Consider the following 113,404-nt stretch of genomic DNA (forward strand, 5'->3'; position numbering starts at 1 on the left):
AAGCTCACAGCCTCTATAAGAATATGAGCTTTTTTCAAAAGAAGTATTTCACACTAGAAACAACAAGAAGAACAAAAAAATCATTAAGCCTACATCAAGTAATACTGCCTTTTTATCTCCTTCTTTTATACTCATCATAAAACTAGAAATTATTTTAATTCCAAAAAAGACCATCATAAATAACCCACCGAAATGATCATTCGTAGAATCTCCATCATAAAACATTTGTATTGCACCGATAATTAATAAGATAAGTACGATATTCGTTCCAATCTTTAAAGTCTTGTTTAATTTATTATCTTTTAATGTATCTCCCAAAATGTAGCACGCCCTCTCATGCTCTCCTATGTTTTATCTCTCTTTATATCTTAACATAAATTACCTATTATTCCCTTTTAGTCCAGATAACAATAAAAAACCTGCCAATTACTCGGCAGGTACATTACACGTTAAAGCGATAACCAGCTCCCCACACTGTTTCAATATATTGCGGGTGAGCAGGATCTCTTTCAATTTTTTCACGTAGCTTTCGAATGTGAACAACGACAGTGGCTAAATCGCCAGCTGAGTCTAGTCCCCAAATACGTTCAAATAACTGTTCTTTATTTAATACTTGGTTTGGATGCGTTACAAAGAATGTTAGTAAATCAAATTCCTTCGTTGTAAACGCAATTTCTTCATTGTTTATAAACACTTTTCTCGCTCGCTGATCGATAGAAATCCCATGAATATATAACGTATCGCGTTGCTTACTCACATTTCCTGATAATCTTTCATAACGAGAAATATGCGCCTTTACTCTTGCTACTAATTCACTCGGGCTAAACGGTTTCGTTATATAATCATCCGCCCCTAAACCGAGTCCGCGAATTTTATCTATATCTTCTTTCTTTGCTGAAACAAGTAAAATCGGAATGTCTTTTATAGCACGTATTTGTTTACAAATTTCAAAACCATTCATTTTCGGAAGCATAATATCTAAAATAATTAGATTATAATCTTCCTGAAGAGCCATTTGTAGACCTACTTCTCCTGTATGTTCTACATCGACTTGAAAATCACTAATTTCTAAATAATCTCGCTGTAATTCTGCAATACTTATTTCATCTTCTACTAATAAAATTCTCTTCATTCTACTCACCACATTCCTGTACTTTTTTCAATGAGAAGAAAATACTTGTACCTTCCCCAAGCTTACTTTCCGCCCAAATTTCTCCGCCATGTTCTTCAACAATTTGCTTCGCTATCGCTAAGCCAAGTCCACTTCCACCTGTGCTAGAATTTCGCGATTGCTCTGCACGATAAAACCGCTCAAATATATACGGCAGCGTATCAGCTTCTATACCTGATCCATTGTCCACCACTTTTACAATGACTGTATTGTTATCACTTAATACTGTTACAGTAATTTTCTTCGCTTCTTTATCCATGTATTTCACACTATTATGAATTAAATTTGATATCACTCTATTTATCTTTTCACAATCGGCCGTTACATATAGTGGTGATGAATGCAATTGTAAATAAACTTCTATACCTTCCTCACTTAAATCCATCTGCATCTCTTCTAATAATTCTTGCATAAACACGTTTAACTCTATCGTTTCAAACTGAAAAGGAACTCGATTCAAATCAAGCTTTGAAAACAAAAAGAGCTCATCAATGAGTGTATCCATATGCTTTGCCTTCGTATGAATGGTCGTTAAATACTTATCCATTTTTTCTGGCGTATTTGCGACTCCATCTTTTATGCCTTCTACATATCCAATAATAGATGTAATCGGTGTTTTTAAATCATGAGATATGTTTGAAATGAGCTCTTTTCGATTTTCTTCATACTGCGTTTGCATCTCTATCGACTCTTTTAATCTCTTCCTCATTTCCTCAAATCCTTGATTTAATTGCCCAATCTCATCATGGGATGTAACTGGAATTTGGAAATCTAAATCCCCTTCTTTAATTCTCCCAGTCGCATCTTTCAGTACAAAAATTGGTTTTATTACACTTCTTGAGACGAAATAACTTAATAGCCCTATGAGTAAAATGGCTAACAGTAAAAGCGCTCCGAACAAAATCGGAAATAACTTTTGTGTAAGATCGACAAATGAACTTTGCCTTTTTAGTACAAATATACTCCCTTCTTCATCCCCAGGAAAATAAAAATCAAATTTTACATATCGATAAAATGTATCGCCTAGTTCCGTTGTACCACGACTATTAATATTTGCTGATTCAAATTTCGGAAGGGCTTCTTTTAAAGATACACTTTCAAATACTTTTGTAGCATAAGAAATGGTTTCTCCCTTTCTTACAACTATTTTCACACCTTCTTTTTCAAGTGTTGAAACGAACGATTCATCTAATAGTTGAGATTGATTTTTCTTTGCCGCTAATTTCAATTCAATATACGTATTCTCTTCTTCTGGCGTAAGCGGCTTTTGAATATAGGAACTTTTATAGAAATTTTTCACTGATTCCAAGTCTCCTGTTATGGAAAAAACAATTAAAAATCCCGCGACTAATATGAGCGTAATGGAAACGAGAATAACAGCAATATAAGAGAATAAAAATCTTGTTTTAATAGACATATGTTACATCCTCACTTTACCCCGCATTAACGGGCAGTAAGACCCCCACCTCAAAATCCAGAGAAAGCAAAGAAGTTAGGTAGGAATCAACTGCCCATAAAAGCCCGATTGGTTCAACTAATAATCAGTGGGGCCCCCCCCACTGATTAAAGTTTCACTTTACCAAACCTTATTACTCATAAGCATAAAAATATATGTTCAAATACTCAAGCGATTTTATAGTAATTTTAGCGTCAGTTTATAAAAATTTAATGTTCCTATTTTACAGTTTAAATTAGGATACCGAATTGCTTGCAAAAGGAGGTTGAAATTCCATGTTCAAAAAAACAGTAAGCATGATATGTTGCGTAATTTTTTTACAAGGATGCTCACAAGAACAAGAAGTTAAAAAGGAGATGACAAACATGGAGACAGCACTACTAACAGCTACTGAGAAACAAGAAACGAATACTGTTATATCATTACTCAAAAAAGGGGCTGACATAAATATAACGGACAATAAAGGACGTACTTCTCTTATGATTGCTACATACAAAAATGATGTAAAAACTGCAAAAGTGCTTATTGAAGCAGGGGCTGACGTAAATATCCAAGACGATATGAAAAACAATCCCTTTCTATACGCCGGTGCAGAAGGTTACTTTGATATTTTAAAACTAACGATTGATGCCGGTGCAGATCCATCGCTTACAAATCGTTACGGCGGAACAGCTCTTATCCCCGCCTCAGAACATGGCTATATTGATGTTATTAAAGAACTCCTTACGCGAACAACTATTGATGTTAACCATGTAAATAATCTCGGGTGGACCGCTTTAATGGAAGCCATCGTACTAAGTAATGGAAACGAAACACAGCAACAAGTCATTCAGCTTCTTATTGAGCACGGTGCAGATGTAAATATTCCCGACAACGATGGTGTTACCCCGCTAGAGCATGCCCGTGTTCATAACTTTGAAGAGATAGAGAAGATTTTGTTAGCGACAAATAAATAAAAGCTCATTTCCTATAAAAAACGTATCATTTTCAAATCTATTTTTTGCCATTCTCCCCAGTCTATGCTACAGTTATTTCGTCACATAGCTATACAGCTAGACAACTTATATATTTATAATAGGGTGGGAAAAAAACATGAGCAAACCTCGTATTGGAATGATTGGATTAGGTAGTATTGCACAAAAGGCTTACCTTCCAACACTGACAAAGGAAACTGATTGGACTTTTGTGGGAGCGTTTACACCTAATGTTAATAAAAGAAAACAAATTTGCGAGCAATATCGTATTCAAGATTTCGCTAACCTTCAGGCACTCGCTTCAGAATGTGATGCGGCTTTCGTTCATAGTTCAACTGCTACACATTATGAAATCGTTTCTGAACTTCTGAAAAAAGGAATCGATGTTTATGTTGATAAGCCGCTAGCTGCTACTACTGAGCAAGCAGAGAAGCTAGTTGAAATGAGTGAAAAGTATAACCGAAAGTTAATGGTCGGATTTAATCGCAGATTCGTTCCTATGTATGTTGCTGCAAAAGAGCAAGCTCATAATATTTCATGGGTTCGAATTGAAAAGCACCGCACAAATAAAGTGGGGCCATATACGTATGACTTTACTATGTTAGATGATTACTTACATATTGTAGATACTGCTCGCTGGTTAGCTAACGATGACCTTAACATCGTTCATAATATGATGCAAATCAATGAAAAGAACGAACTTCTTTACGGACATCATACATATACAACTGCAAATGGACTTTTACTTTCTACGGCGATGCACCGCCATGCAGGTACAAATTTAGAACAAATTGAACTTGTAACGGCAGGTAAAATCATTCGCGTAAAAAATATGAACACATTTGAAATTGAGCAAGAAAACTCCGTTTCACAAAGTGGTTCACCATCATGGGAGACAACGTTAAAGCAGCGCGGATTTGAAGATGCTGTTCATCATTTTATCCAATGTGTACAAGGTGATACACAGCCTATTGTAGATGGATTAGAAGGATTAAAATCTCAACAAATGCTCCAATCTCTACTGCAAGCTGTAAGCAAAAATTAAAACGGATACATTTTTCAGAATTTACTTTCATTCCCATTTCCTCTTTATTTCTATCACAAATTTCTATAGAATATGTTGATAGGAATTATAAATTTCATATTGAATCGTGGAAAGGATGGGATTAACACATGTGGAACGAGTTTAAAAAATTCGCATTCAAAGGGAATGTAATCGATTTAGCTGTCGGGGTTGTAATCGGTGCTGCATTCGGTAAAATCGTTAGTTCTTTAGTAAAAGATATCATCACACCATTACTTGGTATGGTACTGGGCGGCGTTAACTTTACAGATTTAAAACTTACATTCGGTAAATCATCTATTATGTATGGTAACTTCATCCAAACTATTTTTGATTTCTTAATTATTGCAGCTTCTATCTTTATGTTCGTTAAAGTGTTCAACAAACTAACATCTAAAAGAGAAGAAGAAGAAAAGACAGAAGAAATTCCAGAGCCAACGAAAGAAGAAGTTCTTCTTAGCGAAATTCGTGACTTATTAAAACAACAAAATTCTTCTAAAGATAGAGCATAATTGAACGGATAAAAAGGCATGCCCCTCGGGACATGCCTTTTCTATATGCTATAACGTTTCCGAATTCATATGAATAAATAAAATAATACCTGCAACCATAAGTACCATAATACTACCTGCAAATAGTGTAATACCCATGAACATTAAACTTGTGCTCATGTCCACTGATACACTTTCAATAAAAATAGAAATTACATACGTGATAAGGGCAATTCCTGCAAGAATACTTCCTGGAACAAATCGCTTTAAGCCATTTTGTTTTAACGTCATATATGCAAAAATAGCAGTCATACAAAGCGTAATTATCCAAAGAACGATCATCTTTTCTCCCCCCTCACAAGCCTTTTCTTTCTATTATACATGACATTGCCCTATAATAGTTAAATTTGCACTTATGTGACATATAACAAGGAATAATACCAATTTTGTAGCGAAGTCACCAATAGGACGCATACTTAGGAGGATTTCAATTGAAAGATGATATTGTAGGATATTTTAAACAAGTAGAGCGATTCGATTATATTACAATCGACTTAGACAAAAATCTTTTTTATATCGAAGTTGTACAATTAGAAACAAATATCACTTAACTTAGACAAGGATGAAACTATTATTGCTGGCAATGTAAAACAATATGAACCTTCTCGGTTAGAACATTTAATACAAAGCTTTAAGCGCACTGCACAAGCATGCCTTGAACATAATTTACAGAGTCCTGAAGAACTTTTTGCATTTTGGAAAGGAAATTGACCACTTTAAAAATGGATATCATTCATATAAATTGATATAATTACCATATACAACTATTCTTTACAAGGGAGTGTTCATAATGATTTGGATTTCACTAATCGTATTAGCCTATTTCATCATTCTCGTCCCAATACAATATAACTATATGAAGATGCTCAAGACAAAACAGAAAAAAATGAACGTGTCACAAAACGAACTATATAACAACATGTCTTATGAAGAATCCCAAATACATTATCATTATCAAAGTAACGTATTTACAATACCTGCTTCGCTTGTCGCAAGTATTATTTATAGAGTGAAACATGCAGCATAATATGTACGCTATAAAATTATTATTTGAATCTGTTCATTCTGGTGAGCCTCATCCTACGAAAATTGATGAGCATTATGAAGAGAATCACGATACACTTTTTGAAGAAAGTATTATTCTTGTTAAAGCAAACAGTTTAGAAGAAGCTCACGAACTAGGAAAAAAAATCGCGATACAATCTGAAGATACATACAATAACATGTATGATGAGCAAGTAACGTGGACGTTTCGAAAAGTATTGCATGTGTTTGAATTAGACGATACACCATTTGAAACAGGAAAAGAATTGTATGCAAGATTTTTACACGTTAAGAAAAATGAAACGGTAGATACAGTAGTTAAAACATACTATCCTGAATACGAATAAAAGCTCACAGCAATTGCTGTGAGCTTTTTTATACTTACTTCGTTGAATCTCTAAATTGGATGCGGTGAGGTAAGATAACAGTGTGATCTTCCACTTTTTCCTTGTTCATATACTTTGTTAATAGACGCATTGCTACTGCACCGATATCATACATTGGTTGTACAACTGTTGAAAGTTGTGGACGAACCATTAATGCAAGGCGTGTATTATCGAAACCAAGTACTTCTACATCAGTTGGTACGTTTAATCCAGCGTCTTGTGCTGCATGGATTACACCTAGTGCCATTTCGTCAGAAGATACGAAGATTGCTGTTGGCTTTTCATCACTGCTCCAAAGCTTTTCGAATGCTTCGATACCTGAATCATATGTGTAATCTCCATCGATTATAAGATTTTCATCATATGAAATACCTGCTTCTTCTAAAGCTTTTTTATAACCGTGTAACTTCTTGGCGCTTCCCGCTTTATCAATGAAAGGACCAGAGACGAAACCGATACGCGTATGTCCTTGCTCAATAAAGTGCTTCATTGCGTCGTAAGCTGCTTGTGTATAATCAATATTTACTGATGGCGTTTCATTTTGCTCATCAAATGACGCTGCTAATACGATTGGTACTGGAGACTTTTTGAATTCTTCAATGTGAATGTCTGTAATATCTTCACCCATGAAAACAATTCCGTCCACTTGTTTTCCAAGCATCGTATTTAATAAATGGAACTCTTTCTCTTTGTTTTGGTCAGAGTTACTTAAAATGATGTTATATTTGTACATTGTTGCGATATCTTCAATTCCACGAGCAAGTTCTGCATAAAACGTATTTGAGATATCAGGAATAATAACACCTACTGTAGTTGTCTTCTTACTTGCTAGTCCACGTGCTACCGCATTTGGGCGGTACCCTAAACGATCAATTGCTTCTAATACTTTCTTTCTTGTTGTAGGCTTTACATTTGGATTACCGTTCACTACACGAGATACGGTAGCCATTGAAACGTTTGCTTCACGCGCTACATCATAAATTGTTACGTTCATCTCATCGCACACTCCTTCTATTTTTGTTATCTATTTTATGTATCGGTTACTTGAATGAAAAAAAGACATCAACTCTATTTGCAGATGCCACCAATCGTCCCGAGTTCTTCCTTTTACTAATGATACGATAAAAACGCAGGCTCATACAATATTTTCCCGCAAAAGTTTCGAAAAAATTCGCTTCTTTTCTCGTATTTTCGTATTTTTCATGAAAAAAAGGGCATTTTTTGTAAAAAAATAGATATCTCATAAGTAAAGACCCTATTTTAAGCAGTACGATAGTAAATGAAATTTATATCGGCGATTTTTCGAATATATCGATCACAACTCGAAATATATGAACGATTTTCCAAATATATCGACCACAACTCCAATTATATCAGCGATTTTTTAAATATATCGGCTTACCGACAGAAAACGACAATGGTAGTCATTTGATGCGCTGGATTTGGAGGTACGCGGCGCCCTGTAGAATGCGTTACATCGGCAACGACAGGTAAACATGTGTTGCTTTCTTTAAAATCGGCACAGCGGATATAGGAAGCGTATTACGCGTCGCTCTTCCCCCTCGTACCTTTTCACTTACAATAAAAAAAGACAGTTTAAACACTGTCTTTTTTTATAAGAAGGAAACAAACGGTTTTTCGCTGTTTTTCTCTTTTATAATAATTGCCTCGATTTTACTCTCGGACTTTATCTGCAATTGTACTTTCGCATCTTTAGGTAATTTTTCTAACATACTTTGAGCAGCCATTTGGGTAAGAGCCATTAATTCTGTTTTACCATTGTATTTAATAACGATATTCATATTTAATGTATCCATCTGGTTTTTCTTATAAGAAACTTTAGCATTGACTGGGATAAAATCTGCCGGAGAAAAACCTTTCATTGCATCAGCAAATTCAGTTATTTTGGTATTATCTTCTCCATGTGCTTTTGTAAATTCATCAGAAGGATATGAAAATGCTTGTTCATCGATCGTGCTCCAATTTCCAAGGTTCGTATCATTCTTTTGAACGGTAGCACTAGCAATATACGTACCATTTTTTAAAGAACTTGTATTTTCTTGCTTAAAGATAGCGAACGTAATTGGAGACTTATTATACTTGTCATTTTTATTAATCGCTTCAATAAGTTGCTTGGCAACTTCAGTACCTTTAGACATAGCTTCTTCATTCGATACACTTGAAGACATAGCTAAACCAATCATAACACCAGATAAACTTAGTTCGTTTGAATTCTGTTTTCCGAAATAGTCTTGTTCTATAATATTCGTCAAAACTGGTGCTTCTACTTTTGCGACTAGTTCATCAACTAACTTCTCCGGAATATACTGATTTAATTGTAGTACATGATTCTCTGTATCAAATTGCTCTTTTGCAATATTCATTAAACCATTTTCATACTCTGCTAAATCTAATTTAGAATTTGTTTTTATATTAGCTGTATTTATAACCTTTTGTTCTTTTAAAGGAATTACAGTTCTATAATAATCTTTAGAAACAGCAGTTCTCGGAATCATGCTTTTTTCTTTCGTATCCTTCTGTATAACTTCATCCTTCTTACTAATCGTATCATTACTACAAGCTCCTAGTAATAAACTTACGACCGCGAAGGATAATGCCATTTTCTTCATTACTTAAAACCTACTTTCAACAATCTAATTATTTAATTTGAACTAATAACAGTGTACCATTAAATATATTTCAACAAAAACAAAAAAAAGAAGCAAGCACCTTTAGCTTGCTTCTTTTTACTTAATATTCTCTTCTAAAGCGTCTTTTTTAATGTTCCAATGAGACGTATTCCATACTACCATCCCATCTTTTATGTATAACACTTGCGGAGATTCATGTTTAATGCTGTACTGTTCTGCAACACGATTCGAAACATCTCTCGCATCTTGTACGTATAAGTAATATGCTGGTACTGCTCGTTCTTCACTACAATACGCTTGAAATTCTGTATATGCACCATGACTAATCGGGCATGTCGTACTATGTTTAAAAAGAACATAAGGCTCGTTTTTTTCTACTAATACTTCAAGCTCTTCAATTGCTTCAATTTTTGTCATATTCATCACGATTCACCTCTCATGCGAAGTCTAGAGCGCTTCTCTTTCTTTTCAGCTTTTTTCTCAAGTCTTTCTAATTTACGCTCTTCTTTTTCAACCTTTTTCTCTTGTCTTGTCGCACGATAATGATTGTATACTTCAATTGCAGCGCTACTCCACTGTACAACTTGCGCTACTTTATCTGCATTGTTTTCAATTTCGTCCGTAACAGAATCTGATGCATTACGAAGTTTCGTATTTAAAGAATGGATTGTTGTTCCAATTCCATCTACACCCGATACTACTTTATTTAATGATTGTGACTTCTGTTGAATGTCATCAGCTAACGCATTTGTTTTATGTAATAATTGCTCCGTCTCTACGCTAATCCCTTGCATTTGCTTTTCTAAACCTTCTAACGTGCTTGCAACGTTTTCTAACGTCTTTTGAACCGATAACAACGTTCTGCATACATACACTACTAATACAGCGAAAGCAACCGCGATAATAGCTGCACTTACATATAAAAGAACTTGCATTTCATCACTTCCTTTATCTTTTTCATACTTTCCCCTATTATACAATCATTTTCCGTTTCGTTCTAATCCCTATCTTTTCATTAGAATTTTCATACTTATTCGTTAACTTTAACATAAATGATTCAACAAATTCCACTAAGTAGGTTACAATAGGAGAGGATACATAATTAGTAGGGAGGCTTTACATATGAAAGATCCACGCATTGAAAAGTTAGCATACAATTTAATTAACTACTCTATCCGCTTACAAAAAGGCGAAAAAGTATTAATTGAAAACTTTGGCTTACAAAAAGAACTTGTAACTGCACTTGTAAAAGAAGCATATGCCGCTGGTGGTTTCCCATTCGTTTCTCTAAAAGATCATCAAGTAGATCGCTCTTTATTAATGGGTGCTACTGAAGAACATTTCGAACAAATCGCTGCATATGAAGCAAGCGTAATGAAAGATATGGACGCTTATATCGGTCTTCGCTCTGGCGATAACATTAACGAACAAGCTGACGTGCCAAGTGAAAGAATGCAAATTCACGGTCAAACAGTTGGTAAGAAAGTTCATAGAGACATCCGCGTTCCGAAAACGCGATGGGTTGTTCTTCGCTACCCAAATACTTCTATGGCGCAGCTTGCTAAAATGAGCACAGAAGCTTTCGAAGACTTCTACTTCGAAGTTTGTAACTTAGACTACGGTAAAATGGATAAGGCGATGGATAGCCTTGTTACATTAATGAATAAAACAGATAAAGTTCGCCTAACTGGTCCTGGAACTGACTTAACATTCTCTATTAAAGACATTCCAGCTATTAAATGCTCTGGTCATTTAAACATTCCAGACGGTGAAGTATACTCTGCACCAGTTCGCGATTCTGTTAACGGTACAGTTTCTTACAACACACCATCTCCTTACAACGGTTATACATTTGAAAATGTACAACTTAAGTTTGAGAACGGTCAAATCGTTGAAGCAACTGCAAACGATACAGAGCGCATTAACAAAATCTTCGATACAGACGAAGGCGCACGCTACGTTGGTGAGTTCGCAATCGGCGTAAATCCATACATCTTACATCCTATGGGAGACATCCTATTCGATGAAAAAATCGATGGCAGCTTCCACTTCACTCCTGGACAAGCTTACGACGATGCATGGAACGGCAACAACTCGAACATTCACTGGGATTTAGTATGCATCCAGCGCCCTGAATACGGCGGCGGCGCAATTTACTTCGACGACGTACTAATCCGTAAAGATGGACGCTTCGTTGTACCTGAATTAGAAGCTTTAAACCCAGAGAACTTAAAATAATAATAAAAACGCTCGGAATGTTCTCCGAGCGTTTTTTTATTAATAATTTAATAAATCTTTCGCCACATCTTCTGGCACTTTAAAACTCATCTTCTTATTTTTCATTTCAACTTCAACATACGGAACATCTTTATATACTGTCATAGTACCAATTTCATGTAACTCTTTTTTATCATTACTCGACTCCGATATTTTTTTTGTATCCTCTTGGTACATTTTAAATGTTTTCCCTTGCGGAGTATCTAAAGGAGCCGACTGCATTTCCCACTTATCCATTTTCATGACTTCAAACAGCTTTTCAATTTCTTTCTTATCAGTAATTACTTTTTTATCACTTGAATCCGTAAGTGATTCAATCTCAACCTTTTGTGCCTTTTCTAAGTTCATATCTGCCTTTTCCTTCTTCGCACTACACCCTATTATAAGAAATGATGCTGTTAGCAGAAATAGAAACAACATACAGATTTTTTTCATCTCTAATCCTCCTGCACTATATAGAACTACTTTTCTCACTTTTTGTTTGCTCAAAATGAAAATAATATAAAAGCGCCACTGCAATAGTACCTATTAATATTGGTACATATAAGGGCAGATCCCATTTCATATATACTCTAGTGCAACCAACAAGCACAAACAAAACAACGGTTTTACATATTTCATTTCTTACCTACCATTTCTATTTTCACATTTGGATTCTCTTTCTCGATAAGCGCCAAAAATTCATTCATATCTTGCGGTATCGCAACCATATGTACTTTGTATGCATTCGTCGTAATTTCAAGGTATTTCCCAACTTGACGAATGATTCTTATCTCTTTCAATACGATATCGTCATTTAAAATGCCGTACTTTAATACACCATTTTCTACTTTATGCTTTTTAATAAATACTTCCCAAACGAGTGGCACATTTACAAGGAAGCATAAACCCATTCCAATTAACGCTGACATCCACTGCTCTTTATTTGAGATAATCATGACAAGTGGATATACGAACATAAAAACTAACGTGAGACAAACGAAAATTACTACTGACTTACTTCTTTGAATCGGAAAGTCCATACCTACACCCCCTAACCTAAATTATACCACTTTTTCCATTTTAGTCATGAAAAAAGGCCATTTCTGAATGACCTTCTTAAACGATATACCTATAGAATTTCTTATCTACCTGTAACACTGGAAAACTTTTTGGCAACTCGTCTATACTCACACTTTGGAAATTATTCTTTTCATAAAAGCGATGGGCCGCTAAAAATTTCACTGTCGTTCCTAAGTAAATGTCTTTCAGCTTTTTATTCTCAGCCCACGAAATTGCTGTTTGGAGCAACTTATGTGATGTGCCCCACCCTTTTCCGCGAAATTCTTTTTTTACGAACATTTTTCTTAGCGCTACTTGCCGATTCTCAATATCTAATAAAGCTACTGTTCCAACTACTTTATCATCATAAGTTGCTATCCAAAAGTTTCCATAATCCCTTTGATAGAACGTTTCTATTTCAAGTAAGTCTGGCTGCTCTTCTTTCGTAATGGGAACATTGTACTCTTTTTGCTGAATATGAACGATAAGATCTACTACTTCATCTTGAAACGTACTTTCATACGGAATAATGCGTATCTTCTCGTTCATCGGATCTCCTTCCACTCTGAAGCTAGTAAACTATATACAGCGATATCGTGAAAATGATCATATAACCATTCTTCATCCCTTAAAATACCATCTAACTTAAAACCTAAACGCTCTGGAATAGCGCGGCTTTTCACATTTTCAACACCGCATCTAATTTCCACTTTATTTAATTTTAAATTCTCAAATGCATAGTGAAGTACAGCCTTTACGCTACGCGTCATAATACCTGTCCCACCAGCGTCTTCTGCCAGATAATATCCGAGACTCGCCGCTTTCTTTCCCCAGCTTACCGGATGAATACCTACCATCCCAACGAGCTTTCCTTTGTAACGTATACCACTTTCAAAACCGTCTCCCTCTGCAAACTTCTTTAACCACATCGGACAAATTTCATCATACGCACCAGCAGATTTCATCCCATCTACCCAAGGAAGCCATCTTCTTAAATGGTTACGGTTTTGATCTAATAATTCATATAATTCCTCTTTATAATGCTTCTCTAATAACTGTAATTCGATTTCGTCATCTACTCGAAGTGTGAACATGCTTTTTAGCCCCTTTTATTTTTCTTATTATTCTAACACTTACAGATGCAAAATGTTAAATATTAACACTTTTTTCGGTTTAATATAAGAATAACAACTATATATGATTGATAGCTAGATATGAATCATATATAGTTAAAGTATGGAAAAAAATGATAATTTTATAATTCAATTACGTAAAGGTGTTTTTGATCTCGCTATTTTGTCTTTAATAAGTAAACAACCTATGTACGGATACGAAATTACAAGTGCCTTACAAAATATCCCTGTGTTTCATATCCCGAACGGTTCGATTTACCCTATATTAAATCGAATCACGAAGAACAATTGGGCTATTTCCTATTGGGAAGAGTCCGGTGATGGTCCAAAAAGAAAATACTATCAAATTACAGATGAAGGGAGAGAAATTTTACATAGTCGCTTACATGATTATGATGCAGTGTATCAAGCTCTAATGTTACTAGCTAAAGGGGAGGATAAAGAATGAACAAGGAACAATTCTTTTCAAATGAACTCATTGCTTCTTTCTTACAGGATTTCGACAAAGGTTTAATGAACTTACCTATCTCCGCAAGAGAACAACATGTGCTAGAAATCAAATCTGATTTATATGAAAATGCATTAAGTAAAGAAAGTGAAGGGATACCATTAGCAAGCATCCCTTCACAAGTGATTGAAGAATTTCTTCCTCCAAAAGAATTAGCACAGGAAATTGCCAGAGAATATACAGACGTTATTCAAGATGCACAGCAATCTACAAATACATTTATTAAATACTTTACAGGACTATCTGTTGCTCCACTCGTTGCTTTATCAGTACCTATCGCACTGGGCTTTATAAATATTTCAGCTAATTTACCATTTTTATTAGCCTTTATCACAAGCAACATTTGGTTCATCTATAGAGAAAACCATTGGAATACAAAGCAATTAAAATTTTTAAAAACAGTGATTTCATTTAGTACTAGCGTTTTAATCGCTCTTCCATTTGCATTTTTCGCGATTCGAATTATGATAACAAAACAATTCGATATGTTTTCATTCTATTATTTAATTGGATATGTACTTTTTAGTTTAATTTATATCGTTTTATTAAAACAACTCTACAAAAAGAATAAACAATATCAACATATCAACGCTTTTTAAAATATATCGAACACAACAAAAAAGACGCACAGCCACAGCTATGCGTCTTTTTTCTTACTTCTCTGCAACTTGAACTTCTTTTACGTAAGCTGCTTCGAATTTTTGGATGTCGCCTGCGCCCATGAAAATTAGAACGCCGTTTTTATGTTTCTTTAATACATCCGTTGTTGTATCTGTAATTAGTTCTGCACCGTCAATACGCTTTTGCAGATCTTCAATTGTTAATTCACCTTTGTTTTCGCGTGCTGATCCGAAAATATCACATAAGTATACTTGGTCAGCTTTGCTTAGACTTTCAGCGAACTCATCTAAGAATTTTTCTGTACGTGAGAATGTATGTGGCTGGAATACAGCGACAACTTCACGCTCTGGGTGTTTTTGACGAGCTGCTTCAATCGTTGCATTAATTTCTGTCGGATGGTGTGCGTAGTCATCGATAATAACTTGCTCTCCCATTGGCTTTTCATTAAAGCGACGTTTTACGCCTTCAAAAGTTGTTAGCTGATGCTTAACTGCTTCTACATCAACGTTTTCATAATGGCAAAGCGCGATTACTGCTAATGCATTTAATACGCTGTGATTGCCGTATCCTGTAATTTTGAACGTGTCATAGTACGTATTACGAACGAATACATCGAAAATAGTACCATCTGTTCTCTTTTGAATGTTACGTGCTTGGAAATCATTATCTTCTCCAAATCCATAGAAAATAACAGGTACTTTCGCTTGAATTTTTTGAAGTTCTTCATCATCTCCACATGCAATAATGCCTTTTTTCACTTGCAATGCCATCTCTTGGAATGCATTGAATACATCATTGATATCTGAGAAATAATCTGGATGATCAAAATCAATGTTTGTCATAATTGCATAGTCTGGATTGTAAGACAAGAAATGACGACGATACTCACAAGCTTCAAATACAAAATACTTACTATTTTCTACCCCATGCCCTGTTCCATCTCCAATAAGGTAAGATGTTGGGTGTGCACCTTGCATTACATGGGCTAACAAACCAGTTGTTGATGTTTTTCCATGTGCACCAGTTACAGCAACACTTGTGTATTGGTTCATAAGATCACCTAAGAAGTGATGGTAACGATGTACTGGGATGTTTAATTCTTTTGCTGCTACGATTTCTTCATGCGTATCAGGAAATGCATTTCCTGCAATAATCACTTGTCCTTCTTTTACATTATTTTTATCAAAAGGAAGGATCGAGATATTACGCTTTTCCAACGCTGTTTGTGTAAAGAAACGCTTTTCATAATCAGACCCTTGAACAGTATGCTTCATGTCATGAAGAATTTGAGCTAATGAACTCATTCCTGTTCCTTTAATTCCTACAAAATGGTAAACTGTCATCTTAAAGAACCTCCAACATTTCGAACTAATACAACGGCCTATCTATAAGACAGTATATGAATCTTTTCTTATTTTGGTAATCATCATACATTTTTGATGTAGTGAAGTTATTCTTCCCTTCACCTATCAGGATAAACTCGTACGTACTTCTTTTTTATGTCCATAACAAATCCATTATAGCAAAAAAGAAGCCGCTATACTATGATAACAGAAAAACTGATAGGGTCAATCACCTATCAGTTTTTCTCTCTTTTACATATCTTCTCTTTTTTCTAATTGAACACTCTCTAAACGTGGGTTTGGACGATATTTACGACCAGCTTTCGCTTCTGGTTTTCCATTTAATTCTACGTTATCACCAGTAAAGCCAATATTCATTTTTAATAAGCTACTTCCTACTCCGTATATATCAACAGGTACGTTTTGGGCTTCAAATTCACGAATACGCTTCTCATCAAATCCACCAGTTACAACGATGTCTACATGCTGGAATCCTTCTTCATCAAGTGCTTTACGAAGTGCGAATACAAGCGATGGGTTTACACCACGTGGATCGAATGTTCCAAGTACTTCTGGGTGGCGAATGAAGTATTGATCAATCATCGTGCGCGACGTATCTACACGTACACCTTTTAATGTTGATCCAAATTCACGCGCTACGCGAAGTGCATCTGTAATGACATCATTGTTGTAATCAATTAATACAACTAATTCATCTTCTGGGAATTTCTTATGATATGCTTTTGCCGCTTCCACAACATCACCATTAAACATTTGAATTAATGCGTGAGGCATTGTCCCCATACCACTTCTGCCCCACCATTCATTCATCGCATGCGTCGCTTGTGCGCTCATACCTCCGATGTATGCTGCATAACCGTCACCAGCTTGTTGCGTATAATGATCGTCACGATCTCCCATGAAAATAACTGGTTTTTCTTTATCTACACTACGTGCAGCTTGGACAACGTTATATACGTTTGTCGCAACTGATGTACGACGGGCTAAAATCCCATCAATGACACCTTCTAAAAATCCGAAATTTTCATAAGGACCATGAATTGTTAACACTGTTTCAAACGGACTAATATTATCGCCATCTTTTAAAGAGTTAATTTCAAGTTCCTCAGGATTTTTTGCGAATGTTTGTAGCAATGCAATCACTTCATCTGTTCCGCAAAGAACTGCATTTTCCTTTTGGAAAAATTGCATCGTCACAACACTTTTCGGGCGAAATTCTTCAATGATTTCTCTAGTCTTTAAAAAGTAAACGGCAGAGAACCAACCTTCTCCAACACGTTCGTCAAATTTAAATGTTCTATTTGTTAGTCTATTTATTTCACCTTTTAATTTTAATTCAATTTCTTTCATGTCGCTTTACTCCCTACTTTACTATCCAACATTTTCTATTAGTATACAGCAAAACCGTTGCCTATACATTTGTTTCCTGCATAGCAGCGAATTCATCCTCAGAAATAAGGACATCTCTCGGTTTCGTTCCTCTTCCTTCAGAAATAATCCCTTGCGATTCCATCTCTTCAATGAGACGTGCCGCGCGATTATAACCGATGCGGAATTTTCGCTGTACAGAAGATGTGGACGCTCCCCCTTGTTCTACAACAAATTGACATGCATCAAAGAACAATTCGTCTTCCGACTCAGCTTGTTCTGTTTTCGCTAATAAATCCTCTTGCTTAAATAAGTAGTTCGGCTTCATTTGCTTTCTCACATGATCAACTGTTTTCTCAATCTCATCATCCGATACATATACACCTTGTACACGAACCGGTTTAGACGTACCGTTTCCTAAGAATAACATATCACCACGACCAAGTAATTTCTCCGCGCCCCCAATATCGATAATCGTACGCGAATCAACTTGGGATGATACTGTAAACGCAATACGCGTTGGAATGTTTGATTTAATTAAACCTGTAATAACGTCTACAGATGGTCTCTGCGTCGCAACTAATAAGTGAATACCACAAGCACGAGCTTTTTGTGCAATACGACAAATCGCTTCCTCAACATCACCAGGAGCAACCATCATTAAGTCGGCTAACTCGTCAATGACAATAACGATATAAGGTAATGTCTCTCCTGGAATTTCTCGCCCACTTACAATCGTATTATAACGAGTTAAATCACGAGCACCCGCGTGCGCAAACAATTCATAACGACGCTCCATTTCTTCAACCGCCCACTTTAATGCAGCTGTCGCTGCTTTTACATCCGTAATAACAGGTGCTACAAGATGTGGAACAGAATTGTATGGTGCAAGCTCAACCATCTTCGGATCGATTAACATTAACTTCACTTCATGCGGTTTCGCTTTATATAAAATACTCGTTAAAATTGCGTTAATGCACACACTTTTACCAGAACCCGTTGCACCCGCAATAAGTCCATGTGGCATTTTTCGAATATCCGTTACAATTGGATCGCCTGAAATATCAAGTCCTAGCGCAACTGTAAGCGGTGATTCACTCTTTGTAAACACAGGACTTCGTAAAATTTCACGAAGGAATACTGGCTTACTTTCTTTATTTGGAACTTCGATTCCAATCGCACTCTTCCCTGGAATCGGTGCTTCAATACGAATATCTTTCGCTGCTAAACTCAGTTTAATATCATCACTTAAATTTGTAATTTTATTTACTTTCACACCTGGGTCTGGCTGCACTTCAAAACGAGTTACCGCTGGACCTTGCGATACGTTAATAACATGTGCACCAACGTGGAAATTATTAAATGTTGTATCTAATAATTCTTTCTGTTCATCCAACCATTCCGTATTATCTAACGCTGCCTGCTGCGGAATTGACAACAATGTTAATGGCGGAATTGCATATGTCGGTGGTGTTTGCAATACATTTCGCATATCGTTCTCTCTTTGATTTACAACATATGCTTTCTCTTGTACTTCCGTACTCGAAGTTGGCTTTTGTACTTGCTCTGCCACTACTTCCTGCATTGGTTTCTCTTCCACTTGTGGGTCCACTGCTACTTGTTGCACTGGTATTTCTTCTACTTGTTGTACAGGCTTATTCTCTACTCGTTCGCTCATAGAAGATTGCATTGCATTCGCTCTAGCCGCATGTCTTTCCATTAATCGCGTTCTGTCTTGTTTCAACATAACAACATTAAATGGTACATGACGCTTTTTCTCACGTTTTGGTTCTTCTTTTTGGACAATTGTTTGCTCTTCCGCAATCGGTGCTTCTTCTACAACCGGCTGCTCTTCTGCAATCGGCGCTTCTTCTATAACCAGCTGCTCCTCTGCAACTGGTGCTTCTTCTACAACTCGTTGCTCTTCTGCAATCGGTGCTTCTTCTACAACTCGTTGCTCTTCCGCAATCGGTGCTTCTTCTACAACTTGTTGTTCTTCTGCAATCGGTGCTTCTTCTACAACTCGTTGTTCTTCTGCAATCGGTGCTTCTTCTACAACTTGTTGTTCTTCTGCAATCGGTGCTTCTTCTACAACTCGTTGTTCTTCTGCAATTAAAACATTTGCAAAGCTTTGAACATCTTTTTTCGTTTGTTCATCAGCCTCAGCAACATGTATGAATTCATTCGTTTGTTCAATCGCTTCATTTAAAACCATTTCTTGCTGTGTTTCCTCAAGCGCTACAGGTTCTGCTTCTTCTGGCGCTTCTGCAATTACTTCCACTTCTTCTAGCTCTTCCGTTTCCGTAATTACTTCTACTTCTTCTAGCTCTTCTGCTTCTACAATTACTTCCACTTCTTCTGGCTCTTCCGTTTCCGTAATTACTTCTACTTCTTCTAGCTCTTCTGCTTCTGCAATTACTTCCACTTCTTCTAGCTCTTCTGCTTCCGCAATTACTTCCACTTCTTCTAGCTCTTCTGCTTCCGCAATTACTTCCACTTCTTCTGATTCTTCTGTTTCCGCAATTACTTCCACTTCTTCTAGCTCTTCTGCTTCCGCAATTACTTCCACTTCTTCTAGCTCTTCTGCTTCCGCAATTACTTCCACTTCTTCTGGTATTTCCACGATGATTGTTTCTTCAAGTTTTTCTTCTGCTTTGACAATCACTGATTCTTCTGGAGCTTGCTTTTCTACTTCAATAGTAGGTTGTTCTATTTCTGTATTACGTTTAGTTTCTTCTGATAATATTGTATCCTCGTGCTCTACTTTAGAATCTACTAATTCCGTTTGTAGAATGTTTTTGGCCTCTACATCACTTTCTTGCTTAGCATCTTCCATACGCCCAGCAATTGTTTGATAAGGTACTTCACCCGCTGGAACTTCCTGCTGTGCACTAATTTCTTGAACCACTTCTTTTTCTTCTACTATAGGCTCTTGGCGTTCAATTTCATAACCGTTTTTCTCTAGCCATTGATCGACAACTGACTTTTCTTCCTTTTTACTTTGTTGATCTCGCTGATCAACGCCTTCATGACTGGAAGAATTTGTTACTTGTCCTTGTGAGAAATCAGATAATGTATATCCTTTTTTCTCTAACCATGCATCAACGACTGATTTGCCCTCTACAGATATTTCAAGATCTTCTCTTTCCTTTTCTTCCTCCTGCTTTTCTACCTTTTTTTCTACAGAAGGACGATTATATCCGTAAATTGGCGAGATCATTTCTGTTGGACGAAATGGTCTACGGTTACTTTCTTGCGAAGGTGCAGATGCTTTCTTTACGACAGGCTCTCTCTCCGGTTCATATTGTACTTCCGGCTCTTCATATGTAGAAACTACCTTTTCCACATACTGTCGTCTACTTCTTTCCACTTTGACCCCTCTTTGAGTAGGCTGATTTTCATATGTTACAACTTGAACAGGTTGTTCTTCAAAATGCCCTGTTGCTATAACATCCTCTTCATCGAACCCATTATCCGGTACTAATGGAAAACGGCATTTACCTGCATTCCGACTTGCCATTTGTGCTTCTCTTGCTTCAGTGTAGTGGTTTACACGAGGGATCTTCGGCTGACTTTCGATTTGCTTTGGTACTTCTTTATTTATCGCTGTTTGTTCTTCCTCTTTGTTAAACAGCTTTTTCATCCAATCTAACATGCTTACCACTCTTTCTACTAAATAGTAACATCCTTTATTGTATCAGCATTCGGCAAAAAGTGCAGGTAAAATTAAGCATGTCATATTTATCCATAATATTCTAATTTACGAGTGTTTTCATATAGAAAAACGCAGCCTTACATGTAAGACTGCGTTTAAGCTTTGCTCTTCCGATATTCCTCTACACTATCCGTTACACTTTGCAATAAAGAATTTACATACTGTGGGTCAGATAATTTTTTATCTTCTTCAGGGTTTGACATAAACCCAAGTTCTAACAATACGCCAGGAACTTTTGCCCAATTAAATCCAGAAAGATCCTCCCTGAATTTAATTCCATTTACTTTCACCTGCTGATTCTCTCTCATTTTATTTACAATCGTTTGAGAGATTTGAAGACTTTCAGCATAAATCTCTTTCGTGTACGGACTTCCTTCTGCCGGCGTTAATACAGAAAATCCACTTTGATTCGGATTTTCAGAACCATCTGCATGAAGACGCAAAAACAAATTCGCCTTATGGTCATTCGCAAATGTCGCGCGTTCTTTATTACTTATATCCACATCTTGTGACGTTCTCGTCATTAATACTTGGATTCCCTTTGCTTCTAACTGTTCTTTTAATACGAAAGCCATTTCTAATACGAGAACAGCCTCTCTTTTTTTCGTCACAACACCAGTTGTACCATCTGTCACTTTATATTTTTGCGTCGTTGCTCCTGGCCCAATCGGCTCCAAATTTAAATTTGCTTTTTGTTGATGCCCTGGATCAATAACAACAAGAAACTTTCCTTGTTTTTCATTACTCTCTACTTTTTGTTCATTATTTTGCAGCGGTTGCTCAGTTGGCTGTACTGGCGTAGATTCCTGTTTCTTTTCCTCGGCCGGCACTTCCTCCTGCTTATGCTCCACTTGCTGATTTTTTTGAACTGCTTGCGGTTCTTTTTTCTTTTCTTGTTCTTCCTGCTGCTTTTCTACCGGTGCGTCTTCCTTGTTATCTTTGTTTGTTTCCTTCATAGAAGATGTTACTTCTTTTTTCGGCTCTTCTTGCGAACAGCCTCCCATATATATTCCAATGAATGCAATCATGCTCATTATTTTTATATACTTCATGTTTTTCTCCCGTCACTTTGCACCGGTCTCAAAGTTTTTCTTATAATTGTTTTATAATCTCATCCATATTTCCAATATGAACGGGTTGCCACGTTTCTGTACCACGCTCTGCAGTATAAACTAGATAAGCATCATCAGCTACATTTACAAAAACAGGATCCCCCATATCTGTTTCATATCCAATAACAATCCATTCTTCTTGCCATTTACCGTTTTCTTCACTTATTAATGAATGTTTATGTTTATCATATCGGTAACCGATTTGTCCTTTTTCTAATTCATTTTCGCTAAACACATATATTTCATAAGAACCTAGTTCGATATCTTGCTGTTTTGAAGTTTCAATTCGTTTCAGAAGTTCTGCAATTTTTAGTTGTTGTTTCATACGTCTATCCCCTTCTATTTTTCTAAATTTTAACTAGTTTGTCTATAAAATACAATATAGTTTTTGAGAAAAAAGGTGACATCCTTATAATATGAACGATTTTTTGAATATATCTGTCACAACTCGCAATATATCCACGATTCAACAGAAACGAGAGGCTGTCCAAAAGGACAACCTCTCTTTTCTTACATCAATTAAAATTTGAACTCTTGTCCAACTTCAAAGCTATCTTCTAATACAAGAATACCTTTTTCTTGTGGAGCATCTGGAAGCTCTAATTCACGTGCTGAGCAAATCATTCCAGAAGAAGGAACACCGCGAAGTTCAGCTGGTTTAATTAGCATACCACTTGGCATTACAGCGCCAATTTTTGCAACGACAACTTTTTGTCCTGCATCAACGTTCGGTGCGCCACATACGATTTGTAATGTTTCTGTACCGATTTCTACTTTACAAATGTTTAACTTATCAGCATTTGGATGCTTCTCTTTTTCAGCTACATAGCCTACAACAAATTTTGGAGAAAGATCTGCTTCTACTGTTTCTTCAAAGCCGTTCTTCGCTAAAATTCCATTGATTTTTTCTACAAATTCTTTCGTTAATGTTAGGTTACCTGTTTCTTTTACTTCTAAGTAAGAAGACGCATTAAAGATGTTGAACCCTGCTGTTACATTGCTTTCACGATCGTATACGCGTGCAACATCTCCTTTGCGATCAAAAGTACGGTTCTCTAAAGTAATATCTTGTAAGGCAACAATTAGAGTGTCACCAATTCCTTCAAGGTTGTAAAAAACGTTCACTTCGTTCATCCTTTCTCTTTTCCATCTGTCTTCTTCCGATTTTTCGCTAAAATAAAGATTGGTTCAAATTCCCCATCTTCATATACGAATGAAAGTGATGTAATCGGAACATGCCCTTCGGCAAAAAATTTCATTGTCATTTGTGCAATAATATCATAACCGATTTCGTTGACGATATCAGCAATAATTAATACATCTTGGTGAGGAACAGCAACAACCATGTCACCAGAAATCTTTTCACGCATCGATTGTAGTAACGATTCGTTTAAAATACGCGTCGCATCATACCCATCATTTGTGTTTAAAAAGTAGAATGTATTCCCTGCTACTGTTTCTTGTTTAAATTCATAACCTAATGAGCGAGCGTTGAATAATGCCATTTCACGCACTTGTTGCTCTGTAAGTTCTAATTTTTGTAATAGACGCTCATCAATGAGTCGATACGTTTTATTCGAATCTAATGCGTAGTAAATACGTGTTTCCGCCGTATGATCCGTCATAATAAACGGATTTCCTTCTTCTGCTTGTTTCGGGAAAGAAGTAGAGCGAATAACAGGTAAAATTTTCGCTGCGCTATTTTCTTCTTTATGCATCGCAATTAACGCTTCTTGTACGTAATAGGCAACCTCTTCAATTGCTTTTTCTTTATTCACTTCCCATTTTGCCACAACTCCTGGAAGCGATACGTTAATACCCTTTTTCGAGTCTTTCTGTTCTATACGTAGAACTTCTTTCTCGCTATCATACTGAAAGTCCCATTCTGGGCGAGAGAATTTCTTCATTAACTCATCTTTCATCTTTTTACTTGTCATCTTCATCTCTTTTTCCTCCCTTCCAAAAAAATAACCTCCCCCGCGAAGGTAGAGGTTGTTTTACAATTCAATTGGCAAATTGCCTTATTTTAAACCTTCAATAAACTCTTCGATTTGTTCTTGTGTTTTACGATCTTTGTTTACATAGCGACCTGTTTCTTCACCCTTATTGTACGCTACAAAGCTCGGAATGCCAAATACGTCTAATTTTACACATAGATCAATAAACTCATCACGATCTACATAGTAAAATGAGAAATCACTATATTTTTCTTCTACTTCTGGCATAAATGGATCTACAAAACGGCAGTCTGGGCACCATTCTGCTGAGAACATAAAGACTACATTCTCTTCATTTTTCAATTGTTGGAATTGCTCCATGCTTTCTAATGATTTCATCTATATTTCCTCCTCTAACGAGTGCTTTTTTTCATGTTATAATCTTTCTTTTATACTACCATACATCGCGTATGGTGCAAGGTTTATGCTTGCTTTTCATCATACTTATATTGCCCAACAAGTAACTTAACAACGTGTACAAATAATTCCGTGCGGTCGACATAATCATCTGTAAAAATACCGATCGCACCTTCGTGACTACGAATATCTTTTCTCTGTACAAACTCTTCCATCACTTCACTTAACTCCTTGCCCTCTTCAAGAGGTGCTAAAAAATCATCTGGTAACGTAATACGTGCACCGCCTGCAACGAATATTTTACCGGCACTTGTTGCTAGCGCGCCCCAGTTACACATAAATAAACCATGCTCCGTTTTCATTATGCCGCCTTCTAATCCAATACCAATTTGAGCTTCTCCTTCTTGTAGCGCTCGCTTCGCTCTATTAACCGCTCCTTGCATCGTCTCTTCATCTGTAAACGGCTGGTTTGCTACCCCTGAAGGAACAGAAAGAGATGTAATTGTAGCATCTTTCCAAACCTTCTCCACAGCACCAACTTTCGTTTTATTCTTCGATCCAACTACTACTTTCATTTCGTTCACCTCTATATACATTCATCATCTTACCTTAATCAAATTACTCTTTATACATGGGAGCACGGCCACCACTCATCGATAGGGTATCTCTCCCACCTAAAAAAAGAAAGGCTCTTCAGCCCTTCTTCTCTACGCGTTATTCTTAATTGTCTCTAACGTCGTTTTATCCGTTGCTCTTACAAGCTTCGTAATAAGTTCTTTTGCTGCCGCATAATCATCAACATGTAAAATAGAAGCATGTGTATGAATGTAACGTGCGCAAACACCAATTACTGCTGATGGGATACCTGAGTTACTTGTATGTACACGGCCCGCATCTGTACCACCTTGTGAAATAAAGTATTGGTACGGAATGTTGTGTGTTTCTGCTGTATCTAAAATGAATTCGCGCATTCCTCTATGCGTTACCATCGTACGATCATAAATACGAAGAAGAGCACCTTTTCCTAATTGACCGAACTGTGTTTTATCACCAGATGCATCGTTTGCTGGACTTGCATCAAGCGCATAGAAAATGTCTGGTTGAATCATATTTGCAGCAGTTTGTGCACCGCGAAGACCAACTTCTTCTTGTACAGTCGCACCAGAGTATAATGTGTTTGGTAATGTTTCGTCTTTTAATTCTTTTAATAATTCGATTGCAAGGCCACATCCGTAACGGTTGTCCCAAGCTTTCGCCATAATTTTCTTTTCATTTGCCATCGGCGTAAACGGACAGATTGGCACGATTTGTTGTCCTGGTTTTACACCAATCTCAATCGCATCTTCGTAGCTATCTGCACCTATATCAATTAACATATTTTTTATATCCATCGGTTTTGCACGTTGCGCGTCACTTAATAAATGAGGAGGAATAGAACCAACAACCCCAATAACAGGACCATTCTTCGTCATAACTTGTACACGTTGCGCTAATAACACTTGACTCCACCAGCCGCCTAACGTTTGAAAACGAAGCATCCCGTTTTTCGTAATTTGCGTAACCATGAAACCTACTTCATCCATATGACCAGCTACAAGAACACGTGGGCCAGTTTCGTCCCCTTTTTTCAGACCAAATACGCTACCTAAACCGTCTTGCACAATTTCATCCGCATATTTGCTTAATTCTTGCTTCATAAAACGGCGTACATCATGTTCGAATCCTGATGCACCTTGTAATTCTGTTAACGTACGAAATAAATGTAATGTCTCTTTATTCACGAAGTCCCCTTCTTTCAAACCTTAGTAGAATACCTCTTTTATTGTAACGAAATTTTCGAAATGTTTCTAGTTTCTTCTTTTTTAGCTGTATTTGATTTATAATTATTATTGGTACACTATTTTTATTTTATAGAATTGAGGTGAATATATGAGCTGGAAAGGTTTAGTTGCAGGTCTTGGCGTTGGTTTCGCAGCTGGTTATCTTGTTGCAAACAAAGTACAAGAACAATCCCATATTTCTTCAGAAAAAGCATTGAAAATGGTGAAACAAGCATTAAGTCATAAAGGTGAAATTACTGGCTCTTGGGTACATATGGTTCCAGAGACATTTGAAAAATATGATGTCGCATACGAAGTTTATCGTGGCGGTCTTACAACGATGTTAGATGATATACAAGAACGATTTGAATTTTTAGTTGATGCTAAAACAGGTACTGTTTTAGAGGTTATAGCAGCATAAAAAGGAGGGTTCCCATTAGGTGAACCTCTTATTTTTTAATTGTGGATAGTAATTGAAATTATATCGGCGATTTTCCGAATATATCGACTTACCGACAAAAAACGAAAAGGAGACTGCTCCAACAGACTGCTGGAACAACCTCCCCTTTTTTATGCTTCTACACTCGTTTTCCGCTCTATTTTTTCTACAATATGCCCTTCCTCATTCCATTTTACTGCACGGTAATATGCGTCATGATAAAACGTAAACCAAGCATCGTTTTCAGCGCCGTACTTCATCCACTTTTGCTTATTTTCAATCGATGTCATCGGATAATCGTCGTAGGCCATCACCCATAGTACATTTTGATGTGCGTGCGTCGGCAATAGGTCTGCTAAATGAAGCATCGTTTCACCTTTGCTTTCTAAAGCAATAACTGCATGTCCATCACTATGACCACCTGTATGCGCCATTTTTATTTCATCCGTAATTTCTATTTCTTGCTGGAATGTAACAACTTGATCTACAATCGGCTCCCAATTTTCCTTCCAATATGTATTGCGCGACCTGATATTTGGGTTCCTCATTTCATTCCATTCTGTTTCGCTTACATACACTTTTGCATTCGGAAACGATGGTACAAGGTGATCACCTTCCCATTTCGTTAAACCAGATGCATGATCAAAATGCAGGTGTGTCATTAAGACGTACTGAATATCTTCAGGTTTTAAATCTAGTTTTTCTAATGATTTATAAACCGATGACTCTTCTGTTACACCTTGATTTCGCTTCATCTTCTCATTCAATTTACCATTCCCTATTCCGGAATCAATGAGCATATTACCGTCTTTCGTTTGCAAAAGTAACGGATCTGTTCGTAAATAAATATGATTTGTATCATTATGTTTATATTTACGTGACCAAAGTACTTTCGGTACAACACCAAACATTGCTCCTCCATCTAAATGTGTGTTCCCGCCTTTTAACCACGTCACTTTTATATCTCCAATTTGTAACTGTTCCATTTTTCATCCCCCTTTCCTTTCAATATTAACATAAAATTCCGATTATTTTAGTTACAAAAAACCTATGCATTACTGCATAGGCTCTGTGCGATATTTTGCTTCAACTCGGTAAATACGATGACCTTTACTTGAGAATTTCTCTTCGTATTCTGTCATAATGTTTCCTTCATAATCACTATTATGAAGATCTAGGCTCAGGTAAGTTAATAACATACCATACTCAGCCATACTCATTAGAGAGTATTCAAATAAACCTTGATTATCTGTTTTGAAATGAATTTCTCCGCATTCTACTAACACTTCTTCATAATTGCGTAAAAACGTTTTATACGTTAAACGACGCTTCGTATGGCGTTTCTTTGGCCATGGATCTGAGAAGTTTAAATAAACGCGATCAATCTCACCTTTTGCAAAGAAAACTGTTAAATCTTCAGCATCTTTATTAATTAACTTTAAGTTCGGTACTTCTTCTTCAATTAATTTATCAAGTGCATCTACAACAACACTTGTGAATTTTTCAATTCCAATATAATTAATATGTGGGTTTGCTTTTGCCATATCATACATAAAGCGGCCACGACCTGTACCTACTTCAATATGAATTGGTTGTTCATTTCCAAATACTTCTTTCCAGTTACCAGCGCGCTCCTCTGGGTTTCCGATTACGATATGTGAATACTCATTAATTCGATCCATTGCATATGGTTTATGTCTTAAACGCATAGATGTCTCCCTCTCTTTACATAGCTATTTTAAAGGAATAATTCCTTCTCTCTGTTTTAATCAATCTCCCAAACAAAAAACCAAGTACGTACGAGCACTCGGTCCGTTTCTTTCAAGTATAAGATGTACCATTTTGATAAAAACTACATACAGCATTAAACATTCCATGACGAAACAGCTTTTTCTCGTACATTTGAAGAGAAAAACAATCGAAAGGATGATCCGTTCATGCCAATTAATCAACAACATCAATTAGAAGTGCTGAAAGATATTTTAGTCAATCACCAAAGTGATTGTTGCGGGACAGTTTCTGAATGCGAGCAATTAGAGCGTCTCATTCAATCGTTACTCGCAAACGATAGTATAAGTAGTGACGCTAAAGCAATGCTAAACGATGTATATTCTTATAGTCAATCGGGTAAATCTTCCTCTAATTTGGACAACCACATTTCCAATAATCAAGAACAACTTACTCAGTGGATTGCTGGAATGGACAATTTTTCTTAAGTATTACTCTGAAGCAAGTAGTTGCTGTAAATATTGATGCCAATATTCAGCTTCTGCTTGCTGTTTTTTTGTTGTGTGCCATTGCATAGACAAAATCGTTTGTGCTATTACATACCATCTCATACGCCTAAGCAGCGATTCATCCATTTCAACATCATAATATTCGAGCCACTCGCTCCATTCGTGGCGCGGAATGTACCAATATAATAACATACCGAGGTCTAGAGCTGGGTCAGCAATTACAGCTCCATCCCAATCAATTAAAAACAACTCATCTTCATCCGACAATAGCCAGTTGTTATGGTTCACATCACAATGGCATACAACGAATTCATTGTATTCAATATCTTTTAATGAATCCATTAAATATTGAAGGCCTTGCTGAATTGTTTCATCATCCCTTATATCTCCTCTTAAAACAAGTTGCAGTTGTTGTAATAACTCTTGTGCGTGAAGCGGCTGCTTCCCAAGTCTTTGAATCATCTGTACAAGTGCTTTAGAGGAGTGTATTTTCTTCAAAAGTTTCGCAACACGTTCTAGTTTCATATCCTCTGGCTCTAGCTTCTGTCCCGGAAGCCATTTTTGAGCAGAAATTACATCACCGTTCGTTACCCTTCTTGTCCAAAGTAATTTTGGAACAATTCCTTCTGCTGACAATACCGCTAAAAAGGGCGATGTATTCCGCTTTAAAAATAACTTCTGTTCTCCGTTTTGCGCAATATACGCATCGCCCGTTACTCCACCAGCCGGTACAAGACTCCACTCTTTTCCTAATAATTGTTCCAACCATTCCATATTCATTACCCGTTAACAAATCCTTATCTTTTATAGTTATGAAAAGAAAAACCGCAACATTTCTACACATGTTGTGGATTCATATATTTTACTGTAAATGAAAAGAAAACTTGGCATAAGCCAAAAACTCTCTATTTTATTTTACAAAACCAGTCATAGAATGACAACTTATCAAAATCGTCACCTTTGTCAATTCTACATTTATTACATTCTCATCGTCAAGTAGCGATTTGTCACATTATCGTCAATATATACGTGCTAATTGGAGCCAGCTGAAGTTCCTTTCCTCTAAATGAAGAAATTGGCTCTATTTTCGCTTGCTTTTCATTTACTAACACATGCCACGTTTCTTCTTTCGGAAGTTGCACTGTTTTAGCTTCTAAACCGCTATTAAATAAAACTACAATCTCTTTCCACGGTCCAAACGATTCTGCATGCCCTAGATGATATGCAAGTACTTCTGGAGAGGTTTGCAAAAAAGCCATGTGCTTTTTTATAAGGTCTGCGTTTTGTAATCGGAATGCTCTGTGCTCTTTGCGAATCGCAATTAAACCTTTTATATAGTTAACGGTCTCTATCTCTTTCTCTTTTTGATCCCAATCTAATTGATTAATTTCATCATTTGCATTATAACTATTTTCATTTCCTTGCTTCGTACGATAAAACTCTTGCCCAGCATGTAAAAAAGGAATGCCTTGCGAAAGAATCACCATTGCGCTCGCTAGAAGGTGACGTTTTTTCAAAATCTCTTCTGGCTCTTCATTACTCCGCATTAGTTTATCCCACATCGTCATATTGTCATGACATTCTACATAGTTAATGCTTTGCACAGGCTCTAGAAACAGACCTGTTTCTTTCATACTCAAAAGACTTCCCGATGCTATATACTGCAAATGATTACAGTCTACATGCCCACCAAATGCAAAACCACGCTTATTTATATGAAAGGTACTCCCTTTTATCCCATCACGAAATTGATCATTAAATTGCGCAATATGCGGCATTTTCTTTGCATTATTTAACGTTGCTTTTTCTTCGGCAGGAAGTGGTGTTTGTAGCTCCCACCCTTCTCCTAATAACAATGCATCTCGCTTTATGCTTCGCACTTCTTTTTCTATTATATTCATTGTATCAACATCTAAAATTCCCATTAAGTCGAATCGGAATCCATCAACATTGTATTCAGTAAGCCAATATAAAATAGACTCTACAATAAATTTCCTCATCATTTTCCGTTCAGATGCTATATCATTTCCGACTCCCGTCCCATTAGAAGGCATACCATCTTCACCATGACGAAAATAATATCCTGGGACAAGCTTTTCAAATGATGATAGCTCTCTTTCATACACATGATTATATACAACATCTATAATTACCCTAATGCCGTGCGCATGAAATGTTTCAATCAACTGTTTACACTCTACTATCCTGTTATACGGATCAGAGAGGTCTGTAGCATAATATCCCGTTGGCGCATTGTAATATAACGGATTGTAACCCCAATTATATGCAGAGGAAGGATTCGCCTCATCTACACCACCGAAACAATATAAAGGCAATAATTCAACATGTGTAACACCCAAATCTTTTATATAGGACAAGCCTGTTAACGTCCCATTTCGCCCTGTTGTTCCTTCTTCCATTAGCCCCTTATACGTTCCTTTTTTACTCACTCCACTGCCCTGATGAATCGTAGCATCACGAATATGCAGTTCATACAGTATGGCATCTGTCATTGCCTGTAATGGTGGTAATTGCTCTCGTTTTGTTACATTTATCTTTTCCAAATCAATAATAACGCCGTACTTCCCATTTACAGTCACTGACTTTGCGTAAGGATCCACCGCTTCATTCCATATTAAATTAATACAAACAAGAAATGTATACTTTGCTCCGGCTAAATCGCCTTGTAATGTATGAGTCCAAACCCCATTTTCTCCTCTATGCATTTCATGATCGGTATATTCTTTATCACTTTTATAAATCCTTACTTTCGCAAGCCTCGCAGTTGGAGCCCATACTTTAAATGTCGTTGCTTCTTTTTGATACACGGCTCCTAAATCTGTACCTTCGTAATAATACTTTTCATCGAAAATCACTGTTCTTATGACAGCACCTATTTGTAAATCTGTTTCTTCATTTCGTTCATCTCGTACTGTATAATACTTCCCCACATCTAGCGGCTCTTCTATAAAGCACTCATACTTCGTTGCATCCGGAAGCGCAATTGTATGAGAAATCGGTAAATCTTTCACGTTACTTCCTTCTTGCAAACGAAATGTCCGGCTTGTTCCATACGCATGTGGGAGCAAAATTGTAATTTTATTCATTTCATCTAAATAGGCATCAAATGGACGTTTTACTTTCAACATAAAAAAATCACCATCATTCTTAAAGTTAAATGAAACGAGCTGCAAATGATAAGGCTTTTCTTATCAGCAAGGCTCTATACAGTAACACATTATTCTCTATAGTATATTCACCTGTATAAAAAACGTTTTCATACATTCTATTTTTGTAATTTTATTTCAGCAATCGCTTTATACTTCGGTGTCTCCTTTACGTGAGATTCGTATAAAGTAATCGTATCCGCTTGAAATGATATTTCAGGCACTTCCTTTATATGTTCTAAATCAAACTTCTCTTCTCCTACCCATTTGCGAGCAACAGTAATATGCGGATGATACGGGCGCGTTTCTAAAGAAAATCCATTCTCTTCACAAATAGCATGTACTTGTTTTTGTAACTGGAACAAATCGGGATTCTCGCTTACCTTCGACAAAAAAATACGTGGCCTATCTTCCATACCGAACGTTGAAAATCCTTGTAATGTGAACGATAGTTCTTTCGTTTCTGTAAGTGTTTGTAATCCATTCTTTATTCCTTCTAATTGTTCCTCTGTCGCACTACCTAAAAATGAAAGGGTAATATGATAGTCTTCTTTATGTACCCATGAACGAAATGGTAATTCCTCCTGCATTTCTTCTTTATAGTTAGACAGCACTTCTTTTATATGATTTGGTAACTTAATCGCGACAAAATAATGCAGCTCCATGTACATCTTCTCCTTCTTTCTATTGTTGCTTTTCTTTCTTATCTCATTCAATTAAAAAGAATCAAACTTCTCTAAAAGTCTAACCAAGTTAAGGTCGCGTTAATAAATGAAATTATATCGACATTTCGACAAGGAATATCGACTTAACAACAAACGATGCGTAACAGAAAACCGTCCCAAAACATGTATTGGGACGGCCTCTTCTTATTTATATATCCATTACTTCGCTAATTCATGAATTGCTTGCGCGTAAATTGCTGTCGCTTTTAATAAGTCTTCAATTTCAATGTACTCGTCTTTTTGATGTGCAAGTTCTTCTTTTCCAGGGAACAACGGACCAAATGCAACGCCAGCTTTCAATGAACGAGCATAAGTACCGCCGCCAATCGCTAATAGCTCTGCTTTTTCACCTGTTTGTTCTTCGTATACGCGCTGCAACGTACGAATTAATACGTGGTCTTTATCAACGTGATGTGGGCGAGAGTTCGAATAGTCTGCTACTGCAAACCCATGAGTACCAACATATCCTTTTAACTTCGTGATCATTTCTTCAAAGTTAGTCGTAACTGGATAACGTACATTTAATCCTAAATTACCACCCTTTTCTTTCGTATAAGAAAGTCGACCAACATTCACTGTTAATGGTCCGCTAATATCGTCTTTATAAGAAATACCAGCGTTCTCTCCTAAAATATCTCCTGTAAATGTTTCTGTTACAAACGATGCAAACGAAGCCCCTTTTCCATCAAGAGCGACTTTCGTTAAGAAGTTTGCCAGTAATAAACCTGCATTCTCGCCCTTCTCCGGAGTAGATCCGTGAGCTGAAACCCCTTTAATTTGCAACGTCACCGTATTACCTTCTACAATTGCTTCACCTATTTTTTTAGCAGTTTGTAAATACTCTTCATATGCTACTGTAAGAGCATTTACATCTTCTCCTGTAATAATCGCTTCTGCAAAATCAGGAACCATATTTAAACGGCGACCTGATTCAAATGAAACAAGTTCATATGTACCTTTCTTCTCTTCACTACCACTTTGCACAACTTGTATATCAGAAATTCCTTTTTCTGCATTAATAATTGGAAAGTCTGCGTCTGGCGCAAAACCGATTGTTGGCATTTCTTCGTTTTTAAAGTAGTGATCTACACATTTCCAATTGCTTTCCTCATCTGTTCCTAAAATCATACGAACGCGTTTTGAAAGAGGTAAACCTAATTCTTTCACAATCTTCATCGCATAATAAGCTGCCATCGTTGGGCCTTTATCGTCAATTGCACCACGTGCAAAAATCTTTCCATCGCGAATATCTGCACTGTATGCAGGAGTCGTCCAGCCATCTCCTTCTGGTACAACGTCAACGTGACAAAGAATACCTAGTAAATCTTCTCCTTGTCCCATTTCAAGATGACCTGCATATCCTTCTAAATTTTTAGAAGTAAAACCTTCAGTTTCCCCTTTATGTAACATGAAAGATAAAGCTTTTTCTACACCTTCACCGAATGGTGCGCCCTCTTTCGCCGATTCTTCTTCCCATACACTTTTAATTTGTAAAAATTGTTGCGTATCACGAATTAAATCATCTTTTCGTTTTGCAACTTCTTCTGTCCAATTAATCGCTGACATCACGCATCCATCCTTCACTATATTGTTTCTTTCATCATAACAAACCGAAATCTCTTATGCCATACACGAAAACTAAATACCGAACAATTGTAATATTTCAGATATTTCTCATTAGTTTTTCTTTTATTTTTTCAAAAAAATTTGCAGGAATTTGGCGTTTTACGTAGAATTTTATGATTTAGTTGACTGACCATATATACAATGTCAACTACCAATATTTTTCTATATGAATATTTGTTAAACTTTTGTAAAATTTAAGTAGATTAAAGCATGAATTTTATCATGTAGAGTACAATGGTAGTAACGACCTTCTTTCCTGAATGGGGTCAAAAAAACTAGTAGAGGAGTGGTTTTCTCTTGAAACCTACAACTACTCGTATGCTAACACGCATTAAATCAATTTATATGTACATCAATGAAAACGGAACGGTAACGACGAAAGACCTTGTAGATGAGTTCGGGATCACACCGCGAACGATACAACGTGATCTAAATGTGTTGCAGTTTAATGAACTCGTGTATAGCCCTTGCCGCGGTAAGTGGACAACAACAGGAAAGAAAGTGAGAATGACCTCATAATGAAAAAATAATTGTATGTAAATAAATACATACCCCTTTCTAACTCATTAGAAAGGGGTCTTTTCTGCGCCAAAAACAGCACTATTTCTCAGTATCTACTTGATATGTTTTTAACATTTCTACTTCTTCATCTGATAGCTCTCGGTATTGTCCAAGTTCTAGCTCTTCATCTAATACTAATGGTCCCATCTCTGTTCTCTTTAGGTAGACTACTTTTTTCCCTACCGCTTCAAACATACGCTTCACTTGATGGAACTTTCCTTCTGTAATCACAAGCTCGATTTCAGAAATCTCATCGCTTTTTAATATTGTAAGTGCACCTGGCTTTGTTTCATAGCCATCATCTAAAATAACACCTTTAGCAAACTCTTTTACATCCTCTTCTGTTACTACTCCTGCAACGTGTGCATAATATTTTTTCGGCACATGCTTTTTCGGAGATAACAATTGATGTGATAACTTCCCGTCATTTGTTATTAATAAGAAACCTTCCGTATCAATATCAAGTCGTCCAACTGGGAACGGATCAAAGATTGCATCTTCTAACTCTAATAAATCTATTACCGTTTCATGATTATCATCTTCCGTCGCTGAAATAACGCCTTGTGGTTTATGCAACATTAAATAAACAAACTCTTTATATTCCACAACTTCTCCGTGAATCATAACTTCTTGCTCTTCTACATTTACATGAACCTTCGCATCTTTCACTGGCGTTCCGTCAATTTTTACAACGCCGTCTTTCAATAATTTCTTTACTTCTTTTCTACTTCCATATCCCATATTTGCTAATAATTTATCTAATCTCACGTTTTTCACCTTCTTTATTTATCATAGAAAAGGGGACGTAATTACGCCCCTTTTGATTTCAACTTTATTTTGAATCTATTGCCAAGTTTACGTTGGATTTTCTCTAACGCTTCTCCGCCAAACACTCGTTCAAGTACTCCTGTGCGAATTGCTAACAATCCGTACACAAGACCACCAATACCTGCACAAACCACAACTGTAATAAGAGCACCCATTCGGCCATCAGACGAGATCATGAAGGACAGAATCCATTGTGATAACTTTACAGCAATGACCATTACAAGTGTTAATACTGCAATTTGGAAAGTTCTCTTATATACAACACCAAACGAATAGTGTACATGTTTTTTGATTTGTCGATTCGTATACCATACGGAAGCTAAGAATCCGACCGCTGTTGCTAAAATCGCTCCAACCGTACCGAAATAACGAATAAAGATTACGTTACATACGAATTTCAAAATAACACCCATAATAAGCGCGACAATCGCATGTTTTTGTTGATTGATTCCTTGCAGAATTGCTGCTGTTACTGTAAATAAAGCGAATAACAACGCAACCGGTGCATACCACATTAATACTTGTCCACCTAGTGGATCTGAGTCATAGAACGCAGTATAGATTGGATATGCAAGTGTTGAAATACCGACAACTGCTGGCAATGTTAAGAACATATTTGCCTGGAATGTTTGTGTAATTTGTAACTTTAAATAACGGTATTGTTTTTCAGTAAATGATTTTGTAATCGCTGGTACAAGCGTTAAACTAAACGCTGTTGCAAGCGATACAGGAATCATAATTAATTTATGCGTCCACATTGTGAAAATACCAAGCGCTCGCTCTGCGATATCACCTTGGCCAATCGCTTGCATAATTGAGTTAAATGTCAATGTATCAATTTGTTGATATAAAGGAATTGTTAACCCAATCACAACGTAAGGAATCGCATATGCAAATAATTCTTTAAATAACTGAACCGTACTCACTGTCGATTCTGGTACAGTTTGTTCAATTAAATATTGATCCAAATGTTTTTTACGTTTTAACCAGTACCAAATGAGTACACCGAGCGCTCCAACTGCTGAAACGAACGCAGCAAATGTCGCTACCCCAACTGCTGTTGCAACTGTACCGCCAAGTACTTTAATAACGATAAAACTACCCGCTAATAAAAAGACAATACGAATAATTTGTTCAATAATTTGCGAAACAGTAGTCGGTCCCATCGATTGGTGACCTTGGAAATAACCACGAATTAAACTCGCTGCTGGTACAACAATAAGTGCAAAACTTACAAGACGAATAATCGTCGTAACTTCTTCTACATTACTGTGTATACTTTGTTTACCAAGCATTGCTTCTGCAAACAGTGGCGCTGTCATGTATAGAACTAGGAACGAAAGAATTCCTGTTACTATCATCATAACCATTCCCGAGCGGAACATTCTCCGGCTCGTTTTATAATCGCCAAGCGCATTATATTTGGAAACAAATTTGGAAACAGCAAGCGGCACCCCTGCCGTTGCAATACTTAAAAAGATCGTATATGGAATGTATCCATATGTATAGAGCGTTCCGCCTTCTGTACCTACTAATGCATGAAACGGAAAGACGTAAATCATGCCTAAGAACTTTACTAAAAATGTCCCTAACGTAACAATAAGCGTTCCGCGCAGAAATTTCGAATCGGACATACAAAAATCCTCCTACATCTACATAAAGTGAAACTATAATTAGTTGAACTATTCGAGTATTTACAGGCTACCAAATACCCTTTTTATTTCTCTTATATCTTAAGGTTTTAGTCTTATTGCCCACAAATAGCAGGATAGTGCTGAACTCTAACTTTTGTATTGTACCACAATTCTCTCCTTAAGCAGTACTTCACTCTATTTTTCTTTTAAGGGAAAACATGCTATTCTTTTAGGCAGGAAATGTAGAAAATGGGGTCGATATATTATGCATTATGATGTTATTGTCATCGGCGGCGGGCCTTCTGGGCTAATGGCTGCAATCGGTGCTGCAGAAGAAGGCGCAAGTGTCTTACTTCTTGATAAAGGAAATAAACTAGGACGTAAACTTGCGATTTCTGGTGGTGGTCGTTGTAACGTAACGAACCGTCTACCACTTGATGAAATCGTTAAACATATACCAGGAAACGGTCGCTTCTTATACAGCGCTTTTTCTATTTTCAATAATGAAGATATTATTACATTCTTCGAAAAGCTTGGCGTGCAACTAAAAGAAGAAGATCATGGTCGCATGTTCCCTGTATCAAATAAAGCACAATCAGTAGTAGACGCACTTTTAACACGATTAAAAGACTTAGGTGTAAAAATCCGTACAAATACACCTGTTGAAACGATTGAATATGAGAACGGTCAAACGAAAGCAGTCGTACTACAAACTGGTGAAGTGTTAGAAACGAATCACGTCGTTATCGCTGTTGGCGGAAAATCTGTTCCTCAAACTGGTTCTACTGGAGATGGATATGCTTGGGCTGAAAAAGCTGGTCACACAATTACAGAACTATTCCCAACAGAAGTACCAATCCTTTCAAACGAACCATTTATTCGTGACCGCTCCTTACAAGGTCTTGCTTTACGCGATGTAAACTTAAGCGTATTAAACCCGAAAGGAAAAGCTATCATTTCTCACAAAATGGACATGCTCTTCACTCATTTCGGCCTATCCGGTCCTGCCGCTCTTCGTTGTAGCCAATTCGTCGTGAAAGCACTGAAAAAGTTTAAAACGAACACGATTCAAATGAGCATCGATGCATTGCCTGAAGAAAATAGTGAACAACTATTCCAGCGCATGCTGAAACAAATGAAAGAAGATCCGAAAAAAGGAATTAAAAATGTTTTAAAAGGTTATGTACCTGAACGTTACTTCCTATTCTTATTAGAAAAAAATGAAATTGACGGTAGTGAACAAGCTGGACAAGTTTCTCACGAGAAGATTCGTGCACTTGTGAAAGACTTTAAAGAGTTTACTGTGAATGTAAATGGTACGCAGTCAATTGAAAAAGCATTCGTTACTGGCGGCGGTGTATCCGTTAAAGAAATTAACCCGAAAGAAATGTCTTCTAAATTCACGAACGGCGTATATTTCTGCGGAGAAGTTCTTGATATTCACGGTTATACTGGCGGCTATAATATTACATCTGCTCTCGTTACTGGTCGAATTGCCGGAACAACAGCTGGAGAAAACGCGAAAATGCAATACTAGAAAAGAAACAGGGATTCCTGTTTCTTTTTTTATAGGTACATGAAATTATATCGGCGATTCCCCGAATTTATCAACGATTCTTCAACTTATATCGGCAATTTCCCGAATTTATCGACTTACCGACAAGAAGCGACAAATATCCGCTCCACGTAACTTCCCATTGCTTTTTTGTTGCTTTATATACCTTAGTACCTTTATATTTTATATTGTTGAATATTTGAAAAAGGGTAAGGGGAAAAAATATGAGAAAAAAAGTCATGATGTCTTTAATGCTAATGACGTTTCTTTCTGCGGTAGAAGGAACGATTGTTAGTACAGCGATCCCTCGTATAACGAGTGATTTGTCAGGCGTCGAACTTGTTAGTTGGGTATATGCAATTTATATGCTTGCAACAGCTGTTTCGACTCCAATATACGGAAAGTTAGCTGATTTATTCGGCCGTAAAAAAGTTTTACTCATCGGAGCTACAATCTTCTTAATCGGTTCTGCACTTTGCGGAATCGTTACGTCAATGGAACAATTAATTTTCTTCCGTGCTCTTCAAGGTATAGGTGCTGGTGCTGTTATGCCGATCACAATGACGATTATTGGAGACTTATATAGCGAAGCGAGAGACCGCGCGAAAGCACAAGGTTGGATGAGTGCCGTTTGGGGTGTATCGGGTGTTATCGGACCGTTAGTAGGTGGATTCTTAGTGGATTCCCTATCTTGGCGTTATATTTTCTTCTTAAACGTTCCATTCGGAATTATCGCTTGTTTAATGATTGTAATTTACTACAAAGAATCTATTAAGCCAGCTAAACACCATATCGACTATCTTGGTGCAACAGTCTTCTCATTAAGTACGATCGCTCTACTATATGCATTATTAACAGGTAGCAGCAAGCAAAACTGGGGAGACATAACAATTATCGGCCTACTAATCTTCGCCGTCGTTTCATTCATTATTTTCTTATTTATCGAGAAAAAATCTCCGGAACCATTAATTCCGCTAGCACTTTTTTCTAACCGTACATTATCTACGATAAACATATTAACGCTCATTGCTGGCGCGATGATCATTAGTATTACAATGTACCTTCCAATTTGGAGCCAAGGTGTATTAGGAAAAAATGCGACAGAAGCCGGACTTATTTTAATGCCAATCCCTGTTATGTGGACATTTGGCGCTATTTTCTCTGGTAACTTAGTAGGAAAATTAAAAACGAAACAAATCATTTTACTTGGAGCTAGCATTTTATCAGTCGCTACGTTCTTATTATTTACATTATCAACAAATTCACCATCGTTCCTTATTTATGTAGCAGTCGGATTATTTGGCTTAGGAATGGGGCTTGTGACACCAATTTATATGGTAACAATTCAAGCAGCCGTACCAGCTCATACACGCGGAACAGCCGTTGGTTTAAACACATTTATTAATACATTTAGTCAAACGTTAGGTGCTGCAATCTTTGGAACAATCTTCAATACGATGATTCACGCACGCGGCATTAAAAATCTTGACCTTGTATCTGGTGGACACGGCGGAACTACAGCAAATGTAGCAACCGAATCGCAAGAGGCATTAGCATCAAGTGTACACGTCATTTATATGAGTACTTTCGTATTAGCAGTATTTACACTAATTATCGCTTGGATTTTATTAAAACCAGCTACACAAACAAGTGAGCAATAATAAAGAGGATGACCATTTCGGTCATCCTCTTTTTACTCTTCATTCTCCACAATATGTTTCAGCATGGACAATTTATTATCCCAAAAACGTTCATAATATGAGAGCCACTGTTGTAATTCCTCTAATGGTTCTGGATGTAAACGATATATCTTCTCTCTTCCGCTTTTTCTTCCGCTTACTAAATTCGCTTCTGAAAGAATATGAAGATGCTTTACAACCGCAGTACGGCTCATCGGAAAATGATCCGTTATTTTGGAAATCGGTAACTCTTTATCACTTAATAACCGTATTACTTCTCGGCGGGTTGGGTCAGCAATTGCTTGAAATACATCATATTTCGCTGCTGATGAGGACACTTAGCCTTCAACAACCTTTTTCAGTTTTTCATTTACAATCGCTACCCAGCCTCCGCTCATTCTATCGCGAATAATAGAGCTCTTCGCATTCGCTTTCGGAAGAATTTCATCAGGATGTTTCCAGCCGCCGTGAATTAACGTAAATTCTGTTTTATTATCTCCTAGGTCTTTCAGATTAAATGAAACGACCCAGCCATCTGTATCCCATGAGAAAGATAGATGGTTTGGTTCATCAATTTCTAACACTTTACATGGTGATGGGCCAAATGGTGATTGCACATGAAATTCATGTCCTACCTCTAATACAAAATCATTCGGCATAAACCATGACGCAATCCCTTCTGCAGTTGATACTACATTCCATACTTTTTGAATAGACGCGTTAAAAACGATCGTTTGTTTAATATCAGTTAATGTATTTTGTTGTTCCATTTTCATTCTCCTTTATTCGCCAATTAAATATAACACCTTTTGGTTACACTTCGATAATATAACACCTTTTAGTTTCATGTCAACGCTAGTTATTTTTTAATGTTGAGAAATTCTCAACATTTTTTCAACAGGACAAACACCCTCTGAGCATTTCCTCATAATATACTCACAAAGGCAACAAAAAATAAAAACTTCTCTCAACATGAAACTCCATCATTCATCTTGAAAGAAGCGCCTTACGTATATCATGCGTATTTCGTCTCTCCTCCTTCCCTCAGAGACACTACGCGAGATATGAAAAATCAGAAGGAATATGCCCACCATTTGAGTAGGTAGTTATTTCTCTTCTCCTCAACATTTCCTTAGGAGCGAAATGACTACCGACTCACTTTTTTCAAACAAACATAAAAAGGGGATGAAAGCTATGTTCTATTGCATTAACTGCTCTGACATTCATCATGAAAAACATCCGAATGATAAAGTATTCAAAAACGGTTTTTATATTGATCCATTTTTAGGTGATCGTTATCACCTTGGTATGTGTACAGATGCCCAAAATCATGAAACTGGGGAGCCTCTTTTAACGACAAAGAAATTAGGCACACCCCAATCTATTATGAACGTATTACCGACACATGTCGTCCCAACATAAAACATAAAAAAGAGCTGGCTCACCCAGCTCTTTTTTATGCTTTATAAACAATCATCGCTGAAAAACAATAAATTTGGTTTTCGTCATCATTAATGGAAACACCGACTTGGTACTTAATATCTACAAAATTACTATCATCAATCTTTTTCAAAAAAACATTTACAGCGTCTTCTAAGTCTTTTTCGTGACTTTCATCAAACACTTTCACACGAATCATGTTAACACCATCCTAGATCGCAGCCCTCCGCCGCTTGATTATTGCCACGGTGCGTATCTATGATGCGATAAAATTTTCCATCTTCATATATATATCCGTCTTCTAACACATATTGTTTACCTTCAGTATAGACATAAAACTTACCTATCATAAATTTACTCGTATATAATTCCAAATAATCCGGTCTAAATTTAGCTACAACTTTATTTGTAATATCAATTCTTATTGTGCGCCCCACCTTCTCTCCCTCCTCTACAAAGAACGGATTTAGGTATATTGTATTAGCGATTTTACATTTTATGCTTAAAAATAAGTGGATATGCCTTCTTTCTTCGCCTGTACTATTTTTCAAAAAAAATCATCAATAAATAAGAGCAAAAAAATATATAAAAAAAAGAGTTTTTACTTATTGACTATAATATAAACATTATGGTATTATATAAAATTTGACATTTTTACTCATATGTGCTATCATTAAAATTGGTTACCACATATGGAGGTGGATGATTTGTTTCAAATTGGCGATAAAATCGTTTATCCAATGAACGGCGCAGGAGTCATCGAAGCCATTGAAGAGAAAGAAATATTAGGAACAACACGTCAATATTGTGTGATACGTATCATTAGTAAAGACATGCAAATAATGCTTCCTATGGATCAATTACAAAAATCAGGTATTCGTTATATCGTAGATAAAGGTACGTTAGATGGTATACTTCTTGAATTTCAAAACGGGGAATCAGACACATCACTTTCCTGGAAACAGAGATATACAATGAATATGGAAAAAATGAAAAACGGCAATCTGCAAGATAGCGCAGAAGTTGTTCGCGATTTACTTCGCCGTAATAAAGAGAGAGCATTAAATGCGAGCGAAAAACAAATGCTAGATAATGCACGCAAAATGATGATTAGCGAAGTTGCACTTGTGCAAAATGTTTCTGAACATCAAGCAACAGAATTTCTTCAAGATACAATTAATCATTAAATTTAAAATAGCCGACCGCTATTTTTTTTTTTGCAGAAAAAAGGACAAAGAGATAGAGTAAAACTTTAATCAGTGGGGGTTTTGTTCATCCCCCACTAATTATCAGCTCCCACCTAACTTCTTTGCTTCCGCTGAATTTTGAGGTGGTGGTCTTACTGCCCAGCAAATAGCGGGATAAACCTCTTTGCCCTTTTATATTACCCGCGCCCTGCTTGAAACGACGGGTATAAAGTCATTCCACCATCTGCAAATAACGTAATTCCAGTTACGTAACTCGCTTCTGAGGAAGCAAGCCAAGTTGCGACTGCTGCAATTTCTTCCGGTTTTCCAATGTAGCCCATCGGTATCATACTTTCTACGTCAGCACGTTTTTTAGGATCAGCAAACTTTTCGGCATTAATTGGCGTATTTATTGCACCTGGCCCAATATTATTTACTCGAATACCTTTTGGTGCATACTCTAACGCTAACGTTTCTGTCATTAGTTTAATACCGCCCTTACTCGCCGCATAGTGCACGAATAGTGGCCACGGAATTTTCTCGTGAACACTCGACATATTAATAACAGAACCTTTAATATCATGTTCTACAAAATATTTAATCGCTTCACGGCTTCCTAAAAAAGCACCTGTTAAATTTGTATTGATTACTTTATTCCAATCCTCTAACGGCATTTCATGCGACGGGACCGCGTTTTCTATCCCTGCATTATTAATCATAACGTCAAGCGTACCAAACTCTTTCACAGCAGATTGAATGAGATTCACAACATCAGATTCAACTGTCACATCCCCTTTTACAGCAATCGCTTCTCCGCCTATTTTTTTAATTTCTTCTAATACATCATGCGCTTCTGACTCTCGTGAGCGATAGTTAATTACTACTTTTGCTTTCTCCTTAGCAAACCTTACTCCCATCGCTCTTCCAAGACCAGTTGCTGACCCTGTAATAACGACAACTTTTCCAGCTAAATCACTATACATTTCAATACCTCCTTTAACTTTTTGCAACACCTAACATAATTCCCGCCGCGATAATAAAAACGATACCGACGACAATCCCCGTTAATTGACGTTTCGTTTTCTTTTCACCTAATATAAGAATCCCGCCAAGCGTTGAAATAATAATTCCCATTTGCGATAGTGAAAAACTTGTTGCCACTCCAACACGCGGCTGCGAAATGAATAAAAACATATTACCAGCTGCCCAAATTAATCCTGGAATAATATTTCGTATTGCATATTTATTAAATGGATGATGTTTAAACGTAAGCAAAATGCCCCCTAACACCATACCAACTGCTTGTGGCAATAAAGCTGACCAACCATCTACGTTAAATAGTCTAATCACTACCACGTAAACTAAATAACCGACTGTTGAAATCAATAAAATGATAATGCCCCTTTTGAAATTCCCCGCCTGTTCTGCACTCTTTTCTTCTTCACTTTGAAGTGATGTTAAAATAACACCGATAATAATACAAATAAGAGCCAAGACGCCAAGGATGACTGATATAGTCGTGGACCACTCATGAAATACGATGACTCCAAATAAAGTCGTCGCAACTAATTGCAGTCCTGTTGAAATGGGCATCGTTCTCGAAACGCCCATTAAATCAATACTTTTTAATTGATTCGCCTGACCAAGTGCCCAAAATAAACCTGACACAATTCCAACTCCAATAACAGTAGGAGTTAATACTGGCTTCACAAAAATATAAACAGCAATTGAGAAAATAAGTGCTCCAAACGTTGTACCAAGCGTTTGACTATACGGCCCCCCGCCCAGTTTCACGTTAAATAGCACAATACTTCCCCAAAATATAGCCGGTAAAATCGCTAAAAGTATGTCCATCGCTCATTACCTTTCTTTACTAAATGTCATAAGTTATCACTCTGAATCATTAGAGTGCGCTTTTATTTTTTCTTTTTCCCGTTCACAAACCTTTTCTGCAATAGCACCAGAAACATTCTTTTCTCGCTCCACCTTCTTTATTTTCACGTGATCTAAATGATCTTCCAAAGTAAGTGTAACTTTATCATTCGGCGGATTATGTGCACCTTGGAACGTAAGAAATTGTAGCGTGACTTCAAATCTAGGAACGAACTCATCTTTCTTACCGAGACGCTTTATATTTATAACTGAAGCACACTCATATTGATCTTCTGTCACTTGCCTAATAACTGAATAGTACCTATTCGATAATGCACTCTCTAACAGCTGTTCCCTAGATTCTTTCGCAAAAGAATCACTTGGAGAAGAAAAAAAGATTGCACATAGCGTTGTAATAACTACACATATTTTTTTCATAACACCCTCCTTGTTCTATAAGTTAGTGTTCGCAAAACTTCCATAAAAAAACGACTTCCCTATGTAGGAAAGTCGTTTTAATGAATCCAATATTAACCACCGCTCACTGGTGGGATTAGTGCAACAACATCACCATCTCGGATCGTGTCATCTTCATTTGCATATTCTTCATTAATCGCAACCATAATTGATGCTGCCATTGGTACATTATATTCTTTAGCAACAACATCTTTTAACTCTGCAACCGTAATATTTTCTTTCTCTATTTGTAACTCACTTGTTCCTGCTTCCTCTTGCAAGTACGCAAATAACAATACTCGAATCATACTTATAGCTCCTTCCCAGGCTCTCCCGCCGGATATGGTGTTTTCTCTAATTGATCACCAATCCATGAGTCTCCATCTTCCCAAAACTCCTTTTTCCAAATCGGAACAATTTGTTTTATGCGTTCCATAATGTATTCATTCGCCTCATAAGCCGCTTTACGATGCGGTGTTGAAACAGCAACAACAACCGCGATATCAGAAATTTGCAGTGTACCGATGCGATGTGTAATCGCAACGTGTGTACCTGGCCACTTCTCTTTCACTTCTGAGCCAATTTTCTCTAGCATCTTTTCTGCCATCGTTTTATAAGCGACATATTCTAAGTATAATGTACGACGCCCTTTCGTAAACTCCCTAACCGTTCCAATAAATGTTGTAACAGCACCACATTCGCGGCGAATAACCTTCTTCGCTACCTCTTCAATCGAGATTTCTGTATCAATTACTTCATAATACGTATTTGTCATTTCGTACTCCTTACCGTTTGTATAAACCAGTCTATATACAACTCTTCTTCTGTTATATGAAATACTTTATATTCTTCTCGTAAGTTTGCGGGAGCATCATGCCACGTAATAATCGCTACTATATTTTCTACTTTATGTAAAAGTTCAACGTCTTCCGCAGAACGAAGTAACACTACTTTCGGATAGCTCTCTTTTTTATAGCCCTCTATTAAAATTGTATCCACTTCAAAAAACTCATATAAGCGAATAATTTCTTGCAAGGACCATTCCTCTCTTAATGACGACAGTGAAAGTAATCCAGCGCCTTCTACACTACTGACAACAGCACCAGCCTTTCGGTGCCTTTCACTATCTTTTTGCGCTACTTCTGGAAAACCTCCGTGCCCGTGATGTTTAATGGCAGCAACTTTCATTTTCTGTTCAGCTAACGCATGCACTATTTTCTCAACAAGCGTTGTTTTCCCGCTATTTTGATACCCTACTATTTGTAAGATTGAAGGGGTTTTTCCCATGGCCAATCACATCCCTCGGCGTGCTCTAACAACAATACAGTTACTTTCATCCCTGCCTCAAATCCTCTCGTTCCTCCAGGCAACACAATAAAAGCATTCGCATCGGCAAGTGAAGAAACCGCACTCGATTTATCTAAACCGACCGGCATCGCTTGTAATACCCCTTCCGCGATTGTTACCTTTGCTCTTACAAAACGAGTAAATGGATTTGGCTTTGGAAAATCTTTTTGCAAAATAGCATCAGCTCTATATACGTGAGGCTCTTTCACATACAAATATGTTTTTATAACCGGATGCACAAATAACTCAAAGCCTACGTAGCAAGCTGATGGATTCCCTGATAAACCGAAAAGTAACTTCCCATCAACTTCAGCTACTGTCGTTACACTTCCTGGTCTCATTGCTATTTTATTAAAGAGTACATTCGCTTGTAATCTTTCATAAATGGCCGGCAAGTAGTCATAATCTCCTACCGACACACCGCCTGTCGTAATTAAAATATCAACCTCATCCATCGCCGATTGAACAGCTGCAAAGCATGCATCTAACTCGTCAGCAAGTTGGCCATAATAACGAACTTTCCCTCCGGCTTTCATAATTTGAGCTGCAATCATATAAGAGTTACTGTTTCTAATTTTCCCCGGCTGTAACGACTCATGTACTTCTAACAATTCACTTCCTGTCGTCACGATACCAACAACAGGCTGTTTTACAACTTTCACAGTACTATATCCAAACGTCGCTAATAAGGCCGCAACACCTGGATTAATTGCAACACCTTTCTTAACGAGAACTTGATTTTGCTTTATATCTTCCCCTTTAAATGACACATTGTCACCACTATGAAAAGGACGCTTTACCTTCATATATGTTTTTCCGTTCTTCTCAAACCCCTCCGTCAGCTCTAGCATTACGACTGCATTACATCCCTCTGGAATAGCTGCTCCCGTCATAATACGAACCGCTTTAAAAGGCGCTACTTCATCTAAAAAAACAGATCCTGCTCCGATTTCTCCTATTACTTCAAACTCAATCGCATTCTCTTGATTTGCTTCTTTCGTATCTTCTGCTCGAATTGCGAAACCATCGTAAGGAGACCGATCAAAATGAGGAACGTCATGATCAGAGACAACATCCTCTCCAAGAATTCTCCCGTAACTTTCCGCAATAGAAACTTCTTCTACTTCACCATTCTTCGTATATTCCATTACTCTCTTTACTGCCTCAGCAACTTGAATCGGAATTCGTTTTTCTACCATCGTTTCTCACCCCATATTTGCAATTTTTTTTATCTCGATTAAACTTTATATATTAAATAGAAATTACTTCAAGGAGGAATTCCATGTCTTCATTCACACACTTTAATGACCAAGGACGCGCGAAGATGGTTGATATAAGTGACAAAAAAGCAACCGTTCGAACAGCAATTGCGTGCTCTAGCATTGTCGTTACAAAAGAAATTTACGATAAAATCTCTCACAATGAAATTGGGAAAGGTGACGTACTAGCAGTTGCACAAATCGCAGGTATTATGGCTGCGAAACGCACTTCTGATATTATCCCAATGTGCCATCCTTTATTATTAAAAGGTGTTGACGTTTCTTTCGATTGGAAACAATCCGAAGAACAATATCGATTACTTATTGAAGTAAAAGTTAAAACAGAAGGTAGCACCGGTGTTGAAATGGAAGCTTTAACAGCTGCTTCCGCTACAGCTCTTACTGTGTACGATATGTGCAAAGCTGTTGATAAAAGTATGATTATTGGCGAAACGTACTTATTTGAAAAAACAGGTGGAAAAAGTGGAGATTATACGAGAAAGTCTTAATCTTCTCTCCGTTGAACCTAAAGGGCTCCCTTTAGGTTCAACCTATATATCTTGCATATAAGCGTTTTGCTACATTTATATCATTCGTCCCATGAATAAACGCCCTGCCATCTGTAAATAAAACAAAACGAAATTCCTCCACCGGAAAGGATAATAAATACGGAGTAGCTTTTACATTCACACTTCTTTGTAAGCGCTTTTTAATTTCTTCTAAATTAAATTCATTCCGCACACCTGGACGGATTTGTACTGTATTTCGGCCACATAACACTTCTGTTTTCGTTTGTGCTTCAAATGTTAAACTCGGATATGTACGTAATCTTCCGCAAGATAAACATGTGTCTTTTTTCTGCCTATTCACTTTAAATGCCATCTGTTGATTATTCCAAAGATCAAACGATAACATCGTTTCGCGAAGCGCCCCATAGTCTTCTACTAATATTTTCAGCGCTTCCGTTATTTGATGTGCAACTACTAATTGCACGGCCGGCTGTATAATACCCGCCGTATCACATGTTGCCCCGCTCGCTGGATGTTCCATTAAACAGCGGAAACACGGTGTTTTTCCTGGTAAAATTGTATATGTTACTCCGTAGCTTCCGACACAACCACCATATATCCACGGAATATTATACTTTTGTGAAATATCATTAATAAGAAGACGTGTTTCAAAATTATCTGTCGCATCTAATATTAAATCTACATCATTCACTAACGCTTCCATTTCTTGCACTGTTACATCCGTCACAACCGGGTTTATTTCCACCTCAGAATTAATCGCTTTTAAATGCTCCGCCGCTGCTACCGCCTTTGGTTTATATTGCTTTGCATCTTCTTCTGTATATAATTGTTGTCTTTGTAAATTACTCCATTCTACATAATCACGATCCGCAATTGTTATTTTGCCAACACCTGCTCTAACAATTGCTTCTGCATTCGCTGCACCGAGAGCACCAGCGCCGATAATAAGCACATGCTTCTCTCTAATTTTTCTCTGTCCTTCTTCTCCAACACCAGAAAATAATATTTGTCTTGAATATCGCTCCTGCATACGATAGCCCCCTTTCTTATCCTCCTATATAAGACATTTCAATTTTCGGACGATTCTTTGCACTTTCTTCTGTCCGTTCATCCGAATACCTGTCTTTTCTATTCATCCATACATTTTGTATAACGCTTACTAACTCATCATCTGAAAGATTTCCTCTAAGAAGCTCCCTTACATCCAATCCTTCTGTCGCAAATAAGCAAGTATAAAACTTTCCATCTGCCGAAATTCTTGCTCTCGTACAAGAGGAACAAAATGACTCTGAAACAGAAGTAATAAAACCGACTTCGACATTTGTTCCAACGTAACGATATCGCTTCGCAACTTCACCGAAATAATGCGCTTCAGCTGGCTCAAGTCGATACACACTATGAATCATTTCAATTAATTCTTGCTTTGTAACGACTTGGTCAAAGTTCCATCCATTTGTACTACCAACATCCATAAACTCAATAAACCTAAGTGTGATTCCTTGCTCTTTAAAATAAGCAGCCATCGGAAGTACTTGATGGTCGTTCATTCCTTTTTTCACAACCATATTTACCTTTACATCAAGCCCAGCTTCTTTTGCAGCCATAATTCCCTTTATAACAGGTTTCGTATTGATATTCCGGCCATTAATATCCTTAAATACATCGTCATCTATTGCATCTAAACTAACATTTACTCTATGTAATCCAGCTTTTTTTAATGCTTTTGCTTGTTTCGTTAAATGAATTGCATTTGTCGTTAACCCTATATCTACTAACCCTTCAATTTTCACGAGACGTGCAATAAGTTTTGTTAAATCTTTACGCAGCAGTGGCTCGCCACCAGTAAGTCTAATTTTTCGTACACCGATGCTAACAAATAGTTTTGCCAAACGTTCAATTTCATCAAACGTCAGTAAAAACTCATCTTTCAAAAAAGCATAATCTGGCCCAAAAACTTCCGCTGGCATACAATATGTACATCTAAAATTGCAACGATCAATGACAGATATGCGCAAATCTTGAAGTGGGCGTCCAAAAAAATCTGTAACCATCTCCTGCATCGCCACCCTCCCTTTCTGCCAAATTTCTCTCTTTTCATTCTATTATAATATATTTTCGAACTGCGATGTTTTTGCTCAAGTGAATAAAGTGAAACTTTCCTAACCAATTAGACTACCTACAAATAACTAGATAAAGTGAAACTTTAATCAGCCCTCACCAATCGGGCTTTTACGGGCAATTAATGCGAGATAAAAAACCTTGAAGCATAAAAGCCCCAAGGTTTTCTCCCTATTAACTTAACCTAATAATAGTTAGCGTAGCTCCTGGTGTTGTCGTAGATAATGTAGCTATTGCAAGTAATCCAAATAACTGCAGACTAATAGCGGCTCCAGCAGGCAAATTAGCAATGATTGTCGCATTAAACGAACCTGTAGCTACTGCTGGTGAATTAACGGTTCCTGCAAGTTGAACCCCGTTTACAGTTATACGTGAACTTACGAGTAAAGCTGCCGTTATATTAATTGTATAAGCTATATAATAATTCCCTGCATTCGCAACTGTGAATACAGTATTCGTACCGTTAACAGTGATCCCTGGTCCAATATTTTGATTGTTCGGTAACGGTACATTCGTACCACCTAACAGAACAGAAATAGCACTTCCTGATGTATTATTTGCAAATGAGTACGTTGCAGTTGTACTAACTCCGGTCACACCCGTTGCTCCCGTGGCCCCGGTTGCTCCCGCTCCAGTTGGGCCTGTTGGACCTTGAATTCCTTGCGAACCGGTTGGACCAGTGGACCCTGTTGGGCCTTGGGAGCCTGTTACTCCCGTTGGACCTTGGATTCCTTGGGGGCCTTGAATCCCTTGAGGACCTGTCGCTCCGGTTTCTCCAGTGGATCCCGTTGGGCCTTGTGGACCTTGAATTCCTTGAATTCCTTGCGGGCCTTGTGCTCCGGTTGCCCCAGTATCCCCTGTTGGGCCTTGTGGACCTTGCAATCCTTGCACGCCTTGCGGACCGGTTGGCCCTATTTCTCCTTGAACACCTTGAATTCCGGTTGGGCCTTGTGGACCAGTCGGACCTTGCACCCCTTGTATCCCCTGAATTCCCTGCGGACCTTGTGCTCCGGTTGCCCCTGTCACACCTTGGATTCCTTGGGGGCCTTGATCTCCTTGAATTCCTTGTGGACCGGTTGGACCTTGAATTCCTTGCGGACCCTGGATTCCCTGTGGACCTTGATCTCCTGTTGCTCCCGTTACTCCTTGTATCCCTTGAGGCCCTTGCACTCCTTGCGCGCCTGTTGGACCTTGGATTCCTTGCACACCTTGAATTCCTTGGGGTCCCTGTAAGCCCGTCACCCCAGTTGCTCCTGTTTCTCCTGTCGCTCCGGTCACTCCAGTTGAGCCTGTCGCCCCGGTATCTCCAGTTGCTCCTGTCTCCCCGGTTGCTCCTGTCGGTCCAGGTGGTCCACCGGATGGACCTGTCACTCCCGTCGGACCTGATGGCCCCGTTGGACCACTCGGTCCTGCTGGTCCTCCAGAAGGACCAGTTACCCCTGTTGGACCGGTTACTCCAGTTGGGCCTGTAGTTCCTTCCCCTGTCGCACCAGTTACGCCCGTATCTCCTTTTGCTCCCGTCGGACCTTGGCCCCCTTGAATTCCCTGTGGCCCCTGCACTCCTTGCGCACCCGTTGGACCTTGAATTCCTTGAATACCTTGCACGCCCTGTGCTCCCATTGGACCTGTTGGGCCTATTTCCCCTTGAGTACCTTGCACTCCTTGCGGGCCCTCTGGACCTGTTGCACCTATATTCCCTTGTACACCTTGAATTCCAGTTGCTCCTTGTGCTCCTGTTGCTCCTGTTACACCTTGAACCCCTTGAATTCCTTGAATTCCTTGTTGACCTTCTGGACCGGTTGCTCCTATTGGCCCTTGAATTCCCTGTATACCTTGCGGACCCTCTGGACCGGTTGCTCCAGCTGGTCCTGGCACCCCTTGTATTCCTTGCGGACCTTGAAGTCCTTCTGGTCCTTCTGGTCCTGTTGGTCCGATCTCACCCATCGGGCCTTGAATCCCTTGAACTCCTTGTGGTCCCGTTTCTCCTGTTGGACCTGGTACCCCTTGAATTCCTTGTGGACCTTGATCACCAGTTGCTCCGGTCACACCTTGTGGTCCAATAGCCCCCTGTATACCTTGCGGACCTTGATCTCCAGTTGCCCCTGTTATCCCTTGAATTCCCTGAACTCCTTGTATTCCTTGTTCACCAGTTATGCCCGTCGGACCCGGAATACCTTGAATACCTTGCGGACCTTCTGGACCTGTTGGTCCAATTTGCCCTTGAACCCCTTGTATTCCTTGCAATCCCTGTACTCCTGTTTCTCCTGTACTTCCAGTCGGTCCTGTATTTCCCGTTACTCCAGTTACACCTGTACTTCCTGTTACCCCTGTATTTCCCGTTGCTCCCGTCGCACCTGTACTTCCACTCGGTCCACCTCCTGGACCTGTCGCACCAGTTGCCCCTGTCGGACCTGGTGGTCCTCCAGATGGACCCGTTATCCCTGTTGGACCTGTTATTCCAGTTGGGCCTGTAACCCCTTGACCAGTTGCTCCTGTTGTCCCCGCACTTCCACTCGGTCCTTGTGGGCCTTGTATCCCTTGCGCTCCTTGTATTCCTTGTGGACCTGTTGCTCCCGGTAACCCTTGCACTCCTTGAATTCCTTGAGGTCCCTCTGGCCCGGTAGCTCCAATCGGCCCCTGTAACCCCTGTATCCCCTGTATACCTTGTGCCCCAGTCGCTCCGGTCGGACCAATCGGACCTTGTAACCCTTGCACTCCTTCTGGTCCTGTCGCTCCCGTTTCTCCTTTTGGTCCCCTCAATCCTTGTGGCCCCTGCTGTCCTTCTGGTCCTGTTGCCCCCATTGGTCCAACTGGCCCTTGAATCCCTTGCACTCCTTGAGGTCCTGTCGGGCCCCTCTCTCCCATCGGACCTTGAAATCCCCTTGGTCCTTGTGGTCCAGTCGGACCTTGCGGGCCGGTTGGACCAGTAATCCCAATACCAGTAAATCCCGTTGGAACGGGAGGAAAGGTAGGCCCAATAAGATTTGGTGAAATTCTGAAATTAGAGTTTAATGAATTTTGTTTATCGCGCTCTCTCACACTTTCACCACCTACACACTATCTTTTTTACATTAAACAAACCTCTTCTTAATGTGTATTTACAAAAACAATCTCCAAGACTATTTTTATTTGAAATAATAAAAACTCCCTTAATTCTTTAAGGGAGTCCAGCAGTTGAATCCAAATTATCTGTATTTGGGACGGCTTGTGCTATACCCGATACATTTGTACCTTGCCCCATATTTGTTCCTGTTACAGTACCAGCCGGAGTACCTCGTGTATATGTTGTCGTCACCGAATCTCCAGGCTGTAAACAAAGCTTTGTCTCCGTTCCTATTACTGTAACAACATCAATCCAAGTACACCCCATTGAACCACTATACGATTTCGTAGCAGTAAAGGACGTATCACTCAAATTATCACCGGTAAATATATTCCCAGTGTTATTCACAATAATAAACTCTTTTATACGAGCAGGCATAATTACACTCTACCTTTCCTCTATGAACCTAATGTACGTGTACTCGTTGCTAATGGCGGAAGAAACACTGATGTTCTAATCACTGCTTCTGACTGTCTTTTCCCATTTAAAAAAATAGCTGCACTCGATCCTCCAGCACCTGCATATATTTTCGCTACAGCTAAAGGTGAGATATCATAACAGTCACCAACATTAACAGCCCCTGTATTATTAATAATTTTTACTTTCCGCAAGTTAATCCCCATTTACCTATCCCCCTTTTGTACACTGTATGCAAAAGAAAAAAACTTGAAACAAACACGTTTCAAGTTTTTTAGCTACTTATTTCGTTTCACCTTCATATTGAAGCATACCGCCAACCATGTTCATTGTTTTAAATCCTTGCTCATTTAAATAATGGCATACATTTTCACTGCGCATTCCCGAGCGACAAATAAAGATATATTCATTCTCTTTATCAAAGAAATCTACTTTATTTGGGATATCACCCATTTTAATATGTACAGCTTCTGGAATTTTCCCTGCTGCTACTTCTTCATCTTCCCTTACGTCTACTAAAAATAACGTTTCTCCACTTTCTAAACGCTCTTGCACTTCTTCTGTAGTAATTATTTTAACTTCTGTCATATGTCGTTCCTCCTTATATACAATAAAACCTTTAATCTCTTCTTTAAACAACCATTTCTCATCAATTTTAGCATGCGAAAGAAAGAACGCAAAGATTGGAAATTTTATTTCTCAATTTTCCTGCAAAACTTATTCTTTACAAACATAACTCGTGCATTGTATCCTCAATATACTTGTTTTATGAAAGGAGCCAATGAAAATGACACTTTTTCTTTTCATTACGGGCATCATTTTCTTAATCGCCGCAATTATTGCACTTAGTATGAAGAATAATAAAAAGATAAAATCACCACAAGAAATGTCATTCTTATTTCTATTGCTTAGTATCGCATTCTTCGGTATAGCAATTGCCACTTATATTTTCCGTCTACAAATCATGTAAAAAAAGGTGCCTACTACATACATCGCACCTTTTTCACACCATTTATTCTCTACACCAAACTAGATACTTTCCGATTTAAAAATTCATAAACTTTCTTTTCAAATAAATGAATATCAAATGCTCCCGCCATATGCCCATTTATACTTTCTATCTCATACACTTCCGCATACTTCCCTTGTTTTTGCAAAATGTCTACCATTTTATAATTATAACGTGACGGCTGAAGCAAATCTTGTTTGCACGGAATCATAAGTACATTTGCTTCTATGTTAGACAGTGCCTCTTCTAAAGACGAAAATCCATGCGCAATATCATGTAATAAAACTGCTTTCGCAGTGTATATCCACGAATTTGCATCTACTAACTCTATACTTCTATATGTCACTTTATTTATTTCTTTCTCAAATGATGTTAATATCGAAAACTTTTCATAAGGTTCTACTTCTATACTATTACGAGGGAATGTTGTTTCATAAAAATGCTCATCAAATGCGTTCATAAACATCATTCTATTTGCTAAATGAAGTCCCTTCATTGGCTGCTCTTCTCCATATTTTCCGCCCTTCCAACTTGGATCCAGTTGAATAGCCTCAATTGCATTTTGTGCTACATTTACCGACGTAATAATTGGATTTTGCGGGTTCGTAATAACACCAATCATCTGCTCTACCATATGAGGATAATGAACAGCCCATTGCTGCGCAATCATCCCACCAGCTGACGGTCCCATTACAGCATGTAACCTTGAGATTCCCATATCTTTTATTAACTCATATTGCATACGAGCTACATCAAGAAATGTAAAAACCGGAAAATCCATCGCATATTCATCTCCAGTTTTCGGATGAATCGATTTCGGTCCCGTTGTAAACACATAAGGGTTCTTCACCTGTACATTACAAAGATTATCAGTGCATATAACAAAATATTTATTTGTATCAATTGCTTTTCCCGGCCCAATTAAACCATCCCACCAACCAGACTCCCCATCATGCGCTGTATATTTTCCTGCCGCGTGACTCGTTGCACTAAAATAATGGCATACCAAAATTGCATTTGACCTTTCTCTATTTAAAGTACCATACGTCTCATACCCCATTTGAACAGGAATTCCCCTACCATTTTCAAACGTAAACTCTCTTAAAACAAATTTTTCTTTTTTTACAAATTGCACAGACTCGCCCTCTTCCCGTCATAGTATGAACTGCTTACTAAAGGATTTTTTCTATGCAAACCATTCTCCTCCTTCTTTTCATAAATAAATGAATAATATACAAAATTAGCCACAAAATAGCACTATATTACACAATCAAAGAGGGCATACATATGATCTGGAATTGGCTACGTAAGAAAAAAAAATCAAATACGACAGAGAAAAACGAAACAGATAACTCGGAGCAACAGCCTAACAATCAAGAGGATGATAACAAAGAACAGACTAGAAGTATGAAACATAATAAAGATAGCAATAGCGAACAAAAAAAAGAGGAACACAAAGAGCCTTCTCAGGATCCGCAGCAACAACAAAATTCTAAACAAGACGACTCAGATCAGAATCAACAACAACACTCTAAACAAAACGACTCCGATCAGAATCAGCAACAACACTCTAAGCAAAACGACCCGGATCAGAATCAACAACAATACTCTAAGCAAAACGGCTCGGATCAGAATCAACAACAAAATTCTAAACAAGACGACTCGAATCAGAATCAACAACACTCTAAACAAAACGACTCCGATCAGAATCAGCAACACTCTAAACAAAACGACCCGGATCAGAATCAACAACAACACTCTAAGCAAAACGGCTCGGATCAGAATCAACAACAAAATTCTAAACAAGACGACTCGAATCAGAATCAACAACACTCTAAACAAAACGACTCGGATCAGAATCAGCAACACTCTAAACAAAACGACTCCGATCAGAATCAGCAACAACACTCTAAGCAAAACGACTCCGATCAGAATCAGCAACAAAATTCTAAACAAGACAACTCGGCCCAAGATCAACAGCAAAGCTCTAAGCAAGATAACTCATCTCAAGATAAACAGCAAAACTCTGGAAATAATAGTATTTATGATTTTACGAAACCAGAAAAAGACCGTATTCATTCTCTACAAGATTTAATAGCAAAGCTTAAACAGTCTAGTGATTTTGTTAATTATCACACATCTGATGATGAAACGATGCCTTATTGGATTTCTTACTATCGTCCTTCACTTGATGGAGAGAAATTACAGAAATATTTAATGCCTATTCTGTTAGAACGACCTTGTACTTCATTAGAAGAGCTAAAAGAACATATTCCGATGAGTGGTATTACAATTACGAACGACTTACAAAAAATTGAGGACATGGTTTTAAAGGGACATGCGATTATTCAATTGAATCAGCAAGATCAAAAGTGTATGCTTGCAAACATTGCAATTGATACTTACCGGGCACCAAGCCCTCCATTAAATGAATCAACAGTTATCGGTCCACAAGAAGGCTTTGTAGAAGCTATTGATACGAATATTAATTTAGTACGAAAACGCCTTCCTGTTTTAGATTTACAAACAAAAGAAATGATTGTCGGCGAATTTTCCAAAACGAAAGTTGTCATGATGTATTTAGACAACCTCGCCGAAAAAGATAATGTAGATTTTCTCGAGGAGTCATTACGTGCTCTTGAATATGATCAAATTAATGATAGTGCTTATATACAAGAACTAATGGGTGAAAAGTCGATTTTCCCTCTCTATATCAATACAGAACGTACTGATAGAGTGACAAAAGCACTCATTGATGGGAAAATTGCTATTTTTGTGGATGGTTCTCCAAGCGTTTTACTAACACCTGTATCCTATTTCGATTTTTTCATTTCACCAGAAGACTATAACGTCTCTTGGTTATACGCTACATTTTCACGCATTTTACGCCTTATCGCTGTTCTATTTTCAATCTGTGCTACACCTTTATATGTTGCAGTTTTAAATTATCATTATGAACTCATTCCGAGTGATTTACTTGAAACTTTGATTTTATCAAGGGCGCAAGTACCGTTCCCACCTTTAATTGAAGCACTCTTTTTAGAACTCGCAATCGATTTATTAAGAGAGGCTGGCGCGAGGTTACCGATGAAAGTTGGTCAAACACTCGGTATTGTAGGCGGTATCGTAATCGGACAAGCATCTGTACAAGCTGGTTTAACGAGTAACATTTTATTAATTATCGTTGCCTTATCAGCACTTGCTTCCTTTATTACACCTATTTATAAAATGGGTAATGCAGTTCGATTACTACGTTTTCCGTTTCTAGCATTCGCAGAAATAGGAGGGCTCTTCGGGATTTCTCTTGGATTTATCTTTTTATTTACTCATCTATTCAGGCTTACTTCCTTACGTAAACCGTACGCTTTGTTTTATCCGACAAGACAACAATCCGTTAAGGATTCTTGGATTCGTTTTCCTTTAACAATGATTGATACAAGAGATGTACAAGCAAGACCACAACATGTAAAAAAAGCAGCAAAAGGAATTTCAACAAAACATAGATCAGACTTCGATGAGTAAGAAATGAGGTGCATTGATGAGTAAAGTTCAAGAAAAATATCAAATATCTCCTATCTTTGTTTTCTTCTTAATTCACAGTGCACAGTTTGGTGCTGGTGTTCTCGGGTTCGCTCGAATTATTGCAAAAGCTGCTGGATACGACGGCTGGATGGGGGTTCTCCTCACAGGAATCATTATTCATATTCTCATCTGGATGATGTATTATTCATTAAAAAATGTAGAGGGAAACTTAATTGATTTACACAAACAACTTTTTGGAAAATGGATTGGAAATGGTATTAGTATCCTTTTTATGATTTATTTTTTTATTGTAAGCATTTCTGTTGTTAGAACTTATGTCGAAATCATTCAAGTGTGGATGTTTCCTAGTGCATCCACCTGGATGCTCACATTCTTTTTATGTTTAATAAGTTATTACATTATTTCATCAGGTTTTCGCGTTATTGCAGGAATTTGTGTTATTTCTGTTGGTGGGACATTAGGTTATCTTTTTCTAAGCCTTTTCATTTTAAAATTCTCACATTGGGATAACTTACTTCCAATATTTTCACATTCTTTTACCGATATTTTGAAAGCAGCTCAACTATCTATTTATAGCATGACAGGATTTGAAATTTTCCTGATGATTTATCCATTTGTTAAAGAACCAGAGAAATCCCATAAATTCGCACAATACGGGGCATTATTTTCCAATATTCTATATTTGTTTAGTACCATTCTCGCTTTTACATTCTTTAGCGAAAAACAACTACTCAAAACAATCTGGTCTCAACTGTCCATGACACAAGTTATTAAGCTTCCTTTTATTGAGCGACTTGAGTATATTGCTATTTCTGGTTATGCTCTCGTTATTATTACCAGCTTTATCCTACCTTTATGGGCCGCAACTAGAGGAACGCATGAAATCTTTCGTGTGAAGCAACGAGGTATTTTAATCGCATTTATGCTTATCACCTTAGTTGTTTCACAACTTCTAACGAACAGGCATGATATTAATGATTTTATTAGCAATGTATCTAAAGTTAGTTTTTGGCTTATCTATGTATACATCCCAATTCTATTTATTATTGTGTGGGTGAAAAAACAATGGAAAAAATCAAAAGAAAATTAATACTTCTTATTTGCATCAGTGTCTTCAGTCTAACTGGTTGTTTACAAAAAAATATTATTGATGATGTTCAGCTCATTCAAGGAACTGCCTTCGATACAGCAAAAGATAATAAAGTAAAAGTTACATTCGTTTGCCCCGTACAAAAAAAGGGAAATAAAGTTCAAGTCTATGAAGGAACAGGAAACGCAGTAAAACAAGTAAAGGCAGATACATCTTTAGAATCTTCGCAACCGTTCGCAAGCGGTCAAATGCGTGTTGCCTTATTCACAACAAAGATTGCTAAAAAAGGATTATCAACTTCCTTTGATACATTGATTCGAGATGTGAATATTGGTAACTCACTGTATGTTGGACTATTAGAAGGCAGTGGTACTGAACTATTTAAAGGAAAATATAGTACCTCTTACAATGTTGCGATTTATATAAAAAAAATGTTAGAACATAATATGGACACTGGGCCTTTGCCAACTGACAATTTGTATTTAGGCGCCTTCAGGTACTACCGTGAAGGACAGGATTCCTATATGCCTATCCTAAAAAAACATGGAGATAAAATAAAGATTACTGGTATCGGTCTCTTGAAAAAGGATAAGTTAGTCGGCACAATTAAGTACCACGATATGTTTGTTTTCAAAGGACTGCTAGAAAAGCACCGCCTAGATTCACATGAATTTAAAACCAATCCTGGCTATGCAATGATTAATAACATCCGTTCCGTTCCTACCTACGAAGTAACTATAAAAAATGGAAAACCGTCTTTCTATATTCATGTGAAAATGGAAGCTCGTATTCAAGAATTATCTCGAAAATTCAACTTAGAAAATAAAAAGAACACGCAAAAAATAGCGAAAGCGGTTGAGAAACAGTTAGATGCAAAAGCTACAAAACTAATTAAACAGTTTAAATCCTTAAATGTTGACCCTCTTGGACTTGGAGCAAAATATAGACAACATTATCGTCCATTTAAATTAGAAGAGTGGCGAAAAATGTACAAAGATGTGCCAATTAAAGTAAAATACACCGTTAATATTACAAATTCTGGTGTAATCGAATGAGAAATGATTGAACTCCTCTCTCCAGCATGATACAACGGATAGAGGAGTTTTTATTTTAGATAGAGAGAGAAGATATTTATGGGGGAGCTTATGTCTAAAAAATTAGTAAAGCCTATTTTAAATGGTATTTTATTTCTCGGCGTCTTTTTATTTGCTCATACATACTTAAAAAATGTTTCCTTCACACGTTATTTACTTGTCGTTATACCAATGTTGCTCGTTGGTATGTTTGGCATCGATCTTATTTTATCCATTTTAATAAAAGAAGAAAAATAACGAGCAGGGCTGTCCCAAGAGTATTGCGGGATGGCTTTCTTTTTAACGGGTTTTGTCATTAAGTCGATATAATCTTTCACTATCGCTATCTTAACTAAAAGATGAAACTTTTGAACAGTCCCTTTTCATTTCATAATCACCCTATGTTACAATGAGATTCGGACAAAGCGAGAAAGGATGAAACAACATGACAAACGAAAAAGGTTTAGATAAAGGGTACGAACTTGTTGCAAAAATGCATGAAGAGTTCGGACATCCTGTGACAAATACTCCAACAAAACTAACAGAAGAGCGTGCAAAAATCCGTGCAAGTTTTATGCAAGAAGAGCTAGAAGAATTTCTAGAAGCGACGACTGTTGAAGATCAATATGATGCACTAATTGACCTTATTTACTTTGCATTCGGAACGTTTGCCGAAATGGGCGTACGTCCTGATAAAGGATTCGAAATTGTAAATAACGCAAACATGGCAAAACTATTCCCTGATGGAAAACCTCGATTCCGTGAAGGTGACGGCAAAATTCTAAAACCAGAAGGCTGGCAAGCACCAGAACCACAACTTCGTGCTGAAATCGAACGTCAGCGCAAAGAAGCTGAAAAAAACTGCTAGGATTTCCTAGCAGTTTTTTATTATGTCTTTTTTCCTGCGATTCATTAATGACCCACGTGTCCCGCGTGTCCTGCTGCTCCACTAATGCTAGCTGCTCCTGCCGCTGCTCCTGCTGCTCCCGTTCCAATTCCACCTGCCCAAGGAGAAGATTGTTGCTGTTGTTGATATTGCTGATATTGTGGGTGTTGTTGACCCTGCTGGCCATGTTGACCGTGTTGGCCTTGGTGACCGTGTTGACCTTGATGACCGTGCTGACCGTGGTGATGTACTTGTTGTTGATGACCATGGTGACCGTGCTGATCATGATGACCGTGCTGACCGTGCTGACCTTGATGACCTTGATGACCTTGATGACCGTGCTGACCTTGATGACCGTGCTGGCCTTGGTGCGTTTGATAAAGAACAGCTTGCGGATGAATGTGGTGGTGACCGTGGTGATGTACTTGTTGTTGATGACCATGGTGACCGTGTTGGCCTTGATGATGATGGTGTCCATGATGACCGTGTTGACCTTGGTGATGATGGTGTCCATGATGACCGTGTTGACCTTGGTGATGATGGTGTCCATGATGGCCATGTTGGCCTTGGTGATGATGGTGTCCATGATGGCCATGTTGGCCTTGGTGATGATGGTGTCCATGATGACCGTGTTGACCTTGATGGTGGTGATGTCCATGATGACCGTGAATAACTTGCGGATACCCACCTATTCCTCCAGCTACAACACCTACTCCCGGTACCGGAAATCCGGTCTGCACTCCTCCAACGAAAGAAGGAAATGTAGTTGGTGCTCCTACTGGAAATCCTGTCTGTACGCCAGCTACTGATGTCGGAAATCCTCCTGTTACTGTAGGCATTCCAGCCCCTGATGTCGAAAATCCCCCCATTGATGTAGGCATTCCAGTTTGCATGCCAGCTACCGATGTTGGGAATCCTCCTGCTGCTCCACCCATCCAGCTCGGAATTCCACCGTACCCTTGTTGGCCAGCTCCTCCCATTAACATCATTTGTGTATAACTGTCCGATTCGCCTCCGAAGAAACCATGTGGTGCATTATTGTCCATCCCTTTCATTCCTTTCACCTCTTCTACTCAATTTAGCCTACCTTTTTTATCATATTTCCTATAGAAAAATAGGTGTTTGTCTGTATGGGAATTCCGCTCCTTTTTCTTCTTTCATGCTAAAATTAATTAACTGAATATTTTTTTAGGAGGTATTTCCATTGAAAAACGTAACAAAGGCTTCTATCAATGACTTAGATGCAATCTTACATATAGATATTGATGTAATCGGAGATGATAGTAGACGAGATTATATTAAACATACTATCAATGAGGGCAGATGCATCATTGTAAAAGAGAACAATTCTATCTCTGGTTTTCTAACATACGATACAAATTTCTTTGATTGTACTTTCCTCTCATTAATCATCGTTTCGCCAGCGAAAAGAAGGCACGGCTATGCAAGCTCGTTAATCTCATATATGTTAAGTCATTCTCCTACTCAAAAAATCTTTTCTTCGACAAACGAATCAAACGATAGTATGCAGAAAGTTTTTAGTACGAATGGATTTGTACGTAGTGGAATAGTTGAAAATTTAGATGAAGGAGATCCTGAAATTATTTTCTACACAAAAAAGCTCAGAGCATAGATGCTCTGAGCTTTTTTAAAAATACATTAGTTTGCAACAACGTTAACAAGTTTTCCAGGAACAACAATTACTTTACGAACTGTTTTCCCTTCAATTTGGTCTTGAATTGCTTCAAGTGCAAGTTGTTCCATTTCTTCTTTTGATGCGTCTTTACTCATTGTTAGTTTTGCGCGAACTTTACCCATAATTTGAACAACGATTTCAACTTCATCTTCTACAAGTTTAGACTCATCAAATGTTGGCCAGCTTGCATATGTGATTGTTTCATTGTATCCAAGTTTGCTCCATAGTTCTTCCCCGATGTGAGGTGCAACTGGTGCAATCATTTTTACGAAACCTTCTACATATTCTTTCGGAAGTGTTTCAGCTTTATATGCATCGTTAATGAATACCATCATTTGAGAAATCGCTGTGTTGAAGCGAAGCTCTGCATAGTCTTCTGTTACTTTCTTCACTGTTTGGTGGTAAGCTTTTTCAAGCTCTTTATTTGGTGCATCAGTAATTTTCTCACTTAATTCACCATTATCTTGAACGAATAGACGCCATACGCGGTCTAGGAAACGACGAGCTCCGTCAAGACCATTTTCAGACCAAGCAATCGAAGCATCTAACGGTCCCATGAACATTTCGTATAGACGAAGTGTATCTGCACCATGGCTTGCTACGATATCATCAGGGTTTACAACGTTACCTTTTGATTTACTCATTTTCTCGTTGTTTTCACCTAGAATCATACCTTGGTTGAATAATTGTTGGAACGGCTCTTTCGTTGGAACTACACCGATATCATATAATACTTTATGCCAGAAACGAGCATATAGTAAGTGAAGTACAGCGTGCTCTGCTCCGCCGATATAAATATCAACTGGAAGCCATTGTTTTACTTTTTCAGGATCTACAAGTGCTTCGCTATTGTTTGGATCGATGTAACGTAGGTAATACCAGCAGCTACCAGCCCATTGTGGCATTGTATTCGTTTCACGACGACCTTTTTTACCAGTTTCAGGATCAACAACGTTTACCCACTCTTCAATGTTAGCAAGTGGTGATTCACCTGTACCTGAAGGACGGATGTTTTCTGTTTTCGGAAGAACTAATGGTAATTCTTCTTCTTTCACAGCTGTCATTGTGCCATCTTCCCAGTGGATTACTGGAATTGGCTCACCCCAGTAACGTTGACGGCTGAATAACCAGTCACGTAGACGGTACGTTACTTTTTGATTTCCTGCGCTCGTTACTTCAAGCCATTCAATCATTTTTACGATTGCTTCTTCTTTATTTAAACCATCAAGGAATGCTGAGTTTACGTGTGCACCATCACCTGTGTATGCTTCTTTCGTAATGTCTCCGCCTTTTACAACTTCCTTCGTTGGAAGATTGAATACTGATGCGAATTCATAATCACGCTCATCGTGAGCTGGAACTGCCATTACAGCACCTGTTCCGTAAGTTGCAAGAACGTAATCAGCGATCCAGATTGGTAATTTCTCACCGTTTACTGGGTTAACTGCGTAAGCACCAGTGAATACACCAGTTTTCTCTTTCGCAAGTTCTGTACGCTCTAAATCGCTCTTCATTTTAACAGAGTTAATGTAAGCTTCTACAGCTTCTTTTTGCTCTGCTGTTGTAATGTCTGCAACAAGCGCATGCTCTGGAGCAAGTACACAGTAGCTCGCACCAAATAGTGTATCAGGACGCGTTGTGAAAACTGTGAATTTCTCGTCTGTACCATCGATGTTGAAGTGTACTTCTGCACCTTCAGAACGACCGATCCAGTTACGTTGCATATCTTTTAAGCTTTCTGGCCAATCAAGCTCATCTAGATCCTCTAATAGACGATCTCCGTAAGCTGTAATTTTTAACATCCACTGTCTCATCGGACGACGCTCAACTGGATGTCCACCGCGCTCACTCTTACCGTCAATGATTTCTTCATTTGCAAGTACTGTACCAAGTGCTGGGCACCAGTTTACAGGTACTTCATCAACGTAAGCTAAGCCTTTTTCAAATAGTTTTAGGAAGATCCATTGTGTCCACTTGTAGTAGTTTGGATCTGTTGTATTTACTTCACGATCCCAATCGTAAGAGAAACCTAATGCTTTAATTTGATTACGGAACGTATTAATATTAAGCTCTGTAAATTCTGCCGGGCTGTTTCCAGTATCAAGTGCATATTGCTCTGCTGGAAGACCGAATGCATCCCATCCCATTGGATGAAGAACGTTATATCCTTGCATACGCTTCATACGAGATAAAATATCTGTCGCTGTATAACCTTCTGGATGTCCTACGTGTAGGCCTGCACCTGATGGATATGGGAACATATCTAGTGCATAAAATTTTGGTTTTTCTGTCTCATCTGGCGTACGGAATGTTTTATTCTCTTCCCAGTACCCTTGCCACTTCTTCTCAATATTTTGATGATTAAAGCTCATGAGATACCCTCCTTGAAATTCTATTTATTTTCACCGCCCAAAATACAAAAAACCTCTCATCCCTAGAAAGGGACGAGAGGTTATAGATTCCCGCGGTACCACCCTAAATTAATGTACAAATATACATTCGCTTAGATCCGTAACGTGGATTAACGGCAATTGCTACTATTAGTTTCACAACTGCAACTCAAAGGCGAGTTCATAACGAAACGTGGATTGACTTGCACCGACCGTCAACTCTCTAAACCAGCTTCTATTACTACTACTCCTTCTCACTGTTATTACAAATATAAGTTAATGTGAACTACCCATCACTTCGTATCTCTAAAGAGCTTACTTGAAGCTAAGGCTTCTCGGTTAATCGTTACTCTTCATAACTAACGAATTAGTCTTAGGACAGCCGAGCTATCTCCCTTGTTCCAAAGGTTGTTTTATTTAAATATATTCTAAAACATGTTACATGTTCCGTCAAACTAAACTGCAATTTTTTCTTCAACTGTTTCTTCTACTTTTACTCGTTTATCATACATACTCGTTGCAATAATCGCTACTACAAGCATTACCATGATTGCTATAAACAATACTTCCATATTGTATAAATCAACAATTGCTCCGCCAACGACCGGTCCGAACATTTTCCCTACAGTCGCTGCGCTATTTACAACGCCTTGATAAAATCCTAACTTATCTTTTGGCGCAAGTATATTTGCAATGGTCGGAACTGCTGGCCATACAAATAACTCACCAATTGTTAATGTTACCATCGCAACGAGGAACATCGTAAATTGCTGCGCTTGACTTAATACAATGAATGACGCCGCAAAAATGACGATTCCAATCATAATTTGTTGTTTTAAAGAACGCTTCATCCAGCGAATTAGCATACTAACTAGTGGCTGCGCACAAACAATCATCGCTCCGTTTATCGTCCATAATAAACTATAATGGCGGAGGCTAATATTTAATTCCTGCATATGTGTTGCAATTGCCCCTTGCCACTGTACATATGTAACCCAGCATAAAGCATATGCTACACATACGATAAGAAGTGCTTTGAATCCAGGTGTAAGTGTCCAGCCTTTTTTCGTTTCGACTTCTTTTTGCACTCCTGGCTCTTTCTTGTCTTCCATACCACGGAATCCAATAAAAGCAATTAAGAAGAAAACAAAGTATAAAATAAAATTAGCTAAGAAAATATAATCAAAACGGTAAGATGCAACTAAACCACCGCACGCTGTTCCGATCGCAATACCAACGTTTTGTCCAACATACATCGCATTAAATGCTCGTCTTCCGCCCTCTGGCCAAACCGTACCGACCATCGCATACATCGATGGGAAGACCATTCCAGAACCAAAGCCGATTAATGCTAGCCACACAACATATAACGGCCAACCGTGGAAGAACACAAGACCTAAAATCGATACGAGTGTAATAATAATCCCTAATAAAATTGATTTATAACCGCCCCATTTATCAAATAAAACACCGCCGAGCAAGTTTCCGATTACACCAGTAAGCGAGTTGATCATTAATACCATTCCGGCCACAGATAAAGATTTCCCTAGGTGATCATGCAAATAAATTGTATTAAAAGGCCATAAAAAAGAAGCACCCGTGACATTAATAATCATCCCAGCTACTAATAGCCATACTTTCCTTGGCATAGTCTCCCCTCCTATTCTATTTTTTCGTTCATCTATAACAGTAAAATTGTAGTCGTTTTTAAATAGGAAGGCAACTGATTAATAGTTGATGAAATTCAGATAATGGTTTTTCGGTAAATGAAATTATATAAATTGTCACTTAAAAATATATCAGTGATTTTGGGAATCTATCGACTTACCGAAAAAAAACGACATCAACAACAATATATAAAAAAGGGAGACTGCATGACGTTCATGCAGTCTCCCTTTTTGTATACTATCCAACTTCTTTTTCTCGCTTCGCACGTTCTTTCGCACTCCATTTAAAGATTTTATCTAGTAAGGAATATATTCTCCAAGACTCTTTCGTTAATAACGGTCCTAACGATGCTAATATTAAAACGTACAGTGCAGAGAACGGTTTAATCGTTGCCATTAAACCACCCGCAATGCCGATATTGGCTACAATAATGGAGAACTCTCCGCGTGATACGAGTGTTAAACCAATATTCGTAGAAGCCTTATGTGATAACCCGGCTTTACGTCCCGCCATCATTCCAGCTGTAAAATTACCGATGAGCGTAATGAAAACTGCTCCTAATGCCAACCACACTGCTCCTCCAAGTGAAAACGGATCTATACTTAAACCGAAACTGAAAAAGAATATGGCTCCAAAGAAGTCACGAAACGGAACGACGAGATGCTCAATCCGATCACTATGCTCTGTTTCAGAAAAGACGAGTCCTAACAATAATGCTCCAATTGCCTCAGCAACATGAATCGTTTCTGAAAATCCTGCTACAAAGAATAAAATAGCGAATATTACGATAATAAAAATTTCATTTGACGAAATATCTAATACTTTATTTAGAAACGGCGTAGCTTTTCTAGCGATTACAAAGAATAGTAGCATATACCCTACCGCGATTAACACCGATGTAAGAGCACCTACAAATGATGTTGCACCACCGAGTACTAACCCTGAAACGACTGATAAATATACAGCTAAAAAGATATCATCAAACATAATGATTCCTAATATTAATTCAGTCTCTTTATTACCAGATCTTCTTAAATCAACAATTACTTTCGCAACAATTGCACTCGATGAAATTGTAATGATTCCAGCAATAATTAACGTTTCTAATAAAGGGAAGCCCATAACATATCCATAAAGTAAACCTAATATGAAATTAAGCGATATATGAACACTACCCCCAAAAGCAATCGACTTTCCTGATTTAATTAATTTTTTTATTGAGAATTCTAAACCTAAATAGAATAAGAGGAATATGACGCCAACACGGCCTAGGAAGGAAATAACTTCTCCGCTTTCAATAAACCTTAAATCGATAAGTCCTAAATCTGGGGCATGAGGCCCCACTAACATACCGAGTATAATGAGAAACGGAATAATCGAGAACTTTAACTTCGCAGCGAGGATAGCTGCAAAAGCTACTAATACTAACGCAGTTCCAACTTCAAAGATTAAAGTATCCATCGATTAGGAATCACCTCCTGCTGAAAGCAATTCATTAATAATTCTTTTCACTTCATGTCTTTCACCCGATAATACGAGCATATCGCCAGCTTCAATAATAGAGTCTGGACCTGGATTAAAGAATTTCTTCATATTCTTTTTCAAAATAGCAATAATCGTTACGTTATATGTTTTTCTGACATGTAAGCTACCAATTGTTTGTTGTACTACTGGTGCATGATTCTCCACCTTAAACCATTCAATTGATAATCCTTCAAAAGCCATCTCAATTGTGTCTAGCGCTTGCGGCCTATATACCATTCCGCCTAATATAGCCGCAATTTGTCTCGCTTCAGAATCACGAAGAGAAATGCTTGAAATACTCTCATCGTGATCCGCATCAAAATGATACATTTCTCTTCGGCCATCATCATGAATAACGATAACCATTTTTTCATTACCTTTTGTGATTACTTCAAACTTACAACCAATACCCGGTAGTTCACTCTCTCTAATATTCATATTTTCCGCCTCCTAAATTTTTTAGTTACGGCTTTTACAAATCTACATCAATCTCTGTTTTAAACTTCTCATCTTTTGAGATTCCTAAATACTTGAGCGTCTCTGATGGAGTCGCGTGATGAAAATGCTTTTGCAATAGCGCAATCGCTATTCCTCTTTTGTACGCATGAAATCCAAATGTTTTTCTCATTGAGTTCGTTCCAATCTTTCCAACAATCCCAACCGCTTCAGCTGCGCTATGGATAACACGATACGCTTGTTGGCGTGAGATTGAATTTGTCGTTTTATTAGATTGAAATACGTAGTTTTCTCTTCGAGCATCAATAGATTGTGCGTACTCTAAAAGGGCTTCTTTTACTTTTGTATTTAAATAAATATCTTGTTTAAATTTTTCATCTTTTACAGGAAGAGAATAAAACTCTTTAACAGTTCCATCTTCATTTAATACCTCTTCAAATTTCATACTAAGTAGCTCAGTAATCTTTAATCCAGTGTTGATCCCAATAACAAATAAAAGATAATCTCGCTGCGAGTGCTCTTTTAAATACTTTTTCATATCCTCAATTTGGCTTATATCTTTTAATGCCTCTACAACTTCCATACATGTATCTCCTCATCTTATGAACGGTAATTTTCTCATTATCCTGTCCATTTTACCTTATCATGCTATGAGATTTCCATGTATTATCCATTATTTTCACAATATACTCTTACGACAATTTTTCATTTGGAAATTTATGATTGTACAAATACGGTGTGGGTAGAAAAAATAGGGGGTACAAATTCAGCTTCTTCCTATAGATCGGATTCCTCCTTTCACTTTTCGGTTGCTGATACTCATATATTACGTTACTTATTTACATTATATTATATATTTCAGTAACATTAAAGTATTTTTTCTGAAAATACAAAAAGCCGAGTGCTTTCACTCGGCTTTTTACGTATTAATCTTCTTTCGGAAGAACAATACCTTTATACAATTGAACTGTAATGAAGTAATAAATCGCATAAATAACTACGAAAATTACGATTGGCACCCAAATACGGAAGTACGGATCAACTAAAATAAATCCGAAAATATTCATACCAACTAATACGTGAGTGATACCCACAATTGCCGGGAATAAGAATACTAAAAATAACTCTTTATAAATCGATTTCGTTAATAACTCACGGCGCACACCGATTTTACGAAGCATTTGATAACGCGTAATATCTTTTGATGCACCAGAAAGAATTTTAAACATTAAACAACTTGCCATCATTGCTAAGAATGCAATTCCAAGGAAGAACCCCATAAATACTGTTCCACTCGCAATCCCATAGAACATATCGTAAGTTTGATATTTACTGCTCATTCTTTCAGCTGTTACATTTTTATATTTATCTAGCTGCAACTCGTCAAGTTTTTTCCATTCTTTTTTATATGTTAAAAAGTCTTCTGTTTTTCCGATAAATGCTATACCTTCTTTACCATTTATCGCATCGTACATTTTTTGATCTACAATTTTAATTGCATGATTCTCATATACATAAAACGGCTGGATTGTTCTGAAAGCCTCGTTCCATTCTTCTGGAAGTTCTTTATCGTTCGCACCTTTTTCATTCATTTCTCTAGAAACTGCACCTACTGGTAGTTCCTCTGAAACGTTCTTCGTATTCACTAAATCTTTCATTGACTTCATATTCGCCATATCTTTTATTAAAGGACGATTTTTCTCTAAATCTTCTTTTACATAGTAAACGTATTTATCATCTACTTTGTAACGATATTCGCTTTTCTCTTTAAATGTAATACCGTCTAAAATTTTCTTTTCTTCAGCTGTTGGATTATGAACAACTGAATCATATATTACTAAACCATCAACCATTTTTATAACGTTATTTTCAAATGCCATACCACCTGAAATCGCACCAGCTCCAAGCGCTACTAACATCGCTACTGTCGCAAGTACTTTCGTTAAACTATTAATACGGAAGTTTAATTGTGCAAAAGTAAAAGCGTTAATTCCTTTTTCACTACGCTTTTTATTACTTTTTAACTTTTTAATAATAACTGGAAGAAGTGATCCAAATAGCATGTAAGTACCAGCTGTTGTTGTAATTAATGCAATAAGGATTCCCATTTCTCTTAGTTTTTCCATGTAAATCATTGATGCATAGCCAATTCCTAATAAAATAACTGCAAGGATTGCAACGACACCTGTCATTTTTCCTTTTACCGCAACACGCTCTGTTTGTGCATCCGCATGTACAAGTTGCAGTACAGAAATACGTGATAATTTAATACTGTTCATAATTGCTGATAATACAAATAGTGCAAAGAAGAAGATGCAAGTAACAGTCATAGATGGAAGGTAAAATGCTTTATATCCTTCACCAGCAAATTCAAGCTGTTTCATTAATAACTGTCCGATACCTTCTGCAAGTCCTACACCAACTGTAATACCAATCGCAAGAGACGCAGCGCCTAATACGATCGTTTCAATAAACATAAGTAATGTAACTTTATGCTTTTTTGCTCCTAACATCATATACATACCGAACTCTTTTTGACGAAGAGATAATAAGAAAGAGTTCGCATATAAAATATAGAAGAACGTTATAATAGCTAGTAAAAATGAACCTGCTTGGAATACGAATCCAATTGATTGAATAACTGAGTTAGATTCGATAAACGCTTTATTCAGCGCTAACGTTTGGAACATGTAAAAAATTGAAATGGACATGACAAGACCGACAAGTAAGACGATATAATCTTTCAGCTTACTTTTCAGCCCCGACATGGAAAGTTTAAATAACATACTGGAACCTCCTTTCTTACGCTTTTTGTGTACCTAAATCTGCAAGTACATCTAAAATCTCTTTGTAGAACTCTTCACGCGTACCACCACGATGAATTTCTTTATATAGCTCACCATCTTGAATGAATAAAATTCGCTGACAATAACTTGCACTATACGGATCATGTGTAACCATCATAATAGATACGCCTTGTTCTTCATTTAAGTTTGTCATCGCATCAAGTAAACTCGCTGCATTTTTAGAATCAAGAGCTCCTGTTGGCTCGTCCCCTAAAATAATTGCCGGCTCATGCACAAGCGCGCGCGCTGCTGCTGAACGTTGTTTCTGTCCACCAGATACTTCAGATGGATACTTTTGAAGAATTTCTGTAATCCCTAACATATCCGCTACTTTTTCTACTTTCGGTCCAATATTACGTGATGCAACACCTTGAAGAGAAAGCGGAAGTGCAATGTTTTCATAAATAGATAAGTTCTCTAATAAGTTAAAGTCTTGGAAAATGAATCCTAACTTTTGTGAACGGAAATCAGAAAGCTCACCTTGCTTCATTTTCGTAATATCCGTACCCGCAATTTCAACAACGCCGCCCGTTGCTTTATCAAGCGTTGAAATTACATTTAACAATGTCGTTTTACCAGAACCAGATGGTCCCATAATCCCAACAAACTCACCCTCTTGAATTGAGAATGAAACACCTTTTAACGCTTGTGATTGATTCTCACCCTTTTTACCGTACACTTTTTGAACGTTTTTCACGTCTACAACTGGTTTCGTCATATATATCCTCCTACGCTTGTTTTTCCATTACCTATTTTGCGCCTTTTGGAAAGGAACTGCTATTTGTTAACATTACAATTACCTTACACTTTTGTAATATAAAAAAGATGCACGTGTAAGGTTCGTTCGTAAATGAAATTTTATCAGCGATTCTCAAAATATATCGACTTACCGACAAAAGATAACAATAAAAATGAGCTGTTCCACAAAAGGAACAGCCCACTTCTCTCTTTATTTCTTTAAAGGTGTTACCGTCCAATACGTAATAACACGCCAAATCCATTCTAGTGGACCCATTTTAAAGATTTTCATCCAAATCACACTAAACACAATTTGAATAGCGTAAATTGCAATACATACATATAACGTCTGTATGTACGTTAAGTTTCCTGCAAAGTTAAATACGCTACCAGCAATTAAAATCATTGCAGTTTGTCCGATATAATTTGTTAAAGCCATACGACCGTAGTATTTCAGTGGTGCTAACAATGTTTGAACTGGTTTTAACTGAAGTAATAAAATTAATGCTCCTACATAGAAAGCTGAAATAATTGGTCCAACTGTAACGCCAATTTTTAAGAATTGACCTGCAGCGTCCATTGTTCCATCCTCATTCATGAGCATCATATTTACGAATGGCTCAGCAGGAACGTGCCCATATTGATACCATAACGCTACAACACTTAAAACAAACATGACACCTGTAAAAATAGCGACTTGTTTGATTTTTGCTGAAAGATTTTCAAACACTTTATACTGCCCCGCAGCAAGACCTAATAAAATTAAACCTAATGGTAATAATTCCTTAGTTGCCATAATACTAAAAGCTATCGTAAGAATAAGACCGATTACTACATTCACTTCTTTTTTCGCTTTATAAAACGGTAAAACGACTAATCCACAAATTGCGTATAACGCTAGTGCTTCTCCAGGCTGAAACATTTGATGAATTAAACCAAAAATAAATAGTGCAACTACGCGGCGTAGAAATAGAACGTATCCATTCTTCCCTTTCGCAATTGCTCTTGTAATGAAGATGTAGAATCCTACTCCAAATAAGAATGAGAAAATCGAGAAAAAACGACCTTCTACAAATAAGTATAGAAACCTTTGATAGCTAGCATCTACTGTATTAGGATCTGGAATTTTAATATTAAGTAGTGCAAGAATATTCACTAAAATAATCCCCAGTAATGCGAAGCCACGAATGTAATCTAACTCATTGATTCGTTTGTTTGTAATATTGTTCCCCATAATGCAACTCCTTGTCCAAAATTTAATCCTCCCTTACTCTACTGGAAAAGTAAGCTTACAACTATCGGCAAACCTTACAGAAATCTTACATTATTGTCGTATAGCAAAATAAAACCAGGTCATATTGCGACCTGGTTTACTCTGATTGCTTCGATCTTTGAGGCTGTCCTTTTTTACTGTTGCGCTGTTTCACTTGAACAACTGGATCAAGTTCATTCGAAAACTCAGCGTTATGTCCATTTTGTGTTTTTTGCTCTGGATTATTTTGATCTGAACGTTTCGCCATTACATTCACTCCTTATTAGTGCGGTGTAATAATCATTTGATGTTGCAGTTGGCGAATTGCCATACGTGCTCTATTTAATTGCTCACGTTGCTCATCATTCGCATGTTGTTGCATCGTTTGTAAATCGTTATATGCTTGTTCTAATTGTAACTGCGCATCTGAATACTCCATCGTATTGTAATGCTCTTGTCTCATGCCTTGGTCTAATTGTTCTTTCGCGTATTCCACCGCTTGTTCTGCTTGTGTAATATACGATTCAAGTGATTGACGCTCTGCCATAATTGTCCCTCCTTGCTTCAATTCCCCTTTAGTGTGTCCCTTCCATCTCTACCTTATGAGTATGTTATAATGGATTTTGTTTCATTTTGACTCGGCTTAGGAGGGAAAGTAATGAAGGTTCAAAACCCTTTTCCATATACAAACGACAATAAACGTTATCATACATGGAATTACCATTTACGAAATGAATTTGGTGAAAAAATCTTTAAAGTTTCATTAGATGCTGGCTTCGATTGCCCGAACCGTGACGGTACAGTTGCTTACGGCGGTTGTACATTTTGCAGTGCTGCCGGATCTGGTGACTTCGCTGGTGATCGCCGCGATGATGTTATAACGCAATATCATGAAATGAAAGAAAAAATGCGCTCGAAGTGGAAAGACGGAAAATGTATCGCTTATTTCCAAGCGTACACAAATACACATGCACCACTTGAAATTTTAAAAGAAAAATTCGAACCGCTTCTAGCAGAAAAAGACGTTGTCGGTCTTTCTATCGCCACTCGTCCAGATTGCTTACCAGACGATGTCGTTGAATATTTAGCGGACTTAAATAAACGCACATACCTTTGGGTTGAACTCGGTTTACAAACTGTTCACGAACGAACTGCAAACCTTATTAATCGCGCTCATGATTACCCATCTTACGTGGAAGGTGTAAATAAATTACGTAAGCATGGTATTAGAGTGTGCTCTCATATTATTAATGGTCTTCCGCTTGAAGATTACGACATGATGATGGAAACAGCTCGTGAAGTAGCAAAGCTTGACGTACAAGGAATTAAAATTCATTTACTTCACTTATTAAAAGGAACGCCAATGGTGAAGCAATATGAAAAAGGACAATTAGAATTCCTTTCTCTTGAAGATTACGTAAGTCTCGTTGTTGACCAACTTGAAATGATTCCAGAAGACGTAATTGTGCACCGCATCACAGGTGACGGTCCGCCTGATTTAATGATTGGCCCAATGTGGAGCTTAAATAAATGGGAAGTATTAAATTCCATCGATGCAGAATTTGTACGCCGCGGAAGCTGGCAAGGAAAATATGCAAATGAGGAGAAACAAAAATGAAATTAGAACGTGTATTACCGTTTGCTCGCACACTCTTGCAAACGGCTGTTAAAGAAGGCGATTACGCTGTAGATGCAACTTTAGGAAATGGACATGACACTTGCTTCCTAGCTGAAATCGTTGGAGATAACGGAAAAGTATTTGGATTTGATATTCAAAAAGAAGCAATTGAAAGCTCTACTATCCGCCTAAAAGAAAAAAAGCTTTTTGAACGTACTGTTTTAGTTCACGACAGTCACGACACACTTTTATCTGTACTACCAGAAGACGCAAAAGGAAAAGTAACAGGTGCTATCTTCAACTTAGGCTACCTTCCTGGTGGTGACAAGCATATCGTTACAAAACCGAACTCAACACTCTCGGCAATTGAACAATTACTAGAAGTAATGGCACCTGAAGGAATCATCGTCCTTGTCATTTACCACGGACACCCAGAAGGACAAGTAGAACGCGACGCTGTTCTCAAATTTACAGAAGAACTAGACCAAAAACAAGCTCACGTACTGCGATACGGCTTCATTAACCAGCAAAATAACCCGCCATTTATTGTGGCGATTGAGAAGCGATAATTATATCAACGATTGTTTCGATATATCGACGATTCGACAAAACATAACAAAAAAAGACGTGCACTCATTGCACGTCTTTTTCTTATTCTCCTATATAATGGATGTATACACTATTTGAAGAAAGAAGGATAGAACTTTGCTAGTAGAACTAAGGGGAATTCAAAAGAAGTACGGCAAATCACTTATACTAGACAACATTAATTTATCCGTTCCAGAAGGAGAGGCACTCGCTATTATTGGCGGGAACGGGACTGGAAAAAGTACTTTACTCAAAATAATTGCAGGATTTATTTCACCTACGGCAGGGACACTTCAAAGAAAAGAACATATACAAATTGGCTATGTACCTGAACATTTTCCTGAAGGGATTCGTTTTACATTAGAGGATTATTTATATCATCTCGGCCACATTCACGGTTTATCAACAAAATATTTAAAAGATAAAATTCCGATGCTTCTTGAATCTTTTCATTTACATCATGCAAGGCATTCCGTTGTACGAAACTTTTCAAAAGGTATGAAACAAAAAACTGGTATTATGCAAGCATTACTTACAGACGTCCATTTATTAATTTTAGACGAACCGCTTTCTGGGCTCGATCCTAACTCTCAGCAAGAATTAGAACATATTTTACTCTCATTAAAACAACAAGGCATATCTATACTCTTCACATGTCACGAAAAGCAACTACTAGAAAACTTCGCCGATAGAATTGTGACGTTAGCAAATCATACAATCGCAGAAGATACCGCTGTGCAAAAAAGGGCAGAACAAGTCTATATTGAAGCAATCGTTCATGAAACATTTTCAGCGATAGAACTACGGAAACAATTAGGATTTATACACGTTGTACACAATTCAAATCAAAACCTTATTCAACTACAAATCGAAAAAGAATATACAAACGAAATGCTTCAGTTTTTATTACATAAAAAAGCATCTATCACACTGCTACAACCTAACTTTTAAATCGAAAGAAGGTTCATTATGTTTGCGCTTATTCGTTACCATTTTCTCGACTATACAAAGTCGTATAAATACGTCCCTCCTATTGCGATGTACTTTATGAGCTTACTTTTTGTATATACATATAAACCGACTCCTATTGTACCGACATACTTAGAAACAGCTCTCGCGCTTTATTTATTATCTGCCTGGATTACGGTCACAATTTTTCATACTGAAGATCCTGTACAAGAACAAATTACTATTTCTCACACAAATAATATTTCTGCACTATATGTTGGTAAATATATTACGGCCTTTCTCATTTGTACTATGTTATCTTTTATATCCGTAATCTACCCAATTATTTTGCAAATGTTTAATGAAGAAATGACAGTTTCTTTATTTTTAGTCGGATTTCTCGCTCACATGTCTTTTTCTATACTAGGAATTTCAATTGCAACTTTATTTACTAGAAATATTATTCCAAAAGCAAGCACAGCTTGGCTTAGCCTGACATTTATATTACTTATAACGATCGCCTCCATCCGGTTTAAAAAAGAGTTACTATGGTTTTTACCACCTGTCGAAAGCTTTCTAATGCTTGGACAATACAAATTTAATATACTTACTCACACGCTATGGCTCACAGCTTGGGCTATCGTATATTCATTTTTATTACTTACTTTATTTCTTTTTGTCGTTCGCAAAAAACGTTTTTAATTACATATTAAAGGAGACAAACCAATGATCGGAATACTAGCAGGAATGGGGCCAAAATCAACTGGGCCATTCGTTGATACAGTTGTAGCAACGTGCCAAACAATATATGGAGCAAAGCATGATATGGACTTTCCTCATATGATGATTTATTCGTGCCCAACACCATTTTACATGGATCGCCTTATTGATCACGAAGCGATGAAAAAAGCGATTATTGAAGGGGCACAAAAACTTGAAAGTACTGGCGTAGAATTTATCGCTATGCCGTGCAATACGGCGCATCTTTATTTTGAAGAATTACAGCATTCTCTGTCCATTCCGATTTTAAATATCGTCGATGAGACGTTACAAGCAATTCCTGAAAATACAAAAAGAGTCGCTCTTCTCGCAACAGAAGCGACAATTCAAGCTGGTATTTACCAAGATGGGATCACAAAGCGTAATATAGAGTACATTCATCATGAAAAATGGCAGACAATGATTAATCAAATTATTACTTGTATTAAAAGCGGAGAAGTTGAAGAAGCCCGCAAATTATGGAGCGCGCTCGTTTTACAATTAAAAGATGAAATAGATACTGCTATCATCGCATGTACTGATTTGAATGTTGTGGCGAGTGAGGATTTTGTGGATTCTGCTCAATGTCTTGCTGAGGCGGTTGTTAGGATGTATCTATCAAATACTAAGAGATCTTCATAAACATAGAAAACAGCCCTTTTAAAATGTGTTTTTTGTTTGCTAAAAATCCCCAAAACTTTTAAATTTCTTCACAATTCTTTCAAAGTATCCACACTTAATCTCGCTATATTAAATAAGTAGTTATTCATATAGGGAAGGTTAGGGGAACTGAAAGTATGAAAGTAAATCGTTCGCTTCATTACATTTTTTGGCGTTGGCATTTTTATGCTGGGCTTTTTATTACGCCGCTTCTTATTACTTTGTCACTGAGCGGAATTGGGTATTTATTTCGAGAAGAGGTTGAAGATTTCATCTATAAAGATTTGTATTTTGGGAAGAGCGCCCAAACAGAGTCTATTTCGATGGCTGATTCGCTTTTCTTAACAGAGAAAAAATATCCACATTATAGTGTGGCGAAAATTAGTGAGTTTAACAGGGATTATAATACGAGGCTTACTATTGCAAATGAATATACTGGGCAACAAAAATATGTGTATTTAGATAGCAACAATCAAATTGTTGGAGATCAAAACGCAAGTGAAACGTTTGCGAATATAATGAGGGAATTACATAGTTCTCTTTTAGTTGGTGGCACTGTCGTTAACTACATCGTAGAGCTTGCGGCATGCTGGACAATCTTTTTAATTTTTACTGGTTTGTATATGAGTATACGCCAGTTCAAAAACACACCAGCATCCAATAAGCGAGAAAAAGCAAAACGACGTCATTCTATTATCGGTATTATATTTACAATTCCACTCGTTCTGCTAGTCGCATCTGGATTGCCTTGGTCAGGATTTATGGGTAACCAAATTTATAAAATCGCATCGTCGAATGAATCGATTGGATATCCAAAGTTGTATATGGCACCGCCTGAATCAAAGGTAAAGGAATTGCCGTGGGCAACAAGAAAAGAAGCTCCTCCTGAATCGAATTCAAATGAGCCAAAAGCCATTCCAATTGATGAGTTACAAAAAGGAATTGAAATAAAGAAGCCATACGTTATCTCATTACCGGCTGATCCGAAAGGTGTATTCACCGTTTCGAAATCGAGCGGTTCTGGTATTACGGGTATGCATGTCGCACCAAATGAAGAAATAACAGCTTATTTTGATCAATATAGCGGAGAACTTATTTCCAAAACGGACTATCGTGATTATGGATTATTTGCACAATGGTTCACTTACGGTATCCCGCTTCACGAAGGACATTTATTCGGATGGCCAAATAAAATATTATGCTTACTAACGACATTATCTTTATTGCTTCTCATTTATTACGGAATAAAAATGTGGTTAGCAAGAAGGCCGAAAGGAAAATTAGCAGCACCGCCAAAACAAAGAGATAAGAAAAGCATAATCGTTTTCTTTATCATGATGGTTATACTAGGCGCTGTCATGCCTTTATTCGGACTATCTGTGTTAGTTATTTTCGCGATTGAACTTCTTATATATGTATTTTCAAAAATACGACCATAATGAAAAAGCATTTGTACTCTCGTGTACAAATGCTTTTTTATTTACTGTTTGCTTTTTTTCTACCACTTATTAAAAAGACAATATCTACTATAATAATCAATGCAATAATAACTTGGGCTACATAATCCATCGTTGTAGGACCACCGGCTTTATTCATCATCATATACGTTCCTGTTACAAATGAAATGGAAAGTAGCACGAGTAATGTAACCTCAATATGGTCATATAGCTTTTGAAACAATCTCTTCATTTCCGCCACCACTTTTACCAGATTATAAAAATAAAACCACTCTACAAGAGTGGTTTTATTCATCACTGCGCCATTTTCTTTCGGTACATCTTCCCGTTCCAATAGAAGAATCGTGAAGTAAGCCCTCCGTATTTTACAATGCGCCGTGCCATTTTGTGCATATTCTTTTGTGCTGATACTTTTTGATCTGATAAATAAATACCAAGTAACCCTCGGCTTATGAGACGATGAAACTTCGCATGAGGTAAATCACCAATGCTCTTCTCTGCTTCTTCTACAAAGTGTTTCATACGATCCAATATCGCTTGCTCGTTTTCATAATAACTACAGAAATTCAAATCCCCGCCTATACGGTCTTCTTCTTGATCGATGAAATAATCAAGTAAAATGTGAAGTCCTTGTACGTAAGGGAAATACCCTTGTCTAATTTTCGCAATATCTTCATCATGTAATTCATCATGAAATGCATATGCGACAAGACAGAAGATTCCAAGTGTAGAACCGGCACATGCTGAAAATTCAAACCAACTCATCTCTGGTAAGTTTTCTTTATGTGCTTCAAACCATGTTTTTAAGCGTGGTTCTCTTTCTTCTAACTTCACGTGTTTATGAATTTGCAAATCACAATAATAACAAGCAAGTTCATGAAGAACAGGAGCAATTTTGTCATAGTGCTTCGTTTTCTTTAAAACATCTTGGCATGTTTCAACAAGTTCATCTAAATAACCACCATCGTCTTGATCATCACGATAGCGATAATAATTACCGCCACCTTCTACTTCAGGTGATAATGCCATTAACATAGATTCATGCAGTGCGGCAAAATCATTTGGGTCAAGTGATGTACTGCGGTCACATAAATTATCTAAATAATCGCTGATTGTTTGATACGCTACGATAAAACGAATGCATTCCTCTCGGTGCTCATTTGCTAACAGTGCTAAAATACCACCGCCTTCGCAATGAAACGTTTTATTCTCAATACTTGCGATTGCCTGACTATGAAGCTCATCATTCGGAATATGGTAGGCACGCTCTTTCCACACCGCTAGCTCATGGTGTACTACCGGAAACACATCACGGTATACTTTCGCCATGAGCGTTATGGGATTACTCGGTACGTTCACTTCTTCCTTCATCTCCTCTATTCAATGTACAAATAATTTACTTATTTGTTTCTATTATGTTATTGATGCGTATTTCAGTAAATGACTGAATATAATTCAAAATTTCATCACGCTCATACTCATTTAATAACTCGTGATAACAATTCGGCCATTCTTTAAAAGCCTTATCACTTATTTTAACATTATCAAACCACATGCGGACACGTGTTTTATCTACAAGTTTATCCTCACACGCCTGCATTAGCAAGAGCGGAACATCTGGAAAATCATCTATTTTTTTATGAGCAATTTCGATAGACTTAATCAATTCACTATACCAACGTACTGATACTTTGCGCAAGAACAATGAATCATTCTCCATCGCGTCCCGAACTTCATGATTACGAGTTGACATTTCCACTGTAAGATTCGTTGCAAATTGCAATTTTGGAGCGATAACATTTAATATTTTTGAAGCAACTCGAAACGGAGCAGAAGGTCCAGTCACTACCCCTAAGCAAGGCGAACTTAAAATAATACCGTCTACATCTTCTCTCTTCGTTTCTTGCATCATACGAATGACAATAAGACCACCCATACTATGACCAAATATAAAAATAGGTAACCTATACTTTCGTGCCTCTTTCACCCATAATTTAACTTCCTCTATGTATTCATCAAATGAATCAATATGTCCTCTATTTCTTGAAGTCGTTCCATGTGACGGAAGGTCCCCCATTACGACGTGGTAGCCGATATGATTCCACATTTCCGCAACGGCTTCGTAACGTCCGTGATATTCCATTGCGCCGTGCACGATAACGATTACAGCCTTTGCTTCCTCTGCTTCATAATTCCACATACGACTCTCCTCCATTTCACTCTTTCTCATAATTTGATACACTAAAACTAGTCTCTAGGAAAGGAAGGCTTTACATGATATACCCTTACAAAGAAAAAAATCCGAAAATTGCGAGTAGTGCTTTTATCGCTGACTATGTTACGATTACAGGCGATGTTTCCATTGGTGAGGAATCAAGTATTTGGTTTAATACAGTCATACGCGGCGATGTGTCACCAACAATCATTGGAGACCGAGTAAATGTACAAGACCAATGTACACTTCATCAAAGCCCCCAGTACCCTCTTATTTTAGAAAACGATGTTACAGTTGGGCATCAAGTTATTTTACATAGCTGTCATATTAAAAAAGATGCTTTAATTGGAATGGGATCTATTATATTAGATGGTGCTGAAATTGGTGAAGGAGCCTTTATCGGTGCAGGAAGCCTCGTTTCTCAAGGAAAGAAAATCCCGCCAAACACGTTAGCTTTTGGTCGCCCAGCGAAAGTCGTTCGTGAGTTAACAGAGGAAGACCGTAAAGACATGGAGCGAATTCGCACACAATATGTTGAAAAAGGTCAGTACTATAAATCATTACAGAAGTAACTTTTCCAGCTGCCATTAAAGTGGCAGCTTTTTATATAAAAACTAACTTTTTCTTTACAAAACATTATTACTTCCTCAATAAAATCTTATTAAAATAAAAGCTAATATCTCCATATATATGTAAACGAGGGAGGAGAATTTTCATGAAGGTCAGTGGACTGTATAAAATAGAATGTTACATTTTCAAAGGAATTAACCGATACTTTGATCAAAAAACATTAAATATCTTTTTCAGCAATATTACTCATATCGGTGGTGCTACTTTCTCAATCGCACTCACACTTTTCTTTTTAATTTTTGCAAAAGGGACTTTGCATCAAGCTGCAATCGCAACTGCTATTTCTTTGGCAATTAGCCATATTCCTGTGCAAATATTAAAAAGATGGTATCCGCGAAAACGCCCTTATTTAACAATTCAGGAGGCGAAATATCCAGTCCATCCATTAAAAGACCACTCTTTCCCGTCTGGTCATACAACAGCCGTTTTCTCTGTCCTTATTCCATTTATTTGCTATAATCCAAGCTTATTTGCTTTTCTATTACCGTTAGCATTATGCGTTGGTATTTCTCGTATTTATTTAGGGCTTCACTATCCGTCTGATGTATTCGTCGGTATGTGCCTCGGCACTTGCTCTGGCATCATCTCTTTTTATCAATTCATCCCACTTTTCACATAAAGGAGTGATATGATGAGAGTCGCCATTTTTACCGATACTTTTACGCCACAAGTCAACGGGGTTGCGAAAACACTAGAACGATTAACACGTTACTTTCAGAAAGAAAAGATCGCCTATTCTGTTTTCGCCCCTCAGCATACAGCTGAAGATAATTTCGTAGCTAATGTGAACAAGATGAGAAGTATCCCGTTAACAATATTATATCCAGAATGCCGATTTTCTTTTCCTACTCCGCGCATTAAACGAGAACTTCTTTCCTTTAAACCTGACATTATTCACATTGCCACACCTTTCAACATGGGACTTTGTGGATTGTATTATGCAAAAAAGTTAAACATCCCAGTTGTCGGTTCTTATCATACTGATTTCGATGCTTATTTACGCTATTATAAAATTGAATTTCTCTCTAATATGCTTTGGAACTATTTAAAATGGTTTCATAGTCACATGCAAAAAAATTTCGTTCCTTCTTTTGAAACGTTACACCAACTAAAAAATAAAGGCTTTCAAGCCCTCTCCATATGGGGACGGGGTGTAGATTGCACACTCTTTCATCCATCTTACAATACAGAGCTATTCCGAAAAAAATATAATATTACAGCAAAGTATGTCCTTTCCTATGTTGGACGGATTGCCCCTGAAAAAGATATTGATACGTTGCAACACCTTATCGTACAAACAGCACATACTCGAAACGACATTCATTGGCTCATCGCAGGAGACGGTCCTCTAGCAACAAATTTGCGTGAAGCTGTTCCGAAAACAAATGTCACTTTTACTGGATATTTACAAGGTAAGGATTTAGCTGAAGCATATGCTTGTTCTAACATCATGGTATTTCCATCCGCTACTGAAACGTTCGGAAATGTCGTACTCGAATCACTTGCATGCGGAACACCTGTCATTGGTGCAAATAGTGGCGGGGTTAAAAATATTATTACAGATGGAAAAACGGGAGTTCTTTGCCCCTCCAAACATGCGGATGCATTTCTATCATCCATTTATTCTTTATTGCAAAATGAAGAGCAACTTACGCAAATGGGCATAGCAGCTTCATCTTATGCGAAATCAAAAAGCTGGGATGAAATCTTTCGTGGCTTACTTGACCAATATGAAGAAGTCCTTCAGAGCACTGCATCAGAATTACTCGCTTAAACAGAAAAACCCTCTTCATAACATGAAGAGGGTTTATTACATAACTGGAAATTTTAGTTTAATAAATGATACATAAGGTGAAGTATCACATTATTCTTATATTCATTATAACAAAAAGATACATAACTAAACAGACTTGTAATAAAAACCCATAAAAATAAATATATGGTTATACAGTATTTTTTACTGTATAATGATTTTAAGAAATTCCCCTTAAAATCAACTTACTCACATACCTTTATACAGTAATTGTTCCCCAATTTCTGTATATCAAAAAACCTTTCATTCATTTGAAAGGTTTTTTTGAGCCTGCACATATTCTTCTTTCGTATTTACATTTATAAACCAATCCGCATTCGCTTGTATATCTTCACCAGCAATATATTTCACATTACATTGCGATAAAAGCTGGCCCATACTTCTTTTTTCTTCCTGAAGTAAAGTATACATTTTTTCTTTCACACGGTTATGGTACGCTGCAAGTAACGGTTGTTTTCTTCCATTAATAATAGGTACAACCGCATCATATTCATTACTCGTTTGCTCTAGCAAAATGGTAAACCATTCATGCGAAACATTCGGCGCATCGCAAGGCATAATAGCGTACCAATCTGCTTCTATATATTCCATTCCTGATACAATTCCAGCAAGTGGTCCATTTCCTTTATAATGAGGAATATCTTCTATAACAGGAACTTGTACGCGTTGCTCTACTCGCTCTTTTATATCGGAGTTACTAATGACCACAACTTCTTGTAACGCAGTTGTCATCACTTTCAAAATATGCTCAATAAAAGTACTACCTTGCCAGCTCGCTAACGCTTTCGGCTCACCGAATCGACTCGACATACCGCCTGCCAATACAATTCCAGCATACTTACTCATTGGCGTTGCAACTCAAATGTAATATGACCTAATTCCGGTAAAATTAATTTATTCATCGCAAGGCGAACTGCTCCGCTAGACCCTGGCATTGAAAAGACAACTTTGCGCCCAATTGTACCGCCGATTGCTCTACTTAACATCGCGCTGCTTCCGATATCTTCTAAATAGCTAATCATGCGGAACAACTCACCAAACCCGACAATTTCTTTATCTAATAACGCTGACACTGCTTCAATCGTCACATCACGTTTCGTAATACCAGTACCGCCATTTGTTAATACGACATCAACATCTTCCCGATGATAACCAGCTAACACCGCTTGCTGAATACTTTCTTTATCATCTTTTACAATTTCATAAGAGGTCACTGTATGACCTGCTTCTTTTAACAATTCATGTAATAGTTGTCCGCTCTTATCTGTCTCTTCCGTACGTGTATCGGAAATCGTCACGATCTTACAACGCACTTCTTTTGGTGCTTGTTTTTTATGTTCATTGACACTCATTTTTCATCTTCCCTTTCATTTTCTTGTGAAATTATGTATGAAGCAAAGAATTCAACATGATACAATATAAGTATATTTATCCATATACAGGAGTTTTTTTATGTTTTATAACATAAAACGATACGTACCCATTATACCATTCCTAATTATATTATCCCTTTTTCAATGCATCGCTTACGGGTTCGATATTAACTTTTTAAAATTGTATGTACTTTTGCCTGATGGTGGTATTCTTTACTATTTGACTAGCACATTAATTCCTCTCGTACTTGCCTATATAATAGATTTTATTTTTAAACGTTCTATCTCTAAATAAGGAGGTCTACATATTATGGAACTTTATAAAAAATTAACAACAACATTCATCCTCTTATTCGTCGCTTCCATTACTGTTGGCTTTTCTCTAAAAGGCGCAATTCCATACGCTACATTAGTAAGCATTATATTCGCAACCCTATTTTTACTAAGCAGTGCCTTTTGCGCGGGTAAAGCACGTCAAATGAAAGGTTGATTACATATGTTCAAGAAGAAACCAATCCTTTGTAAATCATGTAAAAAGGAAATACAAACATATGAAAAAGCATGGATTCATATGCCATTTCCGGCAAGTGGTATGACAAATGTGAGAAAGTATATTGAGCTAGATGGAGAAGTTTATTGTGGTTCTTGCATCCAAGTAGTAAATAAAACAAAATAAAAAAGCTTTGCGCTCACCGCGCAAAGCTTTTTTTCATATATTATAGACCAGCTTGCTCTTTTAAAGCTGCAGCTTTGTCTGTACGTTCCCATGATAGATCTACATCAGTACGTCCGAAGTGGCCGTAAGCTGCTGTTTGTTTGTAAATTGGGCGACGTAAGTCTAGCATTTTAATAATACCAGCTGGGCGAAGATCGAAGTTGTTACGAACTAGTTCTACTAGTACGTCTTCAGATACTTTACCAGTGCCAAATGTATCAACTGAAATTGATACTGGTTGTGCTACACCGATTGCGTATGCAAGTTGTACTTCTGCTTTGTCAGCAAGACCAGCTGCTACGATGTTTTTCGCAACATAACGAGCTGCATATGCTGCAGAACGGTCAACTTTCGTTGCATCTTTACCAGAGAATGCACCGCCACCGTGGCGAGCGTATCCACCGTAAGTATCAACGATGATTTTACGTCCTGTTAAACCAGCATCACCTTGTGGTCCACCAATTACGAAGCGGCCAGTTGGATTAATGAAGAATTTCGTTTCTCCATCCATTAATTCTGCTGGAACTACAGCTTTAATTACATGCTCTTTTAAATCGCGATCGATTTCTTCCCATGTAACATCTGGATGATGCTGTGTAGAAATTACGATTGTATCTACACGTACAGGTTTACCATTTTCATCATACTCAACTGTAACTTGCGTTTTTCCATCCGGACGTAAGTATGATAATGTGTCATCTTTACGTACTTCAGTTAAACGGCGAGCTAATTTGTGAGCAAGTGAGATTGGAAGTGGCATTAATTCTTGTGTTTCATTACATGCGAAGCCAAACATTAAACCTTGGTCTCCCGCACCAATTGCCTCAATCTCAGCGTCAGTCATTAGACCTTCGCGTGCTTCTAGCGCTTGGTCAACACCCATAGCGATGTCAGCAGATTGCTCATCGATAGATGTTAAAACTGCACAAGTTTCTGCATCGAATCCGTATTTTGCGCGTGTGTAACCAATGCCTTGAATTGTTTCACGAACGATTTTTGGAATATCTACGTAAGTAGAAGTCGTAATTTCCCCCGCTACCAATACTAAACCAGTTGTTACAGTTGTTTCACAAGCTACACGTGCATTTGCGTCCTTTGATAAGATCGCATCTAAAATTGAATCAGAAATTTGGTCACAAATTTTATCTGGATGTCCTTCAGTTACAGACTCAGATGTGAACAGATGACGTTTTTTTGTCATGTGGTAAACCTCCCTACAGTAATTGTATATATTGTACGGAACTCATCCTTAATTTGCCACAAACTGCGACATACATTTATTCTCCCACACAAGCATACAGAAAAACCTTTCCTACTTTACATAGAGGAAAGGTTTAATTTGCTACTTGCATACTGCTTTTTGCCCTTTGCTCTTATCGTTCGAGACCGTTAGCCTCGCACAGGTTTTAGCACCTATTCACCTGTATTTACCACTACAAATGAGGTTGCTGGGCTTCATCGGGCCTGTCCCTCCGCCAGCTCGGGATAAGAGAGTATCCGTCCCAACCTATACTAAAGAAATGATATTCATTTGTCAATTAATATTCACATTTTCCTGAAAGTTTTTCTCAATACGCCTGGAATGAAATATTAATAAGGAAATAATACATTCACACAAACAAAAAGAAATAAATAGTATACATTATTTATATAATTGTGTTATACTCTTGTTGGGGATTACGAGAAATATTTCATTAAATGAAAAGGATGGTATATAAATATGAGTACTGTGAATGTCCAAATTGGTTTACACGAATTATTGAACGGAAGCAATGCACAGATTCAACTAAGTGTTCCGCAATTAGTGGAAAAAGTATTAATGCGAAATGAAGGGAAATTAACTTCTACTGGTGCCGTTTCTGCTTCAACAGGAAAATATACAGGACGTTCTCCTAAAGATAAATTTATTGTGAAAGAAGCATCGGTTGCTGACAAAATTGCTTGGGGAGCAGTGAATCAACCGATTTCTGAAGAACATTTTAATAAATTATATACTAAAGTTTTAGAATACTTAAAAGAAAAAGAAGAGTTATTCATCTTCAATGGATTTGCAGGCGCTGACCGCAATTACCGCCTACCAATTCAAGTTATTAACGAATATGCATGGCACAATTTATTTGTACATCAATTATTCATTCGTCCAACTGAAGAAGAATTAACAACTCATGAATCAGAGTTCACAATTGTTTCTGCACCGAATTTCAAAGCTGATCCAGCTGTTGACGGTACAAACTCTGAAGCATTCATTATGGTTTCATTCGAAAAACGTATCGTACTAATTGGTGGTACAGAATACGCTGGAGAAATGAAAAAATCAATCTTCTCTATTATGAACTTCTTACTACCTGAACAAGATATTCTTTCTATGCATTGCTCTGCAAACGTAGGTGAAGAAGGCGACGTAGCACTATTCTTCGGTTTATCTGGAACAGGTAAAACAACATTATCTGCTGATCCACACCGTAAATTAATCGGTGATGATGAGCATGGCTGGTCTGATAACGGTGTATTCAATATTGAAGGCGGTTGCTACGCAAAATGTGTAAACCTTTCTCACGAGAAAGAACCACAAATTTTCGATGCAATCAAATTTGGATCTGTTTTAGAAAACGTTATCATTAATAACCAAACGCGTATCGCAGACTATAACGATACTACTTTAACAGAAAATACTCGTGCTGCATACCCTATGCATGCGATCGACAATATCGTACTGCCAAGTGTTGCTGGACACCCAAATACAATCATTTTCTTAACTGCTGATGCATCTGGCGTATTGCCTCCAATCAGTAAGTTATCAAAAGAACAAGCTATGTATCATTTCTTAAGTGGTTACACTAGTAAACTAGCAGGAACAGAGCGCGGCGTTACATCTCCGCAAGCAACATTCTCAACTTGCTTCGGTTCACCATTCTTACCACTTGATGCATCTCGCTATGCTGAAATGCTTGGTGAAAAAATCGAGAAACACGATGCGAAAGTATTCTTAGTAAACACTGGCTGGACTGGTGGCGAATACGGCATTGGTAAACGTATGAACTTAGGTTACACTCGTGCAATGATTCAAGCAGCATTAAGCGGCGAACTTGCGAAAACTGAAACAGCTAAACATGACATCTTCGGCCTTGAAGTTCCACTTCACGTACCAGGTGTACCTGATGAAGTATTAATGCCTGAACAAACTTGGGCTGATAAAGCTGCTTATAAAGAGAAAGCAATCGAACTTGCAAGCGAATTCAAAGAGAACTTCAAAAAGTTCGACAGCGTTTCTGAAGATATTATTAACTTAGGCGGTCCAATCGCTTAAGTACAAACTTTCTGTTGGAATAACCCTTTTACTCATATGAATAAGTGTCGTGTAACCGTAAAGTTTCGCGTACTCACCGACAAAACCCAATGCGGCTTAACGGTTATACACACTTACATAAAAAAGAAGCTTACGTTTTTGACGTAAGCTTCTTTCTATATATTATATAAAGTACAACTTTAATCTCTTCATCTGTGACTTAGCTCATAAAATTGCATACTAATAACCCAAAAATTTACAAAAAAATCATTTTATAATCATTCGTTTTATAGTTTTTTACGATAAAATTTACATATACAGGAAAGGAAGAGGGCTATGAATAATTTTTCTCGTACAGGAAAAATATTATTCAGTTATGGAGCCATTCAAATGTTTTGGGGACTTGTGATGCTTAACGTTAATTTATTTGAGCATACAAGTGAAACGATAAAATACATTATTCTAATTACCGGAATAGTTTGTTGTATTGTATCTAACTTTTTTAAAGAACCTGAGAGTTATACTACTAAGTGATTTCATGTTAACTTATTGGAAGCGGAAACCTATATTTTATGCAAAGTTACGCTTCCAATTGTACTATCCCCCCACCGGATCCTCTATTTCATCTAAAAAGAGGCTTTTTATCTTTTTAGCTCTTCGTTAATTCTTCCTCATCTTTCATACTATAGTAGCCTAAATTCACAACAATTAAGAAATAGCCACCCAGAATCCCTACTGCAAATGCCCACATAACCATATGATGTTCAATTTCGTACATAATAACAGCACCCAAAATAGCAGCTGCAAAACGATTAAACATACCGAGCGTCGGTGCTTTCGTTTTCTTTACGATACTATCTCCAAGCTTCTCAATTCTTCTCCCTAAAAGCCAAACACAATACATACTTACAATCAGTCCAATTCCAGCACCTAGAAAATGAGCTGAAAATGGCGTTAACATCCATCCTAGTAAAAGAAAACCTAGTAAATAATACGATTGAATTTTAAACGATCTTAATGACATACTAATCATGCTGTTCTCCTCTTCAGTAATTTTTATCTATCCAACAAAAGCTGTATAACTCATTTCTTTCGAGTTCATACTACTTAAAATTCATTTCACTCAAATTAAAAACAACATAAACAGTGTGTTTATGTTGTTCAAATGTTTTCAGGAAATAATATTATACAAGATTTCAAACATCATATTCTCATAATTTGTGACGTTTTTCCAAACAATTTTCGTCCATTTATGAAAAAAGTGATATCAATCTATGAACATACGGATATGATGTAATAAGTACACAAATAAAGGGGGCGTCTAATGATTTATTTTCTAATGGCTCTCATTCACCTCATTATCCCTGCACTTATTGGACTTTCATTGTATTGGTACACGAAAAATCATAGTATTTTCTACGCTGTCCTCGGTGTTCTTCTTCCAGGTATTATTCTTATCACACTCTTCCGTATTCCATTTTTAAACTTAATTCCACTTATTACTGCTATCTTATTTCTCATCTTCTTACCAAAAATAAAAAAATAGGAAAGCAGATCATAGGTGATCTGTTTTCCTATTTTGATATAGATTCCCTCGCAGTAGAATGAATTTTTACTTTCTCTGATTTCACAAACCATAGACCGAAGAAAATAATAATTCCACCGATTATTTGTTGAAATGATACATATTCATTTGCCCATACAGCTGCAAATAAAACAGCTACAAGTGGCGTTATATACATATATACCATCGTATGTGATGCGCCAATTTTTTGAATACCAACATACCACATCACTAAACCAAATACTGTCACAAAGAAAATGGAATATAGTAAAGCGAATAGTGTCATTCCGTGTGTAATGTGAAATGGCATTATAAATACATGTGGTCCACTTAACAATAAAAGCGGAATCGCGCCAACTAATGCTGACCATGCGGTAACACGTAGTGCTGAATATTTTTTAATTAATGGACCTGCTAAAACAGGATAAAGCCCCCAGCATATTGATGTAATAAGTCCAATTCCGTTACCATAAAAAGAACTAGCAAGCGAATGCCCTGCTACTAAAACTAATACAGCACCACCAAAGGCAATTATAGAACCGATGAGCTTTCGCGAAGAATACTTTTCTTGTTTCAAAAAAATAGCAAATACAGTTGTAAAAATAGGTGAAATAGAAATGAGTAAAGAGGCATTTGTAGCGGATGTATATTGGACAGTTTCCATAAATAATGTTTGATACAGTACAATACCTACAACGCTAACGATGATTAATCTAGGTATATCCTTTCGTTCCATATAAACCGACTTTTCAATAAAAAATGTAAGGAGTAACATAAGCGGTGCCGCTGATATCATCCGAAGTGCAGTAAACTCAATTGCTGTAAATTCTAAAAGTCCATATTTCGCAATCGTAAAATTAATCCCCCAAATAATAACCACACTTAAAATTAATAACTCCATCCCCCATTTTCTCATGCGTATCCCCTCCGCAAATAAGATTATACAGAAAATTCAATCACATGTACATTTCATTATGTGAAAAAATCTTTGTATTGTATGGAGAGGTTTGCTTTGTTTGATACATGAAATTATATCGGCGATTTTTTAAATATAGCGACTTATACAATAAAAAAAGGTGGCTCCAAAAATATTTTGGAATCACCTTTTCTTTCTTACACTCGAACGTGTAACTTCATATTCGGATTATAAAATTGACTCGGGCTCTTCAGCTGAAAAGTTCCTCCACTTTCATGCCAATCAACTGTTAACTTATCATCCATAAATACAAGCTTTGTGCGATCTGCGATAAAGTTCATTACGCTAGATTCGATATCTACATCGCGCTCATCTTTTTCTGCTACAGCGACTAAATCGATAATTCCGCTCATTACACAACCGCAACCTTCATTATCGTAAAATAACTTTATATATTTCGCTTCATTTGGAATCGTATCCATAATCTTTTTATATGCTGCTTCTGTTACAGTAACGTACATACGTTAATCTTCATCCTCTCTTCTCGTATCCTTCCTATATTGTACCACTATTTTTCTAAAAGGTAGTATACTGAAAATTAAGACTAATCTATGTGATAAAGGAGGTTTTGTATCACTATGTTCAACTTACTGCGATACCCCATCTTCTTAGGTCTACTCGGTAGCTTTTTTATTTCTAGCGGAATGGTATTACAATATATACTTCCTTATTCTCCTTCTATTGGCTGGATTTCAGGTTTTATTTGTTTCCTATCCGCTTCCTATCTTGATGTGAAAAAATAAAAATCACTTTAAGATTTATTTGCAGTGTAATTTTGACTTAGGTGTTACTTTCGGCCCAAAAGAGAAACGTTGTAACGATTCCACTCTCCTCTCTATTTTTGAAATCTATACACAATACGATCGAACACACAAAAATATAGAATTCATAATATGTATATAGTAGTTCTATTTTTAAAACGAATTTTCCAAAATATAGAAAGGAGAACATACATGTACCCACGTAATTGTTTTAGTTGCGACGGCAGACGCAACAGTGGCTCTAACGGAAACACTGGTCCCACTGGTAGCACTGGACCTGCCGGGAACACCGGACCCACTGGTAGTACTGGACCTACTGGCTCTGCCGGGCCTTCCGGAGCTGGTTTCCAAAGTACTACGGCCTTTAGTCTAGCAGCCGCTCCCACCTATAAAAAAGGACAAGTTGTCACTTATACGAGCAGCGGCTATGTTGTAAAAAAAGATGCACCTCAAGGATTTCCAAATGTATCTTCAGATTATATCGTATTAGTAGAAAGTGGACCTACTGGGAACACCGGACCTGCTGGTAGTACCGGACCCGCTGGCATTACCGGGCCTTCTGGAACTGCAGGTAGTCCTTCAGCAAAAAGTATTGTTTTTCAAGGAACAAATGCTGGTTTCCAACGTATAGCGGGTTCTCCTGGAATTGACTCCAATGTTATTCCATATGTCACTGCTGGAGCCGGTAGTATAGTTGGCTTTGCTGCATCTATAAATGTAAATAACTTACCTGCTGCTGTTTATACGATTAATATTTGCAGGAATGTCCCAACAAACCTCACTGCCCCTACCTCTAGTTACATCCTATCTACTCTTACTTTAACTACAACTGACAAAATTACAGGAACTATCGTATTTTCAATTAAACCAACGGATACTGGATCAAGACAAATTCAAGTGTTTAATCCTAATCCAGCAGTAGGTCCCGCTACTGTAACTTGGACTAGCATTACAACTGGAAACTCAGTTTCGAGAGGAGATGCTGTCTCCCTTCATATTACCCCTGGCATTACTGCAAGTGCTGTATACTCTATTTTTTTAATCACTGATATATAGCCCTTACTAAAAAATAATTTATTTAACAAAAAAAGACCCGAGATTCGGGTCAACAAATAGAAATACAAATGAATTAAAACAAATAACAGACAAGTTCAGTATATACTATTTTAATAGAATTAACTTACCTACCTTTATCAGATTGCCTTACTCTCATTCACAATAAAAAAGGGAGACCCCCTCTCAAATAAGTGATCTCCCTTTTAAAAATAGTTTTTCATGATATCGGCAATATAACCTTCACAGTCGTTCCAACTCCAACTTCACTTTCAAAACTCATTTTACCGTTGTGGTCTTTAATAATTTTTTCTGTAACTACTAAACCTAAACCTGTTCCCGTTTCTTTCGTTGTGTAAAAAGCTTCATTTAGCTTCGGAATTTTGTCTTTTGGGATGCCGCATCCCTCATCCTTAACTTGAACAATGATTGCATCTTCTACAGTCACTTTAATCGTAATCGTTCCGCCAACTGACATTGCTTCAATTGCATTTTTAATTAAATTAAAGAATACTTGCTTTAATCGTTTTTCCTCGCATGTAATCGATGGTATGTCTTTACTATAAATACCTTGTATGTGCACTCCTTGCTTTAGAGCAGGCTTACCCATAACTCGAATAACATAAGCGATAATTTCTTCTATATTATGAATTTCTGATTCTGGTGATTTAGATTTCTCAAATCCACTAAGTTCTGTAGCGATTGTATGAATTCGTTCTACTTCTTGTTTCATGATATCACTATATATTTTATCCTCAGGATATTTATTCGCTTGCTTATTCACAAACTTATCTAAATTCGCTAGAGGTCCTCTAATTTTGTAGCCAATAACTGTTGCCATTTTCCCAACAGTTGCTAGTTTTTCTGTTTGTTCTATTTCTTTATCCATCATCTCAAGCGTACGAACGTAAGAATGAAATCTCAAAAACATAATCCAACATATGATAGTAAATACGCTATATAATGCCATTGGGATTAAAACGAGTGACGATTGAATAATGATTCCTGTAAGAGCGTACTTTCCAACAAGTATCCCTGTAACTAACCAAAAATACCTTTTGTTCACAAAGATTGGTGCAAATAAAATAAAAAATCCTTCTACTATATTCCCACCATCAAACTCAGCATCACTACCGTAGTAAATCATAAAATTATGGATAAAATCTAATAAATTATATCCAATTAAAATAATATACTTTACTGCAAATGGATTTTTCCATTTCATAAAATATATTCCAGTACAAAATAAGACCACCATCAGGAAATAAAGCCATAAACCTAAACCATCTTCAAATTCTCCTACTCCTTCTTGCTCTCCTCCTATTAAAGGTACAATAAATTCATAGGCAAGATCGTATACAAAAAATATAACAAAAAATAAACTTAAAAATACTTTCAGCGCCTTTATTTCTTCATTTTTAAATATATCGTCTTTATTCATATGGTAACTCCTAGCTTTTCTCCCACTTGTATTTCATTATTTCCATATTTTTTTGGGAGAATAATATCTATTCTCGTTCCCTTATCTCTTTCACTTGAAATACGTAACTTACCAAGATGTTCGTTGACAATGCGATCCGCTACCGTAAGTCCCAGGCCAATTTTATCTTGCTTCGTTGTATAAAAGGCCTCTTTAACACGTGCTAAGTTTTCCTTCTTAATACCGTAACCATTATCGATTACACTTAGCATTACATAATCTTGTCCTTTATTTTCTAATCGTAAATCTAATGTGCCACCTTGCTCCATTGCCTCCAGAGCATTTTTTATAACATATAGCACGACTCCTCTTATTTTCCGCTCATCGCATTCAACTTCTATCGTCTTTTCTTCTACACTAGAAATAAGCTGAATGTTGGATTCATTCATTTTTTCGCGGACAATTGTTACTACTTGTAATGCAATTTCTCCTATATTATGTTTCTTATAAATAGAAGGTTTACATGTAGCAACTTCCATTAACTCACTTATCATACTATTCATATTTTCTATTTCAAAAATCATCTGTTTATAAACAGGATCCTCTCCATGCTTCTCTCGTTGTAATTGCGTAAATCCTTTTAATGAAGCAAGTGGATTTTTAATTTCATGTCCTACTGTCGCTGCCATTTTTCCGACTACCGCTAATTTTTGTGATTCACTAGCAATCTTAATACTTTTCTTTACCGCTGAAAGGTATTGTATAAATCGATTTAAAATGATGTATGCTGCTATTAATACGAGTGTATACATAATGAGGAACATAAACGCTTTTACTTCCTCTAATACAAATAAATAAATTAAATATTTCCCTATAATAGTGACAAGTACGCACACAAAAAATCTTTTATTTATAAATATAGGTACAAAGAAAATAAGAATAATTTCTATTATATTTACCGCATCAAATACCGCCTTATTATAAAGCATATACGAAAGTATATTAGCCATTTCTATCCCTATGTATGCAAAAATACATGCATATTTAACAAGGGTTGCTTTCTCTTTTTTTATTAAATATATATTCACGCCCAATATTGCTGTTCCGCAAATAACTTGCCATATTATGCTATGTCCTTTATCCATTAGTGATTTATTTTCTAATAAGATTCCGTAGGAAATTTGGTATAAAACAACAATGACATATAGCACCCACAAAAAGATTTTGGCATTCCTTTCTTCTTCTTTATATGATAGAAATTTTCCTTTCACTTCAACACCCCTTCAAAATAATATCTCGAAGAATACCATTTATTATAATAAATGATTTTCATAGACAAACAAAGATAAATCGAACAATTGAGGAAAATCATCCCAATAGAGCGAAGTATCTTCAGACTATATATAAGCATAAAAGCTATAAACAATAATACGTATATTATGGGAGGTGTTTTATATGAACGGCAAAAAAAATAAAAAGACAGAACAACTGGAATCCTTCACGCGTGAGAATGAAGGAAAGGAAATGACAACAAATACAGGTGTTACAATTTCAAATGATGAAAACTCTTTAACCGTCGGCGATCGTGGTCCTACCCTTCTAGAAGATTTTCTTATGCGGGAAAAACTTGCTCATTTTGATCGTGAACGAATTCCTGAAAGAGTCGTTCATGCAAGAGGATACGGCGCACATGGTATTTTCGAGCTATATGAATCTTTAGAGGAACTAACAATGGCCCACTTTTTACAGGACCCTTCAAAAAAAACACCACTTTTTGTTCGCTTCTCTGAAGTGGCTGGATCAAAAGGTGCGAATGAAACAAATCGAGATGTACGAGGGTTCGCTGTTAAATTTTATACAGAAGAAGGAAATTTTGATTTAGTCGGAAACAATATTCCTATTTTTTTCATTCAAGATGGCATTAAATTCCCTGATCTTATTCACGCCCTTAAACCTGAGCCGCATAATGAGATTCCACAGGGACAAACAGCACATGATACATTTTGGGACTTCATCGCCAATAACCAAGAATCGGCTGCGATGATGATGTGGATTATGTCTGATCGTGCCATTCCAAGAAGTTTTCGAATGATGCAAGGGTTTGGCGTTCATACATTTCGCTTAGTGAATAAAAATGGAAAGTCACGATTCGTAAAATTTCACTGGAAGCCGAAGCTCGGCATTCACTCATTAATTTGGGATGAAGCGCAAAAATTAGGTGGTGCTGATCCAGATTACCATCGCCGTGATTTATGGGAAAATATTAATGCTGGAAACTATCCTGAATACGAACTTGGTATTCAAATTCTAGAAGAAGAGGATGAATTTAAATACGATTTCGATATATTAGATGCAACGAAAATTTGGCCTGAAGAAGATTTCCCCGTTAAAATCATCGGAAAAATGACATTAAATCGCAACGTCGAGAATGTATTCGCTGAAACAGAGCAAGTCGCACTTCATCCTGGAAGTATCATCCGTGGTATTGATTTCACCAATGATCCGCTCTTACAAGGTAGACTCTTTTCTTATACAGACACTCAATTGGCACGCGTCGGTACAAATTATCAAGAATTACCGATTAACCGTCCTGTATGCCCATTTCATAACAATCAAAGAGATGGTGCATCTAAATATATAATTGATAAAGGAAAAATCGCTTACCATAATAATTCCTTAGCAAATAACACTCCTTACACTGTCCCCGGTACAAAGGGTGGGTTCGTTACATACCCTTCTACTGTATCAGGGCATAAAACGAGAGAAACAGCCGCCAGTTTCAAAGATCATTTCTCTCAAGCACGTTTATTTTGGAATAGTATGAGTAACGTCGAAAAAGTTCATATTATGCAAGCCTTCTCCTTTGAATTAGGAAAAGTAAAAAGTAAATCCGTCCGTCAACAAGTCGTAAATATGATTGGACATATTAGTAGTGAACTAGCTACATTAGTCGCTGAAGCGGTCGGAGCAAAAGTCCCAAATATTCAAGAATCGAGCGTTACGAAATCATCGCCAGCACTCAGTATGGCAAATACGACATTTAGTCCTAATACATTACGAGTAGGTGTCATTGTTGCAAATGGATATGACGGACAAAACGCGCAATATATACTAAATCAATTCAAACAAGTTGGGTTGCAACCAGTAATTGTTTCCGAACGATTAGGTATTGTACAAGGAACGCAAAATGTACGTTGGGACGTGAATGATACTTTTTTAACAGGATCTTCACTTCTTTATGATGGGCTACTTCTTATTGGAGGAAACCTTGATGAACAGTTTCTTAATAAAGCGAGTTCATTTGTCGTAGAATCATATAATCACTTTAAGCCAATTGGTGCCTTCCAAAATGGATCTACTGTTATTCAATCTTTAAATATTAAAGGAAAGCCTGGTGTCTTACTAGAACAGAACCCTACGCTCCTGGCGAATGAATTTATTAAAGCTATGACGAAACAACGCTTTTGGGATAGAGCATATGAATAGGTTAGGGGGATAATTTATGTTTGTTACCGTCGAGAAAGATGTGCATATTTTTGTGCAAGACGTTAATCCTGGACCCGGTAGTAAAACCGTGTTCTTCGTCCACGGCTGGCCTTTAAATCATCAAATGTACCAATATCAACTCAATGTGTTACCACAGTACGGTTTCCGCTGTATCGCTATGGATATACGCGGAAACGGACAATCTGATAAACCGTGGACTGGTTACACATACGATCGTTTAGCAGACGATATCGCCATTGTTCTAGAAGCACTTCAAGTAGAAAATGCTACATTAGTCGGTTTTTCAGTAGGTGGCGCTCTTTCTATTCGGTACATGTCTCGCTACAATGGTCATCGCATTTCTAAACTTGTATTAGTCGATGCTGTTTCCCCTTCTTTCGTTAAAAATCAAGAATCTCCCTATGGTGTCCCAAAAGAACAAGCAGATACCCTCATTAATCAAATGTATGCCAATATGCCAAAATTTTTAAATGATGTATCTTTATCATTTTTTAATAGAAACTTAGGATCTGCTACGTTAGAATGGTTTTCTTATCTCGGTATGCAGTCTGCTTCCTACGCTCTCATCAAAATATTGCAAGCAGCTGCAAATGAAGATGTAACGAAAGATTTAAGTAAAATTAACGTCCCAACAAAAATATTCCATGGTGTTCACGATCAACTTATCCCTTACAAAAGCGCTGAACTCACGCAAAAACGGATTAAAAATTCTCAGTTACATCCTCTTACAAATAGCGGTCACGGCTCTCCAATCGATCAAGCGGATGAATTAAATGAAGAACTTATAAAGTTTTTGCATTCATAAAAATCTATACCAAATCGTTTCGATAGGAACGCGGTTTTTGAAAAGATCAAAATTCACATATTTCTCACAAATCAATCAATAAAACGATTACATTTTCATTTATACTAAATGTACAGGTAATACTCCCTAAACCCAGCTTGTCTGGTTACCCCGTTAAATACTATAAAAAAAGAACTTGTATCGTTATACAAGTTCTTTTTGTTTGTTCTATTTAAAAAGTATATCTTTACTATACTGCTTTCCAGCAAGTAAATCATATTGGATCATTTTATATTGCTCTAACATTTCTTTTTGTTCCTTTGTTAAATCTGTTATCTCTTCTCCATCTTTATTAACCTTTAACTCATCTCTAAGAACTGGTATTTCTTTATGCATTTTCGATAAAAATTGATAAAATGGTGATTGATTTAATCCTGCATAATCAAAAACAAGACTAGAAAAATAAATCGGACTTACTAAACCTAAATTGTCATTTGGCAAATCGAAATTTGCGTACATTAACAATGGCGTTTCTGACATAATTAATCTTTCTCTTACTGTCTCTTCATTTTCTATATATCCTGATTCTTTATAAATAGACTTATTAGTTCCTAACATAGGTAAATGGTCTCCAAAGAAGACTATTAAAGTAGGTCTATCTAGATCGTCAAGCTGCTCGATTAAATATTGCAGAGCCTCATCCGATAATCTTATCCCTTCTGTATATGCTTCTAATTCCGCCTTCGATTCCTCTTCTGTTAATCCACTAATTTCTATTTTATTTTCTCCAAACATATTTGGCGTATACGGAAAATGATTTTGCATCGTCACCGCATGAATAAATGTAGGTTGTTTTCTCTTATTTAATTCATCTATGATTTCTTTACTCATAGATAAATCACCAATATTGTCTCCCACTACTTCTTTATTTTTCATCGTATCTTCTGCATTAAAATTATCGAATCCCAATGTTTTATATACATCTTCACGTTTATAAAACGATCGATTAAACGCATGAATTGCACTTGCATAATACCCTTGTTTTTTCAACTCACTTGCAATCGATGGAATCTCTTTTTGGCTTGGAACAGCTTGTTGATATGGTATAGAACCTGGCATTAAAAGACTCATCGAGTAACTCGTTAACGCTTCAAATTCTGTATTCGCTGTATTTCCTCCAAATGTAGGAGCTATCGTTTGTCCCCCTGGGAAATTCTCTATATAATGATGTAAATTCGGCACTGGATCTTCGCTAAATGAAAGATTCGTTAATTTTGTCGGATCCCAAAAAGCTTCACTCATAATAAATATAATATTCGGCTTCTCTGCTTTTTTTTGTCCTTTTATTTTATCGCCATATTGTTTTTCTATATCCTTTGCAATTTGCTGCATATTTTCTTTTGAATATTCTTTCGGCTCTTTAATGACTGTCGTATCTAAGTTGCTTAAAAATCCTATAACAAAACCATTCACCTTATAATTTGCGGCTTGATTCCACGCGCGGATGTCTACTCCACTTTTTATAAATATATTATTCATAAAGGTAGTAGGGTAGTTACTATATCCATACAACATAAACGCAGAGCCGCATATTAAAATAATCCTCATAATAATATGTGATTTTATAACCGGAATGTACTTTCGTATATACATAACTACAAATATAATCAAAACAATGCCCACTATTGCCAGAAACATATTCCAAAAACTAAAATACTCCATGACCATCGGTATAACGGAATTCATATGACCAATCTGTGTAAAATCCGACGGGTAAAATGGCTCTCCTCTAAAAATGAGTTTAAAATGGTTCACCATCACAAAAATAAGTAAGACTAAGCTAGTTATCGTTGTACTTAAGAAAACTCTTCCAAGCAAATTATATGCAAAAACGTATACCATATAAATAAATAATAGGCTTAATATATACTGTCCATATTGTAAATACACCCATGTATTTACTACTATAAGGTTCATATCCTCCTGCACTATGATATACATCCAATTCATTGTATGAGCAATTAAAAATAATACAACATAAACTCGAATAGCCGGCCTCAGCTTATGACTGATGCCTTTATTTAAATGAATGATGTATAGTAGTACACTCCATAAAACAATAATGAGTATACTTAGCTGTATTTTCCCATTAAAAAATTCTTTAGTTCTCTCGAATTCGAAAGATCTTAACATAACAAAAAACAGCGTTTCTAAACAGATTGCCCACATTCCACTAAGAATGATAGAAATTAATAGGTTCTTCCTCGACTGCTGAGGAGAAAAACTAAGATAAAATTCATCTCTTCTTCGTTGTCGTGTTAAAAAATCAAAACGCAATTTATTCCCTCTTTCCTTTGCCCCTTCGTCTCGCATCCACAAACATATTGTCCTATACAAAATACCATATTTGTATGCAGCTAGTCTCCCTATGTGCTTGTAATATACACATGTATCCTTAATTTCCCCTTAAAAATACAGTGAAATTTTAATAAGCCCGAACCATTCAGGATTGAACGGGATAAAACTTCTTCGCTCTATATTCTAACAGCATAAATGAACTATGCTTCACAAAATTATTACCATAAAAAAAGAACCTACCAACACTGACAGGTTCTCCTTCATTCTAACAGACATGAGCATATGTATTATATAAGAGAAGACATCCATACTTTCCATATAATACATACAAGTACGATAACTACAAAATCAAAAAGATCTAATCTCGGGCCCTTCTTCATATTCATCTCTAGCCACATATGAATCCATTTTATTTTTGTATATTTTTGAATATTTTTCTTTGCAAATCGATAAACGAGTACTTGCATAATAAAAAATCCGATTACGAAAATGAACAAGAAAATGAGAAAATCGACCACAAAATTCCTCCCTATTTTTGCAGCGATTTTTCTACTATTTGATTTCTCAAAACCCACTCTTCAAATTGAGCACTTCCGAATTCCCAGCTAAGATCACGAGCATGTACAGAAAAAACGTAATGACCAGCATATTCGTCCATAAATCTACCTGTCTCGATCTCATCTTTCTGAAGACCATATGTCCCAAAATTAAAATACACATCCCACACGTCTTCATTCTTCCGCTTATAAGCAATCGATTCCATATCACATTCTGTTCCGAAATAATCAAGATGTAAATGTACGCTATCATCATATTCGTAATCCATTTTATCACCCCTTATATTTGTACTTCTTTATCACCCAAAAAATTCCTGCTATCCACACTCACATATGGGCACTTACCTACATATCATGCTTGTAGAGTGACTTCTAGGAGGTGTCATATAGTGAAAAAATTAATAGCTGTTTTTTGCATCATGTTACTAGCTGTTTTCACATTTGCTGCTTGCAGTAGTAAAAAGGAAGGTACGAAAGAACAAACGCAAAACATTCGCATCGGCGAAGTTACCCATTCTCTCTTCTACGCCCCGTTATATGTCGGGATTGAAAAAGGATTTTTTAAAGATGAAGGATTAAATATTGACCTCCAAACAACAGCTGGCGGAGATAAAACGATGACCGCCCTATTATCTGGCGGAATTGATATTGCTCTCGTCGGTTCTGAAACGTCTATTTACGTTCATCAACAAGGTGCAAAAGACCCTATCATTAACTTCGCACAACTTACACAAACAGACGGAACATTTTTAGTTTCGCGTAAAAAATTAGACTCTTTTAATTGGAATGACGTAAAAGGTGTTACGTTTTTAGGACAGCGTAAAGGCGGCATGCCGCAAATGGTTGGAGAATACGTTTTAAAGAAAAATGGCATTGATCCTCACAAAGATACAAACTTAATTCAAAACATCGAATTTGCTAACATTGCAAGTGCCTTTGCATCTGGTACTGGGGAATTTGTACAGCTCTTTGAACCGACTGCAAGTATATTCGAAAAAGAAGGAAAAGGGTTTATCGTCGCTTCGTTCGGAAATGAATCTGGAACTGTTCCGTATACAACGTTCATGGCAAAAGAAAGCTTCTTAAAGAAAGATAAAGATGCTGCTGAAAAATTCACACGTGCGCTCTATAAAGCACAACAATGGGTTGATACACATAGTCCAGAGGAGATTGCTGATGTCGTTTCTCCGTTATTTAAAGACACTTCAAAGGACATTACAGTAAAAGTAATTGAACGTTATAAAAAGCAACATTCTTATGCGACAAATCCGCTATTAGATGCTGAAGAATGGAAACAGCTCCAAACGATTATGAAAGAAGCTGGCGAATTACAAAAAGAAGTTCCACATGAAGCGCTCGTCAATACAAAAATTGCCGAAAGCGTTATTAAGAAATAGAGGCGAAGTGTATGAGTTTTTTACAAATACGTAACGTTTCTCACTGCTTTTTCGCAAAAGAGAATGCTAAATTGATTCTCGAAGACATGAGTTTACAAGTGGAAGAAGGCGAATTTATTTCTATACTCGGTCCAAGTGGTTGCGGCAAAACAACACTCCTCTCCATTATTGCCGGGTTACTTGATCCAATTGAAGGCATCGTCTTTTTAGATGGTGAGCCCATTACAACAAAAACTTCATCTATGGGGTATATGCTGCAGCAAGATTACTTGTTCCCTTGGAAAACAATTGAAGAAAATATTATGCTTGGACTTCACACTCGAAAACTTTACAATGAACAGACGAAAAAACATACTTTACAACTTTTAAAGCAAGTCGGTCTACATGATGTAGAAGAGCAATACCCTCGTGAACTGTCCGGCGGTATGCGTCAACGTGCCGCTCTCGTTCGAACGTTAGCGACCGATCCGAAAATTTTATTGCTAGATGAACCTTTTTCAGCTCTCGATTATCAAACGAAGTTGAAACTAGAAAATCTCGTCTTCACATTATTACGTAACTATAAAAAAACATCACTACTTGTCACACACGATATTGAAGAAGCCATTGCGATGAGTGATCGTATTTATTTACTACAAGCGAATCCTGGAAAAATTGCAAAAACATTTATCGTCCCAGAAAGCATCCGTTCCTTATCACCGTTAGAATCACGCCACCACCATGACTTCCCATCCCTCTTCCAAGATATATGGAAGGAGCTGGAGCGACTTGGATAATATAAAGCAACTACATGAACAGTTTCGGAAGAAAGAACGTAGGCGCGCATGGTTAGCACGCTCTTTACAGTTTTTACTGCTCATTCTTTTCTTTTCACTATGGGAAATAGCTAGCAAAAAAGAGTGGATTGATCCTTTACTCTTTAGCTCTCCTTCAAGCATTTGGGATCTCTTCCTTAGTAAATGGATTGACGGTTCGCTTTGGGTTCACATATGGACGACATTACTTGAAACAGGAGTAGGCTTCATTCTTGGAACAGTGCTCGGTGCTATTATCGCTACTTTTCTTTGGTGGATGCCACTTCTCGCTCGCGTGCTCGACCCCTATCTCGTCGTCCTAAACGCCATGCCAAAAGTGGCACTTGGACCTATTATCATTGTAATCTTCGGTCCAAATATTTCTTCGTCGATTGCAATGGGGGTAATCATTTCCATCATCATTACCATTCTCGTTATTTACAGCGCATTTCAAGAAGTCGATTCTAACTATATAAAAGTGATGGACACATTTGGCGCGAATAAATGGCAATGTTATAAGCAAGTCGTTCTCCCTGCATCCTTCCCAGCAATTATTTCAACGTTAAAAGTGAACGTTGGTTTATCATGGGTCGGTGTTATATTCGGCGAACTTCTCGTCTCTAAACAAGGTCTTGGCTACTTAATTAGCTACGGATTCCAAGTATTTAATTTCACGCTCGTCTTACTGAGCGTACTACTCACCTGTGTCCTCGCAACACTTATGTATGTGTTTGTTGAGGCATTTGAAAAACTTCTAATTGGAAAACGAAAAAGAAGCTGACTTAGGGCGATAGACTATAGTCAGCTTCTTTCTTTACCTTTTATCACACATCTTTGTTTCATTTGTAACGTTTCCATCCGCAACCGTAACTGTATGGAAACAATCTTTCACACGTACTGTAACGACATTTTCTTTTCGATCTATTACATGATAATCATCATACTTTTTATTTAATGCACTACGAATTTGCTCTCCTTCAAAAATCGGAAAACCGTGAGACATTACCCAAATGAGACCAGCAACCGCAAGAATCGTTTTCATACGTTTCATTACCTCCTTGAGAGTAAACTTATAGTCCCTACAATATGCGCATTATAATTGTGTCTAATTTGTGACATTTTTATACTAATTCTCTTTTAAAGCTTCAGTTCCTTCTTCTTTTTTACAAAAAGACAGAATTTTCAATTTTATCAACATAAAAAAACGCAAAGAACTAAAATTCTTTACGTTTTATTGGCAAAAATATATACCTCTCATTATTGTCATTGTCCGCTTTGTTACTCTATCGTTTTCGAAACATCATATAACCCCGACAACACTTCCGCTCTCATTTTTACAAGCTCAGGGAACTGATAGAAGAACGCAATTTTTTTATACTTTAACTCCGATCCTTCTTTCACCTTTTTTGAATCTTGCAAAATAAATGCTGTAAACGTATCTGCAATATCTTCCGCTACATTTGTCGTTCCATACTGTGATACAAACTCCTCATGCTTTTCTTTAAAAAATTCAATTTGAGTTTCTTCACTTTCTTCCACTTTCATTTCTGTCCACTCCTGCTCAATGTCCTTCCAGAAAGAGTTATAAAATTGATTAATATAAGATTTTTCCTTCGCACATCCCTCTTGTAAGAAAAGAGTTTCACAGTTATTTCGGTATGTTGAAATATCTTTATCTTCTTCAAAATCCTTTACATACTTTTCATCTACTGGTATTTGCTTATACCCGAGCGTCAACACGTGAGCCGTCTCATGAATTAATGTTTTCATCACTTCATCGATATTTACCGCCGAATCAAGCGTATCTAAGCTAAGAATCCAATCTTTCGGATTCTCCATACTAGGCATAACGTGAGCAACAACACCGTCATAACCGTCCGTTATTAAATCAAATTCTGTTATATTCCCGCGATATTGAGCTGGAATGAGAGTACGATACATATCCCATAAGTCTTCATGATACCCTCTATCTTGACGCTGTTGTAGCACCTCTTCTTTCGCTTCTTTATCTTCAGCGAATACTTTATTTAAACGTTTTCGTTCTATTTTTTCAAAATAAGGATCTACAATTTCATCACCATCAATATAATAAGAAGCTAAAAAGAAATAATTTTCGTCATCCTCTTTTTTCTGCTCTGCCCCTTTCATATCCGCATTTTCATGCTCTTCTATATCATAATCTTCTACTGCTTCAAGCTCAGATAATCCATCTATTTTTTCATATACTTTTTGAAGTTTATTATCTCCTATTTCCACGCATTCTTCTTCTGTTTTACAAACTTCTTTTTCCTTCACACTCTTCATAGAACTATCGCATCCTGCTATTAAACCAATTGCGACGATAACCCCTACTAACTTGCCATACAGTCTCTTCATATAAACCTCCGTCGTTCCATTCTACAAAAATATCATAATCAATTTCTAACGAATATGCGATACTTAATTAAATAAACTGTAAGGGGGGCCATGATTCGAGCAGTCTTCTTCGACTTAGATGGAACATTAGTAGATCGGCGCCAATCTCTAGAAAATTATATTAGCGATTTTTACAATATATCGACTTACCGACAAAAGCTGACAAACAAAAAAGAGGCCGTTTTTCAAAAACGCCTCCCCTTCCTTTATTATTCATATACTGTAAACTGCGGTTTACTCGGATGATCTTTAACTTGCGCATCCTCTGGAAACTTTGATACTTTTTGATATAGAGCAATGTCACCGATACAACCTGCTGTTAGTAAAATCCCTAAAAATGAGATGGATTGCACGTTCGTAGCTAACCCAATTACAATTGGCAAAATTCCAGTTGGTAAAAACGGCAGCATTAACACTTTCTTCATTTGCTTTACTGTAATCGCCTGTTTAGAATGAGCATATGCAACACCTAATTTCCAATTAACGCCCCATTTCAGTTCACTCCATGGAACGCCTCCGATATAGCGAAACCCTATTAAATGTATCGCTTCATGAATACAAACGAGAACAATCATTGCGATAATAAAAAGAAACAGGGTTGGTAACGTAATTTCAATTTGAAACCCGCCTGAAAGAAGTGAATGTAAAAAACTAACTCCAATCGCCAGAGCGAATGCTATACAGCATGAATAGAAATTTAATTTAACCATCGAAACAGTAACAGTCGTTTCTTTTCCTTTATCCATCTTTCCCCTCCTAAAACGCAAATATATCTTTACAAAATTGTATAATATACCCAAAATGATGTAAATATATATTTACATTTATTCTTGCACACAAAAAAAGAAACCGGCCACTTTACTTCGTAAAACAGCCGATTTCTTCTATATGTTTCATCGTGCGCGCCAGTACATCGTCACGCATTATAAAGCTAAATTTTCTATCCGTTTTAATATTGTCAGGAATGTCTGTTAATAAAACAGATCCTTTCGTTTCTTCGTAATGCGTATGTTCTTCTACCGCACTAATTGTTGCAAAATAAATGTTTTTAATGATTATTTTGTCTTTTCCAGATACTTTATATTGTCCTAAGTAAGTTAAATCAGAAACTATGCCGCCAGTTTCTTCATGAACCTCTCGAACTGCCGCTTCTTCCGGTGTTTCCCCTAGTTCTACTTTACCACCTGGAAATTCAAGACCGCGACGTAAATGATGCGTTAATAACCATTGATCCCCGTACCGGCATACAACCCAAACATGCTTTGGCTCAGGAGAAAATGGATAACGTTCAAACGATAATTGTACAGTGTTGTGGTAATAATCTTTAAATTTGTACATGCCATTACTCCCCTATTGATGGTTACAAGTTTTTCCTACCACAAATTGTAGCATATTCTCGCTTTTCTGCATAATATTATCCAATTACAATCCATTGATTATTCCCATTTGCGCGACTAATTCTTTCGTCTCATGATTTCCTAAATCGTAAATCATTTTATATGCTTTTTGTAGTTGTTCATCATATCGGTCATTATTCGAATCGTGATGATACTCAACAAATGGAACGTGAGAACGTACAAATGAACCTAAATCCTCTACATATGCTTGATCAAAGTACTCTCTTAACTCCGTAATTTCCTCATCACTTGCGGAAACCTCAAAATTATACGTATCCGCCGTCTTCACTTGCGAAATTTGACCGTTTCCTATTGATATATAATATGTTTTTTTCGTCTCCATGTAACACCCTTCTTTCATCCTTTTAATTTCTATTGTTTTCATCAATTACAAAATTATGTAAAATAAAGAAAAGGAGGGATTCCATGTTCAAAATATTAATTATCGGTATTATAATCGTCCTAGTCATACTAGTACTCTCCGTCATGACAATTAATAAAGGCTACGCTTATAAACATTCTGTTGATAAGCCAGAAGATAACCCTTATACAAAAAACAGCAAGAAGAATTCATAATACGCTTCATATACTACTTATTTTAGCCCACATCATATTCAGTATTCGTTTACTGGCAGGTCAACATAACTTTCTACTACTTTCACAATTTCTATTAGGGACTTTACTGTTTCTTATTACCATTGAACAAATAAGGAAAAAGGCTTCATTTTGATTGTTCTCATTATCAACTATATAAAATAACTGGAGGTATATATGCTAAAAGGGATACAGATTACTTTTTCACTTATCGCTTTATGTATAGCAATCTATGGATTTTTTACTGGCAATAGAGAAATGATGCCTTATATGTTCTTTTTCTTAGGATTAATGGCTTTCACTGTAGCGCTAGGAGAAATAAAAAAACATAGACAATCTAGCAGCATACTTGCTTTCATAGCTGGAGCCGGTGCTTTATTTCTTAGCTTCTCAGAACTATTTCGGTAAATAATTTATTTAAAAAGGTGGAGATTTGTATGCTAAAAACCTTTCGCATTATATCCGTCTTGTCGTCATCGTTCTCGCCCTATCCGTAATATTTACAAACGCACTTGTTACAATGCCTTATATGCTCATCGCCTTATCTATTATGACCTTCATCCTGAGCGCAGAAGAAAAACAGAAACAAAAGAAAGTACATAGTACACTCTCCTTCTTTTCTGGCGTATTCACTTTAAGCGTTGCTATTATAATTTTTGTCTCTCAATAACTATCTTTCTACTAGGAGGTTAAAGTGCATATAAGAAAATTACAGCTAACCATCGTTTTTATTACTTTGATCTTATGTTTATACAGCACATTTACAATGAACTTTCAAACCTTTTCACCTATCATTTTGTTCCTCTTTAGTTTATATGGCATTTTAGTAGGAATTGAGACGATTCAAAAACAACAAAAACAAATTGGAGCTATTAGCATCGGTTTAAGTCTTTTTACGATTGTTTTTGTTATTCCATTTATAATGTTCTTTTAAAGGAGGATTATATGTTTAAAAACATTCGAATTATAATAGCTACTATCGCTCTTATTCTCGCCCTATTTAGCTTCTTCGCAAATATCCCTATGCTTTTACCCTACGTTTTTATCCTTTTGAGTATTATGTTTATCCTTTTTGGAATCGATGAAATAAAAGAGCGGCAAAAAGCAAAAGCATTTGTTTATTTTCTCGGTTCTGCCTTTATTTTATATGTTGGGGTGTCTAGTATACTTTCATAAAAAAGAAGAGCATGTTTTGCTCTTCTTTAACTCACCATTTTCAACCCAATAATCGTCCCCATAATTCCAACGATACAAATAATCCGAAAAGCATTTTTCGGCTCTTGAAAGAATAAAATACCGACAACTGCTGCCCCGAGCGTCCCAATCCCAGTCCAAACTGCATATGCAATTGATAACTGAATTTCTTGGAGTGCCATCGTTAAAAATTGAAAACTAATAATAAATCCACCTATTAAAATAATATTATTCGTCCAATTATTATCTTTTGCTACTTTCTTTATCCCAATTACACCGACAATTTCAAAAAGCCCAGCTATAATTAAATACATCCACGCCATTTTATTTCACCTCTTCCTTGTCACCACTAAATTTCAATCCGATAATAAATAGTGCTAATAAACAAACAAGGAAAATTTTAATAAATGAGAACGGCTCTTTAAAATATAAAATATCTACTACTATCGTTCCCACTGTCCCAATTCCAGTAAATACTGCATATGCCGTTCCAATTGGGATTCTTTTAGTTGCTTCAATTAATAGATGAAAACTAACTAAAATTGCAATAAGTGTCAAAATACTCATCGAATTTGTTTTTAATCCCGTTGCCCAATATATTTCGATTAAGCCTCCAAATACTAAATACAGCCACGCCCTATTTGTACTAATCTCCTTTTTCTTTTTCACTTCTTCTTTTACCTCTTGTCGTATTTCTTGTTTTGAAGAGCTACGTTTCTTTTTTGGAAAAAGAATGTAGGACATCGCCCATATAAAATGAATCATAAGTACCGATGTCCAAACACTGATAATGGTATTAATAGTTTCATTTTTATAAAAGCCTATTTGTTTATTCAAAATCCATTCTTTCATATGAAGAATATAAGATCCACTTGGTAACTCTTGAGCTGGTACAAGCCCTATTAGAAAAATAAATAAAAGCTGCGCAAGAATGAAAATGCCCACATGTTTACAAAAGTATTGCCGCTCTAATCGTGCGTGCTCCTTTCCATATAGCTTCTCTTTTTGCATAGCTGTCATTTATCTTCCTCCTTTTTCAAATAATAATCTACCATTTCATCTATATACTTCATTGTTTCCGAATCAAGTCCATATACTTTTGCAATCTCCCCCTCTTCAGGTCTAATTAATTCCCAATACTTATTTATTAATTGTTCATCTTCTTGAAATATATGCATGGAAAAAGCCACTACTTTCTCCGCCAATTGTTGAACTTCTGGTGAATCTACTGGTTCATTTATACGCTCGCGAATTTCTCTTAATACTTGCAGCCACTCTTTCGTTCTTTTATCGTTTTCTTCAAATGTTGGTAAGCCCTGAATAATCTGCTGCTCTTCCTCATTAAAATATCTTTTCCAAAATTTCTCCCTCTGATCAATTCCCTGTACTGATTTTATAAATAACATTAAATCTTCTGTTCTAAGCTCTCCTGTTAATTCAATGGAATGAAATGTTGTATATAGTAGCTTTTCTAAATCCTGTAATCTTTTTACTTCCCCTTGTATTGTTTGAATTTCATTTTGAATCGCATTCTTCCATCTTTCTTCTTCTGAAATCCCCTTTGCTTCTTTTAATACTCCTTTTATTTCTGAAAGCTTAAAACCAAGCTTT

Annotated in this window: 129 protein-coding genes, 4 pseudogenes, 1 riboswitch and 1 other annotated feature (1 of these 135 running past the window's edge); of the genes and pseudogenes, 51 read left to right on the top strand and 82 right to left on the bottom strand. The window is 37.0% G+C overall.

The window, feature by feature from the left end; genetic code table 11:
• Positions 1 to 48 precede the first annotated feature (48 nt).
• From MKX31_RS21265 to MKX31_RS21275, 3 genes are all read right to left on the bottom strand, one after another.
• The gene (locus tag MKX31_RS21265; RefSeq protein ID WP_088047995.1) at positions 49 to 318 is read right to left on the bottom strand and encodes a hypothetical protein; all 270 of its coding nucleotides are present in this window, start codon (positions 316 to 318) and stop codon (positions 49 to 51) included.
• A 124-nt stretch (positions 319 to 442) separates the two neighbouring features.
• Entirely contained in the window at positions 443 to 1,132 is a 690-nt protein-coding gene (locus MKX31_RS21270) for a response regulator transcription factor (protein WP_064474563.1), read from the bottom strand.
• 1 nt (position 1,133) lies between these two features.
• A complete protein-coding gene (locus MKX31_RS21275) occupies positions 1,134 to 2,588 on the bottom strand; it encodes a sensor histidine kinase (protein ID WP_088047994.1) in 1,455 nt (484 codons plus the stop codon).
• A gap of 314 nt (positions 2,589 to 2,902) precedes the next feature.
• Between MKX31_RS21275 and MKX31_RS21280 the strand changes: the two genes are divergently transcribed.
• From MKX31_RS21280 to mscL, 3 genes are all read left to right on the top strand, one after another.
• Positions 2,903 to 3,583, top strand: coding sequence for an ankyrin repeat domain-containing protein (locus MKX31_RS21280; RefSeq protein WP_088047993.1), 681 nt, complete (start codon positions 2,903 to 2,905; stop codon positions 3,581 to 3,583).
• Positions 3,584 to 3,719: 136 nt separating this feature from the next.
• Entirely contained in the window at positions 3,720 to 4,646 is a 927-nt protein-coding gene (locus MKX31_RS21285; RefSeq protein WP_088047992.1) for a Gfo/Idh/MocA family protein, read from the top strand.
• Positions 4,647 to 4,774: 128 nt separating this feature from the next.
• Positions 4,775 to 5,176 carry a large-conductance mechanosensitive channel protein MscL gene (mscL, locus tag MKX31_RS21290; RefSeq protein ID WP_064474560.1) on the top strand — a complete coding sequence of 134 codons (402 nt, stop codon included), beginning with the start codon at positions 4,775 to 4,777 and terminating at the stop codon, positions 5,174 to 5,176.
• 48 nt (positions 5,177 to 5,224) lie between these two features.
• Here mscL and MKX31_RS21295 read toward each other — a convergent pair whose 3' ends face one another.
• The gene (locus tag MKX31_RS21295) at positions 5,225 to 5,497 is read right to left on the bottom strand and encodes a DUF3917 domain-containing protein (RefSeq protein WP_000636592.1); all 273 of its coding nucleotides are present in this window, start codon (positions 5,495 to 5,497) and stop codon (positions 5,225 to 5,227) included.
• A gap of 149 nt (positions 5,498 to 5,646) precedes the next feature.
• Between MKX31_RS21295 and dhp61 the strand changes: the two are divergent.
• The 3 genes and pseudogenes from dhp61 (at position 5,647) to MKX31_RS21310 (ending at position 6,606) form a co-directional block, all read left to right on the top strand.
• Positions 5,647 to 5,926: pseudogene (gene dhp61 / locus MKX31_RS21300) on the top strand (protein Dhp61).
• 79 nt (positions 5,927 to 6,005) lie between these two features.
• Positions 6,006 to 6,242, top strand: coding sequence for a DUF3949 domain-containing protein (locus MKX31_RS21305; RefSeq protein ID WP_064474559.1), 237 nt, complete (start codon positions 6,006 to 6,008; stop codon positions 6,240 to 6,242).
• A 1-nt stretch (position 6,243) separates the two neighbouring features.
• Positions 6,244 to 6,606 carry a DUF4288 domain-containing protein gene (locus MKX31_RS21310; RefSeq protein WP_064475081.1) on the top strand — a complete coding sequence of 121 codons (363 nt, stop codon included), beginning with the start codon at positions 6,244 to 6,246 and terminating at the stop codon, positions 6,604 to 6,606.
• A gap of 34 nt (positions 6,607 to 6,640) precedes the next feature.
• Here the strand turns inward: MKX31_RS21310 and ccpA are convergent, their stop codons facing one another.
• From ccpA to MKX31_RS21330, 5 genes and pseudogenes are all read right to left on the bottom strand, one after another.
• Complete coding sequence (ccpA, locus tag MKX31_RS21315; protein ID WP_064474558.1) at positions 6,641 to 7,639, bottom strand: catabolite control protein A; 999 nt, start codon at positions 7,637 to 7,639, stop codon at positions 6,641 to 6,643.
• A 458-nt stretch (positions 7,640 to 8,097) separates the two neighbouring features.
• Positions 8,098 to 8,198 (bottom strand): annotated as a pseudogene (locus MKX31_RS29330) (hypothetical protein); the annotation flags it as partial.
• Positions 8,199 to 8,258: 60 nt separating this feature from the next.
• Complete coding sequence (locus MKX31_RS21320) at positions 8,259 to 9,275, bottom strand: CamS family sex pheromone protein (RefSeq protein WP_064474557.1); 1,017 nt, start codon at positions 9,273 to 9,275, stop codon at positions 8,259 to 8,261.
• Positions 9,276 to 9,392: 117 nt separating this feature from the next.
• Positions 9,393 to 9,719, bottom strand: a complete 327-nt coding sequence (ytxJ, locus tag MKX31_RS21325) for a bacillithiol system redox-active protein YtxJ (RefSeq protein WP_046956174.1) — start codon at positions 9,717 to 9,719, stop codon at positions 9,393 to 9,395.
• Positions 9,719 to 10,231, bottom strand: coding sequence for a DUF948 domain-containing protein (locus MKX31_RS21330; protein WP_081257212.1), 513 nt, complete (start codon positions 10,229 to 10,231; stop codon positions 9,719 to 9,721). The genes ytxJ and MKX31_RS21330 overlap by 1 nt, the downstream gene beginning before the upstream one ends.
• A gap of 187 nt (positions 10,232 to 10,418) precedes the next feature.
• On the opposite strand from MKX31_RS21330, the gene MKX31_RS21335 reads away from it, so the two are divergent.
• The gene (locus MKX31_RS21335) at positions 10,419 to 11,534 is read left to right on the top strand and encodes an aminopeptidase (RefSeq protein ID WP_154131657.1); all 1,116 of its coding nucleotides are present in this window, start codon (positions 10,419 to 10,421) and stop codon (positions 11,532 to 11,534) included.
• A gap of 39 nt (positions 11,535 to 11,573) precedes the next feature.
• Here the strand turns inward: MKX31_RS21335 and MKX31_RS21340 are convergent, their stop codons facing one another.
• From MKX31_RS21340 to MKX31_RS21355, 4 genes are all read right to left on the bottom strand, one after another.
• The gene (locus MKX31_RS21340; protein ID WP_340981489.1) at positions 11,574 to 12,008 is read right to left on the bottom strand and encodes a hypothetical protein; all 435 of its coding nucleotides are present in this window, start codon (positions 12,006 to 12,008) and stop codon (positions 11,574 to 11,576) included.
• A gap of 182 nt (positions 12,009 to 12,190) precedes the next feature.
• Positions 12,191 to 12,595 carry a PH domain-containing protein gene (locus tag MKX31_RS21345; RefSeq protein WP_064474554.1) on the bottom strand — a complete coding sequence of 135 codons (405 nt, stop codon included), beginning with the start codon at positions 12,593 to 12,595 and terminating at the stop codon, positions 12,191 to 12,193.
• 76 nt (positions 12,596 to 12,671) lie between these two features.
• Positions 12,672 to 13,163: a GNAT family N-acetyltransferase gene (locus MKX31_RS21350; protein ID WP_064474553.1), complete on the bottom strand. Its 492-nt coding sequence runs from the start codon at positions 13,161 to 13,163 to the stop codon at positions 12,672 to 12,674.
• Positions 13,160 to 13,708 carry a GNAT family N-acetyltransferase gene (locus tag MKX31_RS21355; protein ID WP_064474552.1) on the bottom strand — a complete coding sequence of 183 codons (549 nt, stop codon included), beginning with the start codon at positions 13,706 to 13,708 and terminating at the stop codon, positions 13,160 to 13,162. Before MKX31_RS21355 ends, MKX31_RS21350 begins: the two co-directional genes overlap by 4 nt.
• A 142-nt stretch (positions 13,709 to 13,850) precedes the next feature.
• Here MKX31_RS21355 and MKX31_RS21360 point away from each other — a divergent pair, with 142 nt between their 5' ends.
• Positions 13,851 to 14,195, top strand: a complete 345-nt coding sequence (locus MKX31_RS21360; protein ID WP_064474551.1) for a PadR family transcriptional regulator — start codon at positions 13,851 to 13,853, stop codon at positions 14,193 to 14,195.
• Positions 14,192 to 14,854, top strand: a complete 663-nt coding sequence (locus MKX31_RS21365; protein ID WP_098101992.1) for a hypothetical protein — start codon at positions 14,192 to 14,194, stop codon at positions 14,852 to 14,854. The genes MKX31_RS21360 and MKX31_RS21365 overlap by 4 nt, the downstream gene beginning before the upstream one ends.
• A gap of 54 nt (positions 14,855 to 14,908) precedes the next feature.
• Here the strand turns inward: MKX31_RS21365 and murC are convergent, their stop codons facing one another.
• The 10 genes from murC to MKX31_RS21415 all read right to left on the bottom strand — a co-directional run bounded on the left by murC (position 14,909) and on the right by MKX31_RS21415 (position 26,570).
• Complete coding sequence (gene murC / locus MKX31_RS21370) at positions 14,909 to 16,219, bottom strand: UDP-N-acetylmuramate--L-alanine ligase (protein ID WP_000219461.1); 1,311 nt, start codon at positions 16,217 to 16,219, stop codon at positions 14,909 to 14,911.
• Positions 16,220 to 16,471: 252 nt separating this feature from the next.
• Entirely contained in the window at positions 16,472 to 17,590 is a 1,119-nt protein-coding gene (locus MKX31_RS21375) for a nicotinate phosphoribosyltransferase (protein ID WP_000658382.1), read from the bottom strand.
• A gap of 61 nt (positions 17,591 to 17,651) precedes the next feature.
• Entirely contained in the window at positions 17,652 to 21,263 is a 3,612-nt protein-coding gene (locus MKX31_RS21380) for a DNA translocase FtsK (protein ID WP_340981490.1), read from the bottom strand.
• Positions 21,264 to 21,418: 155 nt separating this feature from the next.
• Positions 21,419 to 22,375 (bottom strand): N-acetylmuramoyl-L-alanine amidase, encoded by a 957-nt coding sequence (locus tag MKX31_RS21385; protein ID WP_098101996.1) that lies wholly within the window; start codon positions 22,373 to 22,375, stop codon positions 21,419 to 21,421.
• A 40-nt stretch (positions 22,376 to 22,415) separates the two neighbouring features.
• Positions 22,416 to 22,760 carry a hypothetical protein gene (locus MKX31_RS21390; protein ID WP_064474546.1) on the bottom strand — a complete coding sequence of 115 codons (345 nt, stop codon included), beginning with the start codon at positions 22,758 to 22,760 and terminating at the stop codon, positions 22,416 to 22,418.
• Between the two features lie 194 nt (positions 22,761 to 22,954).
• Entirely contained in the window at positions 22,955 to 23,569 is a 615-nt protein-coding gene (ytpR, locus tag MKX31_RS21395) for a YtpR family tRNA-binding protein (RefSeq protein WP_001006767.1), read from the bottom strand.
• On the bottom strand, positions 23,566 to 24,378 hold the full coding sequence (locus tag MKX31_RS21400) for a DUF1444 domain-containing protein (RefSeq protein ID WP_340981491.1): 813 nt from the start codon (positions 24,376 to 24,378) through the stop codon (positions 23,566 to 23,568). Before MKX31_RS21400 ends, ytpR begins: the two co-directional genes overlap by 4 nt.
• 78 nt (positions 24,379 to 24,456) lie before the next feature.
• Positions 24,457 to 24,771: a thioredoxin family protein gene (locus MKX31_RS21405; RefSeq protein ID WP_000838193.1), complete on the bottom strand. Its 315-nt coding sequence runs from the start codon at positions 24,769 to 24,771 to the stop codon at positions 24,457 to 24,459.
• A gap of 83 nt (positions 24,772 to 24,854) precedes the next feature.
• Positions 24,855 to 25,364 (bottom strand): DUF84 family protein, encoded by a 510-nt coding sequence (locus MKX31_RS21410; protein ID WP_098101727.1) that lies wholly within the window; start codon positions 25,362 to 25,364, stop codon positions 24,855 to 24,857.
• A 132-nt stretch (positions 25,365 to 25,496) separates the two neighbouring features.
• Positions 25,497 to 26,570 (bottom strand): M42 family metallopeptidase, encoded by a 1,074-nt coding sequence (locus MKX31_RS21415; RefSeq protein WP_064475080.1) that lies wholly within the window; start codon positions 26,568 to 26,570, stop codon positions 25,497 to 25,499.
• 148 nt (positions 26,571 to 26,718) lie between these two features.
• On the opposite strand from MKX31_RS21415, the gene MKX31_RS21420 reads away from it, so the two are divergent.
• The gene (locus tag MKX31_RS21420) at positions 26,719 to 27,030 is read left to right on the top strand and encodes a PepSY domain-containing protein (RefSeq protein WP_000118541.1); all 312 of its coding nucleotides are present in this window, start codon (positions 26,719 to 26,721) and stop codon (positions 27,028 to 27,030) included.
• Between the two features lie 149 nt (positions 27,031 to 27,179).
• On the opposite strand, the gene MKX31_RS21425 is transcribed toward MKX31_RS21420, so the two are convergent.
• Together MKX31_RS21425 and trmB are read right to left on the bottom strand one after the other, a co-directional pair.
• A complete protein-coding gene (locus MKX31_RS21425) occupies positions 27,180 to 28,034 on the bottom strand; it encodes a YtnP family quorum-quenching lactonase (protein ID WP_064474542.1) in 855 nt (284 codons plus the stop codon).
• Positions 28,035 to 28,103: 69 nt separating this feature from the next.
• Positions 28,104 to 28,757, bottom strand: a complete 654-nt coding sequence (gene trmB / locus MKX31_RS21430) for a tRNA (guanosine(46)-N7)-methyltransferase TrmB (protein ID WP_340981492.1) — start codon at positions 28,755 to 28,757, stop codon at positions 28,104 to 28,106.
• A gap of 228 nt (positions 28,758 to 28,985) precedes the next feature.
• Between trmB and MKX31_RS21435 the strand changes: the two genes are divergently transcribed.
• Positions 28,986 to 29,264, top strand: coding sequence for a YtzH-like family protein (locus MKX31_RS21435; RefSeq protein ID WP_001122236.1), 279 nt, complete (start codon positions 28,986 to 28,988; stop codon positions 29,262 to 29,264).
• A gap of 3 nt (positions 29,265 to 29,267) precedes the next feature.
• Here MKX31_RS21435 and MKX31_RS21440 read toward each other — a convergent pair whose 3' ends face one another.
• The 4 genes from MKX31_RS21440 to pepV form a co-directional block, all read right to left on the bottom strand.
• On the bottom strand, positions 29,268 to 30,065 hold the full coding sequence (locus MKX31_RS21440) for a phosphotransferase family protein (protein WP_098101729.1): 798 nt from the start codon (positions 30,063 to 30,065) through the stop codon (positions 29,268 to 29,270).
• 227 nt (positions 30,066 to 30,292) lie between these two features.
• Positions 30,293 to 32,434, bottom strand: a complete 2,142-nt coding sequence (gene pulA / locus MKX31_RS21445; protein WP_098101730.1) for a type I pullulanase — start codon at positions 32,432 to 32,434, stop codon at positions 30,293 to 30,295.
• Positions 32,435 to 32,571: 137 nt separating this feature from the next.
• Positions 32,572 to 33,117 carry an RNA 2',3'-cyclic phosphodiesterase gene (thpR, locus tag MKX31_RS21450; protein ID WP_340981493.1) on the bottom strand — a complete coding sequence of 182 codons (546 nt, stop codon included), beginning with the start codon at positions 33,115 to 33,117 and terminating at the stop codon, positions 32,572 to 32,574.
• A gap of 219 nt (positions 33,118 to 33,336) precedes the next feature.
• Positions 33,337 to 34,743, bottom strand: coding sequence for a dipeptidase PepV (pepV, locus tag MKX31_RS21455; protein ID WP_340981494.1), 1,407 nt, complete (start codon positions 34,741 to 34,743; stop codon positions 33,337 to 33,339).
• A gap of 357 nt (positions 34,744 to 35,100) precedes the next feature.
• On the opposite strand from pepV, the gene MKX31_RS21460 reads away from it, so the two are divergent.
• Complete coding sequence (locus MKX31_RS21460; RefSeq protein WP_000805512.1) at positions 35,101 to 35,322, top strand: DeoR family transcriptional regulator; 222 nt, start codon at positions 35,101 to 35,103, stop codon at positions 35,320 to 35,322.
• Positions 35,323 to 35,403: 81 nt separating this feature from the next.
• Here MKX31_RS21460 and MKX31_RS21465 read toward each other — a convergent pair whose 3' ends face one another.
• Entirely contained in the window at positions 35,404 to 36,132 is a 729-nt protein-coding gene (locus MKX31_RS21465; RefSeq protein ID WP_001234944.1) for a pseudouridine synthase, read from the bottom strand.
• A 41-nt stretch (positions 36,133 to 36,173) separates the two neighbouring features.
• Complete coding sequence (locus tag MKX31_RS21470; protein WP_088047658.1) at positions 36,174 to 37,826, bottom strand: putative polysaccharide biosynthesis protein; 1,653 nt, start codon at positions 37,824 to 37,826, stop codon at positions 36,174 to 36,176.
• A gap of 265 nt (positions 37,827 to 38,091) precedes the next feature.
• On the opposite strand from MKX31_RS21470, the gene MKX31_RS21475 reads away from it, so the two are divergent.
• Both MKX31_RS21475 and MKX31_RS21480 read left to right on the top strand, forming a co-directional pair.
• Positions 38,092 to 39,363: a BaiN/RdsA family NAD(P)/FAD-dependent oxidoreductase gene (locus MKX31_RS21475; RefSeq protein WP_000558876.1), complete on the top strand. Its 1,272-nt coding sequence runs from the start codon at positions 38,092 to 38,094 to the stop codon at positions 39,361 to 39,363.
• 242 nt (positions 39,364 to 39,605) lie between these two features.
• Entirely contained in the window at positions 39,606 to 41,042 is a 1,437-nt protein-coding gene (locus tag MKX31_RS21480; RefSeq protein ID WP_098275978.1) for an MDR family MFS transporter, read from the top strand.
• Positions 41,043 to 41,074: 32 nt separating this feature from the next.
• On the opposite strand, the gene MKX31_RS21485 is transcribed toward MKX31_RS21480, so the two are convergent.
• Positions 41,075 to 41,398: an ArsR/SmtB family transcription factor gene (locus MKX31_RS21485; RefSeq protein WP_000098837.1), complete on the bottom strand. Its 324-nt coding sequence runs from the start codon at positions 41,396 to 41,398 to the stop codon at positions 41,075 to 41,077.
• A complete protein-coding gene (locus MKX31_RS21490) occupies positions 41,399 to 41,830 on the bottom strand; it encodes an SRPBCC family protein (RefSeq protein ID WP_000437776.1) in 432 nt (143 codons plus the stop codon).
• A gap of 424 nt (positions 41,831 to 42,254) precedes the next feature.
• Between MKX31_RS21490 and MKX31_RS21495 the strand changes: the two genes are divergently transcribed.
• A complete protein-coding gene (locus MKX31_RS21495; RefSeq protein WP_033659785.1) occupies positions 42,255 to 42,482 on the top strand; it encodes a DUF3973 domain-containing protein in 228 nt (75 codons plus the stop codon).
• Positions 42,483 to 42,516: 34 nt separating this feature from the next.
• Here MKX31_RS21495 and MKX31_RS21500 read toward each other — a convergent pair whose 3' ends face one another.
• Positions 42,517 to 42,699, bottom strand: a complete 183-nt coding sequence (locus MKX31_RS21500; protein ID WP_000621751.1) for a sporulation protein Cse60 — start codon at positions 42,697 to 42,699, stop codon at positions 42,517 to 42,519.
• Position 42,700: 1 nt separating this feature from the next.
• The gene (locus MKX31_RS21505) at positions 42,701 to 42,937 is read right to left on the bottom strand and encodes a DUF2553 family protein (RefSeq protein ID WP_000533808.1); all 237 of its coding nucleotides are present in this window, start codon (positions 42,935 to 42,937) and stop codon (positions 42,701 to 42,703) included.
• A 255-nt stretch (positions 42,938 to 43,192) separates the two neighbouring features.
• Here MKX31_RS21505 and MKX31_RS21510 point away from each other — a divergent pair, with 255 nt between their 5' ends.
• Positions 43,193 to 43,687: a CarD family transcriptional regulator gene (locus MKX31_RS21510; protein ID WP_000451449.1), complete on the top strand. Its 495-nt coding sequence runs from the start codon at positions 43,193 to 43,195 to the stop codon at positions 43,685 to 43,687.
• 197 nt (positions 43,688 to 43,884) lie between these two features.
• Here MKX31_RS21510 and MKX31_RS21515 read toward each other — a convergent pair whose 3' ends face one another.
• The 7 genes from MKX31_RS21515 to MKX31_RS21545 form a co-directional block, all read right to left on the bottom strand.
• Positions 43,885 to 44,670 (bottom strand): glucose 1-dehydrogenase, encoded by a 786-nt coding sequence (locus MKX31_RS21515; RefSeq protein ID WP_064474535.1) that lies wholly within the window; start codon positions 44,668 to 44,670, stop codon positions 43,885 to 43,887.
• A gap of 13 nt (positions 44,671 to 44,683) precedes the next feature.
• Positions 44,684 to 45,541 (bottom strand): glucose uptake protein GlcU, encoded by an 858-nt coding sequence (glcU, locus tag MKX31_RS21520; RefSeq protein ID WP_064474534.1) that lies wholly within the window; start codon positions 45,539 to 45,541, stop codon positions 44,684 to 44,686.
• A 36-nt stretch (positions 45,542 to 45,577) separates the two neighbouring features.
• A complete protein-coding gene (locus tag MKX31_RS21525) occupies positions 45,578 to 45,997 on the bottom strand; it encodes a DUF3888 domain-containing protein (protein ID WP_064474533.1) in 420 nt (139 codons plus the stop codon).
• Between the two features lie 92 nt (positions 45,998 to 46,089).
• On the bottom strand, positions 46,090 to 46,323 hold the full coding sequence (gene moaD / locus MKX31_RS21530) for a molybdopterin converting factor subunit 1 (protein WP_064474532.1): 234 nt from the start codon (positions 46,321 to 46,323) through the stop codon (positions 46,090 to 46,092).
• Between the two features lie 2 nt (positions 46,324 to 46,325).
• Complete coding sequence (gene moaE, locus MKX31_RS21535; protein ID WP_000185929.1) at positions 46,326 to 46,790, bottom strand: molybdopterin synthase catalytic subunit MoaE; 465 nt, start codon at positions 46,788 to 46,790, stop codon at positions 46,326 to 46,328.
• Entirely contained in the window at positions 46,787 to 47,302 is a 516-nt protein-coding gene (gene mobB, locus MKX31_RS21540; protein WP_064474531.1) for a molybdopterin-guanine dinucleotide biosynthesis protein B, read from the bottom strand. Before mobB ends, moaE begins: the two co-directional genes overlap by 4 nt.
• The gene (locus MKX31_RS21545) at positions 47,272 to 48,561 is read right to left on the bottom strand and encodes a molybdopterin molybdotransferase MoeA (RefSeq protein WP_064474530.1); all 1,290 of its coding nucleotides are present in this window, start codon (positions 48,559 to 48,561) and stop codon (positions 47,272 to 47,274) included. Before MKX31_RS21545 ends, mobB begins: the two co-directional genes overlap by 31 nt.
• Before the next feature lie 83 nt (positions 48,562 to 48,644).
• Between MKX31_RS21545 and moaC the strand changes: the two genes are divergently transcribed.
• Positions 48,645 to 49,130, top strand: a complete 486-nt coding sequence (gene moaC, locus MKX31_RS21550; protein ID WP_262787003.1) for a cyclic pyranopterin monophosphate synthase MoaC — start codon at positions 48,645 to 48,647, stop codon at positions 49,128 to 49,130.
• 37 nt (positions 49,131 to 49,167) lie between these two features.
• Here moaC and MKX31_RS21555 read toward each other — a convergent pair whose 3' ends face one another.
• The 6 genes from MKX31_RS21555 to MKX31_RS21580 form a co-directional block, all read right to left on the bottom strand.
• A complete protein-coding gene (locus tag MKX31_RS21555) occupies positions 49,168 to 50,181 on the bottom strand; it encodes a molybdopterin-synthase adenylyltransferase MoeB (protein WP_064474529.1) in 1,014 nt (337 codons plus the stop codon).
• 16 nt (positions 50,182 to 50,197) lie between these two features.
• Positions 50,198 to 51,211: a GTP 3',8-cyclase MoaA gene (moaA, locus tag MKX31_RS21560; RefSeq protein ID WP_262787002.1), complete on the bottom strand. Its 1,014-nt coding sequence runs from the start codon at positions 51,209 to 51,211 to the stop codon at positions 50,198 to 50,200.
• A gap of 232 nt (positions 51,212 to 51,443) precedes the next feature.
• Positions 51,444 to 54,308 (bottom strand): BclA-related collagen-like exosporium protein, encoded by a 2,865-nt coding sequence (locus MKX31_RS21565; protein WP_064474527.1) that lies wholly within the window; start codon positions 54,306 to 54,308, stop codon positions 51,444 to 51,446.
• Positions 54,309 to 54,426: 118 nt separating this feature from the next.
• Positions 54,427 to 54,750 carry a hypothetical protein gene (locus MKX31_RS21570; RefSeq protein WP_064474526.1) on the bottom strand — a complete coding sequence of 108 codons (324 nt, stop codon included), beginning with the start codon at positions 54,748 to 54,750 and terminating at the stop codon, positions 54,427 to 54,429.
• A gap of 20 nt (positions 54,751 to 54,770) precedes the next feature.
• Positions 54,771 to 54,995 carry a spore germination protein gene (locus MKX31_RS21575; protein WP_064474525.1) on the bottom strand — a complete coding sequence of 75 codons (225 nt, stop codon included), beginning with the start codon at positions 54,993 to 54,995 and terminating at the stop codon, positions 54,771 to 54,773.
• A 76-nt stretch (positions 54,996 to 55,071) separates the two neighbouring features.
• Positions 55,072 to 55,377: a rhodanese-like domain-containing protein gene (locus MKX31_RS21580; protein WP_064474524.1), complete on the bottom strand. Its 306-nt coding sequence runs from the start codon at positions 55,375 to 55,377 to the stop codon at positions 55,072 to 55,074.
• 199 nt (positions 55,378 to 55,576) lie between these two features.
• Here MKX31_RS21580 and MKX31_RS21585 point away from each other — a divergent pair, with 199 nt between their 5' ends.
• Positions 55,577 to 55,759, top strand: a complete 183-nt coding sequence (locus tag MKX31_RS21585; protein WP_000171896.1) for a hypothetical protein — start codon at positions 55,577 to 55,579, stop codon at positions 55,757 to 55,759.
• Between the two features lie 49 nt (positions 55,760 to 55,808).
• Here the strand turns inward: MKX31_RS21585 and MKX31_RS21590 are convergent, their stop codons facing one another.
• A complete protein-coding gene (locus tag MKX31_RS21590; protein WP_340981496.1) occupies positions 55,809 to 56,933 on the bottom strand; it encodes an alpha/beta fold hydrolase in 1,125 nt (374 codons plus the stop codon).
• A 152-nt stretch (positions 56,934 to 57,085) separates the two neighbouring features.
• On the opposite strand from MKX31_RS21590, the gene MKX31_RS21595 reads away from it, so the two are divergent.
• From MKX31_RS21595 to MKX31_RS21615, 5 genes are all read left to right on the top strand, one after another.
• On the top strand, positions 57,086 to 59,320 hold the full coding sequence (locus MKX31_RS21595; RefSeq protein WP_340981497.1) for a spore germination protein: 2,235 nt from the start codon (positions 57,086 to 57,088) through the stop codon (positions 59,318 to 59,320).
• 16 nt (positions 59,321 to 59,336) lie between these two features.
• Positions 59,337 to 60,431 (top strand): spore germination protein, encoded by a 1,095-nt coding sequence (locus MKX31_RS21600; RefSeq protein WP_064474522.1) that lies wholly within the window; start codon positions 59,337 to 59,339, stop codon positions 60,429 to 60,431.
• Positions 60,407 to 61,486, top strand: a complete 1,080-nt coding sequence (locus tag MKX31_RS21605) for a Ger(x)C family spore germination protein (protein WP_088047661.1) — start codon at positions 60,407 to 60,409, stop codon at positions 61,484 to 61,486. The genes MKX31_RS21600 and MKX31_RS21605 overlap by 25 nt, the downstream gene beginning before the upstream one ends.
• Positions 61,487 to 61,576: 90 nt before the next feature.
• Positions 61,577 to 61,762: a hypothetical protein gene (locus MKX31_RS21610; RefSeq protein WP_000038782.1), complete on the top strand. Its 186-nt coding sequence runs from the start codon at positions 61,577 to 61,579 to the stop codon at positions 61,760 to 61,762.
• A gap of 187 nt (positions 61,763 to 61,949) precedes the next feature.
• A complete protein-coding gene (locus tag MKX31_RS21615; RefSeq protein WP_048562049.1) occupies positions 61,950 to 62,372 on the top strand; it encodes an HAD family hydrolase in 423 nt (140 codons plus the stop codon).
• Positions 62,373 to 62,416: 44 nt separating this feature from the next.
• Here MKX31_RS21615 and MKX31_RS21620 read toward each other — a convergent pair whose 3' ends face one another.
• On the bottom strand, positions 62,417 to 63,445 hold the full coding sequence (locus MKX31_RS21620; protein WP_340981498.1) for a hypothetical protein: 1,029 nt from the start codon (positions 63,443 to 63,445) through the stop codon (positions 62,417 to 62,419).
• A 149-nt stretch (positions 63,446 to 63,594) separates the two neighbouring features.
• On the opposite strand from MKX31_RS21620, the gene MKX31_RS21625 reads away from it, so the two are divergent.
• The gene (locus MKX31_RS21625; protein ID WP_064474519.1) at positions 63,595 to 64,023 is read left to right on the top strand and encodes a GNAT family N-acetyltransferase; all 429 of its coding nucleotides are present in this window, start codon (positions 63,595 to 63,597) and stop codon (positions 64,021 to 64,023) included.
• 26 nt (positions 64,024 to 64,049) lie between these two features.
• On the opposite strand, the gene leuS is transcribed toward MKX31_RS21625, so the two are convergent.
• The 10 genes from leuS to MKX31_RS21675 all read right to left on the bottom strand — a co-directional run bounded on the left by leuS (position 64,050) and on the right by MKX31_RS21675 (position 75,507).
• On the bottom strand, positions 64,050 to 66,458 hold the full coding sequence (leuS, locus tag MKX31_RS21630) for a leucine--tRNA ligase (protein WP_262786999.1): 2,409 nt from the start codon (positions 66,456 to 66,458) through the stop codon (positions 64,050 to 64,052).
• A gap of 65 nt (positions 66,459 to 66,523) precedes the next feature.
• Positions 66,524 to 66,743: a binding site (T-box leader), on the bottom strand.
• Positions 66,744 to 66,931: 188 nt separating this feature from the next.
• Positions 66,932 to 68,125: an MDR family MFS transporter gene (locus MKX31_RS21635; RefSeq protein WP_064474517.1), complete on the bottom strand. Its 1,194-nt coding sequence runs from the start codon at positions 68,123 to 68,125 to the stop codon at positions 66,932 to 66,934.
• Between the two features lie 256 nt (positions 68,126 to 68,381).
• Positions 68,382 to 69,605, bottom strand: coding sequence for a cation:proton antiporter (locus tag MKX31_RS21640; protein ID WP_048540797.1), 1,224 nt, complete (start codon positions 69,603 to 69,605; stop codon positions 68,382 to 68,384).
• 3 nt (positions 69,606 to 69,608) lie between these two features.
• Positions 69,609 to 70,106 (bottom strand): cation:proton antiporter regulatory subunit, encoded by a 498-nt coding sequence (locus MKX31_RS21645; RefSeq protein WP_048540799.1) that lies wholly within the window; start codon positions 70,104 to 70,106, stop codon positions 69,609 to 69,611.
• A 34-nt stretch (positions 70,107 to 70,140) separates the two neighbouring features.
• Positions 70,141 to 70,707: a tyrosine-type recombinase/integrase gene (locus MKX31_RS21650; protein ID WP_064474516.1), complete on the bottom strand. Its 567-nt coding sequence runs from the start codon at positions 70,705 to 70,707 to the stop codon at positions 70,141 to 70,143.
• A gap of 343 nt (positions 70,708 to 71,050) precedes the next feature.
• Positions 71,051 to 72,910, bottom strand: coding sequence for an FtsX-like permease family protein (locus tag MKX31_RS21655; RefSeq protein WP_262786998.1), 1,860 nt, complete (start codon positions 72,908 to 72,910; stop codon positions 71,051 to 71,053).
• A gap of 16 nt (positions 72,911 to 72,926) precedes the next feature.
• Entirely contained in the window at positions 72,927 to 73,688 is a 762-nt protein-coding gene (locus MKX31_RS21660) for an ABC transporter ATP-binding protein (protein WP_064474514.1), read from the bottom strand.
• Positions 73,689 to 73,919: 231 nt separating this feature from the next.
• Positions 73,920 to 74,942 carry a DUF418 domain-containing protein gene (locus MKX31_RS21665; RefSeq protein WP_098101747.1) on the bottom strand — a complete coding sequence of 341 codons (1,023 nt, stop codon included), beginning with the start codon at positions 74,940 to 74,942 and terminating at the stop codon, positions 73,920 to 73,922.
• Between the two features lie 136 nt (positions 74,943 to 75,078).
• Positions 75,079 to 75,228, bottom strand: coding sequence for a hypothetical protein (locus MKX31_RS21670; protein ID WP_001129345.1), 150 nt, complete (start codon positions 75,226 to 75,228; stop codon positions 75,079 to 75,081).
• A gap of 15 nt (positions 75,229 to 75,243) precedes the next feature.
• Positions 75,244 to 75,507 carry a YtzC family protein gene (locus tag MKX31_RS21675; RefSeq protein WP_000840869.1) on the bottom strand — a complete coding sequence of 88 codons (264 nt, stop codon included), beginning with the start codon at positions 75,505 to 75,507 and terminating at the stop codon, positions 75,244 to 75,246.
• A gap of 111 nt (positions 75,508 to 75,618) precedes the next feature.
• Between MKX31_RS21675 and MKX31_RS21680 the strand changes: the two genes are divergently transcribed.
• The 6 genes from MKX31_RS21680 to MKX31_RS21705 all read left to right on the top strand — a co-directional run bounded on the left by MKX31_RS21680 (position 75,619) and on the right by MKX31_RS21705 (position 80,972).
• Complete coding sequence (locus MKX31_RS21680) at positions 75,619 to 76,578, top strand: TIGR01212 family radical SAM protein (protein ID WP_048540809.1); 960 nt, start codon at positions 75,619 to 75,621, stop codon at positions 76,576 to 76,578.
• Positions 76,575 to 77,147, top strand: a complete 573-nt coding sequence (locus MKX31_RS21685) for a class I SAM-dependent methyltransferase (protein ID WP_048540811.1) — start codon at positions 76,575 to 76,577, stop codon at positions 77,145 to 77,147. The genes MKX31_RS21680 and MKX31_RS21685 overlap by 4 nt, the downstream gene beginning before the upstream one ends.
• A gap of 136 nt (positions 77,148 to 77,283) precedes the next feature.
• A complete protein-coding gene (locus MKX31_RS21690; protein ID WP_048540812.1) occupies positions 77,284 to 78,117 on the top strand; it encodes an ABC transporter ATP-binding protein in 834 nt (277 codons plus the stop codon).
• 18 nt (positions 78,118 to 78,135) lie between these two features.
• A complete protein-coding gene (locus MKX31_RS21695; protein WP_064474511.1) occupies positions 78,136 to 78,816 on the top strand; it encodes a hypothetical protein in 681 nt (226 codons plus the stop codon).
• A 24-nt stretch (positions 78,817 to 78,840) separates the two neighbouring features.
• Complete coding sequence (locus MKX31_RS21700; RefSeq protein ID WP_064474510.1) at positions 78,841 to 79,515, top strand: aspartate/glutamate racemase family protein; 675 nt, start codon at positions 78,841 to 78,843, stop codon at positions 79,513 to 79,515.
• 155 nt (positions 79,516 to 79,670) lie between these two features.
• Complete coding sequence (locus tag MKX31_RS21705) at positions 79,671 to 80,972, top strand: PepSY-associated TM helix domain-containing protein (protein ID WP_064474509.1); 1,302 nt, start codon at positions 79,671 to 79,673, stop codon at positions 80,970 to 80,972.
• Between the two features lie 37 nt (positions 80,973 to 81,009).
• Here MKX31_RS21705 and MKX31_RS21710 read toward each other — a convergent pair whose 3' ends face one another.
• From MKX31_RS21710 to MKX31_RS21720, 3 genes are all read right to left on the bottom strand, one after another.
• Complete coding sequence (locus tag MKX31_RS21710; protein WP_064475078.1) at positions 81,010 to 81,222, bottom strand: hypothetical protein; 213 nt, start codon at positions 81,220 to 81,222, stop codon at positions 81,010 to 81,012.
• 62 nt (positions 81,223 to 81,284) lie between these two features.
• Positions 81,285 to 82,349 (bottom strand): tetraprenyl-beta-curcumene synthase family protein, encoded by a 1,065-nt coding sequence (locus MKX31_RS21715; RefSeq protein ID WP_001102481.1) that lies wholly within the window; start codon positions 82,347 to 82,349, stop codon positions 81,285 to 81,287.
• Between the two features lie 37 nt (positions 82,350 to 82,386).
• A complete protein-coding gene (locus tag MKX31_RS21720; protein ID WP_064474508.1) occupies positions 82,387 to 83,190 on the bottom strand; it encodes an alpha/beta hydrolase in 804 nt (267 codons plus the stop codon).
• 74 nt (positions 83,191 to 83,264) lie between these two features.
• On the opposite strand from MKX31_RS21720, the gene MKX31_RS21725 reads away from it, so the two are divergent.
• The 3 genes from MKX31_RS21725 to MKX31_RS21735 all read left to right on the top strand — a co-directional run bounded on the left by MKX31_RS21725 (position 83,265) and on the right by MKX31_RS21735 (position 85,609).
• On the top strand, positions 83,265 to 83,777 hold the full coding sequence (locus MKX31_RS21725; RefSeq protein ID WP_000640203.1) for a gamma carbonic anhydrase: 513 nt from the start codon (positions 83,265 to 83,267) through the stop codon (positions 83,775 to 83,777).
• Between the two features lie 143 nt (positions 83,778 to 83,920).
• Entirely contained in the window at positions 83,921 to 84,454 is a 534-nt protein-coding gene (locus tag MKX31_RS21730; RefSeq protein WP_064474507.1) for a phosphatase PAP2 family protein, read from the top strand.
• A 12-nt stretch (positions 84,455 to 84,466) separates the two neighbouring features.
• Positions 84,467 to 85,609: a glycosyltransferase family 4 protein gene (locus tag MKX31_RS21735; protein ID WP_064474506.1), complete on the top strand. Its 1,143-nt coding sequence runs from the start codon at positions 84,467 to 84,469 to the stop codon at positions 85,607 to 85,609.
• 282 nt (positions 85,610 to 85,891) lie between these two features.
• Here MKX31_RS21735 and MKX31_RS21740 read toward each other — a convergent pair whose 3' ends face one another.
• Positions 85,892 to 86,494 (bottom strand): molybdenum cofactor guanylyltransferase, encoded by a 603-nt coding sequence (locus MKX31_RS21740; protein WP_064474505.1) that lies wholly within the window; start codon positions 86,492 to 86,494, stop codon positions 85,892 to 85,894.
• Positions 86,491 to 87,000, bottom strand: coding sequence for a MogA/MoaB family molybdenum cofactor biosynthesis protein (locus MKX31_RS21745; protein ID WP_064474504.1), 510 nt, complete (start codon positions 86,998 to 87,000; stop codon positions 86,491 to 86,493). Before MKX31_RS21745 ends, MKX31_RS21740 begins: the two co-directional genes overlap by 4 nt.
• 331 nt (positions 87,001 to 87,331) lie before the next feature.
• Here MKX31_RS21745 and MKX31_RS21750 point away from each other — a divergent pair, with 331 nt between their 5' ends.
• Together MKX31_RS21750 and MKX31_RS21755 are read left to right on the top strand one after the other, a co-directional pair.
• Complete coding sequence (locus MKX31_RS21750; protein WP_000424805.1) at positions 87,332 to 87,511, top strand: hypothetical protein; 180 nt, start codon at positions 87,332 to 87,334, stop codon at positions 87,509 to 87,511.
• Positions 87,512 to 87,517: 6 nt separating this feature from the next.
• Positions 87,518 to 87,697 carry a hypothetical protein gene (locus tag MKX31_RS21755; protein ID WP_064474503.1) on the top strand — a complete coding sequence of 60 codons (180 nt, stop codon included), beginning with the start codon at positions 87,518 to 87,520 and terminating at the stop codon, positions 87,695 to 87,697.
• 40 nt (positions 87,698 to 87,737) lie between these two features.
• Here MKX31_RS21755 and metK read toward each other — a convergent pair whose 3' ends face one another.
• Positions 87,738 to 88,937, bottom strand: coding sequence for a methionine adenosyltransferase (gene metK / locus MKX31_RS21760; protein ID WP_000163111.1), 1,200 nt, complete (start codon positions 88,935 to 88,937; stop codon positions 87,738 to 87,740).
• 169 nt (positions 88,938 to 89,106) lie between these two features.
• A riboswitch (SAM riboswitch) is annotated at positions 89,107 to 89,228 on the bottom strand.
• 228 nt (positions 89,229 to 89,456) lie between these two features.
• On the opposite strand from metK, the gene pckA reads away from it, so the two are divergent.
• Entirely contained in the window at positions 89,457 to 91,043 is a 1,587-nt protein-coding gene (gene pckA / locus MKX31_RS21765; protein WP_048540837.1) for a phosphoenolpyruvate carboxykinase (ATP), read from the top strand.
• A gap of 315 nt (positions 91,044 to 91,358) precedes the next feature.
• Positions 91,359 to 91,556, top strand: coding sequence for a hypothetical protein (locus tag MKX31_RS21770; RefSeq protein ID WP_258126613.1), 198 nt, complete (start codon positions 91,359 to 91,361; stop codon positions 91,554 to 91,556).
• Positions 91,557 to 91,671: 115 nt separating this feature from the next.
• Here MKX31_RS21770 and MKX31_RS21775 read toward each other — a convergent pair whose 3' ends face one another.
• The gene (locus MKX31_RS21775) at positions 91,672 to 92,055 is read right to left on the bottom strand and encodes an ATP synthase subunit I (RefSeq protein ID WP_000624934.1); all 384 of its coding nucleotides are present in this window, start codon (positions 92,053 to 92,055) and stop codon (positions 91,672 to 91,674) included.
• Between the two features lie 291 nt (positions 92,056 to 92,346).
• Here MKX31_RS21775 and MKX31_RS21780 point away from each other — a divergent pair, with 291 nt between their 5' ends.
• A complete protein-coding gene (locus MKX31_RS21780) occupies positions 92,347 to 92,568 on the top strand; it encodes a hypothetical protein (RefSeq protein WP_000639042.1) in 222 nt (73 codons plus the stop codon).
• Between the two features lie 28 nt (positions 92,569 to 92,596).
• Here MKX31_RS21780 and MKX31_RS21785 read toward each other — a convergent pair whose 3' ends face one another.
• Together MKX31_RS21785 and MKX31_RS21790 are read right to left on the bottom strand one after the other, a co-directional pair.
• The gene (locus MKX31_RS21785; protein WP_098101752.1) at positions 92,597 to 93,502 is read right to left on the bottom strand and encodes a DMT family transporter; all 906 of its coding nucleotides are present in this window, start codon (positions 93,500 to 93,502) and stop codon (positions 92,597 to 92,599) included.
• A gap of 197 nt (positions 93,503 to 93,699) precedes the next feature.
• Positions 93,700 to 94,023 (bottom strand): iron-sulfur cluster biosynthesis family protein, encoded by a 324-nt coding sequence (locus MKX31_RS21790; protein WP_064474500.1) that lies wholly within the window; start codon positions 94,021 to 94,023, stop codon positions 93,700 to 93,702.
• 117 nt (positions 94,024 to 94,140) lie between these two features.
• On the opposite strand from MKX31_RS21790, the gene MKX31_RS21795 reads away from it, so the two are divergent.
• Positions 94,141 to 94,305, top strand: coding sequence for a hypothetical protein (locus MKX31_RS21795; protein ID WP_081257154.1), 165 nt, complete (start codon positions 94,141 to 94,143; stop codon positions 94,303 to 94,305).
• Between the two features lie 210 nt (positions 94,306 to 94,515).
• Positions 94,516 to 95,379 carry a collagen-like protein gene (locus MKX31_RS21800; RefSeq protein ID WP_340981499.1) on the top strand — a complete coding sequence of 288 codons (864 nt, stop codon included), beginning with the start codon at positions 94,516 to 94,518 and terminating at the stop codon, positions 95,377 to 95,379.
• A 217-nt stretch (positions 95,380 to 95,596) separates the two neighbouring features.
• Here MKX31_RS21800 and MKX31_RS21805 read toward each other — a convergent pair whose 3' ends face one another.
• Positions 95,597 to 96,817 carry an ATP-binding protein gene (locus tag MKX31_RS21805; RefSeq protein WP_064474498.1) on the bottom strand — a complete coding sequence of 407 codons (1,221 nt, stop codon included), beginning with the start codon at positions 96,815 to 96,817 and terminating at the stop codon, positions 95,597 to 95,599.
• Positions 96,814 to 98,067: an ATP-binding protein gene (locus MKX31_RS21810; RefSeq protein ID WP_064474497.1), complete on the bottom strand. Its 1,254-nt coding sequence runs from the start codon at positions 98,065 to 98,067 to the stop codon at positions 96,814 to 96,816. Before MKX31_RS21810 ends, MKX31_RS21805 begins: the two co-directional genes overlap by 4 nt.
• A gap of 184 nt (positions 98,068 to 98,251) precedes the next feature.
• Between MKX31_RS21810 and MKX31_RS21815 the strand changes: the two genes are divergently transcribed.
• A complete protein-coding gene (locus MKX31_RS21815; RefSeq protein ID WP_064474496.1) occupies positions 98,252 to 100,282 on the top strand; it encodes a catalase in 2,031 nt (676 codons plus the stop codon).
• A gap of 16 nt (positions 100,283 to 100,298) precedes the next feature.
• The gene (locus MKX31_RS21820; protein WP_340981500.1) at positions 100,299 to 101,108 is read left to right on the top strand and encodes an alpha/beta fold hydrolase; all 810 of its coding nucleotides are present in this window, start codon (positions 100,299 to 100,301) and stop codon (positions 101,106 to 101,108) included.
• Positions 101,109 to 101,315: 207 nt separating this feature from the next.
• Here MKX31_RS21820 and MKX31_RS21825 read toward each other — a convergent pair whose 3' ends face one another.
• From MKX31_RS21825 to MKX31_RS21835, 3 genes are all read right to left on the bottom strand, one after another.
• Positions 101,316 to 103,460 carry an LTA synthase family protein gene (locus MKX31_RS21825; RefSeq protein ID WP_064474495.1) on the bottom strand — a complete coding sequence of 715 codons (2,145 nt, stop codon included), beginning with the start codon at positions 103,458 to 103,460 and terminating at the stop codon, positions 101,316 to 101,318.
• Positions 103,461 to 103,732: 272 nt separating this feature from the next.
• On the bottom strand, positions 103,733 to 103,963 hold the full coding sequence (locus MKX31_RS21830) for a hypothetical protein (protein WP_064474494.1): 231 nt from the start codon (positions 103,961 to 103,963) through the stop codon (positions 103,733 to 103,735).
• 11 nt (positions 103,964 to 103,974) lie between these two features.
• A complete protein-coding gene (locus MKX31_RS21835) occupies positions 103,975 to 104,271 on the bottom strand; it encodes a DUF3986 family protein (protein ID WP_064474493.1) in 297 nt (98 codons plus the stop codon).
• Between the two features lie 120 nt (positions 104,272 to 104,391).
• Here MKX31_RS21835 and MKX31_RS21840 point away from each other — a divergent pair, with 120 nt between their 5' ends.
• The 3 genes from MKX31_RS21840 to MKX31_RS21850 are packed head-to-tail and all read left to right on the top strand — an operon-like array spanning position 104,392 to position 106,974.
• Complete coding sequence (locus MKX31_RS21840) at positions 104,392 to 105,399, top strand: ABC transporter substrate-binding protein (RefSeq protein WP_064474492.1); 1,008 nt, start codon at positions 104,392 to 104,394, stop codon at positions 105,397 to 105,399.
• Positions 105,400 to 105,410: 11 nt separating this feature from the next.
• Positions 105,411 to 106,175, top strand: coding sequence for an ABC transporter ATP-binding protein (locus tag MKX31_RS21845; protein WP_098110787.1), 765 nt, complete (start codon positions 105,411 to 105,413; stop codon positions 106,173 to 106,175).
• Complete coding sequence (locus tag MKX31_RS21850; RefSeq protein ID WP_242289862.1) at positions 106,168 to 106,974, top strand: ABC transporter permease; 807 nt, start codon at positions 106,168 to 106,170, stop codon at positions 106,972 to 106,974. The genes MKX31_RS21845 and MKX31_RS21850 overlap by 8 nt, the downstream gene beginning before the upstream one ends.
• Positions 106,975 to 107,007: 33 nt before the next feature.
• Here the strand turns inward: MKX31_RS21850 and MKX31_RS21855 are convergent, their stop codons facing one another.
• Both MKX31_RS21855 and MKX31_RS21860 read right to left on the bottom strand, forming a co-directional pair.
• Positions 107,008 to 107,235, bottom strand: a complete 228-nt coding sequence (locus MKX31_RS21855) for a hypothetical protein (protein ID WP_000849118.1) — start codon at positions 107,233 to 107,235, stop codon at positions 107,008 to 107,010.
• 236 nt (positions 107,236 to 107,471) lie between these two features.
• Positions 107,472 to 108,569, bottom strand: a complete 1,098-nt coding sequence (locus MKX31_RS21860) for a hypothetical protein (RefSeq protein WP_098110789.1) — start codon at positions 108,567 to 108,569, stop codon at positions 107,472 to 107,474.
• A 90-nt stretch (positions 108,570 to 108,659) separates the two neighbouring features.
• On the opposite strand from MKX31_RS21860, the pseudogene MKX31_RS21865 reads away from it, so the two are divergent.
• Positions 108,660 to 108,746 (top strand): annotated as a pseudogene (locus tag MKX31_RS21865) (HAD family hydrolase); the annotation flags it as partial.
• A 71-nt stretch (positions 108,747 to 108,817) separates the two neighbouring features.
• Here MKX31_RS21865 and MKX31_RS21870 read toward each other — a convergent pair.
• The 3 genes from MKX31_RS21870 to MKX31_RS21880 form a co-directional block, all read right to left on the bottom strand.
• Positions 108,818 to 109,354: a DUF3267 domain-containing protein gene (locus MKX31_RS21870; protein ID WP_064474488.1), complete on the bottom strand. Its 537-nt coding sequence runs from the start codon at positions 109,352 to 109,354 to the stop codon at positions 108,818 to 108,820.
• A 112-nt stretch (positions 109,355 to 109,466) separates the two neighbouring features.
• Positions 109,467 to 109,946 carry an antimutator 8-oxo-(dGTP/GTP)ase gene (gene mutTA / locus MKX31_RS21875; protein ID WP_000276386.1) on the bottom strand — a complete coding sequence of 160 codons (480 nt, stop codon included), beginning with the start codon at positions 109,944 to 109,946 and terminating at the stop codon, positions 109,467 to 109,469.
• 84 nt (positions 109,947 to 110,030) lie between these two features.
• On the bottom strand, positions 110,031 to 110,348 hold the full coding sequence (locus MKX31_RS21880) for a hypothetical protein (RefSeq protein ID WP_064474487.1): 318 nt from the start codon (positions 110,346 to 110,348) through the stop codon (positions 110,031 to 110,033).
• An 83-nt stretch (positions 110,349 to 110,431) separates the two neighbouring features.
• Here MKX31_RS21880 and ytzI point away from each other — a divergent pair, with 83 nt between their 5' ends.
• From ytzI to MKX31_RS21905, 5 genes and pseudogenes are all read left to right on the top strand, one after another.
• Complete coding sequence (ytzI, locus tag MKX31_RS21885; protein ID WP_000472802.1) at positions 110,432 to 110,581, top strand: YtzI protein; 150 nt, start codon at positions 110,432 to 110,434, stop codon at positions 110,579 to 110,581.
• A gap of 195 nt (positions 110,582 to 110,776) precedes the next feature.
• Entirely contained in the window at positions 110,777 to 111,007 is a 231-nt protein-coding gene (locus MKX31_RS21890; RefSeq protein WP_064474486.1) for a YczI family protein, read from the top strand.
• A gap of 29 nt (positions 111,008 to 111,036) precedes the next feature.
• A pseudogene (locus tag MKX31_RS21895) lies at positions 111,037 to 111,269 on the top strand (DUF3953 domain-containing protein).
• A 24-nt stretch (positions 111,270 to 111,293) separates the two neighbouring features.
• Positions 111,294 to 111,533: a hypothetical protein gene (locus MKX31_RS21900; protein WP_064474485.1), complete on the top strand. Its 240-nt coding sequence runs from the start codon at positions 111,294 to 111,296 to the stop codon at positions 111,531 to 111,533.
• A gap of 11 nt (positions 111,534 to 111,544) precedes the next feature.
• Entirely contained in the window at positions 111,545 to 111,775 is a 231-nt protein-coding gene (locus MKX31_RS21905; protein WP_064474484.1) for a YczI family protein, read from the top strand.
• 26 nt (positions 111,776 to 111,801) lie between these two features.
• Here MKX31_RS21905 and MKX31_RS21910 read toward each other — a convergent pair whose 3' ends face one another.
• The 3 genes in view from MKX31_RS21910 to MKX31_RS21920 are tightly spaced (at most 1 nt apart) and all read right to left on the bottom strand, a layout consistent with a single transcriptional unit that may run on beyond the window.
• Positions 111,802 to 112,116 (bottom strand): DMT family transporter, encoded by a 315-nt coding sequence (locus MKX31_RS21910; RefSeq protein ID WP_000312450.1) that lies wholly within the window; start codon positions 112,114 to 112,116, stop codon positions 111,802 to 111,804.
• Position 112,117: 1 nt separating this feature from the next.
• Positions 112,118 to 112,813: a DMT family transporter gene (locus MKX31_RS21915; RefSeq protein ID WP_081257152.1), complete on the bottom strand. Its 696-nt coding sequence runs from the start codon at positions 112,811 to 112,813 to the stop codon at positions 112,118 to 112,120.
• Positions 112,810 to 113,404 carry the 3' portion of a MerR family transcriptional regulator gene (locus MKX31_RS21920; RefSeq protein ID WP_064474482.1) on the bottom strand. Its footprint extends 170 nt past the window's final position, so the window shows 595 of its 765 coding nt (coding positions 171–765); the start codon falls outside the window, past its right edge — the gene reads right to left on this strand; its stop codon occupies positions 112,810 to 112,812. The genes MKX31_RS21915 and MKX31_RS21920 overlap by 4 nt, the downstream gene beginning before the upstream one ends.

This window comes from Bacillus sp. FSL M8-0063 (assembly GCF_038005545.1).
Taxonomy (GTDB): domain Bacteria; phylum Bacillota; class Bacilli; order Bacillales; family Bacillaceae_G; genus Bacillus_A; species Bacillus_A wiedmannii.

Bases quoted from the DNA above. Each gene is read 5' to 3' on its own strand.
- MKX31_RS21775 (WP_000624934.1), bottom strand. From the start codon at position 92,055: ATGATTAGTATGTCATTAAGATCGTTTAAAATTCAATCGTATTATTTA.
- MKX31_RS21305 (WP_064474559.1), top strand. From the start codon at position 6,006: ATGATTTGGATTTCACTAATCGTATTAGCCTATTTCATCATTCTCGTC.
- ccpA (WP_064474558.1), bottom strand. From the start codon at position 7,639: ATGAACGTAACAATTTATGATGTAGCGCGTGAAGCAAACGTTTCAATG.
- MKX31_RS21650 (WP_064474516.1), bottom strand. From the start codon at position 70,707: ATGGAAGTTGTAGAGGCATTAAAAGATATAAGCCAAATTGAGGATATG.
- MKX31_RS21735 (WP_064474506.1), top strand. From the start codon at position 84,467: ATGAGAGTCGCCATTTTTACCGATACTTTTACGCCACAAGTCAACGGG.
- MKX31_RS21425 (WP_064474542.1), bottom strand. From the start codon at position 28,034: ATGGAACAGTTACAAATTGGAGATATAAAAGTGACGTGGTTAAAAGGC.
- MKX31_RS21680 (WP_048540809.1), top strand. From the start codon at position 75,619: ATGAAGGTTCAAAACCCTTTTCCATATACAAACGACAATAAACGTTAT.
- MKX31_RS21835 (WP_064474493.1), bottom strand. From the start codon at position 104,271: ATGGATTACGAATATGATGATAGCGTACATTTACATCTTGATTATTTC.
- MKX31_RS21480 (WP_098275978.1), top strand. From the start codon at position 39,606: ATGAGAAAAAAAGTCATGATGTCTTTAATGCTAATGACGTTTCTTTCT.
- MKX31_RS21880 (WP_064474487.1), bottom strand. From the start codon at position 110,348: ATGGAGACGAAAAAAACATATTATATATCAATAGGAAACGGTCAAATT.
- MKX31_RS21410 (WP_098101727.1), bottom strand. From the start codon at position 25,364: ATGAAAGTAGTAGTTGGATCGAAGAATAAAACGAAAGTTGGTGCTGTG.
- MKX31_RS21330 (WP_081257212.1), bottom strand. From the start codon at position 10,231: ATGCAAGTTCTTTTATATGTAAGTGCAGCTATTATCGCGGTTGCTTTC.
- MKX31_RS21470 (WP_088047658.1), bottom strand. From the start codon at position 37,826: ATGTCCGATTCGAAATTTCTGCGCGGAACGCTTATTGTTACGTTAGGG.
- MKX31_RS21870 (WP_064474488.1), bottom strand. From the start codon at position 109,354: ATGGATAAAGGAAAAGAAACGACTGTTACTGTTTCGATGGTTAAATTA.
- MKX31_RS21570 (WP_064474526.1), bottom strand. From the start codon at position 54,750: ATGCCTGCTCGTATAAAAGAGTTTATTATTGTGAATAACACTGGGAAT.
- MKX31_RS21675 (WP_000840869.1), bottom strand. From the start codon at position 75,507: ATGGCAGAGCGTCAATCACTTGAATCGTATATTACACAAGCAGAACAA.
- MKX31_RS21400 (WP_340981491.1), bottom strand. From the start codon at position 24,378: ATGAAGATGACAAGTAAAAAGATGAAAGATGAGTTAATGAAGAAATTC.
- MKX31_RS21270 (WP_064474563.1), bottom strand. From the start codon at position 1,132: ATGAAGAGAATTTTATTAGTAGAAGATGAAATAAGTATTGCAGAATTA.
- MKX31_RS21705 (WP_064474509.1), top strand. From the start codon at position 79,671: ATGAAAGTAAATCGTTCGCTTCATTACATTTTTTGGCGTTGGCATTTT.
- MKX31_RS21845 (WP_098110787.1), top strand. From the start codon at position 105,411: ATGAGTTTTTTACAAATACGTAACGTTTCTCACTGCTTTTTCGCAAAA.
- MKX31_RS21340 (WP_340981489.1), bottom strand. From the start codon at position 12,008: ATGAAAAAAATCTGTATGTTGTTTCTATTTCTGCTAACAGCATCATTT.
- ytxJ (WP_046956174.1), bottom strand. From the start codon at position 9,719: ATGAATATGACAAAAATTGAAGCAATTGAAGAGCTTGAAGTATTAGTA.
- MKX31_RS21745 (WP_064474504.1), bottom strand. From the start codon at position 87,000: ATGAGTGTCAATGAACATAAAAAACAAGCACCAAAAGAAGTGCGTTGT.
- MKX31_RS21665 (WP_098101747.1), bottom strand. From the start codon at position 74,942: ATGGGGAACAATATTACAAACAAACGAATCAATGAGTTAGATTACATT.
- MKX31_RS21815 (WP_064474496.1), top strand. From the start codon at position 98,252: ATGAACGGCAAAAAAAATAAAAAGACAGAACAACTGGAATCCTTCACG.
- MKX31_RS21500 (WP_000621751.1), bottom strand. From the start codon at position 42,699: ATGATTCGTGTGAAAGTGTTTGATGAAAGTCACGAAAAAGACTTAGAA.
- MKX31_RS21350 (WP_064474553.1), bottom strand. From the start codon at position 13,163: ATGAACGAGAAGATACGCATTATTCCGTATGAAAGTACGTTTCAAGAT.
- MKX31_RS21740 (WP_064474505.1), bottom strand. From the start codon at position 86,494: ATGAGTAAGTATGCTGGAATTGTATTGGCAGGCGGTATGTCGAGTCGA.
- MKX31_RS21510 (WP_000451449.1), top strand. From the start codon at position 43,193: ATGGAGGTGGATGATTTGTTTCAAATTGGCGATAAAATCGTTTATCCA.
- MKX31_RS21435 (WP_001122236.1), top strand. From the start codon at position 28,986: ATGCCAATTAATCAACAACATCAATTAGAAGTGCTGAAAGATATTTTA.
- MKX31_RS21335 (WP_154131657.1), top strand. From the start codon at position 10,419: ATGAAAGATCCACGCATTGAAAAGTTAGCATACAATTTAATTAACTAC.
- MKX31_RS21890 (WP_064474486.1), top strand. From the start codon at position 110,777: ATGCTAAAAGGGATACAGATTACTTTTTCACTTATCGCTTTATGTATA.
- MKX31_RS21700 (WP_064474510.1), top strand. From the start codon at position 78,841: ATGATCGGAATACTAGCAGGAATGGGGCCAAAATCAACTGGGCCATTC.
- MKX31_RS21655 (WP_262786998.1), bottom strand. From the start codon at position 72,910: ATGTTATTTAAACTTTCCATGTCGGGGCTGAAAAGTAAGCTGAAAGAT.
- trmB (WP_340981492.1), bottom strand. From the start codon at position 28,757: ATGCGTTTAAGACATAAACCATATGCAATGGATCGAATTAATGAGTAT.
- MKX31_RS21645 (WP_048540799.1), bottom strand. From the start codon at position 70,106: ATGAATATTAGAGAGAGTGAACTACCGGGTATTGGTTGTAAGTTTGAA.
- MKX31_RS21525 (WP_064474533.1), bottom strand. From the start codon at position 45,997: ATGAAAAAAATATGTGTAGTTATTACAACGCTATGTGCAATCTTTTTT.
- MKX31_RS21515 (WP_064474535.1), bottom strand. From the start codon at position 44,670: ATGTATAGTGATTTAGCTGGAAAAGTTGTCGTTATTACAGGGTCAGCA.
- MKX31_RS21475 (WP_000558876.1), top strand. From the start codon at position 38,092: ATGCATTATGATGTTATTGTCATCGGCGGCGGGCCTTCTGGGCTAATG.
- MKX31_RS21615 (WP_048562049.1), top strand. From the start codon at position 61,950: ATGACAAACGAAAAAGGTTTAGATAAAGGGTACGAACTTGTTGCAAAA.
- glcU (WP_064474534.1), bottom strand. From the start codon at position 45,541: ATGGACATACTTTTAGCGATTTTACCGGCTATATTTTGGGGAAGTATT.
- MKX31_RS21635 (WP_064474517.1), bottom strand. From the start codon at position 68,125: ATGCCAAGGAAAGTATGGCTATTAGTAGCTGGGATGATTATTAATGTC.
- ytpR (WP_001006767.1), bottom strand. From the start codon at position 23,569: ATGAACGAAGTGAACGTTTTTTACAACCTTGAAGGAATTGGTGACACT.
- MKX31_RS21860 (WP_098110789.1), bottom strand. From the start codon at position 108,569: ATGAAGAGACTGTATGGCAAGTTAGTAGGGGTTATCGTCGCAATTGGT.
- MKX31_RS21585 (WP_000171896.1), top strand. From the start codon at position 55,577: ATGACACTTTTTCTTTTCATTACGGGCATCATTTTCTTAATCGCCGCA.
- MKX31_RS21580 (WP_064474524.1), bottom strand. From the start codon at position 55,377: ATGACAGAAGTTAAAATAATTACTACAGAAGAAGTGCAAGAGCGTTTA.
- MKX31_RS21420 (WP_000118541.1), top strand. From the start codon at position 26,719: ATGAGCTGGAAAGGTTTAGTTGCAGGTCTTGGCGTTGGTTTCGCAGCT.
- MKX31_RS21795 (WP_081257154.1), top strand. From the start codon at position 94,141: ATGTTCAACTTACTGCGATACCCCATCTTCTTAGGTCTACTCGGTAGC.
- MKX31_RS21805 (WP_064474498.1), bottom strand. From the start codon at position 96,817: ATGAATAAAGACGATATATTTAAAAATGAAGAAATAAAGGCGCTGAAA.
- moaE (WP_000185929.1), bottom strand. From the start codon at position 46,790: ATGACAAATACGTATTATGAAGTAATTGATACAGAAATCTCGATTGAA.
- mscL (WP_064474560.1), top strand. From the start codon at position 4,775: ATGTGGAACGAGTTTAAAAAATTCGCATTCAAAGGGAATGTAATCGAT.
- MKX31_RS21385 (WP_098101996.1), bottom strand. From the start codon at position 22,375: ATGAAGTATATAAAAATAATGAGCATGATTGCATTCATTGGAATATAT.
- MKX31_RS21730 (WP_064474507.1), top strand. From the start codon at position 83,921: ATGAAGGTCAGTGGACTGTATAAAATAGAATGTTACATTTTCAAAGGA.
- MKX31_RS21310 (WP_064475081.1), top strand. From the start codon at position 6,244: ATGTACGCTATAAAATTATTATTTGAATCTGTTCATTCTGGTGAGCCT.
- MKX31_RS21710 (WP_064475078.1), bottom strand. From the start codon at position 81,222: ATGAAGAGATTGTTTCAAAAGCTATATGACCATATTGAGGTTACATTA.
- MKX31_RS21780 (WP_000639042.1), top strand. From the start codon at position 92,347: ATGATTTATTTTCTAATGGCTCTCATTCACCTCATTATCCCTGCACTT.
- pulA (WP_098101730.1), bottom strand. From the start codon at position 32,434: ATGTTGAAAGTAAAACGTCCATTTGATGCCTATTTAGATGAAATGAAT.
- MKX31_RS21320 (WP_064474557.1), bottom strand. From the start codon at position 9,275: ATGAAGAAAATGGCATTATCCTTCGCGGTCGTAAGTTTATTACTAGGA.
- MKX31_RS21405 (WP_000838193.1), bottom strand. From the start codon at position 24,771: ATGAAATCATTAGAAAGCATGGAGCAATTCCAACAATTGAAAAATGAA.
- MKX31_RS21365 (WP_098101992.1), top strand. From the start codon at position 14,192: ATGAACAAGGAACAATTCTTTTCAAATGAACTCATTGCTTCTTTCTTA.
- MKX31_RS21670 (WP_001129345.1), bottom strand. From the start codon at position 75,228: ATGGCGAAACGTTCAGATCAAAATAATCCAGAGCAAAAAACACAAAAT.
- metK (WP_000163111.1), bottom strand. From the start codon at position 88,937: ATGACAAAAAAACGTCATCTGTTCACATCTGAGTCTGTAACTGAAGGA.
- MKX31_RS21620 (WP_340981498.1), bottom strand. From the start codon at position 63,445: ATGAAAGGGATGGACAATAATGCACCACATGGTTTCTTCGGAGGCGAA.
- MKX31_RS21545 (WP_064474530.1), bottom strand. From the start codon at position 48,561: ATGGTAGAAAAACGAATTCCGATTCAAGTTGCTGAGGCAGTAAAGAGA.
- MKX31_RS21640 (WP_048540797.1), bottom strand. From the start codon at position 69,605: ATGGATACTTTAATCTTTGAAGTTGGAACTGCGTTAGTATTAGTAGCT.
- pepV (WP_340981494.1), bottom strand. From the start codon at position 34,743: ATGTCAGCGATTAATTGGACAGAAGAAGTTGCAAAACGAAAAGATGAT.
- MKX31_RS21360 (WP_064474551.1), top strand. From the start codon at position 13,851: ATGGAAAAAAATGATAATTTTATAATTCAATTACGTAAAGGTGTTTTT.
- MKX31_RS21725 (WP_000640203.1), top strand. From the start codon at position 83,265: ATGATATACCCTTACAAAGAAAAAAATCCGAAAATTGCGAGTAGTGCT.
- MKX31_RS21345 (WP_064474554.1), bottom strand. From the start codon at position 12,595: ATGGACTTTCCGATTCAAAGAAGTAAGTCAGTAGTAATTTTCGTTTGT.
- MKX31_RS21605 (WP_088047661.1), top strand. From the start codon at position 60,407: ATGGAAAAAATCAAAAGAAAATTAATACTTCTTATTTGCATCAGTGTC.
- MKX31_RS21785 (WP_098101752.1), bottom strand. From the start codon at position 93,502: ATGAGAAAATGGGGGATGGAGTTATTAATTTTAAGTGTGGTTATTATT.
- MKX31_RS21750 (WP_000424805.1), top strand. From the start codon at position 87,332: ATGGAACTTTATAAAAAATTAACAACAACATTCATCCTCTTATTCGTC.
- murC (WP_000219461.1), bottom strand. From the start codon at position 16,219: ATGACAGTTTACCATTTTGTAGGAATTAAAGGAACAGGAATGAGTTCA.
- MKX31_RS21790 (WP_064474500.1), bottom strand. From the start codon at position 94,023: ATGTACGTTACTGTAACAGAAGCAGCATATAAAAAGATTATGGATACG.
- MKX31_RS21495 (WP_033659785.1), top strand. From the start codon at position 42,255: ATGTTCTATTGCATTAACTGCTCTGACATTCATCATGAAAAACATCCG.
- MKX31_RS21820 (WP_340981500.1), top strand. From the start codon at position 100,299: ATGTTTGTTACCGTCGAGAAAGATGTGCATATTTTTGTGCAAGACGTT.
- MKX31_RS21720 (WP_064474508.1), bottom strand. From the start codon at position 83,190: ATGTGGAATTATGAAGCAGAGGAAGCAAAGGCTGTAATCGTTATCGTG.
- MKX31_RS21610 (WP_000038782.1), top strand. From the start codon at position 61,577: ATGTCTAAAAAATTAGTAAAGCCTATTTTAAATGGTATTTTATTTCTC.
- MKX31_RS21855 (WP_000849118.1), bottom strand. From the start codon at position 107,235: ATGAAAACGATTCTTGCGGTTGCTGGTCTCATTTGGGTAATGTCTCAC.
- MKX31_RS21770 (WP_258126613.1), top strand. From the start codon at position 91,359: ATGAATAATTTTTCTCGTACAGGAAAAATATTATTCAGTTATGGAGCC.
- MKX31_RS21285 (WP_088047992.1), top strand. From the start codon at position 3,720: ATGAGCAAACCTCGTATTGGAATGATTGGATTAGGTAGTATTGCACAA.
- leuS (WP_262786999.1), bottom strand. From the start codon at position 66,458: ATGAGCTTTAATCATCAAAATATTGAGAAGAAGTGGCAAGGGTACTGG.
- MKX31_RS21555 (WP_064474529.1), bottom strand. From the start codon at position 50,181: ATGCAGGAGCGATATTCAAGACAAATATTATTTTCTGGTGTTGGAGAA.
- MKX31_RS21660 (WP_064474514.1), bottom strand. From the start codon at position 73,688: ATGACGAAACCAGTTGTAGACGTGAAAAACGTTCAAAAAGTGTACGGT.
- MKX31_RS21910 (WP_000312450.1), bottom strand. From the start codon at position 112,116: ATGGCGTGGATGTATTTAATTATAGCTGGGCTTTTTGAAATTGTCGGT.
- MKX31_RS21695 (WP_064474511.1), top strand. From the start codon at position 78,136: ATGTTTGCGCTTATTCGTTACCATTTTCTCGACTATACAAAGTCGTAT.
- MKX31_RS21800 (WP_340981499.1), top strand. From the start codon at position 94,516: ATGTACCCACGTAATTGTTTTAGTTGCGACGGCAGACGCAACAGTGGC.
- MKX31_RS21380 (WP_340981490.1), bottom strand. From the start codon at position 21,263: ATGTTAGATTGGATGAAAAAGCTGTTTAACAAAGAGGAAGAACAAACA.
- MKX31_RS21390 (WP_064474546.1), bottom strand. From the start codon at position 22,760: ATGAAACAACAACTAAAAATTGCAGAACTTCTGAAACGAATTGAAACT.
- MKX31_RS21440 (WP_098101729.1), bottom strand. From the start codon at position 30,065: ATGAATATGGAATGGTTGGAACAATTATTAGGAAAAGAGTGGAGTCTT.
- MKX31_RS21355 (WP_064474552.1), bottom strand. From the start codon at position 13,708: ATGTTCACACTTCGAGTAGATGACGAAATCGAATTACAGTTATTAGAG.
- moaC (WP_262787003.1), top strand. From the start codon at position 48,645: ATGTCTTCATTCACACACTTTAATGACCAAGGACGCGCGAAGATGGTT.
- ytzI (WP_000472802.1), top strand. From the start codon at position 110,432: ATGTTCAAAATATTAATTATCGGTATTATAATCGTCCTAGTCATACTA.
- mobB (WP_064474531.1), bottom strand. From the start codon at position 47,302: ATGGGAAAAACCCCTTCAATCTTACAAATAGTAGGGTATCAAAATAGC.
- mutTA (WP_000276386.1), bottom strand. From the start codon at position 109,946: ATGTACAAATTTAAAGATTATTACCACAACACTGTACAATTATCGTTT.
- MKX31_RS21685 (WP_048540811.1), top strand. From the start codon at position 76,575: ATGAAATTAGAACGTGTATTACCGTTTGCTCGCACACTCTTGCAAACG.
- MKX31_RS21825 (WP_064474495.1), bottom strand. From the start codon at position 103,460: ATGCGAGACGAAGGGGCAAAGGAAAGAGGGAATAAATTGCGTTTTGAT.
- moaA (WP_262787002.1), bottom strand. From the start codon at position 51,211: ATGCAGGAGATGGTTACAGATTTTTTTGGACGCCCACTTCAAGATTTG.
- MKX31_RS21490 (WP_000437776.1), bottom strand. From the start codon at position 41,830: ATGGAACAACAAAATACATTAACTGATATTAAACAAACGATCGTTTTT.
- MKX31_RS21905 (WP_064474484.1), top strand. From the start codon at position 111,545: ATGTTTAAAAACATTCGAATTATAATAGCTACTATCGCTCTTATTCTC.
- MKX31_RS21295 (WP_000636592.1), bottom strand. From the start codon at position 5,497: ATGATCGTTCTTTGGATAATTACGCTTTGTATGACTGCTATTTTTGCA.
- MKX31_RS21280 (WP_088047993.1), top strand. From the start codon at position 2,903: ATGTTCAAAAAAACAGTAAGCATGATATGTTGCGTAATTTTTTTACAA.
- MKX31_RS21915 (WP_081257152.1), bottom strand. From the start codon at position 112,813: ATGACAGCTATGCAAAAAGAGAAGCTATATGGAAAGGAGCACGCACGA.
- MKX31_RS21755 (WP_064474503.1), top strand. From the start codon at position 87,518: ATGTTCAAGAAGAAACCAATCCTTTGTAAATCATGTAAAAAGGAAATA.
- moaD (WP_064474532.1), bottom strand. From the start codon at position 46,323: ATGATTCGAGTATTGTTATTTGCGTACTTGCAAGAGGAAGCAGGAACA.
- pckA (WP_048540837.1), top strand. From the start codon at position 89,457: ATGAGTACTGTGAATGTCCAAATTGGTTTACACGAATTATTGAACGGA.
- thpR (WP_340981493.1), bottom strand. From the start codon at position 33,117: ATGGAGCTGCATTATTTTGTCGCGATTAAGTTACCAAATCATATAAAA.
- MKX31_RS21575 (WP_064474525.1), bottom strand. From the start codon at position 54,995: ATGGGGATTAACTTGCGGAAAGTAAAAATTATTAATAATACAGGGGCT.
- MKX31_RS21600 (WP_064474522.1), top strand. From the start codon at position 59,337: ATGAGTAAAGTTCAAGAAAAATATCAAATATCTCCTATCTTTGTTTTC.
- MKX31_RS21595 (WP_340981497.1), top strand. From the start codon at position 57,086: ATGATCTGGAATTGGCTACGTAAGAAAAAAAAATCAAATACGACAGAG.
- MKX31_RS21375 (WP_000658382.1), bottom strand. From the start codon at position 17,590: ATGAAAGAAATTGAATTAAAATTAAAAGGTGAAATAAATAGACTAACA.
- MKX31_RS21275 (WP_088047994.1), bottom strand. From the start codon at position 2,588: ATGTCTATTAAAACAAGATTTTTATTCTCTTATATTGCTGTTATTCTC.